Origin of the sequence: Blautia sp. DFI.6.71 (genome assembly GCF_020593585.1) — a bacterium.
Classification (GTDB): Bacteria; Bacillota; Clostridia; order Lachnospirales; family Lachnospiraceae; genus Blautia_A; species Blautia_A wexlerae.
Map to the genome: position 1 here is coordinate 1 of NZ_JAJDMJ010000004.1, position 115343 is coordinate 115343.

98 protein-coding genes, 2 pseudogenes and 1 riboswitch are annotated in these 115343 nt (G+C 40.0%); of the genes and pseudogenes, 19 read left to right on the forward strand and 81 right to left on the reverse strand.

Annotated features, from left to right (window positions below; all coding sequences use genetic code 11):
• Positions 1-109: 109 nt before the first annotated feature.
• A complete protein-coding gene (locus tag LJE12_RS21025) occupies positions 110-262 on the reverse strand; it encodes a DUF6783 domain-containing protein (RefSeq protein WP_349826270.1) in 153 nt (50 codons plus the stop codon).
• A 26-nt stretch (positions 263-288) separates the two neighbouring features.
• Between LJE12_RS21025 and LJE12_RS03400 the strand changes: the two genes are divergently transcribed.
• Positions 289-1629 (forward strand): MATE family efflux transporter, encoded by a 1341-nt coding sequence (locus tag LJE12_RS03400; protein ID WP_227226366.1) that lies wholly within the window; start codon positions 289-291, stop codon positions 1627-1629.
• Between the two features lie 119 nt (positions 1630-1748).
• Here LJE12_RS03400 and LJE12_RS03405 read toward each other — a convergent pair whose 3' ends face one another.
• From LJE12_RS03405 to LJE12_RS03475, 15 genes are all read right to left on the reverse strand, one after another.
• Positions 1749-2771 carry an alpha/beta fold hydrolase gene (locus LJE12_RS03405; RefSeq protein WP_008703976.1) on the reverse strand — a complete coding sequence of 341 codons (1023 nt, stop codon included), beginning with the start codon at positions 2769-2771 and terminating at the stop codon, positions 1749-1751.
• A 79-nt stretch (positions 2772-2850) separates the two neighbouring features.
• Positions 2851-4209, reverse strand: coding sequence for an MFS transporter (locus LJE12_RS03410; protein WP_008703977.1), 1359 nt, complete (start codon positions 4207-4209; stop codon positions 2851-2853).
• Positions 4210-4234: 25 nt separating this feature from the next.
• Entirely contained in the window at positions 4235-4996 is a 762-nt protein-coding gene (locus LJE12_RS03415) for an inositol monophosphatase family protein (RefSeq protein WP_020994056.1), read from the reverse strand.
• 49 nt (positions 4997-5045) lie between these two features.
• Positions 5046-6635 carry an AAA family ATPase gene (locus LJE12_RS03420; RefSeq protein ID WP_008703981.1) on the reverse strand — a complete coding sequence of 530 codons (1590 nt, stop codon included), beginning with the start codon at positions 6633-6635 and terminating at the stop codon, positions 5046-5048.
• A 151-nt stretch (positions 6636-6786) separates the two neighbouring features.
• Entirely contained in the window at positions 6787-7590 is an 804-nt protein-coding gene (locus tag LJE12_RS03425) for an SDR family NAD(P)-dependent oxidoreductase (RefSeq protein WP_008703983.1), read from the reverse strand.
• A gap of 108 nt (positions 7591-7698) precedes the next feature.
• Positions 7699-8064 (reverse strand): PAS domain-containing protein, encoded by a 366-nt coding sequence (locus LJE12_RS03430; protein WP_008703984.1) that lies wholly within the window; start codon positions 8062-8064, stop codon positions 7699-7701.
• Between the two features lie 120 nt (positions 8065-8184).
• On the reverse strand, positions 8185-8673 hold the full coding sequence (locus tag LJE12_RS03435; RefSeq protein ID WP_147419733.1) for a hypothetical protein: 489 nt from the start codon (positions 8671-8673) through the stop codon (positions 8185-8187).
• Positions 8674-8750: 77 nt separating this feature from the next.
• Positions 8751-8933 carry an AAA family ATPase gene (locus LJE12_RS03440; protein WP_055057485.1) on the reverse strand — a complete coding sequence of 61 codons (183 nt, stop codon included), beginning with the start codon at positions 8931-8933 and terminating at the stop codon, positions 8751-8753.
• 330 nt (positions 8934-9263) lie between these two features.
• Entirely contained in the window at positions 9264-10901 is a 1638-nt protein-coding gene (locus LJE12_RS03445; RefSeq protein ID WP_227226368.1) for a sigma-70 family RNA polymerase sigma factor, read from the reverse strand.
• Between the two features lie 6 nt (positions 10902-10907).
• On the reverse strand, positions 10908-11273 hold the full coding sequence (locus LJE12_RS03450) for a hypothetical protein (protein ID WP_227226370.1): 366 nt from the start codon (positions 11271-11273) through the stop codon (positions 10908-10910).
• On the reverse strand, positions 11273-13273 hold the full coding sequence (locus LJE12_RS03455) for an AAA family ATPase (protein WP_227226371.1): 2001 nt from the start codon (positions 13271-13273) through the stop codon (positions 11273-11275). The genes LJE12_RS03450 and LJE12_RS03455 overlap by 1 nt, the downstream gene beginning before the upstream one ends.
• A gap of 4 nt (positions 13274-13277) precedes the next feature.
• The gene (locus LJE12_RS03460) at positions 13278-13472 is read right to left on the reverse strand and encodes a DNA modification system-associated small protein (RefSeq protein ID WP_227226373.1); all 195 of its coding nucleotides are present in this window, start codon (positions 13470-13472) and stop codon (positions 13278-13280) included.
• Entirely contained in the window at positions 13450-15588 is a 2139-nt protein-coding gene (locus tag LJE12_RS03465; RefSeq protein ID WP_227226375.1) for a DEAD/DEAH box helicase family protein, read from the reverse strand. Before LJE12_RS03465 ends, LJE12_RS03460 begins: the two co-directional genes overlap by 23 nt.
• 11 nt (positions 15589-15599) lie before the next feature.
• The gene (locus LJE12_RS03470; RefSeq protein WP_227226377.1) at positions 15600-16139 is read right to left on the reverse strand and encodes a hypothetical protein; all 540 of its coding nucleotides are present in this window, start codon (positions 16137-16139) and stop codon (positions 15600-15602) included.
• Entirely contained in the window at positions 16132-17376 is a 1245-nt protein-coding gene (locus LJE12_RS03475) for a DNA-methyltransferase (RefSeq protein WP_227226379.1), read from the reverse strand. Before LJE12_RS03475 ends, LJE12_RS03470 begins: the two co-directional genes overlap by 8 nt.
• A gap of 827 nt (positions 17377-18203) precedes the next feature.
• On the opposite strand from LJE12_RS03475, the gene LJE12_RS03480 reads away from it, so the two are divergent.
• The 3 genes from LJE12_RS03480 to LJE12_RS03490 all read left to right on the forward strand — a co-directional run bounded on the left by LJE12_RS03480 (position 18204) and on the right by LJE12_RS03490 (position 19404).
• Positions 18204-18533 (forward strand): hypothetical protein, encoded by a 330-nt coding sequence (locus LJE12_RS03480; RefSeq protein ID WP_227226381.1) that lies wholly within the window; start codon positions 18204-18206, stop codon positions 18531-18533.
• Between the two features lie 107 nt (positions 18534-18640).
• Positions 18641-18895, forward strand: coding sequence for a tyrosine-type recombinase/integrase (locus LJE12_RS03485; protein WP_227226432.1), 255 nt, complete (start codon positions 18641-18643; stop codon positions 18893-18895).
• A gap of 188 nt (positions 18896-19083) precedes the next feature.
• Positions 19084-19404, forward strand: a complete 321-nt coding sequence (locus tag LJE12_RS03490; RefSeq protein WP_227226383.1) for a hypothetical protein — start codon at positions 19084-19086, stop codon at positions 19402-19404.
• 208 nt (positions 19405-19612) lie between these two features.
• Here LJE12_RS03490 and LJE12_RS03495 read toward each other — a convergent pair whose 3' ends face one another.
• The 12 genes from LJE12_RS03495 to LJE12_RS03550 all read right to left on the reverse strand — a co-directional run bounded on the left by LJE12_RS03495 (position 19613) and on the right by LJE12_RS03550 (position 31761).
• A complete protein-coding gene (locus LJE12_RS03495) occupies positions 19613-21082 on the reverse strand; it encodes a hypothetical protein (RefSeq protein WP_008703989.1) in 1470 nt (489 codons plus the stop codon).
• Between the two features lie 6 nt (positions 21083-21088).
• Positions 21089-22147 (reverse strand): nucleoid-associated protein, encoded by a 1059-nt coding sequence (locus LJE12_RS03500; RefSeq protein ID WP_227226385.1) that lies wholly within the window; start codon positions 22145-22147, stop codon positions 21089-21091.
• 344 nt (positions 22148-22491) lie between these two features.
• Complete coding sequence (locus LJE12_RS03505; RefSeq protein WP_227226387.1) at positions 22492-23349, reverse strand: HNH endonuclease signature motif containing protein; 858 nt, start codon at positions 23347-23349, stop codon at positions 22492-22494.
• Positions 23350-23366: 17 nt separating this feature from the next.
• Positions 23367-25862: a DEAD/DEAH box helicase family protein gene (locus LJE12_RS03510; protein WP_227226389.1), complete on the reverse strand. Its 2496-nt coding sequence runs from the start codon at positions 25860-25862 to the stop codon at positions 23367-23369.
• Complete coding sequence (locus LJE12_RS03515) at positions 25832-26428, reverse strand: class I SAM-dependent methyltransferase (RefSeq protein WP_055149465.1); 597 nt, start codon at positions 26426-26428, stop codon at positions 25832-25834. The genes LJE12_RS03510 and LJE12_RS03515 overlap by 31 nt, the downstream gene beginning before the upstream one ends.
• Before the next feature lie 352 nt (positions 26429-26780).
• A complete protein-coding gene (locus tag LJE12_RS03520; RefSeq protein WP_173721111.1) occupies positions 26781-27383 on the reverse strand; it encodes an HDIG domain-containing metalloprotein in 603 nt (200 codons plus the stop codon).
• Between the two features lie 87 nt (positions 27384-27470).
• Positions 27471-27992, reverse strand: coding sequence for a cysteine hydrolase family protein (locus LJE12_RS03525; RefSeq protein ID WP_022381390.1), 522 nt, complete (start codon positions 27990-27992; stop codon positions 27471-27473).
• Between the two features lie 163 nt (positions 27993-28155).
• Complete coding sequence (locus tag LJE12_RS03530) at positions 28156-28632, reverse strand: DUF1653 domain-containing protein (protein ID WP_227226391.1); 477 nt, start codon at positions 28630-28632, stop codon at positions 28156-28158.
• 51 nt (positions 28633-28683) lie between these two features.
• Positions 28684-29205 carry a hypothetical protein gene (locus LJE12_RS03535; protein WP_008703999.1) on the reverse strand — a complete coding sequence of 174 codons (522 nt, stop codon included), beginning with the start codon at positions 29203-29205 and terminating at the stop codon, positions 28684-28686.
• On the reverse strand, positions 29202-30218 hold the full coding sequence (locus tag LJE12_RS03540) for an AAA family ATPase (protein WP_020994060.1): 1017 nt from the start codon (positions 30216-30218) through the stop codon (positions 29202-29204). Before LJE12_RS03540 ends, LJE12_RS03535 begins: the two co-directional genes overlap by 4 nt.
• A gap of 178 nt (positions 30219-30396) precedes the next feature.
• A complete protein-coding gene (locus LJE12_RS03545) occupies positions 30397-30738 on the reverse strand; it encodes an arsenate reductase family protein (RefSeq protein WP_008704002.1) in 342 nt (113 codons plus the stop codon).
• Between the two features lie 258 nt (positions 30739-30996).
• Complete coding sequence (locus tag LJE12_RS03550; RefSeq protein ID WP_008704004.1) at positions 30997-31761, reverse strand: PIN domain-containing protein; 765 nt, start codon at positions 31759-31761, stop codon at positions 30997-30999.
• Between the two features lie 459 nt (positions 31762-32220).
• Between LJE12_RS03550 and pckA the strand changes: the two genes are divergently transcribed.
• Positions 32221-33825 (forward strand): phosphoenolpyruvate carboxykinase (ATP), encoded by a 1605-nt coding sequence (pckA, locus tag LJE12_RS03555; protein ID WP_008704006.1) that lies wholly within the window; start codon positions 32221-32223, stop codon positions 33823-33825.
• Positions 33826-33962: 137 nt separating this feature from the next.
• On the opposite strand, the gene LJE12_RS03560 is transcribed toward pckA, so the two are convergent.
• On the reverse strand, positions 33963-34874 hold the full coding sequence (locus tag LJE12_RS03560) for a ketopantoate reductase family protein (protein WP_044952194.1): 912 nt from the start codon (positions 34872-34874) through the stop codon (positions 33963-33965).
• Positions 34875-35050: 176 nt separating this feature from the next.
• On the opposite strand from LJE12_RS03560, the gene LJE12_RS03565 reads away from it, so the two are divergent.
• Positions 35051-36100 carry an RluA family pseudouridine synthase gene (locus tag LJE12_RS03565; protein WP_022380124.1) on the forward strand — a complete coding sequence of 350 codons (1050 nt, stop codon included), beginning with the start codon at positions 35051-35053 and terminating at the stop codon, positions 36098-36100.
• On the opposite strand, the gene ribH is transcribed toward LJE12_RS03565, so the two are convergent.
• The 5 genes from ribH to LJE12_RS03590 all read right to left on the reverse strand — a co-directional run bounded on the left by ribH (position 36097) and on the right by LJE12_RS03590 (position 41735).
• Complete coding sequence (gene ribH / locus LJE12_RS03570) at positions 36097-36564, reverse strand: 6,7-dimethyl-8-ribityllumazine synthase (RefSeq protein ID WP_020994061.1); 468 nt, start codon at positions 36562-36564, stop codon at positions 36097-36099. The two genes, LJE12_RS03565 and ribH, sit on opposite strands and share 4 nt — an antisense overlap.
• A 114-nt stretch (positions 36565-36678) precedes the next feature.
• Positions 36679-37878 (reverse strand): bifunctional 3,4-dihydroxy-2-butanone-4-phosphate synthase/GTP cyclohydrolase II, encoded by a 1200-nt coding sequence (locus LJE12_RS03575; protein ID WP_008704014.1) that lies wholly within the window; start codon positions 37876-37878, stop codon positions 36679-36681.
• A gap of 163 nt (positions 37879-38041) precedes the next feature.
• Entirely contained in the window at positions 38042-38689 is a 648-nt protein-coding gene (gene ribE, locus LJE12_RS03580; RefSeq protein WP_008704016.1) for a riboflavin synthase, read from the reverse strand.
• Positions 38670-39779, reverse strand: a complete 1110-nt coding sequence (ribD, locus tag LJE12_RS03585; RefSeq protein ID WP_055052604.1) for a bifunctional diaminohydroxyphosphoribosylaminopyrimidine deaminase/5-amino-6-(5-phosphoribosylamino)uracil reductase RibD — start codon at positions 39777-39779, stop codon at positions 38670-38672. The genes ribE and ribD overlap by 20 nt, the downstream gene beginning before the upstream one ends.
• 244 nt (positions 39780-40023) lie before the next feature.
• Positions 40024-40138: riboswitch (FMN riboswitch) on the reverse strand.
• Between the two features lie 106 nt (positions 40139-40244).
• Positions 40245-41735, reverse strand: coding sequence for an AAA family ATPase (locus LJE12_RS03590; RefSeq protein ID WP_022380251.1), 1491 nt, complete (start codon positions 41733-41735; stop codon positions 40245-40247).
• A gap of 271 nt (positions 41736-42006) precedes the next feature.
• On the opposite strand from LJE12_RS03590, the gene trpS reads away from it, so the two are divergent.
• On the forward strand, positions 42007-43068 hold the full coding sequence (gene trpS / locus LJE12_RS03595) for a tryptophan--tRNA ligase (protein WP_022380250.1): 1062 nt from the start codon (positions 42007-42009) through the stop codon (positions 43066-43068).
• A 198-nt stretch (positions 43069-43266) separates the two neighbouring features.
• Here trpS and gnpA read toward each other — a convergent pair whose 3' ends face one another.
• Entirely contained in the window at positions 43267-45423 is a 2157-nt protein-coding gene (gene gnpA / locus LJE12_RS03600; protein WP_055059510.1) for a 1,3-beta-galactosyl-N-acetylhexosamine phosphorylase, read from the reverse strand.
• Positions 45424-45815: 392 nt separating this feature from the next.
• On the opposite strand from gnpA, the gene LJE12_RS03605 reads away from it, so the two are divergent.
• Together LJE12_RS03605 and fliB are read left to right on the forward strand one after the other, a co-directional pair.
• Positions 45816-46655, forward strand: coding sequence for an AraC family transcriptional regulator (locus LJE12_RS03605; RefSeq protein ID WP_008704021.1), 840 nt, complete (start codon positions 45816-45818; stop codon positions 46653-46655).
• A 4-nt stretch (positions 46656-46659) separates the two neighbouring features.
• The gene (fliB, locus tag LJE12_RS03610) at positions 46660-47862 is read left to right on the forward strand and encodes a flagellin lysine-N-methylase (protein ID WP_055059511.1); all 1203 of its coding nucleotides are present in this window, start codon (positions 46660-46662) and stop codon (positions 47860-47862) included.
• Between the two features lie 162 nt (positions 47863-48024).
• Here the strand turns inward: fliB and LJE12_RS03615 are convergent, their stop codons facing one another.
• The 4 genes from LJE12_RS03615 to LJE12_RS03630 form a co-directional block, all read right to left on the reverse strand.
• A complete protein-coding gene (locus LJE12_RS03615) occupies positions 48025-50523 on the reverse strand; it encodes a glycoside hydrolase family 3 protein (RefSeq protein ID WP_173679212.1) in 2499 nt (832 codons plus the stop codon).
• Between the two features lie 84 nt (positions 50524-50607).
• On the reverse strand, positions 50608-51453 hold the full coding sequence (locus LJE12_RS03620; RefSeq protein ID WP_055059513.1) for a carbohydrate ABC transporter permease: 846 nt from the start codon (positions 51451-51453) through the stop codon (positions 50608-50610).
• A 3-nt stretch (positions 51454-51456) separates the two neighbouring features.
• Positions 51457-52410, reverse strand: a complete 954-nt coding sequence (locus LJE12_RS03625; RefSeq protein ID WP_118593108.1) for a carbohydrate ABC transporter permease — start codon at positions 52408-52410, stop codon at positions 51457-51459.
• 131 nt (positions 52411-52541) lie between these two features.
• Positions 52542-53903, reverse strand: a complete 1362-nt coding sequence (locus tag LJE12_RS03630) for an ABC transporter substrate-binding protein (RefSeq protein ID WP_118613942.1) — start codon at positions 53901-53903, stop codon at positions 52542-52544.
• 414 nt (positions 53904-54317) lie between these two features.
• On the opposite strand from LJE12_RS03630, the gene LJE12_RS03635 reads away from it, so the two are divergent.
• Positions 54318-57017 (forward strand): GH36-type glycosyl hydrolase domain-containing protein, encoded by a 2700-nt coding sequence (locus tag LJE12_RS03635; protein ID WP_118613974.1) that lies wholly within the window; start codon positions 54318-54320, stop codon positions 57015-57017.
• 78 nt (positions 57018-57095) lie between these two features.
• Positions 57096-59507, forward strand: a complete 2412-nt coding sequence (locus LJE12_RS03640) for a GH36-type glycosyl hydrolase domain-containing protein (RefSeq protein WP_227226395.1) — start codon at positions 57096-57098, stop codon at positions 59505-59507.
• 47 nt (positions 59508-59554) lie between these two features.
• On the opposite strand, the pseudogene LJE12_RS20495 reads toward LJE12_RS03640, so the two are convergent.
• Positions 59555-59692: pseudogene (locus tag LJE12_RS20495) on the reverse strand (DUF6783 domain-containing protein).
• Here LJE12_RS20495 and LJE12_RS20500 point away from each other — a divergent pair.
• A pseudogene (locus tag LJE12_RS20500) lies at positions 59642-59758 on the forward strand (DUF6783 domain-containing protein); the annotation flags it as partial. The pseudogenes LJE12_RS20495 and LJE12_RS20500 overlap by 51 nt on opposite strands.
• A gap of 8 nt (positions 59759-59766) precedes the next feature.
• Here LJE12_RS20500 and LJE12_RS03645 read toward each other — a convergent pair.
• The 5 genes from LJE12_RS03645 to LJE12_RS03665 all read right to left on the reverse strand — a co-directional run bounded on the left by LJE12_RS03645 (position 59767) and on the right by LJE12_RS03665 (position 64829).
• Positions 59767-60564, reverse strand: coding sequence for a helix-turn-helix domain-containing protein (locus LJE12_RS03645; protein WP_025580047.1), 798 nt, complete (start codon positions 60562-60564; stop codon positions 59767-59769).
• A 9-nt stretch (positions 60565-60573) separates the two neighbouring features.
• Positions 60574-61242 carry a YkgJ family cysteine cluster protein gene (locus LJE12_RS03650; protein ID WP_025580046.1) on the reverse strand — a complete coding sequence of 223 codons (669 nt, stop codon included), beginning with the start codon at positions 61240-61242 and terminating at the stop codon, positions 60574-60576.
• A 22-nt stretch (positions 61243-61264) separates the two neighbouring features.
• Positions 61265-61642: a DUF6483 family protein gene (locus LJE12_RS03655; protein ID WP_227226396.1), complete on the reverse strand. Its 378-nt coding sequence runs from the start codon at positions 61640-61642 to the stop codon at positions 61265-61267.
• A gap of 102 nt (positions 61643-61744) precedes the next feature.
• Positions 61745-63949, reverse strand: a complete 2205-nt coding sequence (locus LJE12_RS03660; protein WP_227226399.1) for a DNA topoisomerase III — start codon at positions 63947-63949, stop codon at positions 61745-61747.
• Positions 63950-64160: 211 nt separating this feature from the next.
• Positions 64161-64829 carry a response regulator transcription factor gene (locus tag LJE12_RS03665; protein ID WP_022381017.1) on the reverse strand — a complete coding sequence of 223 codons (669 nt, stop codon included), beginning with the start codon at positions 64827-64829 and terminating at the stop codon, positions 64161-64163.
• Between the two features lie 305 nt (positions 64830-65134).
• On the opposite strand from LJE12_RS03665, the gene LJE12_RS03670 reads away from it, so the two are divergent.
• Positions 65135-65818 carry a phosphatase PAP2 family protein gene (locus tag LJE12_RS03670; RefSeq protein WP_022381018.1) on the forward strand — a complete coding sequence of 228 codons (684 nt, stop codon included), beginning with the start codon at positions 65135-65137 and terminating at the stop codon, positions 65816-65818.
• Between the two features lie 128 nt (positions 65819-65946).
• On the opposite strand, the gene LJE12_RS03675 is transcribed toward LJE12_RS03670, so the two are convergent.
• The 8 genes from LJE12_RS03675 to LJE12_RS03710 form a co-directional block, all read right to left on the reverse strand.
• The gene (locus LJE12_RS03675; RefSeq protein ID WP_022381019.1) at positions 65947-66963 is read right to left on the reverse strand and encodes a glycosyltransferase family 2 protein; all 1017 of its coding nucleotides are present in this window, start codon (positions 66961-66963) and stop codon (positions 65947-65949) included.
• Positions 66960-68018, reverse strand: a complete 1059-nt coding sequence (gene mutY, locus LJE12_RS03680) for an A/G-specific adenine glycosylase (RefSeq protein WP_022381020.1) — start codon at positions 68016-68018, stop codon at positions 66960-66962. The genes LJE12_RS03675 and mutY overlap by 4 nt, the downstream gene beginning before the upstream one ends.
• Positions 68019-68213: 195 nt before the next feature.
• Positions 68214-68510: a DUF3784 domain-containing protein gene (locus LJE12_RS03685; RefSeq protein ID WP_022381021.1), complete on the reverse strand. Its 297-nt coding sequence runs from the start codon at positions 68508-68510 to the stop codon at positions 68214-68216.
• 176 nt (positions 68511-68686) lie between these two features.
• A complete protein-coding gene (locus LJE12_RS03690) occupies positions 68687-70252 on the reverse strand; it encodes a L,D-transpeptidase family protein (protein WP_055057370.1) in 1566 nt (521 codons plus the stop codon).
• Positions 70253-70547: 295 nt separating this feature from the next.
• On the reverse strand, positions 70548-71888 hold the full coding sequence (locus LJE12_RS03695) for an MATE family efflux transporter (protein ID WP_118339016.1): 1341 nt from the start codon (positions 71886-71888) through the stop codon (positions 70548-70550).
• A 245-nt stretch (positions 71889-72133) separates the two neighbouring features.
• Positions 72134-73675: a 2,3-bisphosphoglycerate-independent phosphoglycerate mutase gene (gpmI, locus tag LJE12_RS03700; protein ID WP_173698550.1), complete on the reverse strand. Its 1542-nt coding sequence runs from the start codon at positions 73673-73675 to the stop codon at positions 72134-72136.
• Positions 73676-74019: 344 nt separating this feature from the next.
• Positions 74020-75315 (reverse strand): homoserine dehydrogenase, encoded by a 1296-nt coding sequence (locus LJE12_RS03705; RefSeq protein ID WP_026648431.1) that lies wholly within the window; start codon positions 75313-75315, stop codon positions 74020-74022.
• Between the two features lie 53 nt (positions 75316-75368).
• Entirely contained in the window at positions 75369-75629 is a 261-nt protein-coding gene (locus LJE12_RS03710) for a hypothetical protein (protein ID WP_055057373.1), read from the reverse strand.
• Between the two features lie 106 nt (positions 75630-75735).
• On the opposite strand from LJE12_RS03710, the gene LJE12_RS03715 reads away from it, so the two are divergent.
• Both LJE12_RS03715 and LJE12_RS03720 read left to right on the forward strand, forming a co-directional pair.
• Positions 75736-75957: a helix-turn-helix domain-containing protein gene (locus LJE12_RS03715; protein ID WP_026648433.1), complete on the forward strand. Its 222-nt coding sequence runs from the start codon at positions 75736-75738 to the stop codon at positions 75955-75957.
• A 430-nt stretch (positions 75958-76387) separates the two neighbouring features.
• The gene (locus LJE12_RS03720) at positions 76388-77758 is read left to right on the forward strand and encodes an NAD(P)/FAD-dependent oxidoreductase (protein WP_022381024.1); all 1371 of its coding nucleotides are present in this window, start codon (positions 76388-76390) and stop codon (positions 77756-77758) included.
• 100 nt (positions 77759-77858) lie between these two features.
• Here LJE12_RS03720 and LJE12_RS03725 read toward each other — a convergent pair whose 3' ends face one another.
• The 5 genes from LJE12_RS03725 to gap all read right to left on the reverse strand — a co-directional run bounded on the left by LJE12_RS03725 (position 77859) and on the right by gap (position 83391).
• Entirely contained in the window at positions 77859-78332 is a 474-nt protein-coding gene (locus LJE12_RS03725) for a GNAT family N-acetyltransferase (protein WP_227226401.1), read from the reverse strand.
• Positions 78333-78366: 34 nt separating this feature from the next.
• Complete coding sequence (rlmD, locus tag LJE12_RS03730) at positions 78367-79557, reverse strand: 23S rRNA (uracil(1939)-C(5))-methyltransferase RlmD (protein ID WP_118408906.1); 1191 nt, start codon at positions 79555-79557, stop codon at positions 78367-78369.
• Between the two features lie 668 nt (positions 79558-80225).
• Positions 80226-80975 (reverse strand): triose-phosphate isomerase, encoded by a 750-nt coding sequence (gene tpiA, locus LJE12_RS03735; protein ID WP_022381027.1) that lies wholly within the window; start codon positions 80973-80975, stop codon positions 80226-80228.
• Between the two features lie 44 nt (positions 80976-81019).
• Positions 81020-82213 carry a phosphoglycerate kinase gene (locus LJE12_RS03740; RefSeq protein ID WP_008704060.1) on the reverse strand — a complete coding sequence of 398 codons (1194 nt, stop codon included), beginning with the start codon at positions 82211-82213 and terminating at the stop codon, positions 81020-81022.
• A gap of 158 nt (positions 82214-82371) precedes the next feature.
• Complete coding sequence (gene gap, locus LJE12_RS03745; RefSeq protein ID WP_008704062.1) at positions 82372-83391, reverse strand: type I glyceraldehyde-3-phosphate dehydrogenase; 1020 nt, start codon at positions 83389-83391, stop codon at positions 82372-82374.
• A 318-nt stretch (positions 83392-83709) separates the two neighbouring features.
• On the opposite strand from gap, the gene LJE12_RS03750 reads away from it, so the two are divergent.
• Both LJE12_RS03750 and LJE12_RS03755 read left to right on the forward strand, forming a co-directional pair.
• On the forward strand, positions 83710-84528 hold the full coding sequence (locus tag LJE12_RS03750) for a histidinol-phosphatase HisJ family protein (protein ID WP_227226402.1): 819 nt from the start codon (positions 83710-83712) through the stop codon (positions 84526-84528).
• Positions 84529-84785: 257 nt separating this feature from the next.
• On the forward strand, positions 84786-86897 hold the full coding sequence (locus tag LJE12_RS03755) for an amylosucrase (RefSeq protein WP_118610833.1): 2112 nt from the start codon (positions 84786-84788) through the stop codon (positions 86895-86897).
• Between the two features lie 76 nt (positions 86898-86973).
• Here LJE12_RS03755 and LJE12_RS03760 read toward each other — a convergent pair whose 3' ends face one another.
• The 4 genes from LJE12_RS03760 to LJE12_RS03775 all read right to left on the reverse strand — a co-directional run bounded on the left by LJE12_RS03760 (position 86974) and on the right by LJE12_RS03775 (position 91917).
• Positions 86974-89508 (reverse strand): cation-translocating P-type ATPase, encoded by a 2535-nt coding sequence (locus tag LJE12_RS03760; protein ID WP_022381066.1) that lies wholly within the window; start codon positions 89506-89508, stop codon positions 86974-86976.
• A gap of 195 nt (positions 89509-89703) precedes the next feature.
• The gene (gene nifU, locus LJE12_RS03765) at positions 89704-90153 is read right to left on the reverse strand and encodes a Fe-S cluster assembly scaffold protein NifU (protein ID WP_008704067.1); all 450 of its coding nucleotides are present in this window, start codon (positions 90151-90153) and stop codon (positions 89704-89706) included.
• A gap of 85 nt (positions 90154-90238) precedes the next feature.
• The gene (gene nifS, locus LJE12_RS03770) at positions 90239-91423 is read right to left on the reverse strand and encodes a cysteine desulfurase NifS (RefSeq protein ID WP_022381065.1); all 1185 of its coding nucleotides are present in this window, start codon (positions 91421-91423) and stop codon (positions 90239-90241) included.
• Between the two features lie 17 nt (positions 91424-91440).
• Positions 91441-91917, reverse strand: a complete 477-nt coding sequence (locus tag LJE12_RS03775; protein ID WP_022381064.1) for an RrF2 family transcriptional regulator — start codon at positions 91915-91917, stop codon at positions 91441-91443.
• A 186-nt stretch (positions 91918-92103) separates the two neighbouring features.
• Here LJE12_RS03775 and LJE12_RS03780 point away from each other — a divergent pair, with 186 nt between their 5' ends.
• Together LJE12_RS03780 and LJE12_RS03785 are read left to right on the forward strand one after the other, a co-directional pair.
• On the forward strand, positions 92104-93435 hold the full coding sequence (locus LJE12_RS03780) for a polysaccharide biosynthesis protein (protein ID WP_226852843.1): 1332 nt from the start codon (positions 92104-92106) through the stop codon (positions 93433-93435).
• A gap of 282 nt (positions 93436-93717) precedes the next feature.
• Positions 93718-94749 (forward strand): 3-deoxy-7-phosphoheptulonate synthase, encoded by a 1032-nt coding sequence (locus LJE12_RS03785; protein ID WP_161233179.1) that lies wholly within the window; start codon positions 93718-93720, stop codon positions 94747-94749.
• A 250-nt stretch (positions 94750-94999) separates the two neighbouring features.
• Here LJE12_RS03785 and xerD read toward each other — a convergent pair whose 3' ends face one another.
• The 19 genes from xerD to LJE12_RS03880 form a co-directional block, all read right to left on the reverse strand.
• Positions 95000-95884 carry a site-specific tyrosine recombinase XerD gene (gene xerD, locus LJE12_RS03790; protein WP_161233180.1) on the reverse strand — a complete coding sequence of 295 codons (885 nt, stop codon included), beginning with the start codon at positions 95882-95884 and terminating at the stop codon, positions 95000-95002.
• Positions 95885-96137: 253 nt separating this feature from the next.
• Positions 96138-96731, reverse strand: a complete 594-nt coding sequence (locus LJE12_RS03795; protein WP_227226404.1) for a stage II sporulation protein M — start codon at positions 96729-96731, stop codon at positions 96138-96140.
• Positions 96732-96949: 218 nt separating this feature from the next.
• Positions 96950-98509: a ribonuclease Y gene (rny, locus tag LJE12_RS03800; RefSeq protein ID WP_008704078.1), complete on the reverse strand. Its 1560-nt coding sequence runs from the start codon at positions 98507-98509 to the stop codon at positions 96950-96952.
• A gap of 174 nt (positions 98510-98683) precedes the next feature.
• Positions 98684-99271 (reverse strand): regulatory protein RecX, encoded by a 588-nt coding sequence (locus LJE12_RS03805; RefSeq protein ID WP_227226406.1) that lies wholly within the window; start codon positions 99269-99271, stop codon positions 98684-98686.
• A gap of 2 nt (positions 99272-99273) precedes the next feature.
• Positions 99274-100338, reverse strand: a complete 1065-nt coding sequence (gene recA / locus LJE12_RS03810) for a recombinase RecA (protein ID WP_227226408.1) — start codon at positions 100336-100338, stop codon at positions 99274-99276.
• Positions 100339-100672: 334 nt separating this feature from the next.
• On the reverse strand, positions 100673-102121 hold the full coding sequence (gene glgA, locus LJE12_RS03815; RefSeq protein WP_008704084.1) for a glycogen synthase GlgA: 1449 nt from the start codon (positions 102119-102121) through the stop codon (positions 100673-100675).
• Between the two features lie 53 nt (positions 102122-102174).
• Positions 102175-102981 (reverse strand): sporulation transcription factor Spo0A, encoded by an 807-nt coding sequence (gene spo0A / locus LJE12_RS03820; protein ID WP_008704085.1) that lies wholly within the window; start codon positions 102979-102981, stop codon positions 102175-102177.
• Positions 102982-103200: 219 nt separating this feature from the next.
• On the reverse strand, positions 103201-104418 hold the full coding sequence (spoIVB, locus tag LJE12_RS03825; protein WP_227226410.1) for a SpoIVB peptidase: 1218 nt from the start codon (positions 104416-104418) through the stop codon (positions 103201-103203).
• Between the two features lie 154 nt (positions 104419-104572).
• Complete coding sequence (gene recN / locus LJE12_RS03830) at positions 104573-106264, reverse strand: DNA repair protein RecN (protein WP_227226412.1); 1692 nt, start codon at positions 106262-106264, stop codon at positions 104573-104575.
• Positions 106265-106347: 83 nt separating this feature from the next.
• Complete coding sequence (gene argR / locus LJE12_RS03835; protein WP_008704088.1) at positions 106348-106806, reverse strand: arginine repressor; 459 nt, start codon at positions 106804-106806, stop codon at positions 106348-106350.
• 18 nt (positions 106807-106824) lie between these two features.
• Positions 106825-107685, reverse strand: coding sequence for an NAD(+)/NADH kinase (locus LJE12_RS03840; protein WP_008704089.1), 861 nt, complete (start codon positions 107683-107685; stop codon positions 106825-106827).
• Between the two features lie 23 nt (positions 107686-107708).
• Complete coding sequence (locus LJE12_RS03845) at positions 107709-108518, reverse strand: TlyA family RNA methyltransferase (protein ID WP_008704090.1); 810 nt, start codon at positions 108516-108518, stop codon at positions 107709-107711.
• On the reverse strand, positions 108515-110386 hold the full coding sequence (dxs, locus tag LJE12_RS03850) for a 1-deoxy-D-xylulose-5-phosphate synthase (RefSeq protein ID WP_022381296.1): 1872 nt from the start codon (positions 110384-110386) through the stop codon (positions 108515-108517). Before dxs ends, LJE12_RS03845 begins: the two co-directional genes overlap by 4 nt.
• Before the next feature lie 13 nt (positions 110387-110399).
• Positions 110400-111287, reverse strand: coding sequence for a polyprenyl synthetase family protein (locus LJE12_RS03855; RefSeq protein ID WP_008704093.1), 888 nt, complete (start codon positions 111285-111287; stop codon positions 110400-110402).
• Complete coding sequence (gene xseB, locus LJE12_RS03860) at positions 111271-111510, reverse strand: exodeoxyribonuclease VII small subunit (RefSeq protein WP_025577309.1); 240 nt, start codon at positions 111508-111510, stop codon at positions 111271-111273. The genes LJE12_RS03855 and xseB overlap by 17 nt, the downstream gene beginning before the upstream one ends.
• Positions 111488-112717 (reverse strand): exodeoxyribonuclease VII large subunit, encoded by a 1230-nt coding sequence (gene xseA, locus LJE12_RS03865; protein WP_025577310.1) that lies wholly within the window; start codon positions 112715-112717, stop codon positions 111488-111490. The genes xseB and xseA overlap by 23 nt, the downstream gene beginning before the upstream one ends.
• Positions 112714-113136: a transcription antitermination factor NusB gene (gene nusB, locus LJE12_RS03870; protein ID WP_008704098.1), complete on the reverse strand. Its 423-nt coding sequence runs from the start codon at positions 113134-113136 to the stop codon at positions 112714-112716. The genes xseA and nusB overlap by 4 nt, the downstream gene beginning before the upstream one ends.
• Positions 113137-113200: 64 nt before the next feature.
• Positions 113201-113587 (reverse strand): Asp23/Gls24 family envelope stress response protein, encoded by a 387-nt coding sequence (locus LJE12_RS03875; RefSeq protein WP_008704100.1) that lies wholly within the window; start codon positions 113585-113587, stop codon positions 113201-113203.
• A 68-nt stretch (positions 113588-113655) separates the two neighbouring features.
• The gene (locus LJE12_RS03880) at positions 113656-115245 is read right to left on the reverse strand and encodes a peptide chain release factor 3 (protein ID WP_008704101.1); all 1590 of its coding nucleotides are present in this window, start codon (positions 115243-115245) and stop codon (positions 113656-113658) included.
• Positions 115246-115343 lie beyond the last annotated feature (98 nt).

Here is a 115343-nt window from a genome sequence, read left to right on the forward strand (position 1 = left end):
CAATCTGGAATGAATTTTGGCTACGTTACTGTGAACGGAGTGAACAGTAACGATTGTTACAAGGCACTGAGTAAACAGTAACACAGTAACTCCAAGACTTACAAGGTTATCAACGTGACAGTAGAATGTGCGCAATAACTATGTTATACTGATAATATCTAAATGCTTTAGATAACAAGCAATCAATAGAGTGTGTTTGAAAAATGCTTTCTGTAAAATGTGCGTCACAATTTGTTGGTACACTCGTTACTATCTGAAGCATTCAATCCACATTCTCAGGAGGAAAAAATGTCGAAAAAAGAAATAAGTTTTACAGAAGGACCTGTGTTCCAATCTTTGCTTCGGTTTGCCATTCCCGTGCTTGGAGCATTGATCCTGCAGGCTGCGTATGGCGCAGTTGATTTGCTGATTGTTGGAAAATTCGGAAATGCCTCGAGTATTTCCGCAGTAGGAACAGGAAGTTCCTTTATGCAGATGGCTACTTTTATCATTACAAGTCTTGCAATGGGCTCCACCGTAATAATCGGGCATCACATCGGAGAACAAAAACCAAAAGAAGCAGGAAATGCGGTCGGAACTACGATCATTCTTTTTCTGATCATTGCTGTCATCATGACATTTGTACTGGAATTTGCCGCCGGAGGAATTGCGCATCTTTTACAGGCACCGGCTGAATCCTTTGACAAAACAATTCTTTATATCAGAATCTGTTCTGCCGGTATCGTTATTATCATTGCATACAATGTAATCAGCGGTGTGCTGCGAGGTGTGGGAAATGCAAACCTTCCACTTCTATTCGTAGGAATTGCCTGTGTCATAAATATTCTGGGAGATTTGCTTCTGGTTGGAGTATTTCACATGGATGTTGCGGGTGCCGCCATTGCCACTGTATTTGCACAGTTTGTCTCTGTCGTCTGTTCTGTCGTTGTATTAAGAAAGCAGGATATGCCTATAGAATTTTCCAGAGAACAATGTCGGATTTATAAAGAAGAGCTTGGAAAAATATTAAACGTAGGTATACCGATCGCACTTCAGGAGACAACGGTTCAGATTTCATTTCTTGTCGTAAATTCTGTTATCAATCAGATGGGTCTGATGCCATCTGCCGGATATGGAATTGCACAGAAAATCGTTTCCTTTATTATGCTGGTTCCGTCCTCTATCATGCAGAGTGTATCAGCATTTGTTGCGCAGAATATCGGTGCCGGAAAGAAAAGCCGGGCATGGAAGGGTTTTTACACTGCAATTATTACCGGATGTTCCGTTGGAATCATCATCTTTATGGTAGGATTCTTCGGAGGCGGAGTATTATCCTCTTTCTTTACCAATGATTCCGAGGTAATCGCGCAGAGCGCCGCTTACCTGAAAGGTTTCTCTGCCGACTGTATACTGACTTGTGTACTTTTCAGCAGTATCGGATATTTTAATGGCTGTGGAAAAAGTATTCCTATTATGATCCAGGGAATCACTTCCGCATTCTGCATCCGAATTCCGGTATCTATCATTATGTCGAGATTACCGGAAACATCTCTGACTTATGTTGGAATGGCGACACCTATCACAACTGTATATGGAATTATCTTTTTTGTAATCTGTTTCCGGCTGTTAAATAAAAACTCAGCCAAATAATAAAAATGGTTTCCTGTTATCAGTTCTCTTAGTAGAGATGCTGATAACAGAAAACCATTTCCATTATTTGATTATCCTCCGATACATGAATCGCATAGAAAATTTCATTAAGATACGAATCACGTACAACTGTCAGATACCATGCCTGAATCCATAAACTTCATAATCTTATCTAAATACATTTCCATCGTCCTGTCATCGCTGCGGTAGGTCTCATGTCTGGTTCCCGGCAGGTAAACATATTCGCAGGAAGTAATTCCTCTATGATTAATTTTCTCTGCAAATTTTCTCAATGCGTTTACAGATACAAAATCATCTCTTTCTGCCTGAAATAGCAAAACAGGTGCTGTCAGTTTCTTCCATCCACAATATTTTATGTACCAACTCATTTTTACAGACGCCAGAAGCCACCCATAAGAAGCTGCACTAACCTGGAATTTTTTATTCTCTTTACGCATCTCATTATATTTTTCGAATCTTGGTCTGGAAGTACATCCACTGGTTTCGAAAGTCTCACTACCATCATAAGGCTTCTGACCAGCCACATAGTCTTCCTCCCTTCCCAAAAGGCACTTCGTCTGTGCAATAGCAATCACCAATGGCCAGGGAACATTTCCGGTGAGCGGGCGGAGCATAGGAGAATTCAATATAATCTTCTGAAACAGTTGCGGCTCCCATGCAGCTGCAATTGTGCCAATCGCCCCACCCATAGAATGTGCAAAAAGAACTAACGGCAGTTCAGGATATGTTTTTTTAATTACATGGCATATTTTCAAAAAATCTCTCACATATCGCTTCCAGGTATCTATATGTACAAGAGATGGATCTGCTGTCAGGCAATAACTTTGTCCATGTCCCATATGTTCCGGCATATACACATGATATCCAGCCTTCAGAAAATAATAAATCATCTCTTCATATTTCGGCGCTGCTTCTGTAAAGCCATGACTGATTATAATCACGCCTTTCGGCTTCTCTGCCAGGTAGCGCTGTACATGAATTTTCCCCACTATCCCCGTGTCTTTTCGATGCAGATGATCCTCTGCACCAGAAATGTACCCCTCCTGACGGTGCGTTGCAAGATATGGTTCTATTTCATCATTCATTTTATACAAATATTCATTCTCATGTATTATTTCCATTATATGTACTCCTGTTGCTTTTTCATAATTCTGTTGCTATCTGCTTTTCACCATTCGATACATACCTGTATTATAATCTTCACTGGTGCCTGTTAATAATCCCATTAATCTTTTTCTCATTATAAAATACCAGTATAATTCCGCCTATACAACAGAATACTGCTGCCCCAAAAGCAGCAACTCTATAACCAGTTCCCTCTGCTGCCCCTATCGTCGAGACTGCTGTAAATATCAACATAGAAATACTCTGCCCAAGTTTAAACGCAAATGTTCTCGCCGCATAAAACATTCCTTCACGATTGCTTCCTGATGTAATCGAGTCGCTCTGCGAAATATCTGCCACAACAGCCTGCGGAAGAATTCCGAAAATCGCCATAGGAAGAGCCGCCACGACTGTCAGGATCAGTCCCTGCACCGATGCCGGAATAAAACTCATTTTTCCCATAAATCCGGTATAAAAATAAGCAAGGCTAAATACTGCAAATGCAAACAAGATCATCTTTTTCTTTCCAAGTTTAGGAGTAAGCTTATTTACCGGAATATAAAATACAAGAGACAACGCTGTCATTCCCACAAAATACAAAGTTGTCATTGTTTCCGGAAGTTTCAAAAGACTGGTGACAAAAAATGGAAGACCTGTCTGAAACATGGTAAGTGCAATCCAGTAGAAAATATCAGATGCCACAAACTTGCGAAATTCTCCATTCTTAAAAGTAGCTGCAAGAGATCCAAAAGCTGACTCTTTTGCAGGAACCGTATCTACATAGTCTTTTTCACGGATACAAAATACCGGCACAAGCATACAGATAAACGCTATAGCCGCCATCAAAGTAAAGGTCATACGGATAGCACCAACTCTGCCAAAAGCAGGAATAAACATCCCCCATATCGTAGGTGCCAGATACGCCACTGCAGTTCCGGCAATAAATGTAAAGGAAATGACTGTGGAAATATTAAGTCTTTCCTGCTGGGTATGTCCAAGTTCCGGAATCAGCGCATTATATGGTGTACAGTACGCAGTAATGGAAAGATAGTACGCCAGAATCATAATCAGCAAAAACACTCCATTGATCCAGCTGTTTTTATTAACCGGTGACCAGAAAACCAGTACTGTAGAAAGCGCCAGCGGTAAAGATGCCCATTTCAGGAACGGAATTCTTCGCCCATTCTTTGACGTACATCTGTCAGATAAAGAGGCGATCATTGGATCTGTAAAAGCATCAAAAATCCTTCCGAAAGCTGTAATTCCGCCAATAATAGTAAATATGCCAAAGACCACCAGCCCCTGTGGAATGAACACTGTCTGTCCCTGACTGATGGCTGTCTTATCCGGCTGATAAAAATATACAAGCCAGTTAGAAATAATCCCGGACAACATCGCCCATCCAAACTGTCCGGCTGCAAACTGCCATATTTTCCCTGTTGTTAACTTTTTCACCGTGCACCTCCAGATTTCAGAACTACTACTTATTTCTTGCAAGAATCGAACTCTTTTCCAAGCATGGAAGTTCTTCTCCTTCAACAGTCGTCACAATTCCGCCTGCTTCTTCAACAATAAGTGCACCTGCCGCAAAATCCCATGGAGATAAAATAAGCTCGAAATAAATTTCCGCTCTTCCTGATGCTATGGCACATAAATCAAGTGCTGCAGATCCGCTTCGTCGGATATCAAGGCATTTTTGAAAATATTCGTAAGCTAATTCAAAGGATGCCTTCGCAAGCTCCGTATTATACGGTGATGAACCAAACAAAACAATGCTGTTTGCCAGATCATCCTTCGATACATGAATCGCATTTCCATTCATATATGCACCCTCACCGGAAATCGCATAGAAAGTTTCATTAAGATACGGATTATGCACGACTCCCATATATCTCTTTCCATTTCGAATCAATCCAATAGATACACAGCTCATATGATAATCTTTAATAAAATTGGTAGTTCCATCAATCGGATCCACCACAAAAATATATTCTGCATTTCTGTTAATCTGGCAATCCTCTTCTTCCCCCCAAAACTCCGCTTCCGGAAGAATCTCAGACAACTTTTTTTCTAGCATTTCCTGAATTTTGCAATCATACTTCGTAACAAAATTTGCTTTTCCTGCCTTATCCTTAATGCCAAAATTCGCCCTGTCCGCCTGAAGCATAACCTGTCCGCATTCTTTTGCCGCTTCAATTATTTCATTTAATATCGTATGTGGAGTTTTCTCCTTTAGTTCCATATTATCTGTCACCTCTCAATAGAAAATGGTTTCCGTTTTATCAATACTTTTATAATTTCTCATACTTTTCAATCAGACACTGATGTTCTTTTGTCTTCTTGTCATAGTTTATCTCAACCAGCAAAATATCTCCGGTATAATCCAGAACTGAATCCGGATATTGTTTTTCCTTAATCTGCTGTAATGCTGTCTTGACATTCTTATTCCATTTAAGTTCTACGACAAGCGCCGGATAACTGGAAACGTATTCTGGTTTTGGAATAAATACAAAGTCTGCAAACCCACGTCCTGTCGGCAGTTCACGAACTGGTTTAAAATAATATTCCATTGAACTCAGATATGCAATTGCAAGTACACTGCTCAAAGAATTCTCATTATTATACTGAATATTCGAAACATACTCTGTATGGATTTTCTCAATTCCCTCTTCAACTGCTTCTTCATCCATGTCCAGCGTAGCCTCCAGTAAATGTTCTGATTCCTGCTGAAAAGTAATCATCTCATTCCATTTTCTGCTTTCAACCGCCATTGTCAATTCCTGCCGGATTTCTTCATTTGGAACAAATGCAGTTCTTCTATTCTGGTTATATCCCAAATAACCAAGATGGATCAAATACGTAAGTACATCATCTTTGCTTTGTATATTCACCGTATCATTTTTGAAAGCAGCTGTATTCACTTTAATCGAAGCACCGGAAAGTATTTCAATTATAGCGTTTTTCAAACCATCATAATTCATATTGATAAAAGGAACAATTGCTTCATAAGAAGCAGTCTCAGACCAGTAACTTCTAAACCTGCCCCGCACACAAACACTTACTACTGCTTTAGGATTATATACCTGATAGTCCTCCAGCAAATAACCATCATACCAATATTTTACTTTCTCAAAATCTCTGTGATATCTTTCGCAAAGATCCTTCACTTCAGCTTCTGTAAATCCAATATATGGCGCCATCACTCCTGCATCAAGCATTGTAAACTCATCAAAATTATTTAATGCAGACTGCGTTTTTTCTTTCTTTATCGGCAAAATACCTGTAAGATACACCAACTGAATATATTTTGTCGGTTCCGTTCCCTTGAACATCGCCCGCAAAAAATTAATGTACTTTTCCTGTACTTTTTTATTTGCCGCTTCATCTCTGATCAGAACATCCCACTCATCAATAATTATAATAAATTTCTGTCCAACAATATTTTTAATACGCGAAAGACTTTCCGACAAACTTATCTCTTCTTCAGGCAGAACACCAGGGTAAATCTCTCTCAATTCAGCCTGTACGGATTTCGTAATAAACGCTACAACATTATCCACATTATCACAATTTGCCAGAAACCACTGAATATCAAGATGAATCACATCATACTTATTAAGATGCGTCTTAAAATCGGATTCCCTGCTTATATCCAGCCCTGAAAACATTTCTTCGGAATTACAGCCTTTACTATAATAAGCGGCCAGCATATTTGCAGCATATGATTTTCCAAACCTGCGTGGTCTGCAGTTACAGATATAAGCTTCTGTTGTATTAAGTACGCTGTTTGTATATTCCAACAATCCGGTTTTATCCACATATATCGGAGAATTCAGTGCCACCTGAAATGCACTGTTATCAGGATTTACAAATCTACCCATTCCTTACACCCCACAATCAAAAAACAGCTTCACGTTATCAAAATTTTTAATAAAATAATGATAGCATGAAACTATTTTAACGTAAAGCTGAAAAAAACTGTTATATATCCAGACACCCGGGCTATATCGGAATTCTATAAAATAATCTCAATTATTTTGCGTAAATAGAACCAACAATCTTTCCCCGTAATGTACACGGCAGAATTTTACATAAGAATCTCAGAATCTTATACTTCACACCCGCCACACAAATTGGTGCGCAGTTCTTTTTCTGTGCAATTCGCGCAATATATGTACCAATAATCTCCGGCGACATCCCACTTAGTTCATCTTTCTCCATCTGACTGACACCGTGTGAAATACGGCCACCGTATTCATCATCACCCAAAACTATCTTTTGTCTGGCCTGGGTAAAACCGGTATGAATATCTCCAAGTTCTACTGCTGTTACCCTGACACCATAAGGACTTACTTCATTATCAAGCGCGCAGGAATAAGAAGACACTGCTGCTTTACTGGCTGAATAAAACGCCTGAAACGGAATGTGTGCCACCGCTGCCACAGAACTGATATTGACAATATGCCCTCTGTGCTGTCTGCGCATAGAAGGAAGAACAGCTCTGCTTACATTGACAGTTCCGAAAAAATTTACATCAAATTGTGCTTTCGCCTGTTTTAACTCTGTAAATTCCACCGCCCCGGAAATACCAAAACCTGCGCAGTTTACAAGAATCTCGATACTTCCTCTTTCCAAAAGGATCTGCCCAACGGCTTCCTGCACGGAAGCCTCATCTGTCACATCTACGCACATATGCTTCACGCCTTCTACCGGAACATCCCGGCGACTGAACTCATAGACTATATAGCCAGCCTTACTCAATGCTGCTACAGTACATCGTCCGATTCCGGAACTTCCGCCAGTGACAAGAGCTGTTCTTTTCTGTTTTGATTCCATATTGTTACTTACCTCATTCCATTTTTTCTTCTTACCACACGGGTGAGTTTCTGTCGTATTTCCTCATTCTTGAATAACTGCCTGCACCATTCGTCCTGTGCCATAACATCACCACAAATCATATTGTTTCATAGTTTCTGCGTTTCGATATTCATGTTTTTCATAATATCCTATCAGTCTTCCCTCTTCTCTGAGTGCCACCATATAAACATCTTTATTTTGCTTCTCATTATGGAAAGTATAGACAAGGTTATGGCTCTCATCTGCCGCAAACCAGTCCACTACCTTCTGTATTTTATCCCTGGATTCCTGATTATGACAATCTAACAGGCTTCTTCCAATAAGTTTATCACCGCCTCGCTTCGCATAGCTGTTAACAGCTGCCGGATTCATGTAGATAATCTCATGCTTAAGGTTGCATATAACAATCGAAGCCCTGTCCTGGTCAACAATACTCTTATAAAAACTAATCATATATTTTTTTATGTCCTTTCATTTTTTTCTTTCGTCTAATAGTTTACTATCCACATCAAATATCTTTAAATATCCGTTGGCATACATACGGACACCATCAATGGTATTTATAATAAATTATTACAAAATTTTCGAAACAAAATAATCTGCCTCAATAATATGCCTTACATTCTTCTCCCTGGAGTCAACAATACTCACACGTCCATTCTCCGCTGTCAAAGTCACACTGGAACCATCATTCCGATAAACAGTCATATGTTCCACTGGGCGTTCCAATGTTTCTATTGGATCCTTCATCTTTTTTAATCGCCGATACTCATATTCTGGAATAAAAAATTCAAGTTTTGAAATAGCTCTTTTTTTCTTTAATGGTGTTTTTCTTAATGAACCATTTTTATTCATAAAACGATCCGCAAATTCAACATTTTCCGTCATTTTATCAATTACATCCGAAATCCCTTCAATCTGATCAATCGGTCTTTCCTGTAATACTCCTGTTATAATTTTCTTATAGTCTTCTTTTGAAATTTCTACTGACAGCTCATTTCTTCGTCTGTCATAAGTTTCCCCTGATTCATAAGTAATTTTATAACAATAGTTAAAGTTCAAATCTTCCATGCCTCCAATCAAAAATAGCTTCATGCCATCAAAATTTTTTACTAAAACAATGATAGCATGAAACCATTTTAGCGTAAAGCAACATTCTCCATAAAGAATTCAATAATTTTTTCAGCCAATTTATTATGAAGACTATTGCCAAATTCATCAATGATCAGCATTCCGGCATTTTCTATTACCCTGATCAGATGAGGCAGCAAATCAGCAAATACCTGGTTTCCCTGCAATTCGCCCTTGTTGCCATAGAGCAATTCCACTTCTTCGTTTCAGGATTAATCCTTAATAACTGACAACTTCTAATATTAATATATTTATGAAAGAATTCTTCCAACAATTCAAGCGATCCACAATATTCAAACTCTATTGCGCTAAACTCCAATGTCACATTACATTTATAGACTTTTCATCAACTTTTTACTAATTCATTATTTTATTTATCGGTTAGTTAGATGGTCAGACCCTCAGTATACTTAGAATACCTCCTGAGTTTTAAGGAGATTGTAGCAGAATATTACCTACTTACGATAAATATTTCTTTAATCTATGTATAACATATCATATGTATATTTTTTCTATTTCTGTTAAATTACCTGTTTCTTCTTTGTAAACTTTTCAGGATATAATTCTTCTTCAGTAAATTCTCGATATACGCCATTAAACAATTTGTATTTGTGAATATACCGTTTCATTTTTATGATAGTTTTAGCTTCGATTTGTCTTACTCTTTCTCTCGTCAATCCAAGTTTGTTACCAATATCTCTCAAAGTCATCTCATGAATTCCATATCGCATTTTAATAATATTTCGTTCTCTTTCATTAAGAGAATTCAATGCACTGTTAATACTATTTATGGTTAACTGTTCATTCAAAAAACACATCTGTTCACCATTGTCAGAAAATAATTCTTCATCATCTTCTATCAGTTTTTCTATACTGTCAGCATGAACAAGAATACTACAAATAAAATTTGCTTCTTCAATTGATACATCAGAACATAATTGAATCCATTCTACAAGCTCATTCCAACTCAATACTTCGAAATTATCGCCAAGTTCATCTGTAATCATATCAACAATATGTGACAATTTTTCTTTATAGGAAAATGATACATATGTATTATATTGATAAATTGGTAAATTTCTTTGCATTAACCTATACATCCACCATGATGCATAGGTTCCAAACTGTCCCTGAACATTATCAGTATATTTTTCAATTGCTGTCAATATTCCAATACATGCTTCCTGAAAAGCATCTTCTATATTCACACCATATCTTTTATAAAAATACAACGCATCTTTTACAGCTACACGAACATTCATATCAAACAAACGCTGTTTTGCATGTAAACCTATTTCATTATTATATCGTTGTTTCAACAAATGTTCCGCCTCACCAAACCTAGCAGCTTTTATATTTCGAATCATATTTATGATTGGTTTCATATTAGGACAAATGCTAATCACTTCATCAAAAATCAAATCATAATCTAATTGTGCCATATCCATTTCAAGATTTTCATCAAAGTCGAACCTTGAATTATGTATATTTTTCAATGCACGTTCAGCTTCTATTCGAGCATCTAATCGCTCTTTATCTTGCAAATTGTTCTTATATAAAGAAATAAATACATTCTCTGTTTTTAAAAAATGTATCACTTCATCTTTGATATATTCAAATTTGTTATCAGAAATTACAGGAACAAAACCACCAACATCCATAGATGTTTCCAACCCAAATTTATCATACAATTTGATAACTTGAGCACTTCCCTGTTTTCCTTTTTGTAAATATGCCTGACCAACTGATTTGTCTATTTTATAGACTCGACAAAAAACTATTACACCACTTGTATAATTACTAAAATACTGTTGGTATGTCTCTGCGTCTCTCGACGGCATATATTCTTTTGACAATTTATTCAAAATAGAATAATCTACTTCAAATTCAACTTGAGAATCTACGACAACCGCATAATCATATTTTATAGACATGTTGTCATCAAATATTTGATTCATGATGTCCGTTGATTGACCATAATACTTTGCATTGTTATCACAAAAAAACAGTGGTGCATCAATCAATTCTGGTCGAATTAATTTTCTTCTAAATGCCGTAATCTGATATACATTTTTAAAATGGACCCCACCATCTTCTAATGTAATAATGGTGGCAGGGTCTTCTCTAAATGCATATGAAATACACTCAGTATTATTCATCTGTAATTACATATGTTCCGATAATGGGAACAAACGTCCTTCTTCAATAATATCTCCAAGTTTATTCAAGCCATAGCACATCAGCACTCTAGCATAGCGATACGGCGTCGTTAAGTTAGGGTACAATGAAGTCAGTAACTTGGAAACATAATTATCCGAATCAACGGAACCAACATTGTAATGATTTCCGTTTGCATCATATACTTTATCAAGTTCTTCACAATCAATTTCATCAAAATAATATTTTATTGCATATGACATAGCAAACTTTGCAGCTGTCAAGGCATCTTCAAAATATCCTGATTCTTTCATTCTATTTGCTACTTCTGATGCATGTGCTGATAAAGCAATATTTGTCATATCTTCAGCCATTATATCCCTCCTTCGGAGATTTCAGTATGCAGTGAACTTACCCTTTCAAGTGTATACTCTTTCAACAGATTACTCTTTAACTCTTGACGAGCCACTTGTTCATCAATTTCTTTTGTATACGCCAGTAACATTGACTGTTCAGCCATTTCAGGTAAAAGACGAACAATATTCGCCTTATGAATTGGGTCCAAACGTCCAAACGGTGAATCCATAATAATAGGCCCCTGTAACGGTGCATTTTTATGTAAAGCACCAATTAATGATAATGCAACCAAATGCTCGTAACCAGATGAACGCCCCGGAATCAGTCTTCCAGACCTATGTACAATGGATAAGCCATAACTATCATTAATCTTGAGTCCTACATAGTCTTTATCACCTGACAACTTCACAAAAAGTGCAGTCGCATCAGATTCAACCTGTTCTTTCAAATATTCACGATACCTTGTCTTACTTTCATCAAAAATAGCATGTAACTCATTACATAATTCATATCTTGCATTTGCTATCTTATAATCAGTACCAGCCGCTAATTTTGTAATACTCTTTGAAAGTTGGTCTTTATTCGCTTTATACTCAGAAATTTTCTTAATTTCTTTATCAATACTTTCTCTTTTAAGCCGAATTTCAGCCTTGACATCAGCGTAATCTCTTGTGAGATTTTCAATATCTGATTCGTCTTCGGAACCGCCTATTCGTTTGATATCATCGTCCAATTCATCAATTTGTTGCTGTAATGTACCAATTCTAATACGATATTTTTCGATAGAATCTTCCAATACTTTGACAGTAGACTTCTTATCCTCTACATCAAGACTCTTAATAGCACTTTTCTGAGCTTGAAGGGCATACAGTTCATTACGTTCTTCTTCTGTCAACCCTTTGAATTCAGAATTAGAATCATTGATTTTTTCCTGTAATACACCAATCAATTCCTTAGAAATATCTTGCTCACATACAGGGCATACTCTTTCACGTATTGCTTTCTTCATTTCAAGAATAAACTTGCTTGCAACTGCCTGATTTTGCTTCTTTTTCTCTAATTCTGAAATCTTATCATCCAAGTCCTCACGAATATCTCTTACATTCGTAGCCAACATGCCTTTCCATGCTGTTTTCATACATGTTCTCAATGAAGTCATTGATTCATTCAGACTCTTCTCAGCATCTTCCAAATTTTTACGTGCAGATTTACGTTCTGTCAGCCATGAACGCAACTTTTCAGTTTCATCCATACGGCTTTCAAGAATTTTTCTTTTCTGGATAAGCTCACTCAATTCAGAATTCAATTTTTTAACAATGTTCTCATGCTGCGTGATGTTTGCTTCCAATTCTTCCAGTTTTTTGCCCTGCTGGATTGTTTTATCATCACGACTGGCTGCCCTAGAACGCTGAGTATCATAATCTGATAAACAAAATCCAATATCAACAACACCGTTTTGTAATACAGGCATACCAAGAATTTTCTCAATAGATTTCTTTATTTTGTCACCTGTTTGAGAATCTTCTTCCAACAATTCTTCATATTCTTGGAGTAACTCTGCATCAAACAAGAAGAATCTTGAAATCTGCTGTGGCATAATTACATTTAATTCATGCTCACAATCAGATGGGGATAAAATTGAACCATTTTTCTTCAAATAATATTCCTTGATATAATCCTCATCACCATTCGGTTTTACGACACCTTTTCGTGGAACAAATTCCCTTGTCAATTCATATTTATCATCATCGTTTGTCATCTTCAAGGTAACACAAAATCCATAATGCCCATCAGTCTTAGCTTCTTCATTTTCCATTTCACTCAGATGCTTTAACTGCCCATTACGTCTCTGTATTACGCCAAACAATGCATATCTGAACGCATTTAACAGTGTAGTCTTTCCTCTACCATTGTTACCCCAAAAGATTGTTACACCTGATTCTAATGTAAAATCAATAACCTGTCGCCCCTTATAAGGACCAAAATTATTCAATATCAATTTGTCAAAATGAAGCATGTTATCACACCTCCTTTATCTTGCTCATATATTCTGCAATGATTTTTGTTGTTTCAGTTCTTGCCAGTCCTCTATCATCCTGATTTTCATATTGTGATAAAGCAATCTGTTCAACAAGTTCCTTTGAAACATTTGGATACTTGTTAGCTCGAATATCTTCCAATACATCAAGCAAATCATTCAGATTCGTTTTCGTCATATTCATAACCTCCATCCTTAACAGTTTCATAATCTATACCATATCGCATTGCAATAATCTGCAAATCATTTACACACGAAGGATTTTCAGCCCAACTTCCAAACTGAATTGCTCTCATCAATTCAGTTTCTATAATAGATGCACTCCTGTCATTCTTGTCATAACTTTTTGGTGGAACAACAATAGCATCATACAAGTGAGCAAAATATTTCCCCTCATGCTTTCTTAAAATCCTTCCTCGTCTCTGTATAAACTCACGAGGATTTTTTGATGATGCAAGTATCAAAGCATGCGTTGTTGCAGGTATATCAACCCCTTCATCCAAACATCGAATAGAAACAAGTATCCCGCCATTTCTATCAAAATATTTTAATGTCTGCGCTCTATCACCTGTCATATCAGAATGATATTCATAAGCGTCGTAATCATTATCAAGTAACAAATTCAATACTTCTCTCAATTGCGTTTGATTATCACAATATATAATCCAATGTTCGCCATATTTATAATTATCTTTAATTACAGACAACGCTAAAGGTACTTTACCAGCAGCTTGTTTAATAATACGAGAACGTTCTATCATCTTCATCTGCAATCTCGGACTTCCTTCTATGATAGCACTGATATTCTTATTAGAGCCACCACTCGAAGCTATTATTTTGTTAATTATTTGAGTCAGTTCATTCCATGCATCCTGTTCTTGTTCTGTGAGAGCAATCTTCATAGGATGATAATAATACTTTGTTAATACATTTGTCCGTATTGCATCTTCCAATGAGAAAACAGGCTCTACAATACCACCAAAATAATCAAAAATTGCAGATGTACCTTCGACATCTCCATATCTTACTGGTGTAGCGGATAACCCTAAACGTTCATGTGCATCAATATTCAAGATGTTTCGTCTTGCTCTACTACCTATTCTATGGACTTCATCAGCAATAAGCAATAGATGTTCTCCGGCTGATACAGAATTTACAAATTGATTACTGCACGCTGTATCCATAATGGATATCGTAACCTTATTGATATCTTCACTCTGCGATGTCCATAGTCTTAAAAGGTTATTCTTTTTCCACATATTATTCCCATCACCGCATAAAAGATATTGTATATCTATATCCGTAATGTTTTCACCAATTTCTTTACGCCATTGATGAAGTAATTCTTTAGATGGAACTAAGACCAAAACTGGTTTATGTCTGTCAAGAGCATCACGAATGGCGCATATAGCGGTATATGTCTTACCACTACCAGTGGCATGTTCAAAGATACCTCTCCGTCCATTCTTTTCCCAATTTTCCAATGCAATCAACTGATGTTTTCTTGGACTTTTACCAGTATTTTTCTTATCGGCTCTCCATCTTTTAGAACGTGATATACTGACTTCAATTTCTTTCGTTAATTGCTTCCAATCGTAACCATTACTCTTTTCAATAAGGCAATTTTTTACAGCATCCGGGAAATCATATACAACAGTGTTTTCCATATTTCTTTTCCATAATTTATCGAAATACCGTATGGAATTCTTAACCCTGATAGAATCTCTTTCATCTGTCCAACTTGGGAACACATCAATTGATTCTGAATTTCCGTCTTCCGAAAGACCTTTGAACGTCTCATTCATAGAACCTCGAAAACCAACTGAATTACCATAAACATCAGTAAATATACCAACTTTATCATGGAATAACCTTTGTAAATCAGGCTCACTATCACTCAAAGGAACTGCAATCTTTACATCTATGACTCCCAGAGCTATCAGACATGCCAAAACTCTGGCTGGTTTATCCAATTCATCCTGATTAAACAAATCATCCATCTCTTTCATCAACGATTTCTGTATTATTTCATCATTTTTGGCTGAATACCCTTCTGTCATAGCAGCTTTATCAACATCTGATAAACAAGGAGAACAAATAATTCTCATCTTGCCACCATTGCTTACAAAGTCTTGCAATGCACTCCATGCAATAATATAAATTGTACTACCAAAATAACCGGAAACTCTATCATATACAGTTGCATTTCGCATAGCTGGCAGATAAAATTCCTGAGCGATATCATTCTCAGACTTATTGTAATCCGGTTTAAAATTATAATCAACTAAGCTCATATCAACAATCCTCACAAATTTTCGTCTTTATTAATCATGATTTGTAGGTCAATATCGAACCTTTTCTCCAAAGCCTGTAATAAATACGGACGTCTTGCTAAAATAACAGTTTCTTTGTTATGTTTTAAATGAATATACACGTCATTTGTTAGGGTCTCTAATATTTGTCGAAGATATATCTGTATATTTGCAGAATATGCAAACTCTCGATGTTTATCTAATTCAAATAGAACCCATACGCCATTATCTGGAGAATCTAATGGGTCTGCATACCCCACTATCAATACAGTCGTACCATCTGAATCATCAAAATGACCCCTTTTACCACGCTTCTGATTATCCAAAATTAGCTGCACCTTATATTCATCAATTGTACGACCCCCAGGTGGAGCCGTACAATTAAACAAATAGGCTTTAATATTACAACTATATGGATATGTCAATTTAAACAACAAAGGTTTCTTGCCTATATTCACAATATCCTCAGCATATGGTTTCACATCTTCCAAAAACAACTCATGTAATTTGGATTGTAATAATTTCTTAGCCATTTACAACACGCTCGATTCCTTGATATGATTTTTGTAACTTAGATGGTTTACAAACCATTTCTACATCAGATTCATCACATTCTGTATTCATCCAATGTTTCAAATCATATTTAATAATCAGTGGTTCTGACTTACTCATTTTATCATTAACTTGTATGTTTTTGATATCTGACGTCCAACCATAATCATTATCTTTCAAAACATTCAACAATACCGTAACAAACTCTTTCTTTGTCTGAGGAATCCTATAAATCACATTTTCAATCATCCATTTTTTATAACAATCATTTAAGAAACTCATAGGGAGCATATCCCATTTACACTGTTTTAAGACTTCATCACAAAATTTTGTAACATTGTCTTTGGCAATATTCTCTGCATTAAATTCAACATGATGCCACTTTTGAGCAATGTCACAAAACTCAGGATTGATTTCAATGTATTTAAAATCACGATTCAATCGTTGTGCTACAACAGCCGTCGTTCCAGAACCGCCGAACGGGTCAAGAACAACATCACCTTCATCAGTACCAGCCAAAATAAAGAACTCAGCAAGCTTTTCTGGAAATCTTGCTGGATGCTTTACCCCAAACTGCTTACACAGTTTATGAACCATATCATTACTACTTGTGTTGCTGATTGAAACTACCGAACCAGGGTCTGAACCACCATTATCTTTCCATGGATGGCTTAAATCAAAACTATGTCTACTAGGTCTTGTATTGTCATCACGATTCCCTTTTGGACCTGCTTCTAATAATTCATACATTCGGTCACTGTATGGTTTTCTGATGGGGTCCATATTAAAAGTCCATGTATCACTTTTACTGAACCAAAAACAGTATTCATGTGATTTTTTAGTTCGTCCCATAGTACCACGTGAAAATACATTCGGCGGTGTTGCTGGATTATACCAGATATAATCTCTTACAAGATGAAATCCCACTTCTTCAACTAACATCACAACCAGTTTAAATACAAATATACTTTGATATTTACCATCCAACTTATCATTAATGTTCAGCACAAAACTTCCATTATCCTTCAAAATACGAAACATTTCTTCTGCTCTAGAACGAAACCAGTCACAGAATTTATCAGGTTTTATCTTTACATCCGTTTCACCATAATCTTTTATTTGGTCTGCATAAGGAGGTGAAGTAAAAATGAAATCAATGCTCTTATCGGGCATTTTTCCCATTTCTGATAAACACTCACCGCAAATAAATTGTCCCATAATTTGTGTCCTTCCTGTATACTCAATATTTATAGTATAGATATCAAGTATTTATTTTTTCTTATTTCAAATACAAATACTTATTCATATGTATTCAAAAGGTACAGATAAACTCCATTATACATCTTTACCCTTATTAACAAAACATTCTCTTTCATAATCATATATGATATTGCTTTTGTAATCACCATTGTTAATCCACATCCTTTTCATAACTGATAGTCAATTTATGATACATAAATTGGGTATTTTATGGTGTAAATTTTTTCCATTAAAAGCCAAAACGCAAAAAACCACCCCTTACAGGAGTGATTTTATATATCACACATAATCAGATTCATTTCTATCCCACTCCATATAGAAGTGATTAAAGGACTTACAAAATCCTCTAATTTATGTATTATTTTACACTATTTTTACTCATTTTTCAATCTTTTTCATGCATTTCTTACATATTTTTATACATCATTATCCAACCCAAATTAGTCACCTACTCGTAGAATAATTCTACAGAGCTTCTTGATTCATCCAATCCGATTATTTCCCAGAGTATCCACAAGCGTGTAAATTTTGACAGGTTCTGCTGCCCTACATATGGGCGTAGCCGTATGCAAGAAAGAAAATGGCGGCTGGTTCTATGTTCAGGAATTTTCAGATAATCCTGATGCAAAAGCAACATTAACGCTCAATACTGATACAGGAACATTCCCTACATTAAACAATGCAAGGGAATATAATGTTGATTATCCTTTAAAAATGAGAATCAGTACCAGTAGTTTATCAAAGACATTCTTGCATAGTTAGATGGTCAGACCCTCAGTATTTTCATGGGACTATATAACAACAGCATTATTATTTTTGACAGAGGTTATTATTCAGAAGATATGTTCCGCTACTGTGCAAAGCATGGGCATCTCTGTATTATGAGACTGAAAGATGGAATCAATTTGTCAAAAAAATGCGATGGTGATATGATTTCCATTCTTCAGGGAACTTCAAAAGAAGGTACTTCCGATGTGCCTATACGTGTCCTTGAGATCCCGCTTGATGATGGCACAAAAGAATATCTTGCAACAAACCTGTTTGATCCTGCTGTTACAAAAGATATGTTCCGGGAACTTTACTTCTACAGATGGTCGATTATACCGATATTTTAGAAATGCCGACTTTTGACTTTCTGAAATATTAAATTTATAGGACTTTATAAATATATCGGCATTTCTTACTATAGAGATGTAACCAGTTATCACTGTAGCTAGTCCATCTGCATTCACATCTTTTCAGAAGAACGAGGGCAATGCACCTGTATCAGGCAGGAGTGCTACTTCCTACTATATCTGAATGGTTTGGTCATTTGAACATAGAAATGACTCGTTTCTATGCAAAGGTTACTGAAGCAATGAAGAAGGAAGCACCACATAAGCTTAGCGATAGTGATAGTTCCGTCTTTAAGGATGATGTGGTGTTCAAGTATGCCAATGACAAAGATACTATCAAACGGCTTTGTGGATTGAAATAAATGCCGATAGTTTGTTACCGTGCCTGACATCGGGTCAGGCATGGAATCTTATAGAAAATTTATCGGCATTTCTAAAATATCGGCATATGGCCTGTAGAACTTAAGTACAAAGAACTAAAAACCGCTTTGCCATGGAAGAGTTTTCCGGTGCTACTGCAGTATCTATACAGCAGGAATTTTATATAAATATGCTTTTATCGAATCTGGCTTCCCTTATAAAAAATGAAGCAGATGAGGAAATACAGATTTCTGCCAAAAGCACAAATAAGTTCCGTTATCAGGCCAATCGTGCATTTATCATTGGACGGATCAAAAGTATTGTTTCCAAAATACTCTGCGGACTGTTTGAGCTTTCAATTATTGAACAGTTATATACAGATGCTGTACGTTGCAGATCACAGCTCCTGCCCGGAAGGTCGTTTCCAAGAAAGAAATTGAAATCCAAGGGACGTTCACATTTCCGAAATAAGAAAGCTTCTTTTCAAAATAAAGCTAACATTTATCAATAGGCTTATTTAAGTGCGGCCATTTTTATAAATCCTCTGGTTTCCTATAAAACAGCAACTATTTTCATTGTTAAACCGATTTATTTTGTAGTTTGCATTGGAGAATATTCGCTAATATGCCCCTAAGTTGACGCTAGGTTGACCACATTGCGGTCAGACCCTCAGTATACTCTTACTTAGTTTCTTTTGGGTATATACCGGTATGATCACACTATTTTTTTGTTATTTGGAATAAAGATTTTAAAATAGGCCATATAAAAGGTTCACTACTCATATATTCTACCAATATCAGAAGCGAAAGCAAAATACCACCCCAAATTATGAGATATATTCGCACAGATCTATCAATCGTTCGTTTCATTTCTGTTTTTATGTCATCATTCTGAAAACACTCTCTTATATCATCTTCTGTTAGTATTTCTCGGTAAGAATCTTTTAGCTTGTCATAACTACTATATACTTTTTGTAGTTCATATTTTGACTGTTGATAGCTAATAAAAAGATAACCAAAAGAGGCTATCAAAACAATTTCTGAAAGAATTGTGATGTCTTTTGTAAAAATATTGTCCAAAGGCTGATCAGATACGATATTCGCAAGTATTACAGAAAACAGGAATCCCAAAATAGCCAAAAGATTTGTCTTGAACTTATCTAACATCTCCGTTGCATATTCTCCGGTTCTCGATACAATATCCGTAATAAATTCTGCGACTTTATTTTTTAATTCCAAATATTGAGTTACATTATCTCTCAAATAAAGATTGTAATTCGTTTGAATGGATGCCATTACTCCATCACTGATATTTAACAAAGATTCATATTTACAATGGAGACATATAATATTCCTAGCTATAATCACTTTATCAACAATACTGCCTCCTGAATAAATCCAATTGTAGATTTTATAAAGATTATTATTTCCCTGTATATTTTCAAGAGTATCATGATATTCCATTGAACGCTGCCCCATTATCTGAAGTTTCAGTTTACCATCCTGTATGAATGAGTTTGAAGCCAGTAAACAAGCAGACAAAATTGTTTCCATTTTCAGGAATAAGTCTTTGAGCGGGTTTCCTTCGTATCCAATTTCTATTTTAAAATCATCTGGAAGTAATTCATAATTGTCCTGATTATAAAAATATGCATTTTCTCTGCATTCCAGTAATCTGTTTGTTCTATCAAAGTCCAAATCCAGTGGTCTACTTCCTGCCGTCAGAAAGAACATTGTTTTTGTATAAAACATATCTCTACTGTCAAATAATTCAAAGGTTATACTCCGACCAGCTTTTTTCATAAAATTCGAAAATGCTGTTAAAACTTTGTCTATTGGTAATGAACTAATATCTTCAGCAAATTTTTCAAAGCAGTATACAGATAAATATCCATTTACTATTTTTTTGTCTATTGTAAGGCTAACCTCGACTGTTTCATCACTTTCAAGACCTTTAAGAAATTCTGCATACTCTTCCTCTACATTTTCTTTTAAATCAAAGGATTCTCCCCCCTCTGAAACTAGATAAATTTTTATTTTGTCTCTATTAGAAATATCCCAAATCGTATTCATCCATTCTGAATATTGTACCGGAAGTTCTTTGCTGAAACTGAACTCTGCCTCATATGTATATCTCCGTTCTTCTTCCTTTCTCAGCTCTGTAATTTGATTTCGGATTCTTTCCAACATAAGAAACTACTCCTCTCTATTGTCTTCATTATTGCGTGCAAATGTCTGAAAAGTGCGGTCATCGCTTAACCTTATTTTAAGATATTTTTTTCCATACGCATCTTCATATGCACTGATATCATTTTCATTTCCTATATCTGAGATTTTTAACATAATTCCTGTATTTATTTTATAAGTTCTTATTGCTTTTTTCTTTATGGCGTCTGGTATTGCCTGAAATTGTCTGTCAAATCCTTTTTCTTCTGGAAGTCTATTTAGTCTTTCATGTAATTCTCGTTTTTGCTCGCCTGTCATATCATTAGGCATATAACCCGTAAATATTTTTTCAATCATATTATCATAATCGAACATCTCCCGATTTGCATTGTTCATATATGCGTACATGGCATTTTGGATAACTCTATTATCATAAGGCGCTGTTTTCCTCAATTTTCTGTTTAAACACTTTTCAACAGAATCATATGTTTTGTACGTATTTACCCTGTCATTCTGACATTCCACCAACTCTAGGAAATCGAACCACCAATATTTTGCAACCGTATTCGAATATATTTTTGCTTGAAACTGATCTGCATTCAGATTATTCAAATCAAACATGCATGTTTTCCAGATTTTCTTTGTATCTTTTGAGAATCCAAATCTTTCACTGTAGTCCCTTTCATCAAAGAAACCTGTATGCTCAATTTTAGCAAGAATACACTTTCTGTTTCCATTATCCTCAAACAATGCAAAAATCAAACTTCCCTTCTGTACACTGATGTTCATATGCCCAATCCGAGCCTGAGCTTCCCGTTCATTTCTGACAAGTCTTTCTGCAATTGAATCTATCTTTTCTTCAATCGCATCTGGAGTTTCCAGATTTCCTGCAATCTCAAGAATTCCCGCAATAACTTCGGTTCTTGTTGACTGTGTATGATATTCCCTGATGGAAACATTGTTGCTCACATGAACAATCAATTGTTCAATATAATCTTTAAACTTTGGCATCATATTCACATTTCTTCTTTGAACACTGTTGTTTTCATAATCAATCACTCTGACTGCCTGTGCAATTATTTCCATCATAACTCTCCTTCATTTTATCTTTTGTTTATAAAACCTTTGTTGGAATTATCTATTTCACTCTAATTCTTTTCCATTCCAAGTAATCCAGATTCTGATAATACAAATATTTATAATTCAGAATCATTAGTCATGTTTATATCAAGTTCTCACAACATATCAATATCGTCACTGTAAATACATTTTCCACCTTTATCAATTTTGTATATCACCTCTTTTTCCCATACGGATTAATGTTACCTCTTCATGTTCTATATGTGAATATCCATCCACGTTTTTCTACACTCTGTCTTTCATTATAACAATCTCCATATTAGACCGCAACAATTTTTCTATATTTGTATGTACTATTTCACATATATAAATAAATGCTTATTTAAGCTAATCCTTTCTTCCACCCCATTATCAAACCTATACACCATCCTCCTCCGATCAAACACCGGATTCGCATCGTGTATAACGCTATGATGATTCGGGCATACAATCATCTGGTTATTCGCATCATTATTCAAACTATTAACAAAATAATCAATGTGATGTGCCTCTGCGATATGTGAACCATACTTTTCTCCAATCACCTGCCCACATATCTGGCATCGATATCCATATAGTAGCTTCAAATTTTCTCCAATTTTTCTGTTCAGTTTACGAATCTTGACAATTTGTAATTTCTTTTCTATTCCACTACTTTTATCTTCCATCTCATATTCTATTTCGTTCTCCACAGTCCGCTTTCGCATTCCTTGAATTGCCTTTTTCATAACCTGAAAATCATCCTGTGCTATTGGCTCCAGAAGAAAAGTATCTTCATATTCTGTGGTATAAATAGCAAGATATTCTTTTAGTCCATCCGGCATTTTTATATAACTTCTGTCTTTAGGATCTCTACTTTCACGAATCATCTTTATGCAACTCATGCTTTTGAAAAAATATTGCTGAAGTGCCTGTGACAGCTCACCATTTCTTGGATATCTGATCTGATATGCATCCTTCTTTCTCTTTTCTACTGAGTTATTCATATTAACGATTTTGGCATCATACGTTTTTCCATTCATGAAAAAATGAATGATTTTAGATTGTCCTCGTTGTAAAAAATTCTCCATATTTTGAAGAAAAATCACCTGATTATCTAACGGCAAGGTAAAGCCTTCCATCAACGTAGACCAATCTATTTCTTTTTTATACACATAATTTTCTGATTCCATACGCATCTTCTCCAGCACTATAAAAGTGCTTTTATCTTCTCTTTATACCGTCTTCGATAATAATCCATCGCCCTATACTCAATAACATCCTTCATTTGTTCCGCCAGCACCGGCTCCTTCACAATCTCTTCCATTTCATTCCTCAATGCCAACGCCGCGCCATCCTTTTTCACAAAAAATTCTTCCTCTGATTTCAATAGAAAGTGTACCGGCATTTTCATTATCTTTTGGATATGGTTCTTATCCGAAATCTTGCGATATTCCTCATATGTAATCTCTTTCTCCAGATCTTTCCAGTTTGTTCCTGTAGAGAAGAATTCTTTCCAGCTTGCCAGAAGTTCTGCCTCTGATAGCTCCATTCTCACATTTCCATGGTTATAAAAAGCCATCAGTACCGGCATTTTATACACCTTGCTCATGTTGGTGTTTTCCAGCAGATTTATAAATTCTTTTCCGATTCCCTGACAGAATCTTTTCTGCTCATCTGTGAGTTCATCCAATTCTTCCAGATAATTCAAATACTTTTTAAACGGATTCTCATTCGAATGTGTGACCGCCATCTGATAAACATCATCATCCATATAAGTAAACAAATCCATTCTGGTTGGTTGTTTGCCAAGCAATTCTTTGATTCGGAAATACTCGTTTCTGATCTGTTCTTTGATCGTCAGTTGTTTCTTGTCCATTTCTGCAAACAGATCAATTAATCTCATATCAAAATCAACAAAACAATCATCTGGGTAGTTCGTTTTGTCTGCCGGATAATAGGTTCCTTTTCCTGTTTTATTTCTCCCAGTCAGCAAATATCTGACTCTTCCCGCTTTTTCATAATTGCCGATAAAGTCCAGAACATTGAGATATTCTTTTCCCTTATTTCTGCGCAATCCTCTTCCAAGCTGCTGTAGAAATACAACCGGAGATTCTGTCGGACGCAGGAACATTACCATATCAACTGAAGGAATATCTACGCCTTCATTGAACATATCCACTGAAAAGATAACTTTGATTTCTCCATTTTTCAGTTTCTCAATCGCTTCTGCTCTGTCCATGGAAAACTCTCCATCTGCATTACTATAAACTGCTGCCGACGGAATTCCTCTTTTACCGAATTCTTTTGCCATTTCTTCTGCATGTTTTCTGGAACAACAGAATCCTAATGCCTGACTGGAACCATATTTGCAATAATATTTGTAAATCAACTCATGCCTGTAAGCATTCCCGATATAAGTTCTGTTCAGTTCTTCTTCCGCATATTTTCCCTTAACTATATGTAGCTTTGTGTAGTCAGTCTCATCATAAATTCCATAGTAATGAAACGGAACCAGCATTCCCTTATTGATTCCGTCTTTCAGTGAAATCTCATACGGCACATTGTAATCGCAGATTTCATATATATTTTTGCCGTCCATTCTCTCAGGCGTTGCCGTCAGTCCAAGGAGAAACTGCGGTCTGAAATATTCTACAATTCTTCGATATTGGTCATTGACTGCATGATGAAATTCATCAATCACCACGTAATCGAAGTAATCCGAAGCAAAATATTGTTCATTTAAGTATTCCGATTTCCCAAGGCTTGCTACCGAGGCAAATATAAGCGGTTTATCTGTGCATTTTTCAGCTCCCATAAAAAATCCATAGTCTTTGGAATTTCTTACGTTCTGAAAAGAAACTGCTGCCTGTTTCAGAATCTCTTCCCTATGTGCAACAAACAACACTTTCTCATATTTTTTTGAATCAAAAGCAGCCAAAAATGTTTTTCCGATGCCCGTTGCAGCTTGAATGAGTGCTTTCTGTGCTCCTTCTGCTCTTGTATCTTCCAATGCGCACAATGCCTCGATCTGTGCTCCTCTTGGTTCATATAAAGGTTTTATTTTCGTATCATTTGTTTCCGACTCTGTAAAGTCATATCTGTCAAGGTCTTTTGCCACCGCCGGACGATGCCAGTTCTGGGAGTAACGTTTTAATTCTTTGTCATCAATGATAATGGAATGATTCACAAATAAATCCTCAAATGTACGAAAGAACTCTTTGTAGTTTTCCGGGTCTTTCTGACTGCTGAATCGATAATTCCATTCTATTCCTGAGGTCAGCGCACTTCTGGAAATATTAGAAGAACCGATATAAAGTTCACTGTAATCTGTATAATGGAAAATGTAAGACTTTGGATGAAAGGAACGTCCTTTTTCACAATAAAATCTAAGATCAACTCTGTCACCAAGTTTTCTTTTGATCAGATATAGTGCTGATGGCTGTGTAATTCCAAGGTAGTTTCCTGTCAGGATTCGAATTTTGGCTCCACGTTTCAAAGTATGTTCCAGTTCCTTCAGCAGCATTCTCACTCCGGATTCCATAAGAAAAGAAACAATGATATCAACGCTTTCCGCTTTTTTCATACTCTGGATCAGCTGATAATATAGCTGTCTTCTTTTATCCGGTCCGCCGGTCATTGCATCTGTGGAATATTCGTTTTCATACCCGATGTTTACTTTTTCTGTAGAAGTAAATTCAGCCATTTTTCCTCACCTCTTCCCGGTCGGACATCTCCTGTAATCCATTGTTCTTCTATTTTAAGACCATGCATGTCATGTATGAAATCTTTAAATGTATCTGTCGTAAAATCGGTAAAATATCTTCCGTTCCGTTCACCTTCAAATTCTCCGTATTTAAAAGAGGTATAAATCCATCCTTTCGATTTCAATGCTGCATACATATTTTTCAAAACTTCACGCAGTTGTTTTTTCGGCAAATGGAGAATAGATGCACAAGCCCATATGCCATCATATTTTTCTTTTTCATCCAATTCCTGAAACAGCATCTGCCTGACTTTGATTCCCGTATATTCACTTGCAATCCGACACAATTGTTCTGAACCATCAACTGCATCCACCTGATATCCACGACTCAGAAAGTACTTTGTATCTCTACCTGCACCGCAGCCAAAGTCAAGAATATACGCATCTGGGTTAAGTTTCTCCAGAAATTTATCTTGCACTTCTGTAAACTTTACCGAAACAGTCCCAGAGGCAAAAGACTGCGCATTTTCGTTGTAATATTTTAATGTTTTATCTATATCTGCCATATATTCACTCACCAAACGCCATCCCGCACTGATTTCACTCCTGTTTTATCTGCAAAATACCTGTTTTGTTTCTTATGCCTTAATTTTTCTGATAAATCTAACTTCTTTGTGACATATTATACATTTTTTTGACATAAACAGCAACAATTTTCGTCAGACATTTTTTGTTATATTCACTTATCTATAATACGCAAAAACTGTTGCATATTTCTTTTTTGATATCTTTTCTCTTTCATCAACTTCCATATAAAAAGAAAGCCAGACTGCACATAGGTTTCTTCCCCTACATACAGTCTGGTTCTCTGATTCCATCATTCATTTCTGGTAATAAGTCAATAAATCAGACATTCCATTACTCTTCCGCATCCATCTCCGACTTAATCTCATCCTCGCAGTCTGCCATTGCCTGCAGTGTCATAGTGAGCAGCTTCTGCAGTTCCCAGCCAAGTTGTTCGGCTCCTCGCTCGATGACTTCTCTGGAGCATCCTGCTGCGAAGCCTTTGCTCTTGTATTTCTTCTTGAGGGATTTGAGTTCCATGTCTTTTGTGCTTTTGGATGGTCTCATAAGTGCTGCTGCCCAGATAAGTCCTGTAAGTTCGTCCGCCGCAAAGAGTACTTTTTCCATTTCGTGTTCCGGTGCTACGTCAATGGTTGCGCCACATCCTACTGTGATACCGTAGCCGTGGGATACAACTGAATGGATTACGTCTTCGCCTACGCCTGCTTCGCGGAGCATTTCCGGAGCTTTCAGGCAGTGTTCTTCCGGATATAGTTCAAAGTCGATGTCGTGGAGGAGCCCTACAATTCCCCAGTATTCTGCATCTTCGCCATAGCCAAGTTCACTGGCATACCATTTCATTACTGCTTCTACAGTCAGGGCATGCTGAATATGGAAGGGATCCTTGTTGTATTTCTTTAATAATGCGAATGCCTCATCTCGTGTAATTGTTTTCATTATTTTGTCACTCCTCATATCTGAATTGTCAGGCGGATAAAATATCTGCTTTGCTACTTGCTCATAACTGAATAACTGCTCCGCAGTTTATCTGTCAATCTGGATCTGACATGCTTCCATTGCTTTCAGTGCATTCTCATGGCTTTCCGGTGTTACGCCTGCGCAACATTTAGCGTCTACGATGATCGGAACTTCCGGGAGAGATGCTTTTGCCAGAAGTGCATTGGAAATAACACAGATGTCTGTGCATAAACCTACGAATGTGATACTTTCGATTTCATTATCCTCATTCATTGCCACCAGTTCTCCTGCAAGGTCTGTGGAACCAAAGGTTTCTTTATCAATGGGTTCTGTTTTTCTGAGTGCATCTAATTCGCTTCTGATCTGCCAGCCTTCAGTGTCACGGATACAGTGCGGTACAGGAAGCTTCTGTCCTTCCTGGGTGTCAAGATAGTAAGTCTCATGGGTGTCTCTGGTAAAAAGAACAACTCCATCAAAATTTTCGATTTTCTCTTTTACACCAGGTACAATGGCAACTGCCTCTTTTGTTCCAAGAGCTCCGTCGATGAAGTCATTCTGCATGTCTACAACTACTAATACCTTCTGCATATTTCCTTCCCTTTCGTTCTTTCTGCACATTTTTTCAGATAATGCTATAAAATCTCTGGAAACGTATGCTGTTATTATTTGTTATTACTATACAACGACAAAGTGTTTTTGTACAGGCAAAAGTGCCTGTTTTACTATAGCAATTCCATAAAATATCAATCATCTATTTTTCAGTATATTTTTCAAATCTGTACTTCTGTTTAATATCTGGATATTTGTCTCTGTCTACTTCACTCATAAACATATCATAGGGTCTGGCACAGATTTTGAAGGGTGCGTAGAGTGCCTGGTAAATCATCAGTTTTTCACCATTTTCTGTGTGATGGGCTACTGCCAGGACTTTATAGAGATATTCGGAAGTATCCGGGGATACCCATTCTCTTTTGAAATGCTGTACAATGTCGCCTGTATGGATATCGTGTTCCGGTGATTCTGATGTATTTTCATTTTCTGCACTGTCAGGTTCTTCTGGTTCTGTGTTGAGTTCCATATATTCTTCTTTATCAAGGGAAACCGGGATTCCGGAACGGCCATTGATGTGGACGCCGCCATACCAGGTACCTGTGACCTCACAAATATCACCTACTTCGTATTCCATGCTGCAGTCATTATTTTTCTTTATGATTCTGATCTTTGCCATTTTATCATCTCCTAGCATATAGTTCTTATTTCATGCAACCAGAAAAACACTCTAACACGTTAGATTATATTCTCCAGCAAGTTCTTCATTTAAAACAACCACCTCAACACCCCATATTTTTCTGACCTTAAGCAATCTGGCTCTTAATTCTGCCAATGGCCCGGCTAGCCACGTAATATCTTCTGCGTTTTTTACAACCAGAATAAATTTTAATTTTACATCTTTCATATTGCTTACCGATCGAAGATTGTCTCCTATCTCTGACGTATCCTGATATCTGTTCATAATTGCCGCCAGATATATCTGCAAAGATGATATAAACTTCTCAGTTATTGAACCATAATATTCTTCGAATTTCAGTTCTTTTTCCTTCGATTCATATCTATTCGCCACATTTGGACAACTTTTCTTTGCTTCCAGAAACACTATATTATTTCCATTATATTTCAGGATAAACTCCACTGTTGGGATTCCATCTCCAAGTTTTTTATAAATTTCAGATGTCTCAATATGAAATAAATCTTTTTCATCATATTTTCCAAAATTCATTCCTGATTCTGGTATAACGCTCACTTTAATGCCACCCCGATTTCTTCTCGATACAACTGACGGAATGTATCCATAATTGCATTATGTTCCAACAATTCAAATTCCGGTGCTATCTCACATAATACTTTGTTGTTTTCATTTTTATATAAGGAAATGTACTGCAGTTTACTGTCCTGTCTCCGCTTTACTTCAATATATTTAGATAAAAAATAGTCATGTGTAGAAACAAAAATCTGTACACCTTCTGTCTCCAGCATGATCAACAATTCAGCCAGCACCGGAATATATTTCGGATTGATATTTGCTTCTGGCTCGTCCCAAAACAAAACGGATCCCTTCTCCAGTGTCCCGTTTTTTATCAACTGCCATAAAAGAGCAATTTTACGTAATCCTTCTGCTACCAAATTAAATTCTAACTTTGCCTGTGTACCAGGTTTTAAATAAAAACGATCCTCATGCAATGTTACTTTCCCATTACTGATTTTCTGTAAAATATCCAGATATTTTTTCCTTACAGTTGAATCCACTCCTCTGGAAATATCAATTTTGGCAGCCGCAATAATATCCAGATACGTATCATCAAATTCCACATTTCCCATTTTTACTGCAGCATCCAGATTCCAGGCATTTGATAAAATCTCTTTTGCCGGAATAAATACGCTTGTGAGATCAGACATCTGCTTTTCCCATTTCTCTTCTGAATTAATCTCTGCATCCCATTTTCGTGTCTTGGTTGAAAATGTCATTCCTATTTTGGCAGTATCAGATTCCACAGAAACCATGGCTTTATTGCTTCCACTCTTTCCTCTGTTTACCAGACGTCCAATTCCAGACTGATCAGGACGAAATAACATTGTTGTTTTCTGCGAAAAAGACACATCATGTTTAGAAGCCTGACATGCTGCATAGGCTAATTTCATAATATGAGTCTTTCCCACACCATTTTCACCAACTAATACATTTAATCCTTCACAAAAAGGAATCTTTATATCTTCAAATACTGTAAAATTCTCTGCTGCAATCTTTGTTAATGGCATTTCCATCACCTCAATATTTCCATTTTTATAAATCAGTTCATTATATCTGTCGCACGACAATATAATATAAAGTAACTTCTATAATAATTTTATATTATAACACATATAAATATGTCAAACAGCTATTTTCTTCGATATAATATTGTAAAATCTGAAAGCTTGTAAAAGGCTATAACTATCACTTCCAGCTCTTCCAGATCTCCGGCTGATATCCTACTGTCGCCTGTTTTCCGTTTCTTACCACAGGGACTTTGATGATGCTCTGGTTTTCGAGAATTTTCTCTGCCTTGTCTTCCTCTGCGATATAAGTGATCAATGCCAGCAGGTCTTTATCCTTGCAGTCAGTATCTATCAGTTTATCATAACCGCCAATTGCCTGGCAGACAGATTGGAATTCTCCTTTACTTAAGCCTTTTTCTTTCATATCTATAAACTGATATTTAATTCCCCGTTCTTTGAAATAGCGTTCTGCTTTCTTGCTGTCAAAGTTTTTCTTTGTTCCGAATATTTGTATATTCATAGTCTAATGCTTTCTCCCATTTTTTTAAGAATTATTGTTCCTGCTATATTTTCTCTTTTCCTGCCTGTTCATTTTAAATTTCCATCCATTTCACATTTTTTTCAAATTCTCACCACATATTTCTCACATTTTCCGGTTATATTATTACCTGTACAGAGCAAAGAGTAATTGCAAATAAAACTTTTTCTTTTTCATACTTTTGCCGGGAATCAATAAGGTTCCCGGCCTCCTTCTTTTATTCCGTTATTTTTTATTCCGTTAGATTTTCTTTTTAATATGGTTATAGATGTTCAGTCCTTTTGTCTGTCCGTATTTGGAAATGATAGATCTGTAAATCTGCTGCTTTCTGTTTTTGTCTTCTGCATTTTTCTCCACAGTTGTAGAAACATAGTTTACTACTTCCTTTGGCATGCCTGCCTTGTCGAGAACCAATACTAATTCCTGCTGTAATTTCTTTGTTCCGGCTTTCATGTCAATTATCTTTTGTTTTGGCTTTTTTGTATTCTGATTCTCTGATTGTTTGACAGACTGCTTTTCAGATTGTTCATTCAACTGTTTTTCTGTTTTCTGATCAGTTTGTTCTGCCAACTGTCTGTCTTTTTCTTTACTGGTCTGTTTTTTTACCTGTTTTCTTGTCTGTACCTGTTTTCCGGAAATCTTCTCGTTTCTGGAAATTTTCACATTTTCTTCTGCTTTCCAGAATTCTATAATATGGTCAAATCCTGTATCCTTACTGATTACAACAATTTTACATTCTTCATCCTGACCTGTGCACTCTTTTCCTATCAGATATCCCAGATAAGAGCCCAGATGCATATCTGCTGACTGATTTCCTGTCGGTACTTTATGCGTGATCAGTTTTGACTCTCCGTGATCATTGATAATATCAAGGTCTATTTTTCTGCTGTTGTCTGTATAAAAAAGATGGATAATATCTGTTTCCCGTAATTTTTCGCATCCTTTGAAGCCTTCACTTCCTACATTTTCATAATCAATTAAATAATAAGTTTTGATAATCTTCATCCTCTCTTTATTTGTTAATGTTCACTCCGTTCACAGTAACCTTTATTTTTCTCTGCTGTATAATACTCTGTCATTTTCAGCCGGATAATTCTTTCCTATTTTAACATGCATCTTTCTTCGGCACAACCACATAGTGGCAGCTCTCCTGGTTAGTATTTCCTGGTTGTCTTTCCTGCCTATTCCAGTCAGACAGAATATTATCATATCCACGAATAGTATTCCCATATTGCCACTATAATAAATTTACATACCTTTTGTGAAAAATGACGGTTTTTTCATCAAATTTGAGTTGATAAATCTTTAACAAATTTCAAAAAAAGGCAAAAATCCTGTTGATTTTAAGCGTTAAATATGTATAATAGTAAAAGAGAAGCGATACCCATTCGCTTTTATGGTAAGGTATCTTAAGCCTGTTTAAACAGGCGCTTTCATTAACGAAGAAAAGAGGTTAAACGTAAGATGGCAAAAATCGATTTAAGCAAGTATGGCATTACCGGAACTACAGAAATTGTCTACAACCCTTCTTATGAAGTATTATTTGAAGAAGAAACCAAACCGGAACTGGAAGGCTTTGAAAAAGGTCAGGTCAGCGAACTTGGTGCAGTTAACGTTATGACAGGTATCTACACAGGACGTTCTCCTAAAGATAAATATATCGTTATGGATGAGAACTCCAAAGATACAGTATGGTGGACAACAGACGAATACAAAAACGATAACCATCCTGCAACTCAGGAAGCATGGAATGCAGTAAAAGAAATCGCTAAAAAAGAGCTCTCCAACAAGAGACTTTTCGTAGTAGATGCATTCTGCGGTGCTAACAAAGATACTCGTATGGCTATCCGTTTCATCGTTGAAGTTGCTTGGCAGGCACATTTCGTAACAAATATGTTCATCCAGCCAACAGCTGAAGAACTTGAAAACTTCGAGCCAGATTTCGTTGTATACAACGCTTCCAAAGCTAAAGTTGAAAACTATAAAGAATTAGGCCTTAACTCTGAAACAGCTGTAATGTTCAACATCACAACTAAAGAGCAGGTTATCGTAAACACATGGTACGGCGGAGAAATGAAGAAAGGTATGTTCTCTATGATGAACTACTTCCTTCCACTGAAAGGCATGGCTTCCATGCACTGCTCTGCAAACACAGATATGAACGGCGAAAACACAGCTATCTTCTTCGGTCTTTCCGGAACAGGTAAAACAACTCTTTCCACAGACCCGAAACGTCTCCTGATCGGTGATGACGAGCATGGCTGGGATGACAACGGCGTATTCAACTTCGAAGGCGGATGCTACGCTAAAGTTATCAACCTTGACAAAGAATCTGAGCCGGACATCTACAATGCGATCAAACGTAACGCTCTTCTTGAGAATGTAACACTTGATGCTGAAGGCAAGATTGATTTCGCAGATAAGAGCGTAACAGAGAATACTCGTGTATCTTATCCGATCAACCACATTGAAAACATCGTTCGCCCGATCTCTTCTGCACCGGCAGCTAAGAACGTAATCTTCCTGTCCGCAGACGCTTTCGGAGTACTTCCTCCAGTATCTATCCTGACAGAAGCTCAGACTCAGTACTATTTCCTGTCTGGATTCACAGCTAAACTTGCTGGTACAGAGCGTGGAATCACAGAGCCTACACCTACATTCTCTGCTTGCTTCGGACAGGCATTCCTTGAACTGCATCCGACAAAATACGCAGAAGAACTTGTTAAGAAAATGGAAAAGAGCGGAGCAAAAGCTTACCTCGTTAACACAGGATGGAACGGAACTGGAAAACGTATCTCCATCAAAGATACTCGTGGTATCATCGATGCAATCCTTAACGGAGATATCCTCAACGCTCCTACTAAGAAGATCCCATTCTTCGATTTCGAAGTTCCAACAGAGCTTAACGGCGTAGACACAGGTATCCTTGATCCTCGTGACACATATGCTGACGCTTCTGAATGGGAAGAAAAAGCAAAAGATCTTGCCGGAAGATTCATCAAGAACTTTGCTAAATACGAAGGAAACGCTGCTGGTAAAGCACTTGTTGCAGCTGGTCCTCAGTTATAATTATAATTGCTGAATTAAAGTTAATTATAATTAAATTATAATTTTATTGTCCAAATGAGTACGAAAGGGATGCGAGTAATTCGCATCCCTTTTTCATGTTGTTTCGGTGGTCAAGCGGATATTCGCAATCCGCTTCGCTACAGGGCTCTGAGTTTTTCTGCCACTTTCTCATATGCGGGTACCGGAACGTGATATTCTTCTCCCATTCTTACTACTTCGTAAACTAATCCGTCAATTTCGGACTGTTTTCCTGCCATGATATCCCGCTGCATGGAAGTGGTTGCTTCCGGTGCGAGGTTGGAAAGGATTTTTAAATTTACTTCTGCCATATCTTTCTGGAAAGGAACTCCCATGGCTTCTGCAAGTGCTGCGATTTCTTTTATCATGGTCTTAAAAAGTTCTCTGGCTTCGCCTTCTTTCTGGAAATCTGCGGCAGTTGCGTGGTAATAGAGTCCTGCTGCCCCGATCGGGGATACATAGGAAAATTTCTCCAGTGCTTCACGGCGGATGTTTTCCGAAAGAGTCCCGTCGATATGACTGTCACAGAGGTCTTTCTGAATCTCTTTCAGTTCCGGTCGGAATTCTGCTTTGTCTCTTACGCCGAATACAATGTGCAGGATCTGTCCATGCTGGAGAAGTTTTCCCGGTTCTTTAATGTTGGCAGAAACATAGATGCAGCCGTCCGTTACCAGAAGATCCGGCAGTTCTTTCTGCATTTTTCCACCTGTTCCATATATATTCAACACTGGAATTACGATAGTATTTTTCCTGGCAATGCGTTTGATAAACGGAATCGTTTCCTGTAAGGAATAGCCTTTTACGCAGACAAAAATTACGTCCGGATGCTCTGCATAATGCTCCATATCTGTAGCAGGAATGCTTATGTTTTCCTCTGTTTTATCCCACATTTTCTCCAATGTAAGACCCTGTTTCTGGATCTTTTTCAGGTGTTCGCCTCTCGCGATCAGGGTTACGTCCTTGCCTGCTTTTTTCATATAATATCCGGTAACACCACCGGTTCCTCCGGCTCCAATGATTAAGTATTTCATATTTATTTTCTGCCCCGCTTTCATTGTTTTGATTCTTATATCATAGCACAATTGCAATTTTTCTTCAGTATATTTTATGCATTACGCTGACATAATTTTGCATTGACAGTTTATTTTTTGCCCTGTAATATCAATGGTATCAATATCAGAATATATTACACAGGAAAAGTATTAAGATGGAACGATATCTGGAATTTAGAATAGATGAACAAACTACAGAACTTAAAATGGAAGCATTTCTGAAAAAGAATGCAGGACTTACAAAACGGCAGATCAGCCAGGCGAAGTTTCGACCGGACGGGATTACCAGAAACGGAGTTCGCTGTCGTGTAACTGAGACAATATATCCAGGCGATGTGATCCGCGTTTGTCTGGAGGAAGCCGGGACTGCTTCTGCGCATCTTGAAAATTATAATGACGGAATCAAAAGTAAAGATTTGTCGGATTTCCATTCCAACAAAGCTTCAGCTCCAGTTTCCGAAACTTCTTTTTCTCTGAATATTTTATATGAAGATACGGATATTCTGGCAGTTGATAAACCGGCAGGAATGGTTACGCATCCGACGGGAATGCATTATACAGACAGCCTCTCCAATCTTGTTGCCAGTTACTTTCGAGAGAAAAATGAACAGGTCTGTGTCCGCCCGGTGGGGCGGCTGGATCAGGAGACTTCCGGGATTGTGGTTTTTGCCCAAAATCAGGTAGCAGCTTCAAGGCTTCAATCTGTAAAATCTCCATGCAAAATTCACAAGCAATATCTTGCCGCTGTATCCGGTACTTTGCCTGTAGATATGCCTGGTGTCTGGCATACCTTAGATTTACCGCTGATGCAGGACCCGGAGAATCATCTGAAAATGAAAACTGCTGCTGATCTTTCCTTACATTCATCTGCATTATCGGGAAAAATCAAAACAGCAGTTACTCATTATCATACTCTTTTTTCCAGTCAGGACTGGTCGCTTATCACACTTAAGCTGGATACCGGACGTACCCACCAGATCCGTGTCCATATGGCATCCACAGGACATCCTTTGCTTGGAGATACTCTTTATCATTCAGACGATAAAATATCTTCCTGTGCTTCCTTTTCCAGGGCAGCCCTTCATGCATGGAAAGTTTCTTTTCAGCATCCTTTCAGAGATGAAATGCTCCTTCTGGAAGCACCATTACCTTTCGATTTTCGTGAACTGGTTTCACTTTCAGGGTCTGATCTGTTGTCTATTTAAGCTTCAAATTCTTTGATCAGATTTACCATTTCAATGGCACTGAGTGCACAGTCATAGCCTTTATTTCCTGCTTTTGTACCTGCGCGTTCAATTGCCTGCTCGATGTTTTCTGTGGTAAGCACTCCGAATAATACCGGAACTCCTGTTTCCAGTGATACTGATGCAATCCCTTTGGAAACCTCATTGCATACATAATCATAATGACTGGTATTTCCACGAATCACAGCACCTACGCAGATAACCGCATCATACTTTCCACTTTTTGCCATTTTAGACGCGATCAGTGGGATTTCAAAAGCACCTGGTACCCACGCTACCTGGATGTCCTCTTCTTTTACATTGTGACGTGTCAGCCCATCCATGGCACCACTTACCAGCTTGGAAGTTATAAATTCATTGAAGCGGGCTGCTACAATTCCTACTTTCATTCCATCTGATACTAATTTTCCTTCTAATGTTTTCATTTTTTCTGGTCCTTTCATCTGTAAATTTATATTTTTTAACCTGTACAGGTTTTTATATACGGTAAATTTTATTTTCGGGAACGTTATCGTTATATATGAAAATCCCCGCTGTATTTAATACTTCAGAATATGTCCCATTCGTAATTGTTTTGTCTTAAGATAACGCAGATCATACGCTGTGGCATTCATCTGTATCGGAACTCTCTGTTTGATCCTGATGCCAAATTCTTCCAACTGATAAACTTTATCCGGGTTATTTGTCAGCAGCCTCAGCTCTTTTACCCCAAGATTTCTCAGAATCTGCGCACCAATGTAGTATTCTCTTTCGTCTCCGGCAAATCCAAGTGCCAGATTCGCTTCGAGTGTATCCATTCCCTGTTCCTGAAGTTCATAGGCACGAAGTTTATTGATCAGTCCGATTCCTCTTCCTTCCTGTCTCATATAAAGGAGTATCCCTCTGCCTTCTTCCTCAATCTGGGCCATCGCCGCTGCAAACTGCTGTCCGCAGTCACAACGCTGTGATCCAAAAACGTCTCCTGTCAGGCACTCTGAATGCACACGGCACAGAACGTTTTCTCCATCTCCGATTTCACCTTTTACCAGTGCTACATGATGTTCCCCATTCAGGCGGTTTACAAATCCATACGCCATAAACTCTCCGTATCTGGTCGGCATTTTTGTGGTCGTCACGCGATCCACCAGAATATCATGGCATTTACGGTAATTCTGAATATCTTTAATTGTTATGAATTTAAGATTCCACTTTCCGGCAAGTTCCCGTAACTCAGAAGTCCGCATCATAGTGCCGTCTTCTCTCATAATTTCACAGCACAGCCCGCACTGTTTTAACCCTGCAAGTCTGCACAGGTCTACAGTTGCCTCTGTATGTCCGTTTCTTTCCAGAACACCGTTCTTCTTCGCCAGAAGTGGAAACATATGTCCGGGGCGTCTGAAATCTTCGGGTTTTGCATTCTCATCCACACATTTCATGGCAGTAACAGAACGTTCTGCCGCAGAGATTCCTGTAGTGGTGCTGATATGGTCTACGGAAACAGTAAAAGCAGTTTCGTGATTATCTGAATTTTCTGCTACCATCTGCGGGAACTGCAGTTTTCTTACATATTCCTCAGACATTGGCATACAGATAAGTCCTTTTCCGTGAGTTGCCATAAAGTTAATATTTTCTGTTGTGGCAAACTCTGCTGCACAGATAAAATCTCCTTCATTCTCTCTGTCCGGATCATCCGTTACCAGAATAATTTTTCCATTCCGAAGTTCTTCCAGAGCTTCTTCTACTGAATCAAATCCGTTCATTTTTTCTCTCCTTATGCAATGTATTTTCTGATACAATATATTTTTCTGTTGTTAAGAGGGCAAAATCATTCGTATTGGCTGCTTATCTGGTTCGTGTCAGGCAGATAAAACATCCACTGTACAGTTCTGCATCAATCGAATAACCGCTTTGTGGTTAATTCTGTCAAAAGCCATACTTATTCAGAAAATCCCGTGTAATATTACTTTTTATCGGCTGTTCTTTCACAGGCGTTATTAATTTTTCCACGTATTTTCCAATTATGTCTGTCTCCAGATTAACGATATCTCCTTCTTTGCGTTCTCCGAGGACTGTAATCTTTACTGTATGAGGAATTGCAGAAATGGAAAAGTCTGTTTCTGAGACTTTTGCCACTGTAAGACTGATTCCATCAACTGTTACAGAACCTTTTGTCACAATATATTTCATAATTTGTGGTGAAGCCTGAATGGTGTACCAGACAGCATTATCATCTCTGCGAATTTCCGTGATTTTTCCTGTTCCATCCACATGCCCGGCAACAATGTGTCCTCCAAATCTTCCATTTGCAGGCATTGCCCTTTCCAGATTTACATGCTGTCCCAAAGAAAGCTGAATCAGCGCAGAACGATTCAATGTCTCATGCATCACATCTGCTGTAAAACCATCTTCCAGACATGCAGTTACAGTGAGGCAGATTCCATTTACAGCTACACTGTCCCCTGTTTTCAGATCATCCAGAATTTTCTCTGCCCGTATCGTAAATACTGCTGAATTTGCTCCTTTTTTTATTTTTTTCACAGTTCCCAGTTCTTCAACAATTCCCGTGAACATTACTCTTCACCTCACTCTCTATAAGAAAATCATCTCCTATTCTGATTATTTCGCTGTTTTTTAATAATATTGCGCTGGCAGGATCAGGAAATCCTTTTCCTTCTATCGGTGTCTTTGCACTTTCTCCCCCAAAAAGTTTGGGTGCTATATAGGTCTGGACTTTCTGAACAATACCGCTTTCGAGTGCTGACCAGTTTAAAGTGCCTCCTCCTTCCAGTAAGATACTGTCTATCTTTGCAGCTCCCAGAAGTTCCATTAGTCTGTTTAAATCTATGTGTCCGTTTTTTTCCGGGACATCCAGAACTTTACATCCCATATCTTCATAATTCTTTATCTTCTGCTGGTCTTTACTGCTGGTTGCAAAGATTGTTGGAATTGTTGATGCCGTTTTCACAATTCTGGAATTCAGTGGTGTCCGCAAGTGGGAGTCACAGATAATACGCACAGGATTTCTGCCGTTTTCCAGTCTGCATGTAAGCATCGGATCATCTGCCAGCACAGTTCCCACTCCAGCCATAATCCCTGTATATTTCAATCTCTGTTTCTGCACATGCATTCTGGCAGCTTCGCCTGTCACCCATCTGGATGCGCCTGTATAAGTGGCAATTTTTCCATCCATGGTCATCGCATATTTCATGACTACATATGGTTTTTGATTCTGTATGTAATAGAAAAATGCTTCATTGAGTTTATCGCACTCTTCTTTTAAAACGTTTTCCGTTACTTCGATCCCATGCTCTTTCAGAATCCGGATTCCTTTTCCTGAAACCAGGGGATTAGGGTCCGAGGAACCAATAATCACACGTCTGATCCCCGATTCCAGGATTGCATTGACACACGGAGGCTGTTTCCCGTAATGGCAGCAAGGTTCCAGAGTAACATATATGGAGGCACCTTCTGGCTGTTCTGTACATGATGCCAGAGCTTCCCTTTCTGCATGAAGTTCACCGTATTTTCTGTGATATCCCTGGCCAATGACTTTTCCGCTTTTGACGATCACGGCACCTACCATTGGGTTAGGTGCTGTAAATCCCATTCCTTTTTGCGCCAGTTCTAACGCCATTTTCATATATTGCCTGTCTTTTTCCATATCCGTTATATCTTTCAATCCCTCATCTCCTGTTCTTCTGATGGTACTGATGATACCAAAAAAGCCCCGGTGTCTTTCAACATCCAGGGCCTGTAAATTAATATCTGCTTGAATTATCTTCGTGTGAATCTGACTTTTTGCTTCATCATTAAAACTGCTTTGATGATATTAAAAAGCTCTGGAATAAATTTATTATTCCAGAGCAGTCGCTTTCACAGATCAGTTAATTCTTCTGTATCTCTACTGTTATCTTCTTTCATCCAGACTGTACTGTCGGCTTCGGAATTACACCGAATCATGCCTTACGGCTCGTGGGCTTTACCACCGGTAGGGAATTGCACCCTGCCCTGAAGATCTTATTTTATTTTTATCAGCAATTTCTAAATTTTATCCTGTTGATGTCTGAAAGTATACTCTTAATTTTTATTTATGTCAAGATTTTTTCAGACATATAATTTCAGTTTTTCAGGAAAGTAATTCTCTTACCATCTCTGCATTGAATGTCACACCTGTCAGGTGATCTACTTCAATCTGATACAGGGCATTGGCTGCGATATGCTCTGCTGCCTGTTCCAGATCACGAATACCGCTTGTATTTTTATGCAATTCAACGATGGCATCCAGACCGTCTTCTGTTACTACACATTCTTCTGCTTTCAGGCTCATGCGTTTCAGAACTTTCGGAAGAACGTATTTGGAGAAGATGATCTTCTTCTCTTCTGATGTATAATCCGGGATATCGATCACCGCGAAACGGGACATCAGAGGTGCGCTGATCTGGGATTTATCGTTTGCCGTAGCAATAGGATAAACGCCCACTGTGGGCACCATACATTCCATATAGTTATCTGTAAATCCAAGGTTGTCAAGCAGAGTAAGAAGTACGTCTGCAGGATTTCCGTTGCCCTTACCTGACGCTGCTTTATCAAGCTCGTTGATAATAAATACAAGGTTGGATTCTCCTGCTGCCGAGAAAGCTTCCATGATGATTCCGGGCTTTGCGTTTGCATAGATTCTGGAACTTCCTGTAAGCTGTTCCGGATCATTGATGGAACTCATGTCCAGAGTTGTCCAAGGCAGTTTCAGAATACGGGCAACTGCATAGGCAATCTGGGATTTGCCTGTACCTGCAGGACCTACAAGGAGAAGTCCGTATGCAGGAAGTGTATGGGTACGGTTGATCTGTATGATTGTTTCAATGATACGCTGCTTTACAGATTCCATTCCGTAGAGTTCCTCATCAAGGATCCTGCGGGCTTCCTGAGGATCGATTGCTTCAAAATAATTGCTCTTCCACTGTACATTCATCATGATGGAAAGTGCTCTCTGAGCATGACGTCTCTCCTCCGGAGATACTTCGTGTGAACGGGCAACTGCAAGGTTTCTTCTCGCCCAGAGACGGATATTATCCGGCAGGGTTCTGCCTGCGCAGGTCATAAAATCAGTGATGCTCTGAATGCTTGTCAGCTTCATCTCGTCCCCTGTTTCTTCCTCATCTTCATCCTCAACAATCTCTGCAGGTGCACTGCTTGCAAGAAGTCTCTCGATCATAAACTGAAGAAATCCGTCCTCTGCGGAAAGTTTCGTACCGCCGCCAAAAGCAGTTTCACGAATCTTATAAACTGCATAACCATTCTCTTTATTCTCTCCAGAAAGACGCACATTGATATGATTCTCCCCAAGCCATTTCAGAAGACTTACAAATCTTGAATCAATACTGATAATATCTGCACTGAAAACGCCGTCATCTTCTTTAAATTCAAAGGATGTACGTTTAATCGGATTAGTAAAAATACCGCAGGAATGATGTTTCCACTGACGGCTGCTGTTATCCAGGATCATGATCGGTTTCTCAGGGGAAGTCTCCTTTTCATTGGACTGGAACGTAGTGTAGGTACATTCAGACTGTACGCCTGTTTTCTTGTCTGAAGCACCGCTGAAATCAAATACTGGCATGGTAAATACTCCTTTTATCTTATCATGCAATGCATGACATATTTCTATTACACATCTCTGCAATCCTGTCGGAAGCTATTTATTATTCTAGCAGAATCTTTTCTTTTAATCAATTCTGTAAATGTATTTATTGCATAAATATTCAATAAATTATATCCTGATTTATTCCCCCAAAATCATTGACGGTAACATTCACAGGCCTTATAATAATAGTAACTGAGAATTTCCAGAAACTCTCTGGAAAATCGGAATTTACTTTTAGGAGAGCAAAATGAGCAAAATTATTTTAACCGGTGACCGCCCAACAGGCCGCCTTCATGTTGGACATTATGTTGGTTCATTATCCGAGCGTGTTCGTTTACAGAACTCCGGCTTATATGATGAAATTTATATTATGATCGCAGATGCACAGGCATTAACAGATAACGCTGAACACCCTGAGAAAGTTCGCCAGAACATCCTTCAGGTCGCCCTGGATTATCTTGCATGTGGCATTGATCCTGAGAAATCCACTATCTTTATCCAGTCCATGGTTCCGGAGCTTACAGAGCTTACTTTCTATTATATGAACCTTGTTACTGTGGCACGTGTACAGCGTAATCCTACAGTTAAATCTGAAATCCAGATGCGTAATTTTGAGGCAAGCATCCCTGTTGGATTCTTCTGCTATCCGATCAGCCAGGCTGCAGACATCACTGCATTCCGCGCTACTACTGTTCCGGTTGGCGAAGATCAGCTTCCAATGCTCGAGCAGTGCAAGGAGATCGTCCACAAATTTAATACTGTTTATGGTGAAACTCTGACAGAGCCTGAGATTATTCTGCCATCCAATAAAGCATGCTTACGTCTGCCAGGTATTGACGGAAAAGCAAAAATGAGCAAATCTCTCGGAAACTGCATCTACCTTTCAGATGAAGAAGCTGATGTTAAGAAGAAGGTTATGTCCATGTTCACAGACCCGAATCATCTTCGTGTGGAAGATCCGGGACGTGTGGAAGGAAATCCTGTATTTATTTATCTGGATGCATTCTGTAAACCGGAATATTTCGCAGAGTTCCTGCCTGAATATCAGAATCTGGATGAACTGAAAGCTCATTATACACGCGGCGGTCTGGGTGATGTCAAGGTTAAGAAATTCCTGAACAAAGTACTCCAGGCAGAGCTTTCTCCAATCCGCGAAAGACGTAAATACTGGGAACAGCATCTTGATGATGTATATGATATCCTCAAAGAGGGAAGCAAGGTTGCTGAAGCAAAAGCTGCACAGACACTTCATGATGTTCGTTCAGCAATGCAGATCAACTACTTTGATGATAACAGCTTAATTAAATAATTATATGCCGGTGGCTACAGCGACCGACAACGATGCGTAAATAAGAAATTCAAACGCAAGATTGTTCAAAAATCAACTTATTGACACATCAAAACAGGTTCAGGCAAAAGCATTCTGCTCACGTCTGAACCTGTTCTGTTATTTCTTCACTGACTTGCTTTTCAATCTATTTTACAGATAAAATCTATCCGATATCTTTCATATCTGATACCATTTGATCTCATTTGCCTCCATATGTAACCGGAAACTGCTTCCATCACCTCTGTAAACTACTGTATCCTGTGGTTCGTAAGTGTTGTTGACTACGCAGTATTTTCCATTTTTTACGTAAGCATGTACTTCTACATTGTAGTTGGTTGAATACCAGCAGTGAAGTTCTTCCTCTGCGGATGCTGACCAAAGGACTGCACGATAAAGCACGCGGCTGTTCTTGAAGCTGTATGGAAGTCCGCTGATATAAACGCCTCTTCCTTTACCGAAAGTCTTTACAGCCATCTGCACTTCCTGGTCTTTCTGGATTAAGATTTCTGTTTCCGGTAAGGCATAAATGTTCTTCTTACCTTCACCGAAATCAACCTCGCCTTCTGCATCTTTAAGGATGAAATGATCTCTGTGTTCTTCCCAGTTATATTTATCTGTATTCAGGTTAAATCCATGTTCTTCTTCTACTCCAAGTACATCATCTAACTGAATGAATCTGCCCTGCCACTGATGTGCTGCCGGTTCTCCTACACCGATAAATCCACCGCCATTATATACAAATTCTCTGACTGCTGTGATGATTGTTTCGTCGATCCAGTTCTCGCCGCCTGACTGTGCAGTGTCCGCATCTCCTACATTGATCACTACGTCAAACTTCTTCAGAAGATCTTTGTCTGCTTTGATATCATCAAAGCTGATAAATGATACATCAAACGGTGCGCCGCTTAATGCTTCGATAATTCCGAAATAAGAATAATTCTGCTTGTAATAGATGGCGTGATGTACCATATGGTTACCCCATGAGCGCATCTTTCCCCAACAATTCAGGACTGCTACCCGTTTTACGCAATAAGGAGTCGTTCCCTGAATGTTATCATATAAAGTGCGGAACTCTTCGCAGACTTCTTTGATATACTGTACAAAATCCGGGAATTCCAGGGCAAGTTTCAGATATCCGCCGTAGCCTATTCTCTGGATCGGGCTTCGAAGGATTGCTCTTCTTGCTGTTACCCAGTTTACTTTTGCCTCCTTTACAGGATCGCCGCCTTCATGGAACGTATCCGGGAAAAAGTATGGCAAAAATCTTCCTTCTGTATATTTTACATTCTTAATATCACTGAACAGACGCAGGGTCGCACCATTTCCAACACTTCCAACTACAGCATCCAGTCCGATAGATGCAAATTCGTCCATAAACGGTTCCATACCAATCCAGTGATCTCCCATGAACATCATGGCCTCTTTTCCGTATTCATGTACGATATCTACCATCTCTTTGGCAAGCTTCGCAACTTCGCGTCTCTGAAATGCCTGGAAATCTTTGAATTCTTTTGAGGGAATCCGATAGGTATTGTTCATGTATCCCTGATCAATGATATATTCCGGTCTGAAAGGATAGCCCACTTCTTTCTCAAACTGCTCCAGAATATATGGGCTGACTGAAGCGGAATAACCAAACCAGTCTACATATTTCTCTCTTGCAAGTTCATCAAATATAAGAGTAAACTGATGGAAAAATGTAGTGAAGCGCACAACATCCACATACTCATGAGTATCCAGAAATCTGCGCAGACGTTCCAGAGAGTGTGCTCTTGTTTTCGGCTGACGCACATCAAATGTAATCTGCGGTTCTACGTCTTTCCAGTCATTTACTACTGCATTGTACATATGTACAGGATCCCACATAATATATGCCAGGAAACTTACAGTATATTCATGGAAGCGTTTCGCAGATAAGATCACTACATTTCCTGTCTCTTCTTCATATGACCACTGATCTGTCAGTACCGGCTCTCCTGTGGTACGATCCATTACTTCCCACCATCTGCGGATATCATCTCTTGTGTTGACTGCAAGCATATTCGGATAGAGGTGATCCATCAGATGAATCTCCAGTGTATCTGCAACCGCTGTGTGGAAAGATGTCATAATATACATCTGCTGGATTTCTTCCGGATGTGCTTTCGCCCACGCATTGTCCTTACGAGTTGTATAGTAGGTTGCATAAATTTTGGCACCTGTGTCTTTTAATTTCTGCGGAAATTCTGTTCCGTCACAGTCACGTATAGCATCAGCGCCCCACTCTTCTATCATTTCCAGTGTCTGTGGAACTACATCCAGGTCAGTTGGTATGGTTACACGACCTTTTCCCATTTTCTGTTACCTCCTTCATTTTGCTGACAAGCGGATAATTACTGTCCGTTCGCTTCTGTAATCACATTATTTTCAGTCTATCTGTTTATAAAATACTTTCTTTCAAAATTTTTTTCAATTCACTTTTTGCTTTGTTTTTTAGAAATCTTGCTCTTACAAAAAAATTATGGTATTATAGAAAATATGTTATCAGCTATCTGAAAAGCCTTCTATTTTTTACCTTAATAACTGATGTTGATTTTATTTTTATCATTTTTTATGCACTTATTCTAATTATCCTGAAGAATCTCAGTTATATCTTTTGCGATATAAAATACTATCATTCAGAATCCGCCAACAAAATTGCTACAAATATACTCATCTGCCGTAAACAGAAGAAAGGAGAATCTGCCATGAGCTCACAATCATTTCGTTTCAGCCCCGAACACCCAACAGCTCAGAATATTACGCTTTTAAATACCTCTTCTTCCCGCTACGAGGGTGACTGGCCCAGTATTCCTCACTCTCATGCCTTTACAGAATTGTTCTATGTACGTGACGGTCAGGGAGATTTTCTGATCGAGGATCAGATTTTCCCAATCTCAAAGGACGATTTGGTCATCATTAATCCACATATCAATCACACTGAAATCTCCAAAGGGAGTCCTCCTCTGAGTTATTTTACAGTAGGTGTGGACGGACTATGTTTTTCCTTTAACGGTCATAAAGAGTATCGCATTTTTAACTGTCGTGAAAAGAAAACAGATTTGTTATTTTACTTTAATTCTCTGTTTCAGGAGCTGGACAGACAGTCTGAAGGATATGAAACCATCTGCAGTCATATGCTGGATATTCTGATTCTGCAGCTTCGGCGCATTACGGATTCACCATTTGAACTGATCACCGCCCAGCATCCAAGTAAAGAGTGCGCTCATATTAAGCGTTATCTTGACTCCAATTACGGGGAAAATATTACTCTGGATCACCTCTCAGAACTCAGTCATCTTAATAAGTATTATCTGAGTCATGAATTTACAAAATATTATGGGATTTCTCCTATCAATTATCTGAACCGAAAACGCATCGAAGTGTGCAAGGAGCTTCTGGAAAATACTGATTACGGGATTTCAGATATTGCGCATCTCACAGGATTCTCCTCTCAGAGTTATCTCTCCCAGAGCTTTCGCAAATCCTGTGGCATGACTGCAGGAACTTACCGTAAACTTAAGAAAAAAAGAAAGGATCCTATTTAATATCATGCAATACACATTTCCAAACTACTATAAAGAATTTTCCTGCATTGCAGGAGCCTGTCCGGATACCTGCTGCGCAGGATGGCAGATCGTGATTGACGATCAGACACTGAAGAAGTACCAGCACTTTAAAGGTCCATTCCGCAATCGCCTGCACAATGATATTGACTGGAAAGAACATGTTTTCCGCCAGTATAACAGACGCTGTGCTTTTCTCAACGAAGAGAACCTGTGTGATATCTACACAGAAGCAGGACCGGAAATGTTCTGCAGAACCTGCAGAAATTATCCTAGACATATTGAAGAATTTGAAGGTCTGCGTGAGATTTCCCTGTCGCTCTCCTGTCCGGAGGCAGCAAGGATTTTACTTTCCCAAAAAGAAAAGGTACACTTTATCACAAAAGAAAAAAAGACAAAAGAAGAAGTCTATGATGACTTTGATTATTTCCTGTTCACTGCACTTATGGACACCCGTGATATGCTTATAGATATCATCCAGGACAGAGCTGTACCCATGCAGAAACGTCTGTGGAAACTTCTGGCTGCTGCACATGATTTCCAGTTATGTGTAAATAAAAATGAACTCTTTAAATGGGAAGAAATGCGAAAACGACATGAAGATTCCGGATACGGAGATAGATTTTGCAGCAAAATTTACTCTCGTATAAATACAGATAACATAGAAAACAGTTCTGTTGCATCTGCCTGCGCAAATACACCAGAACAATTATTTAAAAAAATGTGGAAAACTGTTGTCCCGGAAATGGAGGTTCTGCGCCCGGGATGGCAGGAATACTTAAAGAATTGTCTGACTCCACTGTATAATGGAAATACAGATTCGCAGTCTGACTCCGGAAATCTTTATTCCTGGCAGAAAAGTGAATTTGATTTCTCTTATCCGGACTGGCAGATTCAGGAGGAACAGCTTCTTGTTTACTGGATCTATACCTATTTCTGCGGTGCAGTTTATGATGATGAGATCTTCGCCAAGGTGAAAATGGCAGTTGTGTGCACCCTGTTCATCCATGAATTAAATGTGGGAACCTATCTGAAAAACAACCGGCAGTTTAAGCTAGATGACCAGATCCGTATCTGTTATCAGTTTTCAAGAGAACTGGAACACTCAGATCTTAACCTGAACAGATTTGAAGAATTAATGTCTGAAAAAGAGATTTTCTCCTTTGAAAATCTGCTGAAAATCTGCTGATGCAAATAAAAAATCCAGTTATTATGAGCACTAAATCAATCGGAAGGCCTCTGATGGTCTTCCGATTGATTTTAATAATTAATATTGTCCTCTCATTACTGTATTTTCAGCATATGCCAGAATTCTATCTGTTTTCATTTAGAGCATGTTTGAAAAATCATTTCAACAATCTGTACGCTCTAATCTACGGATCATAGATACCAGATGTCCGGCACAATTTCGGATTTCTTCTTCTGTAAGTTTACCTTCTTTATATGCCTGGCGAATATTCTTATCATCATCCGGATTTCCAGGCATGATAATGTCATTGCCTGCTGCCACACATTTCCATGGAACGCTTCCATCTTCCGGAACTGTTGTGTTCCAGTCTGACATAATTGCTCCGTCAAATCCCCATTCTTTTCTGGCAACTGTCATGCACAGATCTTTGCTGTTCGCCGCATGAATACCGTTGATAAGATTATAGGAAGTCATAATAGAAACAGGATTTCCTTCTTTTACTGCAATTTCAAATCCGCGGAGATAGATTTCTCTGAGCGCACGTTCGGATACGCAGGAGTCAACACCCATGCGGTTATCTTCCTGATTATTACATGCAAAATGCTTGATTGTTACGCCACATCCTGACTTGCTCTGAACACCCCGGATCACTGCTGCTGCCAGCATCCCTGACAGATATGGATCTTCTGAATAATATTCATAATTTCTTCCACATAATGGGTTTCTGTGAATATTCATACCCGGTGCAAGCCACAGATTTACATGAAATTCTTCCATTTCTTCTGCGATTGCTTTTCCAAACTCTGTCATGAGATCTGTATCCCAGGTCTGTGCCAGTGCTGTTCCTACCGGAAAAGCAGTACAGTACTGATAATAAGTGTCTGCATTCTCATGATGCACACCAGGTTCCAGAATTCCATTTTCCAGTGAACCAAGAACTCCCATTTCATAGATGCTGTCTGTCTCTTTATCTACCTCATACCACTGTCTGAGGCGGATACCTGCCGGACCGTCCGCCATAACAAGAGACGGGATTCCATCCTCTTCCAAAGTACCGCAGGTTTCACCTGCTGATCCCGGTACTCGAATCCCTGCTGCACCAAGAGTACTGATATTCTCTGAAATCTTTCCATAAAGCAGAGGAATCAGCTCTTCTGTAGTTCTGTCTTCCAGAACAGAAACAAATCTTTTTTCTTCCTCTGTCAGATTTTCCTGATTTTTTCCGGCATTTTCCGATTTTGCCGGTATCATCGCAGGTTTAAAATAATATTCCGGAACCTGCGCTGTTATCAGTTTTTCCTGTCTCTGCACAGATTTTTCTTTCAATTCTTTTGTCAGATAAATCTGTTCCAGTTCTTCCTGAAGCGGACAGATTTTATCCATCTGTTCCAGTACTGTATCATCTGAAACTACCAGAACTGCTTCCAGTTTCAGTTTGTCTGAACTGTTTCCGACCAGAATGCCATATTTGCCTTTTTCCACTATCCATGTATGTGTTTCCTCATTGAAAGAAGCCAGTTGTTTCTGTGGAATCTCAACAGTAAGTGTTTGTGTTTCTCCCGGCTTCAGAATTCTGGTTTTTGCAAAACCTGCCAGTCTCTTATACTCTTTTTCCAGTTCTGTCTGCGGAAGCGTAACATAAATCTGTACCACTTCTTTACCAGCATATTCATTTCCTGTATTTGTAACCTGAACCTCTGCTCTGATCTTACTTTCTTCCATATTTATGCTACAACACTTCATCTCAAACATAGTATAAGAAAGACCAAACCCAAACGGAAACATCACCTTTTTGTCAAAGCTGTCAAAATATCTGTAACCTACATAAATACCTTCTTTGTATTTTTCCTTTTCCAGATTGCCATTCAGATACCCATACTCTTCTGAAGCCGGATAATCCTCGTATCGCCTTGCCCAGGTTGTTGTCAGTTTACCGCCCGGCACTTCTTTTCCCAGAAGTACATCAGCCAGGGCATCTCCCCCTTCCTGACCAAGCTGAGAAATATTTAAGATTCCTTTTATATTGTCTGTCTGTTCCAGAATATCTGTCAGCTCCACAGGACCACCTGCATTAAGAATAAGGATCACAGGTTTGTTCATTTCTGCAAGATAACGTAAATCTTCCTCTTCTCTCTCGCTTAAATAGTAATCTCCCTTTACTTTGCGGCGGTCTTTTCCTTCTCCTGAAATACGACTGATCACATAAATCACCACATCTGCTTCACAGATATCTTCCTCTGCCACCTTACGTCCCAGCGGCATTGCAAAAGGATTCTCTGCATAGGCATCAAAAGGATTATCTACTTTCTTAGCTTCTTCCAGAACTTTTTCTTTCCACGCCTCTCTCGCCTGCTCATAGCGATTGTGATAATCGCTGATCCAGTCTTCGCTTACAATTTTTACTCCTGCTTCTTTCAGTCCCTGATAAATAGAAATATTCTTTCTGTTGTTAACATCTCCAGAACCAATTCCACCCTTTACGGTTTTCTCTGCTCCATACCCAAGAAGTGCAGCAGCTGTATCTTTCTTTAATGGAAGGATTCCTTCATTTTTCAGCAGAACAATGCCTTCTGACGCCGCTTTTCTGGCAAGCTTTCCATGCATCAGTTCTCTCTCTGACGGCTGTTCTTCTCTAGTTCCACTGTAAATCCATTTCTTCATATAATTATACTCCTGTTTTTAATATTATAATTCTCATGAAAAGAACCTCCATAGCATTCTCTCTATGGGGGTTCTTAATTCTCATTATTCTTTTACACCACCAAGTGTTACACCTGCAATAATGTATTTGGATAAAAGCAGATATACAATAATGATTGGCACGATCGCAACAGTGATCATCATGTAAATTTTACCCATATCAAAGTTCATATAATCAGCACCACGCAGAGTTGCAATCAGGATCGGCACTGTCATTTTGCTCTTTGACTGAATGATCAGGGCAGGAACGAAGTAATTGTTCCAGGATCCTACGAAAGTAAAGATTGCCTGTACTGCTACTGCCGGTTTCATGATCGGAAGTACAATACTGTTAAAGGTTCTGAATTCTCCGGAGCCATCAATTCTTGCCGCTTCCACAAGGGATAAAGGAAGGGAAGACTGAAGGTAACTGTACATAAAGTAAAAGACTGCCGGAGATGCAATGGATGGAATGATCAGCGGAAGTAAAGAGTCATACATTCCCATCTTTGTGATCAGTCGTAAAAATCCCATTGCTGTTACCTGTGTAGGCATAACAAGAATTGCCATAATAAAGGTAAAAGCTGCTTTCTTCATTTTAAAATCATAAGCATATAGACCATAAGCTGTCAAAGAAGAAAAATATGTACAAAGTGCAGCACTGCAGGAAGATACAACAACACTGTTAAGAATACCGCGGAACATCGGGAAACTTCCGTCATTTGCCACATTCTTCAGATTCTCAAGAAAATATTTTCCGGGAAGTGCTGAAAATCCTTTCTGCAGATCCGCATGGGAACGTGTTGCATTTACAATCAGAATGTAAAAGAAAAACAGACACAGGAAGGATAAAAAGATCAGCACAAGATGAACAAAAATACTGCGCACACGACCTGATGTATTTGATTTCATAGTTTATCTCCTCCTTCTTTCTTCTTTTGCTTTTTTCTTTGCAGCTTTCTTGGAACCATCCGGGTCTGTGTCATTTGTCATCTTATATACGATCATACATAAAATACCGCTGACAATAAACAGATATACGGACAGTGCACCTGCCATACCATAGTTCTTGCTCTTTAAGTGGCTGTTCAGGAACATGATCAGAGTCATAGATGTACGGTCTGGATTTCCCTGTCCATTTGTAAGAATCTGAGGAACATCGAACATCTGAAGACCACCGATGATAGATGTGATCAGTGTATAAGCAAGGATCGGACGGATCAGCGGCAGTGTGATATAGAAAAATCTCTTGATACTGTTACAGCCATCCAGTTCAGATGCTTCAAAAATATCCATACTGATACCCATAACAGCAGCCATCAGCATAATTGTTGTATTACCAAACCACATCAGGAAGTTCATAAATCCGACCAGAGATCTGGTTCCGATTACAGAACCCAGGAAATCTATCGGTTTTTTAACCCATCCCAGAGACATCAGAATAGAGTTAATCGGTCCGTTGGTAGAGAACATGGTAAAGAACAATAATGCAAACGCAGAAGCCATGATCAGGTTAGGAAGATAAATAACAACCTTGAAAAACTGCTGTCCATGGATCTTCAGACGCGCATCTGTAAACCAGCATGCCAGAACCAGTGCGATCACGATCTGCGGTACAAATCCGATTACCCACAGAATCAGCGTATTAGTACTGTATTTGAGCATATCTGACTTCAACAGACTCAGATAGTTTGCAATTCCAATAAAATTCGGTCCGATTTCTTTAATTCCTGAACGATAATATTCATAGAAACTATAACGTACAGTATCTACCAGCGGAATCAAAGAAAAGATTAAAAAAGTTATAAAAAATGGAAGGATAAAGATGTATCCCCATTTTGCATAGCTGATGCTTTTCTTTTTTTTCATAGTTCAGCATTCCTTCCTTTACATATTAGTGCCAGACACACATCTCTTTCATGCGTGCCTGGCAAATACAAATGCATCTGTACAGGTTATTTACACCTGAAACTTTTTAACTGTCAATTCAAAAGCGTTTATTATTCAGCCCAGTTAACTTCCTGGATTTCCGGATAACGTTCTTTGATTGCTGTTTCAAAGTTTGATTTTGCTTTGTCATAGTCTACCTGACCCTGGAAGTAATCGCTGAAAGCGTTCTGGATCAGTTCTACGCAGCCCTGGTCATAAGCAGAAAGTGGTGCGATCTTGATGTTCTCTGCAACCGGTGAGAAATATGTAAATGGATTCTGTCCGCCAAGGAAGTCAGATGCGAAAGTATCATCTTTTGCAACTTCCTGCATACCACTCTTTGTATTTGTAAAGTCAGAATAATCTTTGGAAATCTTTAATAAATTGTCCTTATTTCCTGTCAGTGCAAGAATGATATCTTTTGCATGTTCCGGATTATCTGTTCCTGTTGCTGCATGGATGTAAGAACCGCCCCAATTGTATTCCTGTGGTGGATTTGTAACAGCCCATTCTCCGTCTTCTCCATCCCAGTTTGGTTTCAATGTAAAGTCAATTCCCCATGCCGGGAAGAGGAATGCAAATACTTTGGATTCAGATCCCATAGCTTTGTTCCAGTCATCATTCCACTGACCTTTTACAGTTTTGTTCAGGTATCCTGCATCCAGCCATTCTTTGGAATCTTTGATCCAGTTCATTACCTGCTGGTCTACATTAACAGTTGTTGCACCGTCTTCTACCCATGGCTGGGAAATGCTGTTTCCATACAGTCTAAATGTATCAGCATAAGAAGCAAATGTGTAATATCCTTTTGCTTTCAGTTCTTCAGCTGTAGCTTTTGCTGTATCCCAGTCTTTCATTCTCTTGCCTACTTCTTCAGGATCGTCGGTTCCGAACACATCTTTGGCAATATCACGACGATATACAAGAAGTCCAGGGCAGCACTGCCATGTAGATCCTCTCTGTACTCCATCTGCATCAGATGCAGTTGTTTTTGTAAAGTCATACTGATCTGCAAGATCTTTGTCAGGATCAATTCCAAGATCTTTCAGAGGCATTGCCACATCCGCTGCTGCATCTGTATATTTGTATACATAATCTGTTTCTGATAAGAAGATATCTACCTTATCATCTGCTGATGCATCAGCCTGATTCATAAGAGCTTCATCAAGTTTCTGCTGATAAACACCATCCTGATTTGGATTTATGATCCAGTGAATTTCTGTTCCATCCTTTAATGTTGTTACTGTTCCGTCTTTGGATGTTTCTTTTACTTCAGGATATACTGCTTCCAGACGCTGACGGAATTCATCATTCCAGGAATAAATATTGATTACTTTTCCTTCTTCATCTGCATGTACGATTGTAGCGGTTCCGCCCATTGTACCTGCAATTACGGATGCTGTAAGTAAAACAGCTAATGCTTTCTTTTTCATTAAAAAAGCCCTCCTTTTTCTTTTTTTCTCTTTGTGAGTTTCTTGCCTCACCTGATGTATCAGATTATAGCTTAAGCTGCTTTTCGGGTATATTATAATTTCCACCAAAATGTCAGATTCATGACCTCATTGTGTTCTTTTTATATACAGACAGATTTTGTCATTTAATAAGGAAATCTTTCCTAAAATCATAATCTTTCTGTTTTTTTTATTAGTATTTTTGTATAAAAGGTACCATTTTTCTATAAATCAGCCAGATGAATATTCGCAATCTGATTCATTACCTGCTCATATATTTTTCTGAAATTGTGTTATTTTATGTCATGATTCTGATACTTACTTCATGTTTCTTATTTCCGAAAGATCTCATTTCCGATATAATTTCCATACAATATTTATGGAAGGAGAAAAATGTTGAAACATATTAAGTTTATTGATAATCATGGAAGCTTTTGTGTGAACAGACCGGAAAATACCAGTTATCTTTATTTTCCTCTTGCATCAGAAGCAGGTCTGAAAAGTTCCGTCACACCAGTGCTTGGAGGTGACAGCAAAATTGATCAGGATACCTTCCTGCTAGAACCGGTCAGTTCCGAAAATCTCCATAACAATCGTTCTTCCAGAAATTTCTGGATCGTAAAAGAAGGACACATCCCTTATTCAGTAACAGGTTCCTCTACTCAGCAGGAAGCCGACCGTTTTACTGACAGGCAGGAAGACAGTGAACTAACCGCCGGATTCATGTGGCAGACTTTGAAAAGGACTTCCAGAGAACTTGGGCTCATCTCCACAGTTACTTCTTTTATCCCCAAAAGTGATAATGTGGAGATTATGTATGTGACAGTTGAAAACCAGACAGATACCGTACAGAAATTTACTGCATATGGTGCAATTCCTGTTTACGGAAGAAGTGCGGATAACATTCGTGATCATCGAAATGTCACTTCCATGCTCCATCGTATCGAGACAACAGAACATGGAATCAACGTCTGCCCCACCATGTCATTTGACGAGCGGGGACATCAGCCAAATCATAAAATCTATTATGTAAATGGCTGTTCCGGAAAGGGAGAAAATCCGATTTCCTATTATCCGACTGTAGAAGATTTTATCGGAGAAGGTGGTACCTATACACATCCACGCACAGTATATGAAGGATATAAAGGAGTTCCCGCACACAGTCTGGCAGCAGGAAAGGAAGCAATGGGTGCTTTCTGTTTCTCATCTTTCACACTGGCTCCCGGTGAAAAAACAGACTTTATTTTATTATCAGGTATTGCCGACAGTAAAGAAGAAATTGAAAATATTTTTGAAAAATACAATACTTCCGATAAAGTAAAAAATGCACTGGAAGAAACCAGAATTTACTGGAAAAAACAGGTAAACGTTGACTTCCACACACAGGATCCTGACTTTGACAGTTATATGAAATGGGTAAGTTTCCAGCCATTCCTGCGCCGTTTATTTGGCTGTTCTTTCCTTCCTCATCATGATTACGGACGTGGTGGACGCGGATGGCGTGATCTGTGGCAGGATTGTCTTTCTCTTCTGCTGATGAATCCTCAGAATGTAGGTGCCATGATTGAAAAGAATTATGGCGGCGTACGTATTGATGGTACAAATGCTACTATTATCGGAGACGGTGACGGCAATTTTATCGCTGACAGAAACGGAATCGCACGTGTATGGATGGATCATGCACTCTGGCCGCTAATCACGACCAGTCTTTATATTAATCAGACCGGAGATATAGAGATCCTTAAGAAACAGGTTCCTTATTTTAAAGATGCACAAACCATGCGCGGCACAGAAATTGATACTCTCTGGAATGACGCATATGGAAATAAACAGCGCACCGAAGACGGTCAGGTATATACCGGAAGTGTTCTGGAGCACATCCTGATCCAGCAGCTTGCCGCTTTTTATGATGTAGGTGTTCATAATATTTACCGTCTCCGCGGAGCTGACTGGAACGATGCCCTGGATATGGCAGCAGAAAATGGTGAAAGTGTTGCCTTTACCTGTGCTTATGCGGGCAATCTCCATACTCTTGCTTCCATATTACGCCTTATGGAATCTGCAGGCGAAACCAGTATCCCGCTGTCAGAGGAAATTGAAATCCTGCTGAACGATCAGACAGATATGTTTGACAGTGTATCTGAAAAGAAAAAGATTCTTACTGAATATGCCAAAAGCTGCAGGCATAACCTAAGCGGCAGAAAGAAAAACTTCTCTCTCTCCACACTTGCTGCCAACCTGATCCAGAAATCCAACTGGCTGACAGATCATATCCGTTCACAGGAATGGATTGATGGCAAAGACAGCGAAGAAGGATGGTATAACAGCTATTACGATAATCATGGAGAGGCAGTGGAAGGTTTCCACCATGAACAGGTGCGTATGATGCTCACGGGCCAGGTTTTCTCTATTATGGGAAATGTTGCCACTGATGCGCAGATTAGAAAAATCGTAAAAAGCGCAGATCATTATCTTTACAGAAAAGAAATTGGCGGTTACCGCCTGAACACAGATTTTCAGGAACTGAAGTTTGATATGGGACGTATGTTCGGTTTCGCTTATGGCGAAAAAGAAAACGGTGCTGTTTTCTCTCATATGGCAGTTATGTATGCAAATGCCTTATATCAGAGAGGCTTTGCAAAAGAAGGCTGGAAAGCATTACGTTCTCTGTCTGATACAGCTCTCGACTTTGATACCAGCCATATTTACCCGGGAATTCCTGAATATTTCCGTTCAGATGGACGTGGCATGTATCATTATCTGACAGGTGCTGCAAGCTGGTATCTTTTTACCATGATCACAGAGGTCTTTGGTGTCCGTGGAGTTTTCGGAAACCTTCTGGTTCATCCAAAACTTCTGGCAGAACAGTTCGATGAAGCAGGAACTGCTTCTGTCTCTGTTACTTTTGCAGGAAAACAGTTCCATGTTACCTACCGAAACACAGACAGAAAAGATTATGGTTCTTATCATATCGCCGCTGCGGACTGCGACAAAACAGCAATAGAAATCGTAGAAGATTCCCATATTATGATCTCCAGAGAATTTATTAACAACCTCTCTTCTGATCTTCATGAAATTACAGTGACACTTGCCTGAAAACAATAGCTGCTCAGCCTCCATAAAAGCAGTCGACAGGCAGTTATAAATATTGTTCTAACAGAAAGGATTTACTATATGAAATACGGATATTTTGACAATGAAAACCGAGAATACGTGATTACTAATCCGGCAACACCTGCACCATGGGTAAACTATCTGGGTTCCCCGGAGTACGGTGCAATCATTTCCAATAATGCAGGGGGCTACAGTTTTGCAAAATCCGGTGCAAACGGACGTATCCTGCGCTATGTTTTTAATAACTTTGACCAGCCGGGACGTTACATTTACATTCGCGATGACAGATCATCAGACTTCTGGTCTGCATCCTGGCAGCCTGCAGGCAAAGATCTGGCTCAGTATAAGAGCGAATGCCGTCACGGAATCGGTTATACAAAAATTTCTGCCGACTACAGCGATATTCACTCAGAAGCCCTTTACTATGTTCCTCTTGGAAAGAGTTATGAAGTATGGGCATTATCTGTGACCAATCATTCTGATCACGAAAGGAACCTGACTCTCAGCGGATATGCAGAGTTTACCAACCACAGCAATTACGAACAGGATCAGGTTAATTTACAGTACTCTCTTTTTATTTCTCGTACACTGTTCGAAGGAAACAGAATTACTCAGCAGATTCATGGAAATCTTGATGCAATTCCTGAAAATGAGAATGTAGATGAGAAAAATGTGACAGAACGTTTCTTTGGACTTGCAGGTGCTGAGGTTTCTTCTTACTGTGGGGACAAAAATGAATTTCTCGGAAGTTACCATGGATATGGAAACCCTGAAGGTATTGTCTGTGGTGATCTTGGTGATAAGACAAGCTATAATGAAAACTCCTGTGGTGCTCTCTCCTGCAAAATAACTCTTAAAGCAGGTGAAACCAGAACAATTGCTTTTCTTCTTGGAATGAAACCGTCATCTGAAGCTGCTGAAGTAATCAGATGTTACGAAAATCCGGCTCCAACTGTAGCAGAAGAACTGGAAGCATTAAAAGCTGACTGGAACAGTAAGCTTGATAATCTTAAAGTCAGCACTCCAAGTCCGGAATTTGATACTATGATTAATACCTGGAACGCATACAACTGTTTTATGACTTTCATCTGGTCCCGTGCAGCTTCCTTCATTTACTGTGGACTCAGAAATGGATACGGATACAGAGATACTGTACAGGATATTCAGGGAATCATCCATCTGGCACCGGAAATGGCACTGGAAAAGATTCGTTTCATGCTGTCTGCGCAGGTAAATAACGGTGGCGGACTCCCTCTTGTCAAGTTTACTCACACACCTGGAAAAGAAGATACTCCGGATGATGCTTCTTATGTACAGGAAACCGGCCATCCGGCTTACCGTGCAGATGATGCATTATGGCTTTTCCCAACTGTATATAAATATATTTCAGAAACCGGAAACACTGCTTTTCTTGATGAAGTGATTCCTTTTGCCAACAAAGATGAAGCTACTGTATATGAACATCTGAAACGTGCAGTTGCCTTCTCCCTTGATCACCTTGGACCTCATGGAATGCCCGCCGGACTTTATGCAGACTGGAATGACTGTCTCCGTCTGGGTGCAAACGGAGAATCTTCTTTTGTTGCTTTACAGTTCTATTATGCAATGACAATCCTGAAAATCTTTGCCGAATATAAAAAAGATACAGAATATGTACAGTATCTTGAAGAAACTCAGAAAGCATTTGGCGAAAAAGTTCAGGAACTGTGCTGGGATAACGACCGCTTCGTACGTGGTTATACAGAATCAGGAGAAAGAATCGGTGAAGCTGCTGCTCCTGAAGCAAATATGTGGCTGAATCCTCAGAGCTGGGCAGTTATCAGTGGTCTTGCTACCCCGGAACAGGGAGACGCAGCACTAAATAATGTATATGAACGTCTGAATACGGAATATGGCGCAATCCTTATGGATCCTCCTTACCATGCACATGCTTTCGATGGTGCACTGGCAGTTATCTATAATCAGGGTACCAAAGAAAACTCCGGTATTTTCTCCCAATCCCAGGGCTGGCTGATTCTTGCTGAAGCACTCCGCGGTCATGGAGAACGTGCTTTTACTTATTTTATGGAAAATTCTCCTGCTGCGCAGAATGACTGTGCCGAAATCCGTCGTCTTGAGCCATACTGCTATGGTCAGTTTACAGAGGGAAAAGCAAGCAAACACTTTGGACGCTCTCATGTTCACTGGCTGACAGGAACTGCTTCTACTGTAATGGTAGGATGTGTGGAAGGTATCCTCGGGCTTCGCCCTGATCTTGAAGGACTTCGACTGTCTCCTTCTGTGCCAAAAAGCTGGAAACACTTTGAGATTGAGAAAGTTTTCCGTGAAAAACAGCTTCATATCTCTGTAGAAAATCCAGACGAAAAAGAATCTGGCTGCTGCAGTCTGGTTCTTAACGGACAGAAATTAACAGATAATTATATCCCTGAAAAACTTCTTCAGGATAAGAACGAAGTCATATTAACTCTTTAATCTCCCGATATTACCAGATGAAAATAAGCGGCCGGCTTACAGAAAATTTATATTCCCTGTAAGCTAGAGCGTGTCTGAAAAATCATTCCCGCAATCTGCACGCCCCACTTTGCGGGATATTTCACCCGAATTCAGTTGCCGTAGCCCGCTACGGCGCCCTCATCCGGGCAAAATATACCACAAATTGTGACGCACATCTTGCAGAAAGCCTTTTTCAGACACGCTCTAGCCGCCTGTTTTACTTATCTTAATATTTTGATTAATCCTGTTCTTTTTTCAGTTCCGACTCTGATGCGACACAAAGTTCTTTTTCTATATCCCAGTGTATCATATAATGTTCATCCCTGTATTTACCCGGTGTCATTCCCGTAACTTCCCTAAACTGCTGGATGAAATGACTCTGGGAAGAAAAGGAAAGACGGTTTGCAATCTCAATGATCGAATAATCACTGTACTGCAAAAGATTTTTCGCCATTTCTATCTTCTGTCTGCGGATATAGGCACTGACCGATATTCCTGTTTCTTTTTTAAATAATCTGGAGAGATAGCTCGCAGATACTCCAAGTGAATCTGCAAGATCTTCTATTGTAATTCGTTCTTTGATATGAGAATAAATGTATTCTTTACTTGCGTTGATATGTTTAGAATAAGTGTTGTCTCTGAAATATCTGCGCATTTTTTCAGTGTAATCCATCACCATCTCATCATGAAGGCTCTGAACCTCTTCTACTGTATGAATGCCATCCAGCTTTTGAATATAAAAATCACTCAGGCGAAATGCCTGTTCCATCTCCATTCCATTTTGTTTACAGAGTCTGGTTATCATTGCGGTAGTGATAACAAAATGATATTTCATATTTGTGACCGCATTCTTTGACAGTACTCCCACACCATCACACTCTGTAAATCTCTGCCGTTCACAATTCTTCTTAACAGTTTTTATATCTCCACTTGCAACTGCACGATAGAACAATAATTCCTCTGTCGGTTCTCTGTGCTTAATTTCATCAAACTCATCTTCTGCCTCAAAAAGAAGCCATTCGTTCTGATAACTCATATGTCTCTCCTACGCCAATGCCAGCAATTCTTTTCCTTCTTTCAGTCTCTCATAAAACTGTATGTAGAAATCCTGATTTTGATCATATGGTTTGAGATAGAATCTGTTCACCACAAAGAGGTTCAGATTTCTGATCAGATCTGGATCCTCAGCATTGTACAGTACTTCCTGCACATCCAGCAGAAAATAATGCCAGTCATTTACAAATTTCTCATATTTTTTCAGATCCGGTGTGTCCACCCACTTCTTTACCTTGATCTTACTGCGGTTTGTTTTAGGACATTCGTGAATCTGAAGAATATATTTAAAACTGCCATTCTCGTAGAATCTTCCCAGCGGGAATAATCTGCAGAATCCCGGCCGAATAGAGTGGATGTGACAGCGTCCTTCACTGTTAAGGAATATACACTGTTCCTTAACTCCTGTCATCCGAAGATGCGGAAGGATATTTCCATCTGTCACTCCCAGTTCCAGATATTCCTGTAAAAGCTGCTCTGCTGATTTCTGTAATCCTGCCGACAATCTGTATACATCATATGGATCCAGGAGCACAGAATCTCCCATTCCCTGACAACAGTCACAGCAGCCTTCACAGTCATGGCAGTCTGCCTTTACCATATCATTAGAATCATATAATTTACCATCCGAAATCTCTTCCAGTGTCTGTTCTCTGCGCATATGCTATGCTTTTTCCTTTCTCTCAAAAAGCCTCTAATCCTGTAACACCCCAGTCTGAAGCAAGATCTTTCATACCTTCCAAAACTTCCTCCCTTGAATATCCGTTATCATCCAGGAAACCTCCATCCATATCATTCAGATACAGATAAAAGGTCAGTGCCAGTTCCAGATAGTCTACATCATCTTCTACCATACCCATATATAATTCGTTTTCTGCTTCATTGATCTTGCCTTCTTCTGCCAGTTTCATAATTGTAGCAAAAAGCCGGTCCGCCTCTGTGTAATCTGCTTCCTTCTCCGGAAGTTTGTAATTGGGCTGCTGCTCATGAAGCAGAAGCTTCGCGATCAGTCTTCCTACGTCCTGAATATTTCTTATCATATGATCATCCTGTACTGCCATAATATTATCTTCCCTTCTTTTTTATTTTACCTGGTACATCGTTTCGTAAATAACTATACCCATCGCATAGAATGCGGATTCGCAGACAAGAGAGTGATATAGTTATTCCAGTTTTAATCCTGCCAGTGCCTGTGCAAATGCATTATTCACCGGCTCCTTGGCTTCTTTCTGCTGCTGTCTCATATATTTTTGAACATCACGCTTATTGACTCCTGCTCCCTCTTTGGCTCTTCTCGCCTGAAAAGCAGAGAGCTTTTCTTTATAGCCGCAGGCACAGATAAATGTCTCTTCCTTACCTTTCACATACATTTCCATACGTTTATGACACTTGGGACAACGGGCATTGGTAGTTCTGGACAGGGTTTCTTTATAACCGCACTCTCTGTCCTGACATACAAGCATTTTTGCATTCTTTCCATTCACTGCCAGAAGCTTCTTTCCGCAGTTCGGGCAGATTTTGTTTGTAAGATTATCATGCCTGAAGGTTCCCTGTCCGGTTTTGATCTCATCTACAATGTCACAGGTATAGTTCCTGATTTCTTTCAGGAAGGTTTCCTGTTTCATTTTACCTTTTGCAATATTTCCAAGCTTCATCTCCCAGTCTGCGGTCAGTTCCGGCTTGCGCAGTTCCTCGGGTACCAGTTCCAGAAGCTGCTTTGCCTTGGAGGTCAGATGGATTTCATTGCCTTTTTTCTCCATCAGAAAGCTGTTAAACAATTTCTCAATAATATCGGCTCTTGTGGCAACAGTCCCCAGACCACCTGTCTCACCGAGAGTTTTCGCTGCCTTTGTATCATGACTCTCCATATAGCGCACCGGATTCTCCATTGCTGCAAGAAGCGTTGCTTCTGTGAATCTTGCAGGTGGCTTTGTCCTGCCTGTATTCATGGATACATTCTCTATGTGCAGTCTCTCACCTTTCTTCATCTGTGGAAGCTTCTGATCTTTCAGTTTCTGAGCATCGTCAGCAGTATCCTCATCCTCTTCAGTGTCGTCCGTATTTTCATACACATCTTTCCATCCGGCACTTTTTACAACTTTCCCGCTGGCAGCAAAAAGTTCTCCAGCAACAATTCCCTCCATGCTCACCTGTTCATAAACGAAAGGCGGATACAGCACACTGAGGAATCTGCGAACTACCATATCGTAAATCTTACGTTCTTCATTTGTCATATGGTCAAGCTGCACAAACTGCTCCGTAGGGATAATTGCATGATGGTCGCTGACCTTTTTATCATCCACAAAACTTCCATTTGCACGAACAGGCTGATTCATCAGTGCGCCTGCCGGTTTTCTGTACGGTCCTGTTGCACAGGCTCTCAGTCGTTCTTTAATTGTAGGAACAATATCCTTTCCAATATATCTGGAATCTGTCCTCGGATAAGTGAGTACTTTGTGATTCTCATACAGACGCTGCATGATATTCAGAGTCTGCTTTGCAGAATATCCATATTTCCGATTTGCCTCTCTCTGCAGTGTGGTCAGGTCATACAAACCCGGTGCAAAGGATTTTTTCTCTTTGCTGGTTACGGAAGTTACTTCCAAAGACTGATTTCTGAGAACATCGGAAATCTCCTCTGCCCGTTCTTTATTAAAAGTTCTGAAGCTCTTACTCTTTGGTTCCTTCCATGTCCAGGTGATATCACCTGCTTTCAGGGTGATTCCGTAATATTCCTTCGGCTTAAATGCCTGTATCTCTTCTTCCCGTTTCGCAATCATCGCCAGTGTAGGAGTCTGTACACGCCCGCAGGAAAGCTGGGCATTATATTTACAGGTAAGTGCCCTTGTACCGTTCATTCCCACCAGCCAGTCAGCTTCCGCTCTTGCCACAGCTGCTCTGTACAGATTATCATACTCATGTCCGTTTTTCAGATTTCCGAATCCTTCTTTGATAGCTTTGTCTGTAACTGAAGAAATCCACAGTCTGCGGATTGGCTTATGACAGTCCGCTTTGTCAAGAATCCAGCGGGCTACCAGTTCACCTTCTCTTCCGGCATCTGTGGCTATTATAATATCGTTTATGTCTTTTCTGTACAGCTGCGTTTTTACTGCATTGTACTGTTTACCGGTCTGTCGAATAACTACCAGCTTCATTCGATCCGGCATCATGGGAAGTGTGGATATTTCCCATTTCATATACTTCTTATCGTATTCCTCAGGATCTGCCAGCGTAACAAGGTGTCCAAGTGCCCAGGTGACTACGTAATCTTTTCCCTCAAGGGTACCATTTCCTTTCTGTGTACAGTGAAGTACTCTGGCAATATCTCTGGCAACAGAAGGTTTCTCTGCTATTACTAATGATTTCATAAAATAAATAACTCCTTATAAAAATCTACAGTCAGGGTTTCTGATATCCCTGACCGTTGATTTCGGGCAGCTGTCCATTTATTTTTGGCATCTGCTTATATTTAAGATGTCAGGATCAAAAGCTATTTTGCTTTGCTCTTTGCAACTCCTGCAATTCTCATATTTAAAAGTATAGCATAGATAAATTCCTGTTTCCAGTTATTCTTTAACTTTATTTCATATTAATTTTATATCCGACTCCGCGAACTGTCTCCACCAGCTCACCGGCACTTCCCAGTTTTTGTCTCAGTGTTCGGATATGTACATCAACGGTTCTGCTCTCTCCGTCGAATTCATACCCCCAGACCTGATTCAGAAGCTGGGTTCTGGAAAGTACAGTTCCGCTGTTTTTCAGAAGCAGACATAATACTTCATATTCTTTTAATGTAAGATTTACATTCTTTTTATCTACAGTTGCAATATGTCTGGAAGGGCAGACATAAAGGTTTCCTGTCTGATATTCTTCTGCGCCGTCATCTTCTGCTCTTCTTAATAATGCGCGGATCCTTGAGATCAGTTCCATCATGCGGAATGGTTTTGGAATATAGTCATCTGCCCCGCTGTCAAGACCTACCACTGTATCATATTCACTGCTTTTTGCTGTCAGCATGATAATAGGAAGTTTACGTGTATCCGGACGCATACGCAATTTCTTCAATATGGAAATCCCATCCTCTTCCGGCAGCATCACATCAAGGAGCAAAAGTGCAGGTTCTTCCTTTTCCATGGCTTTCCAGAAGTGAGAAGGTCTTTCAAATCCTTTTGCTTCAAATCCCTGACTTTTCAATGTATAAATCACCAGTTCACGTATACTCTCATCATCTTCTACCAAATATATCATTTTTTTGTTCTCCATTTACAATTATTTGCTGAATGCCATAAGCCGAAACCAGTATACAATCTCCGGAAACAACATGACATTTTCGAAAATCACTATAATTTCTCCGGCTCAGTTGATATCAGTATAATAAAAAGCCGTAAAATCTTTGTTCTGCTTTATGTTAAAACTTTGTAAAACGCTACACTTTATTGAGAATTTTTTTATAAAATTTTTATATACTTTATGAGAAAATTTATTTGTAAAAGCAGTATGAAGATGTTATGATATGGTATGGTATGAAATAATTCTCCAAAGAAGGTGAAATTTTGAAACGTTTTATTTCCAAATACCGGCATGGACTTGTGATTGCTGTTTACAGCATCATTTATATCCTGCTCTTCAGTTACCTGGAGCACAGACCGGTTCACAGCTATCATATCGTACATACAGTATTTGATGACTGGATTCCATTTTGTGAGTTCTTTATCGTTCCTTATATGCTGTGGTTTCCATACATGATTCTGGCTGTGATTTATTTTATATTTTTTAACAAAAACAAACATGAATACTATCAGCTGGCATTTAATCTTATGATGGGAATGACTGTTTTCCTGATTGTTTCCTATGTTTATCCAAATGCTCAGCACATACGTCCGACCGAATTTCCAAGAGACAATATCTTCACAGATATAGTAAAATGGCTGTACAGTACAGATACTCCTACGAATATCCTGCCCAGCATTCATGTGTTCAACTCTCTTGCAATCCATATGTCGCTTACAAACTGCGAAACACTGCGAAATAAAAAATTTATAAAAGCAGCATCCTTTACCCTGACCGCGCTGATCATCATGTCCACCATGTTCCTGAAACAGCATTCTGTGATTGATGTATGCATGGGTGCAACACTTGCATTGTTTGGCTTTCTGGTTTTTTATCCGAGAAGAGTTTCCGTTTCTTCTGAATCTGTCTGCTTTAGAGAAGTAAAGAGAAAAAAGAGCGAGAATTAGAAAGATTTAAAAAAAGCAGAATCTTTGAAGTACATTTTTGTCTTTCAGAGATTCTGCTTTTTTACAGTTATAACAATTTCATAAAATATTTTCCCAAAACCGATATCCGGATGTGAAGCTTTTACGCATCAGTTAAATCCATAGAATTTCTGGCTGATTTTGTAGGCTGCCACTGACATTTTTCTTCCACCTCTTCCCGGAAGGTTCATGACTCTTCCGAAAAGACTGTGACGCAGTTTTCTGTATACCTGTTTATTCTCTGTCCTGATATATTCCAGAAGTTCTTTCTTCTTCTGAAGGGACTCTTCTGTATTGGCACGTATCAGCATAATGGAAGAAATAGTTGTAATAATATCCAGATAGCTGAACATATACGCTTTCAACTGCTTATTTGTATTTTTACAGTTGATATATGCATCTACCATGAGTTTGTTTACCCGGATCTGCTGGTCAATACGTTTGATCATCACTTTCTCATTTACAGACTGGTCATCTCTCCCGATAAAATAACGGTAGAAATTCACATCCAGATAATACAGATTCTTTACATACGGAAGAGGTTCAAAAGCAAATAGATTGTCTACATAAAATGTATGCTTCGGCAGTTCCAGATTGCATTCATGAAGCAGTTTTGTACGATAGATCATGGAGTGCATCAGAAGATATTTACCTTTCGGCATGTGTTTCACTTCTTCCCATCCAAATATTCTGTCCTGCGGCAGGCATTTGCGGTACTGCATGATTTTCTTACGGGTTGCGCCCTGTTTCTCATATACAAAATTACTGATCAGAAGGTCAACTGTCTGTGGACCTCTGAGCAGTTCATATAAAGTTTTCAAAATCTGTACATACGCTTCTTTATTTACCCAGTCATCACTGTCCACTACCTTGAAATACAATCCTGTAGCATTTCTGATCCCTGCATTGACAGCTTCTCCATGACCACCATTTTCCTGATGGATTGCCTTTACAATTGTCGGATATTTCCTGGCATAGTCATCTGCAATCTCAGCAGTTCTGTCAGAAGATCCGTCATCTACTATAAGAATCTCTACTTCTTCTCCTCCCACCAGTAATGACTCTATACAACTCTCCATATAATCCTGGGAATTATAACATGGAATCGCAATACTTAACAGTTTCATCTTGTTTCCTCCTTGATATACTTTGCATACGCTCCAAAAGCAGATGGAATTGCGTATTGTTTACCTGACTGTTCTTTACTTACAAAAATGAGTTCTTTATCCTGTGTTGTCTTTAGGGATGATACCTTTATTCTGTATGCCTGCATTCTCCATTCAATATGGGAGAAAATATGTTTCGCAGGCGGAAGTTCTTCTATATATAATGGATCAAGTCCCAACTCTTTTACGTACAAAAGCGCATCTTCGCTTTTTAAATGTCCCTGAATATTTGGCAGTTCATATAAGCCTGCCAAAAGTCCTTTCTCAGGTCTTTTCCTGATAGCTGTGCATTCTCCGTCCTGAATGATAAACACAGTCCTGTTGTCCTGTGTTCTGGCTTTCTTAGGTGCTTTTACAGGAATCATATCCGCTTTATCATGTCTGTGAGCCAGACAGGTAAATGCAATCGGACATTCTGCACATTTCGCCTGACCGTTGGGAACACATATCACAGCTCCCAGTTCCATCAGTGCCTGATTAAAGTCTCCCGGACAATCTGAGGGCATGATCTGCGAAACCTGCTGTTCTATTTTTCTGCGGACAGACTGCCGGCTGATGTCTTCCGTACTCTCTGTAATTCTGGAAATCACACGCAGTACATTCCCGTCTACAGCCGGAACCTTTTCCCCATATGCGATCGATGCAATGGCACCGGCTGTATAACTTCCTATTCCCTTTAACGACAAAAGCGCCTGATAATCTTCAGGCAGTCTGCCATTATATTCATCTTTTACAGTTTTCGCCGCTTCCTGCATGTTCCGAACGCGGTTATAATATCCCAGTCCCTCCCATAACTTCAGAAGTTTCTCTTCAGGACATTCCGCCAGTGACTGAATATCCGGGAGTTCTGTGATAAATCTCTGAAAATAGGGTTTCACTGCCTCCACTCTGGTTTGCTGCAGCATAATCTCCGACACCCATGTATAATAAGCATTGTCCTTATCTCTCCATGGAAGAATCCTCTTATTATCCCTGTACCATTTTACCAGAGGCCGCACAATCTCTTCAAGTACCATAATTTATCTTTTCCTCGTTTATTTACTGTTCACTCCATTCTCAGTAACGCCGCCAAAATTCATTTCAGATTACCTGTGGCAATTGGATTTTGGCCTGTATGTCATTTTATCACAAAACAGAAAAAAACGCTAATACATAAAAATAAAAAGGACCGTACACATTTTACCGTATCTCGATCCTTCTTGTCTTATTCATTATTTTTTACATTTTAATTTCAAATAACACACAAGCCCGACAATAATGATCAGAAGTGCTGCTATGTAAGCTATTTTAAAGGCCAGTGCTGTAGTAAAAAGATCTATAGCAGAAACAACGCCAATCAAAATAAGCGCAACTCCACTTGCTTTTGCCATCTTCTCTTCATCATAAAGCTTCTTACTGATGTCCGAGTTTCCACCTTTCAGGAAAATATCCCCATGTCCTGTCAGAAGCATTATTCCTACTATGAAAGCGGCAATTGTCAGTATGATGTTTAAAGAATCAAAATTCATAACCTTCCCCTTTCTTTCTGCATTTTACCATACAGAACCTTTTTTCTTTTTATAGAAATCCGGGACTATTGTTTCGCATACAATGATCCCGGAATATCCATACCTGTTTTTATTTTTCAGAAAACTGTTCAATGCCTCCAATTAAAAGATTACAGAAAAGTAATTCCTGATCAATATTAATAGAAACATACGATTGGAATATTGCAGTCAATAATATTATAAAGTTCTGCTGCTTTCTCCGGCGGCATATTGATACATCCATGCGAACCGCCTTCCATGAAACGATCTCCACCAAAGTATGGCTGCCAGTTTGCATCATGGAAACCAATACCGCCATTAAACGGCATCCAGTACGTTACCGGCTGTTCATATTCGTATTTACCATTTGCCAGCTGTTTACCTCTGAGCACATCCGGGCTCTTCTTATAATAAATCGTATAAATACCGGCCGGAGTCTGACGGTCAGAATATCTCATATCACCGGAAACAATATCTGACTCAAAGATATCTTCTCCGTTCTGGTAGAAATACATATGCTGTTCGGACAGATCCACTTCAATATAAGTATTTCCTATATCATTGTAACCATGTGCATTGGCTGTCATAGAATAAACCGGCTCTCTGGTTGTCTGTGTCCCTGACTGGATTTCCTGTGTCAGCTGTGCAACCTCTGAAACCTGGTCTATCTGCCATCCATATGCAGAACCGTATACACTGACAGTTCTCCCACTTGTTGTCTGGAACTCTCTTTCAGTTCCCACCGTATCATGGGCCGCTGCAAGCTGCGCCACATAATCTGCGATGTGCTGTCTGAAAGATGTATCATCCATGATCAGCTGTCCTTTTTCATCAAAATTCAGCCAGTCCTTGATCGTATTTCCATCCAGGGTTTCCGTTTCATCTCCAAAAGTATACGTAATGCTTGCTTTTGTGAAATTGTTACATGCATTAAGAGACGCCTGCAGATCCGGATTGTCGCTGGTAATATCTGCTTTTACATACACGTCCGGCTCACTGTCGAAATCAACCGAAGTTTTATTTCCCGAAACAGCTTCCGAAAGCACGTTATAAGCATTTTTCAAATCCAGCTTACTTCCCTCTGTCTCCGGAACAATCTCAAACTGCGAATCTCCATATGCGACATATGCATTCTCAGGAGCTACCTGATTCTCTTTCTGTGCACAGTTAAGTGCCTTCACCTGTTTTTTCAGCTTTTCTTTATCGTAAGTCGTGTTCTCAGCGGCTGTATAGCTCTTCTTTTCAAAAAAACCTCTGATCCATTCATAAGGTTTCTGATCTTTCAAAAGTTTCAGAACACTTCCATCAGAAACATAACTATAGCCGATCTGATCTCCGCTGATCGTCTGCGGATCCAGATTTCTGGAATCAACCTCTATGGAATAGTTCTCTACTGTCTTCGCAATCTTCTGTTCTGCCTCATAAGCAGTTTTACCCGAACAGTCAATACCATTGATCGATGTTCCTTCAAAGAATTTATCCGAATAATAATATGACATACCCGCATATGCAGCTCCGGTGCTTACAATAACCATTGCCACTGCGATTCCTGTAATCTTCAATCCTTTATGCTTCTTTCGGACAGGTGGTTCATAAGGTGCAAGATCTTCATCATTGATCGGTACATACGAAATTCTCCCCGGTCTTGCGGATTTATGGCGTCTGCCAGTTGTTTCCTTACTGCCATTTGGGACTGTGTTGTTTTTTTCCTCTTTGTTGCCCATCTATTTTCTCCTCAACATAAATGTTACCGTTCATTTTTCCTGAAGCCTATTACTTTTGAATCATATTATTGTTGATTCGGTTAATTAAGAGGCTTGCTATGATTCTTAATAATACGCTTCACAATACACAGAGTTTATGTACTAATCACATAAACCTGCGCTGCATGTTTCATTATAACATAATTCTTCCAATTTGCACCTACTATTCACCTTTTTCTCATTTTTTATTACTGTTTGCAGGTAATATCCCCGAAAAATGTTTTCTTTGACAAATCCCTTGTGATTTTTCTTATTTTTACAGGCCAAGTCTGCGTTTCATATCCTTCATCACATAGAAATACATGACGATCAAAAGTCCTCCGGCAAGCACCCATGCCATCGGACTGGCCATACATGCTCCAAAGTAACTCTTATGAGCTGCCGCGACCATAGCAGTGATTCCACGTCCTGCCAGTTCTGCAACACCGGCAAGCATTGGAAGCAGTCCGTATCCCATGCCCTGGATACCATTCCTGAGTGCATTGACAAAGTGAAGTGGTATGAAAAATACTGCCACGCATTTCACATAAGTATCAACCATAGGAATGACTTCTGCGGCATTATCTGAAATAAACAGATAAGACAAATATTTGCCAAAGAAGAAAATAATCACACCTGTAACAATGGCATAGGTAATTCCTATAATATGCGCACTGTTAAATCCCTGTCTGACTCTGTCCAGTTTACGCGCTCCTATATTCTGTGCATTATATGTTGCCATTGTTGTTCCGATTGCAACATATGCCTGGGTAAAAATATTCTCAATCTTATTTCCTGCCGTAAATGCCGCTACTGCATAGGAACCAAGAATATTCAGTGCAGACTGTACCATCATGGTTCCGATCGCAGTGATGGAATACTGCAGTCCCATGGGAATGCCCACAAGAATTTCTTTTTTGGCAATCTCTGAACGAAATCTCCAGTCATCCGCCTTCAGTCTCAATTCCGGTACGTATTTTATGATATAAATCAGGCAAAGCACTCCGGATACTCCCTGTGCTGTGATCGTTGCCCAGGCAGCCCCGGCGACTCCCATATGGAAAACAATAATAAACGTCAGGTCAAGTACTATATTCAAAAGTGCCGCCAGAATCAGGAAATACAAGGGTGTCTTACTGTTTCCCAGTGCTCTCAGAATACTGGCCAGGATATTATATAATACCTGTGCAAAAATACCTCCGCATATGATCATAATGTAGGTATATGCATCCTGAAAAATATCCTCCGGTGTATGCATTAATGTCAGAAGCGAGTGCATTCCCACCATACTGACAGCCGTCATTATAACCGAAATGATAATTGAAAGTAACGCCGCATTTCCCACTGACTGACGCATCTCATCCATCTTTCCTGCACCGAATTTCTGTGAGGTCAGAACTGTAAAACCGGCTGTCAGTCCCATAAGAAAACCTATGATCAGAAACATGATCGTTCCTGTTGAGCCAACCGCTGCCAGCCCTTTTGTTCCTACAAATTTTCCTACGATTATGGCATCTGCCATGTTGTAAAACTGCTGGAATACATTACCTATAAATACAGGTATCGTAAAGTCAAGTATCATCTTCATTGGTTTCCCAACTGTCATGTCTGTCTGCATTCCAATAAACCCTCCCAATCCTTTTTTAATCCTCTTTATTTGCTATTTTCGATATCTGTTTTATCAGATATCAGAGCGATTATAGTTGAAAAAATTTTCCATTTCAAGATGTGTTTTTTAATTCCATGATTTTCTACATAATCACCAAAAACAAACAAAAAACCCTCTGATTTGTGTCAGAGGGTTTCGTCAATATCACGAACTGCTGATGTCTGCAAAGCAGTTCTCACAGTTTTTGTATTATATTATTTCTCTACAAGAAGTGATTTTCCTGTCATTTCCGCAGGCTGTTCCATTCCCATAAGCTGGATCAGTGTAGGAACGATATCTGCAAGACATCCGTTCTCGCGCAGTGTATATTTCGGATCTGCATTTACCAGAATAAATGGTACAGGATTTGTTGTATGTGCAGTCCACGGAGCACCTGTCTCATAATCGATCAGCTGTTCTGCATTTCCATGGTCAGCACAGATAAACATCTGTCCGTCCACTTCCTTAAGAGCCTCTACTGCTTTGCCAACACATTCATCAACAGTTTCCACTGCTTTGATGGCAGCTTCCTGTACGCCTGTATGTCCAACCATATCCGGGTTTGCAAAGTTGATCACGATCACATCATATTTGTCAGATTTGATCGCATCTACCAGTTTCTCGCAAACCTGAGGTGCACTCATTTCCGGCTGAAGATCGTAGGTTGCAACCTTCGGAGATTTAACCAGAATTCTGTCTTCTCCTTTGTTCGGCTCTTCCACACCGCCGTTGAAGAAGAATGTAACATGTGCATATTTCTCTGTTTCAGCAATACGCGCCTGAGTCATATTGTGTGCTGCAAGATACTCACCAAATGTATTGTGAAGCTGAACCTTGTGGAATGCAACCTGTTTATTCTGAATGGTATCATCGTAATCTGTAAAGCATACGAAAGTAACCTGTGGTCTTGCTTTTCTTTCAAATCCCTGGAAATCATCATCACAGAATGCTCTTGTGATCTCACGTGCGCGGTCAGGACGGAAGTTAAAGAATACAACAGAATCTTTATCAGATACAACACCTGTCGGCTGTCCGTCTTTCTCGATAACTGTAGGAAGAACAAACTCATCTGTCTTATCATTGTCATAGGAAGCCTGAACTGCTGCCGGGGCATCTGTTCCCTTTACGCCTTCTCCTGATGTAAGAGCATTGTATGCCAGTTCTACACGATCCCAGCGGTTATCACGATCCATTGCATAATAACGTCCGGAAACAGTAGCAATCTCACCTACACCGATCTTCTTCATCTCTGCTTCAAGAGCCTCTACAAACTCTTTACCTGATGCAGGAGGTGTGTCACGACCGTCAAGGAAACAATGTACGTAAACCTTCTCAACGCCCTCTCTCTTAGCCATCTCAAGTAATCCATAAAGATGTGTATTATGACTGTGCACACCACCATCAGAAAGAAGTCCCATGAAATGTACTGCAGAGTTATTCTCTTTTGCGTTCTTCATTGCTGCAAGAAGAGCTTCATTCTTAAAGAAATCACCGTCCTGGATTTCTTTTGTGATTCTGGTAAGTTCCTGATATACGATACGGCCTGCGCCCATATTCATATGTCCTACTTCAGAATTACCCATCTGTCCGTCCGGAAGACCTACTGCCAGTCCGCTTGCGTTTCCTTTTACAAATGGATATTCTGCCATCAGCTTGTCCATAACCGGTGTTTTAGCCAGATATACAGCGTTTCCTTCCTTTTTGTCATTCAGACCATATCCATCAAGAATCATTAATACGGTTGGTTTTTTACTCATAATGTTCTCCTTTTATGTTTATTCATAATTGATAACTGTTTTGCTGATATCAGAAGCAGAAAACTGATCATCTCTGCACAATAAAACTTTTATATCTGACATCTCTTATATAGTATCAAAATCTCAGGATTTTTCAATTCTTTTTTTGTATCTGTTTCATTTTCAGTTACTGTTCACTCCGTTCTCAGTAACGTTGCCAAAATTCATTCCAAATTGCCTACGGCAATGGAATTTTGGCTTGTATGTCTCGGGATTTTGGCATATTCATGCCAAAACACCTCGCGGAATAGTGGTGTGTGAACAGTAACCATTTTCATTACTATATATATGAAAAGAACAGTAACTTATTTTCCATATACACGAATGATCGTTGAAATCTTTCTTACGGAATCCCTGTTTCTCAGTTCTTCGATGGCAGTTCTAAAATCACCTTCTCTTACCTTCTCAGTGATCACAACTACTTCCGCACACCCTTCCACCTTGGTATCTTTCTGGATAATCTGTGCAACACTGACCTGATATTTGGCAAAAATAGCAGTCATCTCGGCAAGAACACCGCAGCGATCCTCTACTTTGAGACGGAGGAAATAACGGTTATGTGTATCTTCCATTTTCTTAACAGGGATATTCTTGTAACAGGTACATCCGATTCTGCCGCAGCATCCTGCAAGAATATTTCTCACAATATCAAATACATCACCCACAACTGCACTGGCTGTAGGAAGTTCTCCTGCTCCTCTTCCGAAGAACATGGCATCTTCCACTGCATCTCCATGGACAAATACTGCATTATAGGAATCATTTACAGTTGCAAGCGGATGGGAACTGGGGATCAGCATCGGGCACACATATGCTTCAATTCCGTCTGCTTCGTTTCTTGCAACACCCAGAAGCTTGATATCACGTCCCATTTCTTTCGCATAATGAATATCTTTTGATGTGATCTTGGCAATTCCCTCTGTATATACATCGTTAAATACCACACGTGAGTTAAATGCCACAGATGCAAGGATCGCTACCTTACGTCCTGCATCCAGACCTTCGATATCAGCAGTCGGATCAGCCTCCGCATATCCAAGTTCTGTTGCAAGTGCCAGGGCATCCTTAAACTCCATACCTTCCTGAGTCATCTTTGTCAGAATAAAGTTTGTGGTTCCGTTTACAATACCCATAACTTCTGTCATGTGATTTCCTGCCAGACACTGTTTCAATGGTCTGATGATCGGAATACCACCTGCTACTGCTGCTTCAAACAGAAAATCCACTTTACTCTCATGTGCCGCATCCAGAAGCTCATGACCATGTACTGCGATCAGATCCTTGTTTGCAGAGACTACATGCTTACCGGCTTTTAATGCAGAAAGGATATACTCTTTTGCAGGATTAATCCCACCCATCAGTTCAATCACAATCTCAATCTCCGGATCATTTATAATCTCATCCCACTGGCTGGTGAGCAAAGAGGCATCTTCTATCTTCGCTGCTGCCTTCTCTATATTTCTCACAAGGATTTTCTTTATCTCAACTTTACAGCCAATCTTGGCCGACATTTCCTTTTCCTGATTCTTCAGTACCTTATATACACCTGTTCCTACTGTTCCAAATCCTAACAGTGCGGCTTTGATGACATTTTCATTCATTTTGCAGGATTCCCCTTTCGTTTTCGTTGGTTTTTATAGTATGGCAGAATTTCCTATTTGTCAAGTTTGTCTGCATTTTTAAGCAAAATCTTTATCATATTTTCCAGTTCTTTGTTCCGTCTGCGAAGCCATCTCACATACCATAATATCCCCACTCCTGCCACCCAGGCAGAAATACAGAATATTCCATCCAGGATCATATAAACAGTTCTCTCTGTCCCCCTGGCAGGGGCTCCACTCAGGAAGCAGTAATACATTGCCACTGATATGCAGGCTGCGGCCACGCCTTCCATTATCTTTCTGATCGTCTTCATTATATCACTTTCCTTCTCAATAGTGTCTTTATAAAGACACTGTTACAAGACCTATTTTAACCCGATAATAAATATGAATCAAGAACAAATCGGACGGTTATTACATATGATAAGCTATAGAAAATTATGGAAGACTATGAAGGAGCGGAAAATCAGCCAGTATGCCCTGTACACTCACTATGGCATAAGCACTTCTTTTCTGGATAAACTCCGTCATAATGAAAATGTGGAAATCCGCAGTCTTGATATCTTATGTTCAATCCTTGACTGCGATTTCGGTGATATTGTAGAACACATTCCGGATAATGCTGAACCTGAGGAAAAATAATTTTTTCGGGTTCAGCATCAATATGATGTAGTTGTGTCCTTTCGTAGAACTATTTGTTCTTTTTATGTTCGGGAAAAAGGTATTTTACCCCTAACCTGATATCTTCTCATATCTATAATATATTTTGCTTATCATATCCTGCAGAAAGTCAGGCGGATATTCGCAATCTCCACAGGGGACTTACCTGATTCGGTTAAAACATTATTTATAATGTTATCCTATAAGTCCATTCACAAAAACATAAGATTTTTTCATTTATTTATGATATACTTATTACTGTCTCCTTCGTTCTCAGTAACGCAGACTTATCTATGGCATTCTCTTCAGGCGCATAATATCATCCGCTTCGCAATTTATCAGTTAAATAGTGCGTTCAGGAGACTTGCTGCAGATTTACAAAATATTTTTACCTGAAAGGATCGTAGTATATATGAAATATGATGTAGTGATCATCGGCGCAGGACCTGGCGGTATTTTCTCTGCCTATGAACTGATGAAACAAAATAACGATTTAAAGATTGCTGTTTTTGAGGCTGGAAATCCTCTCAGTAAAAGACATTGCCCAATTGATGGTGACAAAGTAAAAACCTGTATCAAATGTAAAACCTGTGCCATTATGAGCGGCTTTGGCGGTGCCGGTGCTTTCTCTGACGGCAAATACAATATCACAAATGATTTCGGCGGAACACTTTATGAACATATTGGAAAGAAAGACGCTCTTGACCTGATGCGTTACGTAGATGAGATCAATGTTGCCTACGGCGGACAGGACACAAAAATGTATTCTACAGCCGGAACCAAATTCAAAAAACTTTGTATGCAGAACAAATTAAAGCTTCTGGATGCTTCCGTACGTCATCTGGGAACAGACATTAACTATGTGGTTCTTGAGAACTTATATGCAAAATTAAAAGAGCATGTTGATTTTCATTTCAACACTCCTGTAGAACGTCTGGAAGTACTTGAAGACAGATACCGTATCATCACAAAGAATGATACCACTGACTGCAACAAATGCATTGTATCCGTAGGCAGAAGCGGAAGCAAATGGATGGAACAGATCTGTAAAGAACTTGATATCCCAACCAAATCAAACCGGGTAGACCTGGGTGTACGTGTAGAACTTCCTGCTGTTATCTTCTCACACCTGACAGACGAACTGTATGAGAGTAAGATTGTCTACAGAACAGAAAAATTTGAAGATAATGTGAGAACTTTCTGTATGAATCCTTACGGTATCGTTGTAAACGAAAATACAAACGGCATTGTCACAGCAAACGGCCACAGCTATGAAGATCCGTCCAAACAGACAGAGAATACAAACTTCGCACTGCTGGTAGCCAAACATTTCTCCGAGCCATTTAAAGACAGTAATGGATATGGCGAAAGCATTGCTCGTCTTTCCAATATGCTGGGCGGCGGTGTGATCGTACAGCGTTTCGGCGATCTGGTGCGCGGAAGAAGGAGTACGGTTGCACGTATCGAAGAAGGTATGGTACGGCCTACTCTCGCAGCTACTCCCGGTGATCTGAGTCTTGTTCTCCCGAAACGTATCCTTGACGGAATCATTGAAATGATTTATGCTCTGGATAAAATCGCTCCCGGGACAGCTAATGACGACACCCTCCTCTATGGTGTGGAGGTTAAGTTCTATAATATGGAAGTTGATATTGATGAAAATCTGGAAAGCAGATACAAGGGACTGTATATCATTGGAGACGGAAGCGGTGTAACCCATTCCCTGTCCCATGCTTCTGCAAGCGGTGTATATGTAGCACGCCAGATTGTTGAGAATCTGTAAAAGACCGGATTTCTTCTGATGGATACCTCTAACTACAGCAATCAATAACCTTAAAGTCCCCATCTGTCTCTTACAGTTGAAACAGATAGGGACTTGTTTATTATATTTTCTGGTATGCCATCCATTTATCCATTCCCAGACGTTCAAATGAACCGCAGTACTGAAATCCGCATTTTTCCAGAAGTTTCTGCATGGGGATGTTATCGCTGTATGTATCCATACGGAGATTCAGTGTCTGAGCATAGGCCCAGTTCAGACAGAATGATGCGGCTCCTCTTACTATTCCTGTGGACGCTACCCTGTGAACTACTCCATAGGGTTCTTCATTCAGCCATTTTCCATTAATTTCTTTATAATCTTCATCTTCTTCCGCCGCATAATAGAAAACACAGGCAATCCGCCCTTCTGACATACACAGATACATTTTATCAATATCATGCTCTATCAGTTCTGCTGAGGGGTAATCTTCACCCCACTGTTCTGCATTGCCATTTTCTCTCATAAATTTGCGGGCTTTATCATAAACTTGCATGATCTGCCCAAGATCCTGCACTGATGCTTTTCTTATTTCCATGAAACCTTCCTTTTCTTTTGGTATTTATATTCTTTTAGTATTTGTATTCGTTTTGATTTTTCGTCTGTTTCTCAAATTTTTTCGTCAAAAGACAAATATTTTCACAATGGTCTGTAAAACTGAACATATCTACCGGCTGTATTTTTCTCACATCATAGCCATGTTTTGTCAAATACTCCAGATCTCTTGCCAGTGTTTCCGGTCCACAGGAGATATATACGATTCTTGATGGATTCAGTTTGATAACAGAGGACATAAACTTTTTATCACTGCCTGTACGTGGCGGATCCATAAACACAACATCTGCATGTTCTCCGTTTTCTGCCATGTTTTCCATAAATTCTCCTGCATCTCCCTGATAGAAACGTGCATTTGTAATCTTATTTTCCTTTGCATTGATTCTGGCATCGCGGACTGCATCCGGATTTAACTCCACACCAATGACATTCTTTGCCCGCTTTGCGGCTACAAGTCCGATTGTTCCTATTCCGCAGTATGCATCTATCACTGTTTCTTTTCGTCCAAGCCCCGCATATTCAATTGCTGTCTTATACAGAATTTCTGTCTGTACAGGATTTACCTGATAAAAAGACTGCGGAGAAATGCGGAATGTACATCCGCAGAGCGTATCCCGGATATATCCTTTTCCATAAATGACGATATCACGCTCACCCAGTACCATACTGGTCTTCTTATCATTGACGTTAAGCACAACTGTTGTAATCTGTGGGTATTTCTTTCTCAGAGCTTTCACAAAATTATTTTTTGAAGGAAAGATCGGGGAACCAATCACAAGAACCACCATGATCTCATCTGTGGAAAACCCTCTTCTCACCAGCACATGGCGCAAAAGTCCATATCCTGTGTCCTCATCATATGTTTTGATTCTAAAAGATTTCAGCATATCCCGAATTGTACGGATGATTTCCTGACTGATCTTATCCTCGATCATGCACTCTTCTATCGGAACAACCTTATGTGTTTTCGCTTCGTAGGTTCCACAGATAATATTACCTTTTTTATCCCTGTCAAATACTGCATGAACTTTATTTCTATAATAAAAGGGATCATCCATTCCCATGATTGGTTTTACATTTGCAAACTTTCCAAGAAGCTTCTTCATCCTTTTCTGCTTGGCGGCAAGCTGTTCTTTATAAGGAACACCCTGATACTGACAGCTTCCGCATTTCTTTGATACACTACATTTTGTTACTTTTTCTTCCATAAAATATTAACCTGCTTTCTATAATTACACATTTTTTACATTATATCAGCGAAAATGGATTCCCGCAATCAGACAATCTTTATTTATCTGTCAATTTCCTCTCCGAATGTCGAAAAAACAGGGATTCTGTCGAAATGTTTTTGACTGATTTCTGTTGAAACTTGTAGACGAATGTAGAAAAATATGATATAGTTTATACATACAAAAGAGAAAATCATCGAATTGCCAAAGAGAAAAAAATTTATATCACCAAGGATAAAAACTCAGAAATACTCCAAAATACAAAAGATAAAATACATGAACTAAATACACCTGATAAATAGTCAAAATACAAAAGTATCGAGGCATTCCTTTCGTGCAAAAGAGATTTACCCAAAGTACAAAAGAAACAGCTTACAGCAGATTTTTACACCAGATAAAAAAGACAGTTTCAGTAATGAAGCTGTCTTTTTCTTTATACATATTAATTTCATAAGATACTATGTGTCTGACATAGCCAAACAAATATTCGCAACAGCAATTAAAGCAGGTAACTTACCTGCTTCAACTATAACAATCCCCTGAATACAATCCAATCAGTAAAATTACCAATTTTCCTGTATTCAGGGGCATTATATTATTTCTCGTTTGGACACAAAGATTATCTGCTTATAATCAGTTTTTTATTCTTATTTGTAATTTACGATCTTTCCGAAATCAGCTTTCAGAGAAGCACCACCTACAAGGCCGCCATCGATATCGTTCTGAACGAATAAGTCAGGTGCTGTTGCAGGATTTACAGATCCGCCATACTGGATACGGATTGCTTCTGCTGTTGCTTCATCATAGATTTCAGCGATGCATGCACGAATACCTGCGCATACTTCCTGAGCCTGCTCAGTTGTAGCTGTTTTACCTGTTCCGATTGCCCAGATTGGCTCGTAAGCGATAACTGCTGTCTTAGCCTGATCTGCTGTAACACCCTGGAATCCAACTTTAACCTGCTGACGGATGAAATCCATTGTCACGCCCTGTTCTCTCTGAGTAAGAGTTTCGCCACAGCACATGATAGGTGTAATTCCATGTTCGAAAGCTTTGAGAACTTTCTTGTTAACATCTTCGTTTGTTTCTCCGAAGTATTCTCTTCTTTCGGAATGTCCGAGAACAACATATTTAACTCCGGCATCTACGAGCATTGCAGGGGAGATTTCTCCTGTGTATGCACCTTTCTCTTCAAAGTACATGTTCTCAGCACCAACCTGGATGTTTGTTCCCTTAGCAGCTTCTACAACCGGGATGATATCGATTGCAGGTACGCAGAATACTACGTCTACTTCATCGTTAACTACTAATGGTTTTAATGTTTCTACTAATTTAACGGCTTCGCTTGGTGTCATGTTCATTTTCCAGTTACCAGCGATAATTTTCTTTCTTGCCATGATGATTTATCTCCTTAGTATCCCTGTGGGATGTTATTATATTCTTATTTATCGTTTGCTGCTGCAACACCCGGGAGTTCTTTTCCTTCCAGGAATTCAAGAGATGCACCGCCACCTGTGGAGATGTGTGTCATCTTGTCGCCATAACCAAGGATGTTAACTGCAGCTGCAGAATCACCACCACCGATAATAGTTGTGGCATCTGTTTCAGCAAGTGCTTTTGCAACAGCTTCTGTACCATGAGCGAAGTTTGGCATTTCGAAGCAGCCCATCGGTCCATTCCAAACAACTGTCTTAGCATCTTTTACAGCGTCAGCGAAAAGCTTCTCTGTTTCCGGTCCGATATCCATTCCTTCCCATCCGTCCGGAATCTCACCACGTTTAACAACCTGGATATTACAGTCATTAGAGAAGTTATCACCGATTCTGTTATCTACCGGAAGAAGAAGTTTCACACCTTTGTCTTCTGCTTTCTTCATCATGTCCAATGCATACTGAAGATAATCATCCTCACAAAGAGATGTTCCGATATGTCCACCCATAGCTTTTGAGAATGTGTAAGACATACCACCACCAATGATAAGAGTATCTACTTTATCAAGAAGGTTATTGATTACAGAAATCTTGCTGGAAACCTTAGCTCCGCCAAGGATAGCAACAAACGGTCTCTCAGGATTGTTCACTGCATTTCCAAGGAAATCGATTTCCTTCTGCATTAAGTAACCAACAACTGCTGTATCAACATATTTGGTCACACCAACATTAGAGCAGTGTGCTCTGTGAGCTGTACCAAATGCATCATTAACAAATACATCACAAAGAGAAGCAAGTTCTTTGCTGAATTCGTCTCCGTTCTTTGTTTCTTCTGCGCGATAACGTGTGTTCTCAAGTAAGATAACATCTCCGTCTTTCATCTCAGCTACTGCTGCTTTTGCGTTAGGTCCTACTACTTCAGGATCTGCTGCAAACTTAACTTCCTGTCCTAATAATTCGGAAAGACGTTTTGCAACCGGTGCAAGAGATAATTCCGGTTTCGGCTCTCCCTTCGGTTTTCCAAGGTGGGAGCAGAGGATAACCTTTCCGCCGTCAGCGATCAGCTTCTTGATTGTAGGAAGAGCTGCAACCAGACGGTTCTCATCTGTGATCTTTCCATCCTGAAGAGGAACATTGAAGTCACATCTTACAAGAACTTTTTTGCCTTTTACATTGATATCATCAACAGATTTTTTATTCAGCATTTGTGGTGCCTCCTTAATAATATTCTTTAACAGTTACTGCATATCTGTAAACAGTAACTTATTGATTTCCTGCTGTCATTCCAGACCACGCGAAAAGGGTCCGGTCCAAATCAGACCGGACCCTTCGTTGGAGTCTATTCCTTTACACTTACTGAAAATTAAGCGTTCAGTAATTTACCAAAGTGTTTGATTGTACGAACCATCTGGCTTGTGTAGGAGTTCTCGTTGTCATACCAGGAAACTACCTGTACTTCTGTTGTGCCATTCTCAAGTGGAAGAACCATTGTCTGAGTAGCATCGAACAGAGAACCAAATCTCATACCAACGATATCGCTGGATACGATTTCATCTTCGTTGTATCCGAAGGATTCATTAGAAGCTGCTTTCATAGCTGCGTTGATCTGTTCTTTTGTTACGTTTCCTTCAACAACTGCTGTTAAGATTGTTGTAGAACCTGTTGGGGTAGGAACACGCTGAGCAGATCCGATAAGTTTACCGTTCAGTTCCGGAATAACAAGACCGATAGCTTTAGCAGCACCTGTGCTGTTAGGAACGATGTTAACTGCAGCTGCACGAGATCTTCTTAAATCACCTTTTCTCTGTGGTCCGTCAAGTGTCATCTGATCGCCTGTGTAAGCGTGGATTGTGCACATGATACCGGATTTGATTGCAGCAAGATCATTTAATGCTTTAGCCATTGGAGCTAAGCAGTTTGTTGTACAGGAAGCTGCGGAGATGATGTGATCTTCTTTTGTAAGAGTTTCATGGTTTACATTGTAAACGATTGTCTTAAGATCGTTTCCAGCCGGAGCGGAAATGATAACGTGTTTAGCACCTGCATCGATATGAGCCTGAGCTTTGTCTTTGGATGTATAGAATCCTGTACACTCAAGAACTACGTCTACACCGATTTCTCCCCATGGAAGTTCAGCAGCGTTAGCTTTTGCGTAAATTTTGATTTCTTTTCCGTCAACTGTGATGGAATCTTCTCCTGCTGTTACTGTATCTGCAAGAGCATATTTTCCCTGTGTTGAATCATATTTTAATAAGTGAGCAAGCATTTTAGGAGATGTTAAATCGTTGATTGCTACGATTTCAAATCCTTCTGCTCCAAACATCTGACGGAATGCAAGACGTCCAATACGTCCAAAACCATTAATTGCAACTTTTACTGCCATGATAAAATTCCTCCTATGAATTAAGTGGTTAATTATGGTAATCCTTTGTTTGTTAAAGAATCATCAACCTGTAATGTATTGTACATAATTCTAAACAAAAATTCAAGACCATTTTCCAAAAAACAGATAAAAATTAAGTAAAAAATGTAAATTATATGTTATACTGTGTATACAGTGCTTTATGAATACACTGATCCGGGCCTGTAATTGTGATATTTCAGGTGCAGATATATCCATTTAAGAGGACACAGTATTCATTTATAATATATCACACGCAAATATAACAGTACTGTTTTTACAGAAGAAAGGACTGAAATTATGGACAGACAAATATTGTGGGATTGTCATATGCACTCTTCTTTTTCTGCTGACTCGGATACGCCTATGGAAGTTATGATCCATCGCGCCGTTGAAACGGGACTACAGGGAATTACTTTTACGGAACATCTGGATCCGGATTACCCTGTTACTCCGGACAATCTGGATTTTTCTCTGGATATTCCGGCTTACAAAGAAAAGCTGGCTGAACTTTCAGATATGTATAAGGATAAAATTCAGGTACGTTTCGGAATTGAACTGGGACTGCAGATGCATCTGGGAGAATATTTTGACTCACTTCTCTCTCAGACACCTTTTGATTTCGTTATCGGTTCATCCCATCTTGTCCATGGGTATGATCCTTATTACCCGGAATTTTTTGAAGGACGTAAGGAATTTTTATGTTATATGGAATATTTTGAATCCATTCTTGAAAACATTTCCGCATATGACGGATTTGATGTTTACGGACATATTGATTATGTTGTCCGTTATGGTCCTAACAAGAACCGGGAATATTCTTACGGACGGTATAAAGATATTCTGGATGAGATTCTGAAGAAACTGATTTCCATGGGAAAAGGCATCGAACTTAATACAGGCGGATATCATTATGGTCTTGGAGAACCCAATCCATGTACTGCCGTAATAAGGCGCTATAGAGAACTTGGCGGAGAGATCATCACCATCGGAGCAGATGCGCATACTCCGGATAAAATCGCCTGTGCATTTGATAAAGCTGCCCGTGTACTGGAAGCCTGTGGTTTTCGTTACTATACAATCTTCAAAGACCGTAAACCGGAATTTATTTCTCTGTAAAACGTGTCAGTACTTGCCTATATGGCAGTTCCTATAATATAATATTACATATGATTTCAGAAGCCCAATTTCCAAACTGCTCCAAATACTGTTTCTCTGGTCTGCATCATAGCTGATCATGATAAAAAACTGACAGCAGATATGGAAATTGCAGCTTTCTGTATATATTCGTAACTGTCCGGTGTCTCCATATTTATGTTTTATATGTCCCGACACTGCCCGGTTACTGTATTTTTCATAAACCAGGGAGGAATATTATGGCTAAAAAAAGACTCCAGAAGAAACGTTCTTCATCAACAGTCAGAAAGCAGGAATCAGAAATTTTACAAGTGACTACTTCCAAAACTGAGCCTGTCAGAGTTGAAACTTCTAAAGTAGAACCTGTTAAGGTCGAGACTTCCAAAGTGGAACCTGTTAAGGTCGAGACTTCTAAAGTAGAACCTGTTAAGGTCGAGACTTCTAAAGTAGAACCTGTTAAAGTCGAGACTTCCAAAGTGGAACCTGTTAAACTGGACGTTCCTGTTGATCTTACTTTATATAACGAACGTTTTCAGAAACATTATGATGAGCTGAAATGGTTATATTGCGAATTATATCAGGATCGTGATGATGTCATGACCTATCTGCATGATCTTACTTCTAATATGGAAGCTTTCTATAACAGCAGAAATTCAGCATTAAAGGCATCTGATAAAAAGCGTGAGGCTGATCCGGACTGGTATAAACGCAATGACCTTGTAGGCATGATGATGTATGTAAACAATTTTGCACATACTTTAAAAGGTCTGGAGGAACATCTGGATTATGTGGAAGAATGCAATGTCAATTATCTTCATCTGATGCCTCTGCTCGCATCTCCGAAAGGAAAAAGTGACGGTGGTTACGCAGTAGCTGACTTCCGCACAGTGCAGCCTGAGCTTGGTACTATGGAGGACTTTTCAGAGCTTACCTCCAAATGCCATGAACGCGGCATCAACATCTGCCTTGATTTCGTTATGAACCATACTTCCGAAGAGCATGAGTGGGCAAAACGGGCTCGCGCAGGTGAAAAAGAATACCAGGACCGTTATTTCTTCTTTGATACCTACGATGTTCCTGCTCTCTATGAGAAGACCTGTCCACAGGTATTCCCAACTACCGCACCGGGCAACTTTACATGGCTGGATGACCTTCACAAGCATGTCATGACTACTTTCTATCCATACCAGTGGGATTTAAACTACAGAAATCCTGTTGTGTTTAACGAAATGGTCTACAATATGTTATATCTGGCAAACCAGGGTGTTGACATCGTACGTCTCGATGCAGTTCCTTATATCTGGAAGCAGCTTGGAACAAACTGCCGCAACCTGCCACAGGTTCACACAATCGTACGTATGATGCGTATGATCTGCGAGATCGTGTGCCCGGGAGTCCTTCTTCTCGGAGAGGTTGTCATGGCTCCTGAAAAAGTTGTTCCATATTTCGGTACACTTGAAAAGCCGGAATGCCATATCCTGTATAACGTTACTACTATGGCAAGCACCTGGCACACAGTTGCAACCAAAGATGTATCTCTGCTCCGCAGACAGCTGGATATTCTGGGATCTCTTCCAAAAGAGTACATCTTCCAGAATTATCTGCGTTGCCACGATGATATTGGCTGGGGACTGGATTATGATTTCCTGAAGAATTTCTCAATCGATGAGGTTTCTCATAAGAAATTCCTGAATGATTTCTTTACAGGCAAATATCCGGATACATTTGGCCGCGGTGAACTTTACAATGATGACCCGCGTCTGGGTGATGCAAGACTTTGCGGTACTACCGCATCTCTGTGTGGCATTGAGAAATATGGTTTTGAAGGAAATGTAGCTGGTGTTGACAGAAGTGTGCGCTATGACATCACACTTCATGCATTTATGCTTTCCCAGTCAGGTATCCCTGTAATCTACAGCGGAGATGAGATTGGTCAGGTAAACGACTATTCTTATAAAGATGATCCTGACAAGGCAGTTGATTCCCGCTATCTTCACAGAGGAGAATTCAACTGGTCACTTGCTCCAAACAGAAATATCGCAGATACAGTACAGGGAAAACTTTTCCACGCACTGGATCATCTGGAACATATTAGAAGTTCACACAGCGTTTTTGATACAACAGCTGATCTTCGTACAATCGATACCTGGGATTCTTCTATCCTTGCAATCGTACGCGAAAATGCAGAGGAGAAATTCATCGGAATCTATAACTTCAGCGATCAGGATAAGGTTGCATGGATCAACGAAGATGACGGCATATACACTGATCTTATCTCAGGACATGAGATGGAAGCTAAAGGTGTTATGATCCCTGCATTTGGATGCTTCTGGCTGTGCAGAAAGAAATAAACCATTAATCTGCATAACGCAGACCGCATAATGCAAACGAGGACAATCTGCATATTTTACAGATTGTCCTCGTTTTTTACTTCTGGACTCTTTCCAAAAATCTTGCAAAAAATCCTTTATTTTCATCTTCTCTGTCCAGTGACTTCTCATAAATCCTCCTGATCCATTCTGTAATAGTTTCGATCAGGATTGGAGAGAATGTCATCAGTACAAATACCAGAATGATCATTCCAAATTCCAGAGAACCCAGTGTCAGCAAATCCTGCAATACAACCGCACTTATAAAAAATGCAAACTGCATTCCATAAATGATCACTTTTCTGTATGTGTTCAGCGGCGAATAAACTGTACGCAGTGCAGACATATAGTTCCACCCCGTAACCAGAACACAGGCTGTATTAAGCATGACGTTGGAATGGTATACATCCTGACAGACCAGCATGATCGTAAATACACATCCTGTAATGGTTACTGCCGCAGGAAATGCATTCATAAATACGTGCCTCAGGAATGTATGGTCAATCTTATTGTAATTATTCTCCTGTGTCAGAAGAAATGTAGGAATTCCCACTGCGCAGGCACTGATCAGTGACATCTGGATTGGTTCAAAGGGATATGCATCTCCAAAGAAAATTGTGATCAATGACAGTAAAACAGAAAAAATTGTTTTGATCAGAAACATGGATGCCGCACTTCTGATATTGTTTACAACACGACGGCCCTGATTTACAATATGAGGCATTGCCCCGAAATTAGAATCAAGAAGAACGACATTTGCAATATTTTTAGCTGCATCGCTTCCTGCTGCCATGGCAATACTGCAGTCTGCTTCCTTGAGTGCAAGTACGTCATTTACACCGTCACCGGTCATCGCAACTGTATGCTTCTGTGACTGAAGAGCCTGTACCATCTGTTTCTTCTGCTGAGGTGTTACACGCCCGAATACACTGCACTCTGCAACTGCACGCTGCATTTCTTCCGAAGTTTTGATTGTTGTTGCATCGATATAATGATTGGCATTTTTCAGTCCTGCTTTCTTTGCAATCGCAGAGACAGTCACAGGATCATCTCCTGAGATAACTTTAAGGTCAACTCCCTGGCTGTCAAAAAAAGCCAGAGTATCCGGTGCTTCCTCACGTATCACGTCAGTGATGAGAAACAGTCCCAACGGTTCAAGTCCTGTCGGGCGTTCCGTTCCTTTTGTCTCCTGTTCACTGTGAGCCAGAACAAGGATACGGTATCCCTCCTGTGCGTAACTGCTGCAATGTTCCAGAAGTTCTTCATTTCCTTCCGGAAAAAGGAACTGTGCAGCTCCCATCAGATAAGTTCCTCTTCCTTCAAAAACAGCACCACTGTATTTCCTGTCTGAGGAGAAAGGAATGGCATGGATCAGTTTCAGGTCATTTCTTGAAGGAAAGCGCTTTCTCAGCGCATCTGCTGTTGCATTCTGATCATGAAGAACTGACATCATATTTCCCATAATGTGGTCAATTTCCTGAAGCTTCTGTCTTTCTTCCTGAGATACCGTTTCTGAGTTTACTGTTTCCTGTATCTGTCCGTTTTCCTTCTCTGCTGATACCGTAACCTCCGGTTTTAATGCTGACACATTCTGAACAGGCTCCCCTGTTTCCGGATCAAATTTTGCTGTATGTTGTACAACAGTTGTCTGTGCTGTATCATACAACTGCACATCTTCAACCTTCATGGTCCCTTCTGTGATCGTACCGGTCTTATCCAGACAGAGCGTGTCAACTCTCGCCAGCGTTTCAATACAGTAAAGCTCCTGCACAAGTGTCTTCTTTGTAGCAAGAACCATAGAACCCAATGTCAGTGCCACACTTGTCAGAAGTACCAGGCCTTCCGGGATCATTCCAAGTACTGCGGCAACCATATTTACCACAGAATCCTTCAGTGTATCTCCTACGATCATATATTGCTTGTAAAACAACATGGCACCAAGAGGCACGATAATGATACTGATCACCTTCAGAATCGCATTCAGAGAATTGCGAAGTTCCGAATTATGACGTTTAAATTCCTTTGCTTCACTTGTGATCTGCGATGCATAATTATCTTTTCCAACATGGATTACCTGACAGCAAGCTTCCCCTGATGTCACAAAGCTTCCTGAAAAAAGTTCGTCTCCCTGGCTTTTGGACAGATTGTCCGACTCACCGGTGAGTAGAGACTCGTTTACTTCTACAGTTCCCTCCAGTACCTTTACGTCAGCCGGAACCTGATCTCCTGTTTTCAGAAAGATCAGATCATCCAGAACCAGTTTCTCTGTGGAAATACTCCATTTCTTCCCCTCACGCAAAACTACTGTTTTACTCTCTGTAAGAATTGCAAGTTTGTCAATCGTCTTCTTTGCTCTGATCTCCTGAATAATACCTATCACTGTATTGATCAGAATGATTCCCATAAACATGGAGTTCTTATAAGATCTCACAAAAAGCACCAGAACAAGCAATGCAATATTTAAAAAGTTAAAAAATGTAAGCGTGTTTTCCAAAATGATCTGCTTGTAGGTTCTGGTATTCGGGTTCTCGTTGACATTAACTTTTCCTTCTGCAATCCTCTCCTGCACCTGTTCATTTGTAAGTCCTGTCATTTCTACCTCCTGCAGAAAATATTTATAGCAGCATCATATAATAAAAATTGCGGGAACTGCTTCACAAAATATCTTTTGTCCCTGGTATCATATAATGCCATAATATAAAGCACAGGGCAGATGATGAGTATCACCCGCCCCTTCTTTATAAATAACGATTTCAGATTACAAACAGATTCAGATTTTTTGCTATAATCAATATTCTTCTTCCTCTGCTTCTTCACCTTCGTGAATATCAGACTTTGGTTTCTTAAGACCTTTAATCTCAATATGATGCTTCTGTGCATAATCCCACAGAGCCGCATGGATTGCTTCCTCTGCAAGCAGGGAGCAGTGTACTTTTACAGGCGGAAGTCCGTCCAGGGCTTCCATAACTGCCTTATTTGTAACTTCCATAGCTTCTTCGATGGTTTTTCCCATTACCATCTCTGTTGCCATGCTGCTGGTTGCAACTGCCGCACCACATCCGAATGTTTTGAATTTGCAGTCTTTGATGATATGTGTTTCATCATCGATATCAAGAAAAATCCTCATGATATCACCGCATTTTGCATTTCCCACTGTACCTACGCCACTTGCGTTCTCTATTTCTCCTACATTACGCGGATGCTGAAAATGATCCATTACTTTTTCACTGTAAGCCATTTGTGTTTCCTCCTGTTATCCTGACTTTCTTTTAATATTATTTCTGTTGTAACTGCAAAAATACAAACAATTATCTTCTGTTTTGTTATTTATTCTGTTTTTTCATGAAATCTTCATATAATGGAGACATGCTTCTTAAGTGCGCTACAATTTCTTTCAATCTGTCCACTACGAAATCTACATCTTCCATTGTTGTCTCTTCGCTGAGTGTCATACGCAGAGAACCATGTGCAATCTCGTGCGGAAGTCCGATTGCAAGAAGTACATGGGACGGATCAAGAGAACCTGATGTACAGGCAGATCCGCTGGATGCACAGATTCCATAATTATCCAGCATCAGCAGGAGAGATTCGCCCTCAACAAACTGGAAGCTGACATTTACGTTATTCGGAAGACGTTTTATACGGTCACCGTTTACTTTTACATAAGGAATCTCTGTCTCAATTCTGTGGATCAGATGATCTCTGATAGCGATTTCTTTGTCAGTACGTTCTTTCATGGATGCATTTGCACGTGCTGCTGCTACACCGTATCCAACGATTCCCGGCACATTCTCTGTACCTGCACGACGTTTACGTTCCTGTGCACCGCCATGTACAAAGGAACGGATTTTTACGCCCTTACGAATGTAGAGGAAACCGATTCCTTTTGGTCCATTGATCTTATGTCCGCTGGAGCTTAACATATCAATATTGCATTCATCCACATTGATCGGAACCTGACAGAATGCCTGAACAGCATCTGTGTGGAAAAGCACTCCATGCTCTTTTGCGATACGTCCGATTTCCTTGATCGGCTGGATAGAACCAATCTCGTTGTTTGCAAACATTACAGAAATCAGGATTGTTTCCGGTGTGATTGCTTTCTCAAGTTCATCCAGTTTTACAATACCGTTCTCGTCTACATCTACATATGTGATCTTTGCGCCGCGTTTCTCCAGATATTCACAGGTATGGAGAATTGCATGATGCTCGATCTTTGTTGTGATGATGTGGTTTCCTTTTGCTTTATATGCCTCAAAGGTAGCCTTCAGAGCCCAGTTATCAGACTCGGAACCACCTGCTGTGAAATAAATTTCTTCTTTCTTTGCTCCAAGAACTTCTGCGATCTGCTCTCTTCCTTTGGTGATCGCCTCTTTGCTCTTGCCTGCAAAATCATAAATACTGGACGGGTTGCCATAATATTCTGAAAAATATGGCAGCATTGCCTGGACAACCTCCGGTGCTGTTTTAGTTGTTGCTGCATTGTCCAGATAAATCATTTTTCCCATTTTCTTGTCCTCCTGTTTTATTTAAGTATGTCCGGTACATTTTCTTCCATGCCCTGACTTTCCATTTTTTCTTCATGTACTCTTCTGCTTTCCTCGATCAGCTGACCAAGCATCAGGGTATCGACAGCGCTTGTAATACTGTCATTGATTCTCTTCCAGACGAGCTTTGCCACACATACATCACTGCCATGGCAGGTTCCGTCATTCTCAATCCCGGGACAGGCTGCTGCTTCCAGGCTGCCTTCCAGCACACGCAGGACTTCACCGACCGAGATCTCATCTGCCGGCTTGCCAAGCTGGTATCCGCCGTAAGCCCCTCTGCTGCTCTTTACAAGACCGGCCTTCTTAAGCATGGCCATAAGCTGTTCGAGGTAGCTTGTGGAAATATCCTGTCTCTCCGCAATACTCTGTAAAGATATCGCTTCATTCGCACTGTGCAAACCAAGATCTATCAATGCTTTCAAGCCATAACGGGCTCTTGTTGAGAGTTTCATTTTCTCACCTCGTTTTTTAATTCCCAGTGTTTCCCTCGGATTTCATGATTACTTTACCAGAAACAAACCGTTCTGTCAAGGCTGTTTTGTTCATATATTGCTGTAAAGGCGTTTCGGCAGGTTACTGTTTTTTAGTCAAGCGGATATTCGCACCTGCTGCGCATGAAAAGGTCTGGATTTTTCATTATGTCAAAAAAACTTTTTATCAAAGGAACTTTACTTCTTACATTTGCCGGTTTGTTAAGCAGACTTATGGGGTTCTTTTACAGAATATTCCTGTCACACACCATTGGTGCACATGGGCTTGGTATCTTTCAGCTTATACTTCCACTGCAGATTCTGATCATGTCCATCTGCGCTTCCGGTATCCAGACTGCAATCTCCCGCCTCACTGCCGCAGAAAAAGTTTCCAAAAATCCCAGTCGTCATATCTCAGATTATTTTGTCGTGGGAACTGTATTTTCTGTTGTTTTCTCCCTGGTATTCTCCTGGTTTCTTTACAGCTATGCGGATTTCTGGGCAGTACAGATTCTGAAAGAGTCACAGACCTCCGGTCTGATACGGATTCTTTCTCTGAGTATTCCGTTGAGTACACTTCATACCTGTATCAGCAGCTATTATTTGGGAAGAAAACAGGCCGGATTTCCCGCAGGAGTCCAGCTTCTGGAACAGCTTTTCCGCACAGGCGGATGCTATATTCTTTATCTGATCTGTGCATCGCAAGGGCGAAACATCACTCCGGCAATTGCAGTCGGCGGAAATCTTATCGGGGAAATAGCCTCATCTTTTATTTCTCTTTTCGCAGTCAGTATGCATTTTAAGGTAACACATTATAGTATCCGGAATATCAGAAGACCGCTTTCTGTTCTCAGAAAATTGCTCCATATTTCCGTTCCTCTTACCATGAATAAAATACTGCTCACCCTTCTGGGAAGTATTGAAGTGATTCTTATACCTGCAAGGCTGCAAATGTCAGGACTTACTCCCAAAGATTCCCTGAGTGTTTACGGAATCTTTACAGGGATGGCACTTCCGCTTATTCTTTTCCCCGCTACGCTTACAAACTCGGCTGCGGCCATGCTGATTCCCTCCATTACCCAGCTGCAGACTCTGGGGTATCAAAAGCGAATCCAATATGTGATCGGCAGGATTTTCCGATACTGTCTGCTGCTAGGCGGATCCTGCTTGGTTTTTTTTCTGTTTCTTGGAGAATTTCTTGGAAATTTTCTGTTTCACAGTCAGACAGCCGGAATCTATATCCATACCATGTCCTATATCTGTCCTTTTCTGTACCTGAACACCACTCTCACCAGCGTACTCAACGGCCTTGGAAAATCCGGCATCTGCCTGCTGCACAGTGTGATCAGCGTCTGCATCCGGATCAGTTTCGTGCTGTTTGCAATCCCTGTTCTGGGAATCCGGGGATATCTGTACGGGATTCTCTGCAGCGAACTGGCGCTCAGCATCCTGCACAGTTTACAAATACTGCAAAACAACTATAGCAATCCCCGTAAATAATGCATATTGATTAAGAGACTTGATAGTTACTATTCACACTCCACTATCCCGCGAGGTGTTTTGGCATGGATATGCCAAAATCCAGAGACATACAGGCCAAAATTCCATTGCCGCAGGCAATCTGAAATGAATTCTGGCTGCGTTACTGTGAACAGAATGAACAGTAACGATATGATCGCAGAAAGTCATCCGAAAATATTTTGGCTATCGACATTCAGATAGGAATGGTTTATAATAAATTCCGAAAAAAGCAAGACAAATAGACACAAAGGAGATATTACTATGGGATTCGATTTTATCAAAAAATTACCAACCCCTGAAGAAATCCGTAATCAGTATCCCATTGATGCTGAAATTCAGGCTGTTAAAGATGCAAGAGATAAAGAACTGCGTGATGTTTTTACCGGAAAGTCCGATAAATTCCTTGCAATCATCGGTCCTTGTTCAGCAGATAATGAAGATGCTGTTCTGGACTATCTTACCAGATTACGCAATGTTCAGGAGAAAATAGCTGACAAGGTTCTGATCGTTCCACGTGTTTATACAAACAAACCAAGAACAACAGGAGAAGGCTATAAAGGTATGGTTCACCAGCCGGATCCCGAGAAACAGCCAAATCTTCTTGCAGGGCTTGTAGCAATCCGTAAAATGCATATCCATGCAATCCAGACCAGTGGTATGACCTGTGCAGATGAGATGCTTTATCCAGAAAATTACCGTTACCTTTCTGACCTGCTTTCTTATGTGGCAGTAGGTGCACGTTCTGTGGAAGACCAGCAGCATCGTCTTACCGTCAGCGGCATGGAAGTTCCTGCAGGTATGAAAAATCCAACCAGCGGCGATCTTGCAGTCATGCTCAATTCCGTTGTAGCAGCTCAGGGCGGACATCGTTTTATCTACAGAAGCTGGGAAGTAGAAACAACAGGTAATGAACTGGCTCATACAATTCTCCGCGGTGCCGTAAATAAACATGGGGAGGCAATCCCGAACTATCATTACGAGGATCTTCGTCTTCTCTGGGAGAAATATCAGGAGAAAAACCTTAGAAATCCGGCTGTTATCGTTGATACCAACCACTCTAATTCTAATAAACAATATGACCAGCAGGTTCGTATTGCAAAAGAAGTTCTCCACAGCCGCCAGGTAGACCCGGAACTTCATACCCTGGTAAAAGGGCTTATGATCGAGAGTTATATTGAACCGGGAAATCAGAAGATCGGATGTGATCATATTTACGGAAAATCTATTACCGATCCATGTCTTGGATGGGAAGAATCCGAACGTCTTCTGTATACAATTGCTGAGATGTGTTGATCCGTTATTGTTTATAAACAACATTCCATACTCTCTGATCAGATGGATCGCTGTAATTACATTATCTGTAAATAGCACATGTTATGACATTACAGGAAAAAACTATTCAGCCACCCACTGCTTATTGCTCTTCGCAATTAAAGCAGGGGACTTACTTGATTCAGTTAAAAAAGCTTCTATAAACTGTTCAAAACAGACTATAGAAGCTTTTTCATTTGACATTATAGCAATCCTCATAAATAATAAGTTTTTAATGACGTGGATGTGTTTTCATATACACATCACGCATTTTATTCATATTCATGCCCAGATAAATCTGCGTAGTGGAAATATCGGAATGTCCCAGCATTTCCTGAACGCTTCGTATATCCGCACCATTCTGCAGCATATGCACAGCAAAAGAATGTCTCAATGTATGCGGGGCAATATCCCTTTTGATACCGGCATCATCCGCATATCCCTTTAATACTTTCCAGAATCCCTGACGGCTCATCGCTTTCCCTGAACAATTTGTAAATAATGCTGTTTCTTTCTCATCTTTCACAAAAACAGTTCTGGCTGTTTGCAGATACCGTTCCATTGCCTTCTTGCATGGAATACCAATAGGGATAATCCTCTCTTTTCCATTCTCATTACAGACCACATATCCAAACTGGAGATTGACATCAAAAATCTGAAGATGAAGCATCTCACTGACTCTCATACCTGTTGCATACAGCAATTCCAGCATTGCTGAATCTCTTATCCCTTTAGGGGTATCCAATTTCGGCTGCTGAAGTAATTTATCCACTTCTTCTATGGTAAGTATCTCAGGTGCCCTTTTCTCAACCTTCGGAGGTTTCAGGTTATCTGCCGGATCTTCTGCGATCACGCCTTCCTTCCACAGATACTGAAAAAATGCTCTCATAGAAGCAACGCTTCTGGAAATGGAAGATGACGCAAACTTCTCACGTTCCATGTAACTGATATACCCTTCAAGCTCAAGTTCTTTTACATCTTTATAATTTCTGATTCCCCGTTCCTTCAGAAATTCCGCCATTTTTTTCAGATCTCTCTGGTATGAGATCTCTGTATTTGCCGATGTTTTTTTTGTATTATGCAGATATGTAATAAATTCCCTTATTTCTATGTCCATATTCCCGTTTCCTTTTAATCAAAATATCCGCTGCCTGTAGCTCCTGCGATCAGATGAAAATTAATCCTCTTCGCAGTTTATCAGCAGAAAATCGTACTCTCCCCGATAAAATGTATATGTATTATACTGTTTATTTTACATAAAATCAAACCTTTTTTTCGAGAAAAATCCTTGTATTTCAAGCTTTTTCAGCATCAAATACCATATGTCGGAGATTTTATGACAACCAATACTAAATATAGTAAATATGTCATTAAAAAATTTTTATATATTTCAGAATAATGTCAATGATCAGAGGGTTCACATAGCATTCGATAAGTATTCCCAGAAAATATCCTACTGCTGCAATACACATTTTTTTAAGATAAATACTGACTTCTCCGGAAATCAGACCTCTGTTTCTCCATATTTCTGATGATATCTTCCATTCCTGTTCCATAGAATAAAGCCAGACCGGAATGTAAAATAAATATTGCGGCAGCAAAAGTCCCATTCCGATCACTCCGCCTGCAAATCCAAATTCCAGTATAGAAACAGTCATTATCATACCTGCATACAATCCTGATCCCAGAAGCGTTATAACAGCAAGCGGCGCACCAAAAACCGAAAATCCACAGATTATATTCAACAGATAAAAAGCACCTCTGTATTTTAATATTTCTTTCAGATATTCAATATTGCCTGTATTTTTTCCTGCAAATGTACTCAGAAAATATACCGATGCCCATGTTTTCTGCTGCCATTTTGCCTTCCAGATTATATTCGGTATCAGATTTCCGGCCAGAAATCCAAGAAGAAATAAAATAAGCGCAGGAAATTTTTTGGTTCCCGTTCTGTTTTTCTTCATTCTATCACCCTATACCAGTTTACTGAGAAATTCCAGGAAGTATTCCTGTCTTTACAAGAAAGAATCGTGTCCGGAGGGCTTTTTTATGTTATAGGAACATTACGGAGTAATTTCCTATAACATAACATAAAAAAACTGCACAGACTGTATAAATACAATCTGCACAGTTTATATCTGCAAAGAACTGTCCACGATAGTCCATAAAATGAACAATCATATTATTTCGCATAGTCAATCGCTCTGCTTTCACGTATCACGTTGACTTTAATCTGACCGGGATATTCAAGTTCTGCTTCAATCTGTTTCGCAATATCGCGCGCAAGGAGAACCATATCTGCATCATTAACATGCTCCGGCACTACCATTACACGTATTTCTCTTCCCGCCTGAATGGCAAAAGATTTATCAACACCTTTAAACTGGTTCGTAATATCCTCCAGTTGTTTCAGACGATTGGTATAAGTTTCCAGCGTTTCTCTTCTTGCACCAGGTCTCGCCGCTGAAATAGCATCTGCAGCCTGTACAATACATGCAATCAGAGATTCCGGCTCACAGTCACCATGATGAGATGCGACCGTATTGATAACAATCTGGGATTCCTTATACTTCTTACAGAGATCCACACCAATCTGAATATGAGATCCTTCTACTTCATGGTCAATTGATTTACCAATATCATGAAGAAGACCTGCTCTCTTAGCCATACGGACATCTACGCCAACCTCACCGGCCAGCATTCCGGATAACTGAGCTACCTCAATAGAATGTCTTAAAGCATTCTGTCCATAACTTGAACGGAACTTCATACGTCCAAGAAGTTTCAGTAATTCAGGATGAATACCATGAACTCCAACGTCCATAGCTGCATTCTCACCATCTTCGCGAATCTGCGCTTCTACTTCTCTCTGGGCTTTCTCAACCATCTCTTCGATTCTGGCCGGATGGATACGTCCATCTACGATCAGTTTCTCAAGAGCTACACGTGCAACTTCACGACGTATCGGATCAAAAGCAGATAACACAACTGCTTCCGGTGTATCATCAATAATAAGATCCACACCTGTAAGTGTCTCAAGAGTACGGATATTACGGCCTTCACGACCAATAATCCTTCCTTTCATCTCATCGCTCGGAAGCTGAACAACCGAAATGGTAGTTTCAGCTACATGGTCAACTGCACATTTCTGGATGGCATTGACAACATATTCCTTAGCCTTCTTACCAGCTTCTTCCTTTGCCCTGCTTTCCAATTCCCTGTAAAGTCTGGCTACATCCACTTTTACATCATCTTCAACGGATCTGAGTAATTCTTCTTTTGCCTGTTCGGAGGTCAGACCTGAAACTCGTTCCAGTTCCTGTACTCCTTTTTGCTCAAGTTCTTCTACCCGTTTTTCTTTCTTCTGCACCTCAGCTGCTCTCGCTGTGCATTCCGCTTCACGCTTCTCAACTGCATCTGCTTTCTTGTCAACCGCGGATTCTTTTGCTAATACACGATTTTCATATTTCTGCAGTTCGTTTCTTCGTTCCTTGGTTTCTTTCTCCAGTTCATTTTTTGTACGGAGAGATTCTTCCTTCACTTCCAATAAAGCTTCTCTTTTTTTAGTCTCAGCTGTTTTCAGAGCTTCATCTATGATGCTTCTTGCTTTGTCTTCTGCTGTCCCAACAATCTCGGCATCCTTCTGGATTTTATTGTTCACAGCGACTTTGCAAGTAACAGGAACTGCAATAAGTAGCGCGACTACCACAGCGACAATTGCAACAATAATTGTTGTTGTCACAGGAGCACCTCCTTATTTAGTTTTCATTGTACAAATACAACAATACAAGTTTATCTTTTTTTCATACTTATGTCAAGTTTTTCAGGATAATTGTTTGAATATTTTTCCTATATTTAATTACTGTTCGTTCTGTTCTCAGTAATATATTTTGCAATATACATACAATGGAGTATACTATGATTCATCCGAATATGTATGTACAAGTCTGATATTCATATTCTCAAGAGTATCTGCAATGTCTGAATATCCAAATCCTCTTCTCACAAGATAACCATAGAGCCGACGCATTTTTTTCTCATCCAGCTCAGTATCCGGCGAATATTTCTTTTCTATGGTTCGATAGAGGATTTCTTTTTCATCAGGCATATTTAAGGCAGCCTCTTCCTCCCATGCATTTATCGCTGTTTTCCTGTCTATTCCCTTTCCCATAAGTTCCCGGATGATCTTCTGCCGGCTCTTTGTATCCATTCTGTATGCAATATAAGTTCTGGCATATCGTTCATCATCTATATATCCATAGGCTTCAACATATGTCAGAGCATGATCAACCGCCTGACTGGTAAATCCCGCCTGACGCAATTTCTCTCTCAATCCCTTCTCCGTCCGATCCATATGTTCTAAGAGACGCATGGCTTTACGCCTTGCGTCTCTGTATTCTTCAGGTTCTTCCATTAAATTTTTCTGTTGTTTCTGTACAGTCTGTCTCTTTAAAGCCTCTGCATTCCTGAGAAATTCTCTCAGATCTCCGGATGAATTCCCCATGATCACTCCTCAGAAGCATCCGGTACATCACCTGTTGCTGGCACCGGCTCTTTGGCCTGTCCTTCTTCATCCGGAAGAAGATGATAATGGATTCTGACTTGCTTCTCAATCTCATCACAGATATCTGTATGCTCTTTCAGGAAAATCTTCGCATTTTCACGTCCCTGTCCGATCTTATCTCCGTTATATGCGTACCATGCACCGCTCTTATTTACAATTCCGCACTCCGCTGCCAAATCAAGAATATCTCCCTCTTTGGAAATGCCGGTTCCGAACATAATATCAAATTCTGCCTGTTTAAACGGCGGAGCCACCTTATTCTTCACAACTTTGATTCTGGTGTGGTTTCCCACCATCTCACCGCCCTGTTTCAATGTCTCTACTCTGCGGACATCCATGCGGATAGATGAATAAAATTTCAGAGCACGCCCACCTGTCGTTGTCTCAGGGTTTCCAAACATAACTCCAACTTTCTCACGCAGCTGATTGATAAAGATAACTACACAATTAGATTTACTGATCACTGCTGTAAGTTTACGGAGAGCCTGTGACATCAGTCTGGCCTGAAGACCTACATGGCTGTCACCCATATCTCCATCAATCTCCGCCTTCGGTACAAGTGCGGCAACCGAGTCAACGATCACAATATCCACAGCTCCGGAACGCACCATCGTCTCTGTGATCTCAAGTGCCTGTTCTCCATTGTCCGGTTGTGATATGTACAGGTTATCGATATCTACACCGATATTCTTTGCATAGACAGGATCCAGAGCATGTTCTGCATCAATAAATCCGGCAATCCCGCCTCGTTTCTGCACTTCCGCAACCATGTGAAGTGCAACGGTTGTCTTACCGCTGGATTCCGGTCCGTAAATCTCGATGATACGTCCCTTGGGAACACCGCCTACTCCAAGTGCAATATCAAGACTTAAAGATCCGGTAGGGACTGTCTCCACCTGCATATTTGCTCCGGATTCCCCGAGTTTCATGACCGATCCTTTCCCGTAATGTTTCTCAATCTGTCCAAGCGCTGCTTCCAGTGCTTTCTGCTTTTCTTCATTTATCATTTATTTTAATCTCCTTCAGCCCTTTAAGAACTTATGTTCGTTTTCTATTCATTATAGTATTATACTTCCTGTCAAATGTCAAGCTTTTTATTCTGCCTGAATAACCTTTTCATGTTACTGTTCACTCCGTTCTCAGTAACGTTGCCAAAATTCATTTCAGATTACCTGCGGCAATGGAATTTCGGCTTGTATGTCTCGGGATTTTGGCATATTCATGCCAAAACACCTCGCGGGATAATGGTGTGTAAACAGTAACAACATAACAGTAAAAGCAGGGAATGTGCTTTTTTTACATTCCCTGCTCTTTCGTAGTTTTTAATATTTCTCTCTATTTCTATTTATCACCAATCAGCCAGTTGTACATTTCTTCATACTGACGTGCGGAATTACCCCATGAAAAATCAGCTGCCATAGCACGATCAACCATTTTATTCCATTCACGTTTCTTATCATAATAGATTCTTTCCGCATTGCGCACTGTTGCAAGCATCTCATGCGCATTGTAGTTTCTGAAAGAAAATCCGTTTCCAGTTCCCTCATATTCATTATAAGGTACGACCGTATCCTTCAGTCCACCTGTTTCTCTGACGATCGGAAGTGTTCCGTAACGGAGACTCATCAGCTGACTCAAACCACATGGCTCAAATAAGGACGGCATCAGGAACGCATCTGCTGATGCATAGATACGGTGAGACATTTTCTCATCATAATAGATCTGAGCAGATACCTTTCCATGATATTTCCAGTCAAAGTGACGGAACATATTCTCATAACGTTCATCACCGGTTCCAAGAATTACAAGCTGGATAGCATCCTGGCAAAGCTCATCCATCACATATGCGATCAGATCAAACCCTTTCTGATCTGTCAGTCGTGATACAATACCTATCATCATCGTCTTCGGATCTTCCTGCAATCCAAGATCTCTCTGCAGCTGAAGTTTGTTCTTAACTTTCTCTTTTCTGAAAGTTGTTGCATTATAAGTCTTTGTGATATATGGATCTGTTTCAGGATTGAATTCATTGTAATCAATACCATTTACAATTCCACGCAGGCTGTTTGCACGCGCACACATCAGACCGTCCAGTTTTTCTCCATAGAACGGTGTCTTGATTTCCTCTGCATAAGTATTGCTTACAGTAGTGACTGCATCTGCAAACACAATACCGCCCTTCAGATAGTTGGCATCTTTATATGCTTCCAGTTTGTCTGCTGTAAAATAATAATCGGACAGTCCTGTGATATTCTTGATTGTCTGTACATCCCATACACCCTGGAATTTAAGGTTATGTATTGTCATGATCGTCTTGATATTCCAGAAAAATTCATTCTGCTGGAAGCTGTCGTGCAGATATACGGGAACAAGTCCGGTCTGCCAGTCATGACAGTGTATAATGTCCGGTCTGAATCCGATAACCGGAAGAACTGACAGTACAGCTTTGGAGAAGAATGCAAATTTCTCCAGATCCCATGTTCCTCCATCATACGGTTTGGGTCCGCTGAAATAGTATTCATTGTCAATAAAATAAAACTGAATTCCTTCGTACTCCATGTGCATGATTCCTACATAGCAGTTCTTATATCCAAGATCCATGTAGAAATGTGTGATATAGTTCATTTTATCTTTCCATTCCTGTTTCATACAGGCATATTTCGGTAAGATCACACGAATATCAAAATATCGTTTATCAAAATATTTCGGCAATGAGCCAGCTACATCTGCCAGACCTCCTGTTTTGATAAATGGTACAGCTTCAGATGTTGCAAATAAAATATTTTTCATGCGAAAAACCCTCCTTGGTAGCCTTTATTGAATAATTATACTCCAAACTATGACTATTGGAAAGAGCGATTTTTATATTCCAGTCTGATTTTATCTGCAATCAGAGCAATAAATTCTGAATTTGTGGGTTTTCCTTTTCCTGTACTGACTGTGTAACCGAATAATTCATCTATTGTGTCCATTTTTCCTCTGCTCCAGGCAACTTCAATGGCGTGTCTGATAGCCCGTTCCACTCTGCTGGCTGTTGTCTGATGTTTCTTTGCAATCGTAGGATACAGTATCTTGGTAATGGAATTAAGCATCTCCATGTCATTAACTGACAGGATGATGGCGTCACGCAGATACTGATATCCTTTAATATGTGCAGGCACTCCAATCTCATGAATGATATTTGTCACGTCTGTTTCCAGATTTCTCACAGGTACCGGATTGTCTTCTGTCCTTTCAGGCTGCCGCCCGATCTGACGTATTCTTCTCTCGCCGGCTCTGCGCACATGTTTGATACGATTAAGCAGCATCTGATTATCGAAAGGCTTCAGGATATAATAATCTGCCCCTAAGTTAAATGCATTTTCTGTAATACGTTCCTGACCGACTGCCGAAACTACGATAAATGATGGGATCTTTTTGAGACTTTTGTCATTGGCAAATTTCTCCATTACTGCCAGTCCGTCCATTTTCGGCATAATAATATCCAGAACCACAACGTCCGGTTCCTTTTCACGTATAATATTACAGATTTCTTCTCCGTTATGCGCTTTTCCCACAAGTTCCAGATCTTTGTCTTCTTCTATTATCTGACCAAGTACTTCCACCATTTTCTCATTATCATCTGCAATTGCCACATTTAATTTTTCCATAAATTTCACTCCTCCCCCATTTTTCAATAAATCTCTTTTTTTTTCGGTTCATCACATATTATAGAGGAATGCTTACGGAAAAATCAAGACACAGAGAGAAATTTGTCCTATTTTATGTCGACAGTTTTGGTGATTCTTTTTTCTTTATTTTCATTTTTCACAGGCATCTGATATATTTCGACAATAATCAGATTTTTGTTTCATAATCCTGATCATCCATTAAAAGAGTCTTTCTGTATTTTTCAGCATATTTTCAATAAAGATTCCATATCCGCTGGAAGCATCCTGAACAAATACATGAGTTACCGCACCAATGATTTTTCCATTCTGGATAACCGGGCTTCCGCTGAGCCCCTGTACAATCCCTCCTGTAGCTTCCAGGAGTTCTTTATCTGTCACCTTTATCACAAAACTTTTGTTGGTATCTTCATGATTCAAATCTATTTTTCTGATCTCTGCATCATATTCTTTTACCTTGCCATCTGTACTGCAGAGAATTGTGGCTGTTCCAATCTTCACTTCCTGCTTATACGCAGCCGGCATTTTCTTTAAAGTGATCGCATCATCTGCAATCCCTGTGAACTGACCATAAATTCCGTTTCTGCTGTTTGCTTCGATAGTTCCAAGAATATTTCTGTCATCATAGCAGATGTATCCTGCAAGTTCGCCGGGATTGCCTTTACTTCCTTTGTTAATCGCAAGAATCCGGGCTTTATACAAAGCTCCGTTTCGGATATTCAGAAGCTGGGCAGTGTCTATATCACTGATTCCATGGCCAAGGGCACCATAATTACCATTCTGATCTACGTAGGTAAGCGTTCCTATCCCCTGCGTGTCATCTCTTACCCAGATTCCAAGTTTATAGTCTCCTTTTTTGTCTTTTACAGGAGTTACAGATACAGGAATACTCTCTCCTTTACGGCTTATCCCCAGTGTAACTTCGCTGCCATCAAGTTCTGAGATGTCATCTATCAGTTCTCTTTTTGTAGAGATTTTTTCTCCGTTAAATGAGATAATGTAATCTCCCTGTCTGATAATATTTCTAGCAGGCTCCTCTGTCTCACCATTCCGATTCTGAATTTCACCGGTGTCAATCACCAGAACACCTTCTGTTTGCATATAAATTCCTATGGTGCTTCCGCTGACATAAATTTCCTGATCATCTGCAGGTGTTACTTTTATTTCTTTAAATGGAATATAACCCAAAAGTTTACAGGGCAGAATATAGCCTCCATCCTGCGAAACAGTAACTGCTTCTTCAAATGTAACAAACGGTGTTGACAAAACTTCTGTGACATCTTCTGTTTTTTTGCCTCTGGAAATCTGAATTTCGTCAGGTATCTTTCTGTCCAGATATCTGTAACCTGATATCAGCATCACCAACAGATCCAGCACAAGACAACAGATGACAAAAAGTCTGTATTTTCTTTTGTTCATTGTTATGCACATCCTTTCATTCTGTATTTATGAAATTCTGTAACTGTGAAATTGCCATAAAACACTTCCCATCACAGTAAACCCGAAAGGTACAAAAATAAGAGAGAACAATCCGTCACAAAGATTATCCTCTCTTAGTATGTGGTCAATTATTTTATTTAAATCTTGTATTTTTTTGTTTCTGTGCCAATTCTTTCATCTCTTTCGCATTCTCAAAAACTGCAGGTGTAATTTCTGCACCACCTAACAGTCTTGCCAGTTCGCGGATGGAATCATGTTCTTTAAGCACATGGATCTGGGTAATAGTCTCAGTTCCCTGCAGATGTTTTTCAATTTCAAAATGACTGTCTGCCATAGCTGCAATCTGCGGCAGATGCGTGATGCAGAGTACCTGATGATGCTGTCCGATCACTGCCATCTTTTCAGAGACTTTCTGTGCAGTTCTTCCACTGATACCAGTATCGATCTCATCGAAGATCAATGTCTCAATCTCATCTCTGTCTGCAAGGATTGCCTTTAATGCAAGCATGATTCGAGACAACTCACCGCCGGATACGATCTGTCCCAGTGGCTTCAGAGTTTCTCCGGGATTTGTAGAAATGAGATACTGGATATCATCGGTTCCATTATCTGTGTAGTTTTTCTTTTTTCGGAAATCAATGGCAAAATTCACATCCAGGAAGTTTAAATCCTTCAATCCCTGAATAATCTTCTGCTCAAGCTGTTTACTGTATTCTTTACGGATTTCTGCTAATTCATCCGACTTTTTCTCAAGAATATTTTCCAGTTCTCTGAGACGCTCCTTTAATTCCTGTAAATTTTCTTCATATTTATGTAATTTTTCCAGTTTTTCTTCCTGAAGTTTGCGATATGTGAAAATTTCCTCAATGGTACGTCCATATTTTGCCTTCAGTCCATTGATCAGATCCAGTCTTCTCTCTGTCTCATAAAACTCTCCTTCATCAAAGGTCAGCTCGTCCAGATAAGCGGATACTTCTCTGTTAAAATCATTCAGAAGACCGTCTACAGAAGTAAGTGTCTCTGCAAGAGGTGTAAGCTCCGGATCATACTGTGTTACATGAGAGAATTCCTTTAATGCCTCTCCGACAGTCTCTCCGGCGCCTTCCTTGCTTTCATAGCCTGTGAGATTATGTACAAGCTGCAGGGAGTCAACGATGAGTTTTGCATTGCTCATTTTTCTGTACCGGGCTTCCAGTTCCTCATCCTCTCCCAGCTGCAGATTTGCTTTCTCGATTTCTTTGATCTCAAACTCCAGAAAAGCCAGCTCACGATTCCTCTGCTCCTCATTCATATTCATGGAACCAAGTTCTGTTTTGCATTTGCTGTATTCTTTATATGCCAGAGATACTTTCTCCTTTGCAGGAAGGATTTTTTCTTTTCCATATGCATCCAGGATTGCAAGCTGCTTATCCTGATACAGAAGTGACTGATGCTCGTGCTGTCCATGGATATCCAAAAGGCATGCAGCAGCGGCCTTCATCTGACCTACAGTACTTGTCTCTCCATTAATCTTGTTGATGCTTCTTCCATCCATGATTTTTCTGGACAGAAGTACCTGTCCATCTTCCGGACAGATATCCAGTGCTTTCAGTGTCTCCAGCGCTTTCTCGTTTTCTACCTGAAAAAGCAGCTCCACAAGTGCATAGGATGCATTTTCCCTTATCATATTTTTAGAAGTTTTTGCACCCAGGATCAGCTGCATAGACCCCAGAAGGATAGATTTACCTGCTCCGGTCTCACCGGTCAGGATATTCAGTCCGGGACCAAATTCCACTTCTATTTCTTCTATCAGTGCAAGATTTTTCACATGCAGATGAGCTAACATTTATTGCCTCCATAATCAAGTCATTTGTAATGTTAAAAGTTCAGGATCGTAACTGCAAAGGTATTGAGCAGTTACTCGTGGGATCACTTATTCAATCTGACAAAACTTCTCAGTTTCTCCGCTGCTCCCAGTGCCATGTCTGCAGTCTTTGCAGCACACATAATAGTGTCATCACCTGCAATACATCCCAGTATTTCCGGCCATTTCAACGCATCCAGGGCTGCTGCCACGCCCATGGCCATTCCGGAAACGGTTTTGATCACAATGATATTCTGTCCCACATCAATAGAAAGCAGGGTATCTTCCAGTACTCTTGTATATTTTTCTCCAAGACTTCCTGATTCATTATTAATAATTGCATAACGAGACTTTCCGTCCTTTCCTGCCACTTTTGTCAGCTTGAGAGCACGAATATCTCTGGATACAGTCGCCTGTGTCACCTTAAATCCTGCCTCATTAAGTCTGGAGGCCAGCTCTTCCTGTGTATCAATATCATACTGATGAATCAGTTCAATAATTTTCTCATGTCTCGCAACTTTCACCTTATTTCCTCCTGCTGATCAGCTGTCTCTCATCTTCCGGCGCAATACCTCAACAAAACTTAAATGGTTCAGCTTCAGAATCTTTGTCTTTACATCTGCCTGCCGGATCTGAATGCAGTCACCGGTGACCATGGGGATAAATGTATCTCCGTCAAAAGATGCGATTCCCTTTTCACAGTCACAGTGTCTTCCTTTTCCTATCTCTACAGTGATCACATCCTGCGCAGGAAAAATAATGCTTCTTGTATTCAGTGTGTGTGGTGCTATGGGAGTCATGATCGTCATGGCGGCATTGGGCGATACAATAGGTCCTCCCGCTGACAGACTGTATCCGGTAGATCCGGTAGGTGTTGAAATAATAATTCCATCAGCATTATAAGAGTTAAGATAAACATCATTTACATAATTCTTAAACCGGACCACGCGGAGATGACCGTCTCTGCCGATCACAATGTCATTCAATGCAATATCCTGTCCGATCAGTTTTCTGCCGCGGTACACCCTTCCTTCCAGCATCATGCGTTCTTCTACCTCGTAATCATCCGCCATCAGCTGATCCAGAGCACTGTACAGAGAGGTCTGATTCACTTCTGCAAGAAAACCCAGATTTCCCAGATTGATTCCAAGAAGAGGAATTTCCTTATGCACCACATCCCTTGCTGCCTGAAGAAGTGTGCCATCTCCTCCCAGAACAATAATACACTGTGTATCGTCCGGAACCTTATCAGGATCTGTATAATGAAAGGAACCCTCATGTTTCCTTTCTGCCTGCTGTACTTCACAGTTTTTGTGATGTGTTTTCAGATAATCTGCGATTTTTTCTGTGATTTCAAGTTTTTTATCCTTGTCACTGTTTGTAATAATATAAAACCTGTCCATAGTTTCTTCCTGACTCAGCCTTTTTAATCCAACTGTCCATGAGCCTCTGCCACAACAGCTTCTACAGATACCTTCAGGCTGTCGGTAACCCCGGTACCTTCCGGATGTTTTTTCAGATGAAGAAGATATTCGATATTTCCTTCCGGTCCTTTAATTGGCGAAAAAGAAAGATGACATGGCTCCATAAAAATACTCATGGCATAATCGCGCACTTTTTCGATCACTTCCTGATGAACAGCAGGATCTCTTACAACCCCCTTCTTTCCGACTTTCTCTCTCCCCGCCTCAAACTGCGGCTTGATCAGACATACGATCTCACCCTCATCTGTAAGGAGATTTCTTACAGGAAGCAGTACTTTTGTAAGAGAAATAAAGGACACATCAATTGATGAAAAATCTGCCGGTTCTCCCAAATCCTCCGGTACCACATAGCGGATATTGGTTTTCTCCATACAGACTACACGCGGATCGTTACGAAGCTTCCAGTCAAGCTGTCCATATCCTACATCAATGGAATAAACTTTTACTGCCCCGTTCTGTAACATACAATCTGTAAACCCTCCGGTGGACGCACCTACATCCATACAGACCTTACTATCCAATGTGACATCAAAGTTTTTCATAGCTTTTTCAAGTTTCAGCCCACCGCGGCTTACATACGGAAGAGTGTTTCCTCTGACCTCAATCTTTACAGTCTCCGGGAACATGGTTCCCGCCTTATCTTCTTTCTGACCATCAACATATACATCGCCTGCCATGATGAATGCCTTTGCCTTCTCGCGGGATGGCGCAAGGGCGCGTTCCATCATAAGCATATCCAAACGTTTCTTCATTGCTCTCTTAATTCCTCACTATCTTCTATTGCCTGTCTGATGTCTTCCACTCCAAGTCCAATCCGGCTGCGCAGGCTTTCTACATTTCCCTGGGGTACGAAACGATCCCAGACAGCTGCCGACAACACTCTTATTTCCGGATGACAGGCTTCCATATAAGCAGACACATGCTCTCCGTATCCGCCGCTTTTCACATTCTCTTCTACTGTCACAAACAGACTGTGATCCTTTGCCAGTTCATCAAGAAGATCCACATCCAGTGGTTTCACAAATCTGGCATTTACAAAAGTAGGATCATAGCCGTCATCTTTCAGTCCTTTACAGATTTCCATGCAGGACGGGATCATACTTCCCACTCCCAGCACAGCGATTTTTTTTCCTTTGCGGATAATCTCACTTCTGCCATATTCCACAGGTGCCTGATATTCCCGAAGCCCCTGATGCGCACTGCCTCTCGGATAGCGGATTGCAATCGGTCCGTCAAAGCTTACCGCAAATGCAAGCATCTCTTCCAGTTCTCTGTCATTCTTCGGTGCCAGAACAGTCATATTCGGCATCATGGACAAATAAGACAGATCAAAGCAGCCCTGATGCGTCTCCCCGTCTGCGCCTACAAGCCCTGCCCTGTCAACAGCAAAAATCACATGAAGCTTCTGCATACATACATCATGCAGGATCTGATCTACAGCACGCTGCAGAAAAGATGAATAGATGGCAACAACAGGAACCAGGCCGCCAAGAGCCAGACCCGCCGCAAAACTCACCGCATGTTCCTCTGCGATTCCCACATCAAAAAATCTGTCCGGAAATCTCCTGGAAAATTCCACAAGTCCGGTTCCATCCGGCATGGCTGCGGTAATAGCTGTCAGTTTTTTATTTTTCTCACCAAGAGAGACCAGTGCTTTGGAAAAAACATCTGTATAACCCGGCACTGTTTTCTTCTGAAGTACCCGGCCTGTTTTAATATCAAAAGGACCTGTTCCATGAAACCTGTCCGGATGGGCACTTGCAGGTTCGTATCCTCTGCCTTTCTTTGTCAGGACATGAACAACTACCGGTCCTTCTACCCGTTTTGCTTCATTAAAGAGTTTCATCATCTGACGCATATTATGACCGTCAACAGGTCCCAGATATGTCAGCCCCATATTTTCAAACAGCATTCCCGGAATAAAAAGCTGCTTGACACTGCTTTTGGTTTTTCTCATAGTATCTACCAGAGCAGTCCCTACCTTCGGAACCTTCTTCAGTGCCTTTGTCACACCCATCTTCATTCCTGTATAAGCTTCTGCAGTTCTCAGTGCACTCAGATAAGTGGACATGCCTCCTACATTTCTGGAAATGGACATATTATTGTCATTTATGATAATAATAAAATTTGTCTTTAACTCTGCAGCATTATTTAATGCCTCATACGCCATTCCTCCGGTGAGAGCACCATCTCCGATCACAGAAACCACATGATGCTTCTGTCCCAGAATATCTCTGGCATGCACATATCCCAGTCCTGCCGAAATTGAATTGGAACTGTGTCCTGCATCATATGCATCACAGGGGCTCTCACTTCTCTTAGGAAAACCGCTTAATCCACCTTCCTGTCGCAGATTCTTAAATTCATCTTTTCTTCCGGTAAGAATCTTATGTGTATATGCCTGATGTCCTACATCCCAGATTAGTTTGTCTTCCGGAAAATCCAGCACATTATGAAGAGCCAGAGTCAGTTCCACTACTCCCAGATTTGAAGCAAGATGTCCGCCTGTCTGACTTACTGACCGGATTAAAAAGTCCCTGATCTCCGCTGCCAGAGGCTCGAAATCTTCCAATGGTATCTTATGGATATCATTGGGTTTCTTAATCTTTTCCAGAATCATTTGTATCCTTCCTTTATTTTCTGCGGTTTATTAATTTTTCAATTAACAAATACAGAAACTCGTTATTTTTATTCAGACTCTTCAGCAGATCGATTGCCTTTTCTGAGAGTTCTTCCACCTGTTCAGCAGCCTTCTCTGTTCCAAAAAGAGTCACATAAGTAACTTTATTATTCTTCTCATCACTGTGTACAGGTTTTCCCAATTCTTCTGCAGTGCTGGTCACATCCAGAATATCATCCTGAATCTGGAAAGCCAGTCCTATATTTCCGGCAGCTTTCTCCACTGCAGATACTTCCTGCTCATTTGCTCCTGCAAGAATTGCGCCTGTCATCATGGAGGCTTCGATCAATGCTGACGTCTTATTTCTGTAAATATAGTCAAGCATCTCTTTTTCAAGGGGCTTTCCGTCATTTTCCACATCAACACTTTGTCCTCCAAGCATTCCATGAATGCCTGTTTTCTGTGAGACCACTCTCAACGCATGGATTACCCGATCCTGCTCTTTTGTCAGGGCAAATGCCTGAAACATGGTTTCGTATGCGTAATTAAGCAGCGCAACACCGCTTAACACCCCCATGGCTTCCCCATATACCTTATGTGTAGTCAGTCTGCCGCGCCTGTAATCATCATCATCAAGTGCAGGAAGATCGTCATGAATCAGGGAATGAGTATGGATCATCTCCATTCCTGCCATAAACGGTTTTACAACTTCTTCCTTACCATCAAACAGGCGATATGTCTCCCGGATCAACATTGGCCGAAGGCGCTTGCCTCCTGCCAGCATACTGTAATTCATAGCCTGAGCCATTGTTCCGGCGAATCCCGCCTCTGCAGGCAGAAAGCTTCTGATCACTTTCTCTGTTTCTTCCGTTCTCTTTGCTAATTCATCTTGAAAATTCACTAAATGTACCATCCTCATTAAGCTGCAGCATTTTCTTCTCCACTGTATCCAGCTTCCCGCTGCAAAGTTTCAAAAGTTCCATGCCCTGTCTGTACAGTATAAAAGAGTCCTCCAGCGATGTGTCTCTGTTTTCCAGTTTTTCAGCCAGCAGATCCAGTTCTGCAAACATCTCTTCCAAAGGTTTCTCCTCCTGTAACTGCTCACAGTTTTCTTTCTTCGCCATAGATTCTCTCCTCCTTCACCGTACCTGTAACATCTGCTTCTATCGTACCGTCTGTCACAGATATATAAATGGTATCCCCATTTTGTACCTGTTCTACACTTGTCAATGTCTTTTTATATTTATCTGCCACATAAGAATATCCCTGATTCAGTTTCTTTAAAGGGGAAAGTCCTGCAAAACGTTCCAGATAAACAGACAATCTGTGTCTCTCATCCTGAAGTTTCCTGTTCATTCCATTTTGTACAGCATTCTCCAGATCTGCCAGACGCTGTCTCTGCTCCCGCAGCCTGTTCTCCGGACTCAGATAAGCAAATTTTGTCTGAAAATGTTCCAGTCTGCTGCGGTACAGATCCGTTTTACCACTCATTGCACGATATAACCGCTGCCTGTAAATACTTACTGCTTCAATCACACTTCTGTAATCATCCACCGCAAGCTCTGCCGCAGCAGAAGGAGTAGGAGCTCGCAGATCAGCAACGAAATCAGCAATTGTAAAATCCGTTTCATGACCTACTGCGGAAATAATGGGTGTACTGCACTCAAAAATAGCTCTGGCCACGATTTCTTCATTAAACGCCCAGAGATCTTCAATAGAGCCGCCGCCTCTTCCCACAATGATCACATCCACATCTGTCTTATCAAGCATCTGTATTCCTTTTACAATACTTTCTGCCGCACCCGCCCCCTGTACAAGAGCCGGATATAAAATAATCTGTAAATAGGGATTTCTTCGATAGGAAATATTGCGGATATCCTGAACAGCCGCACCTGTCGGTGCAGTTACCACACCCAGACGTCTGATAAATCTCGGAATGGGCTGCTTGTACTCCTGCGCAAACATTCCCATATCTTCAAGTTCCTGTTTCAGCGCAAGATATCTCTCATACAAAGCACCTGCACCTTCCAGAGTAATTTCCTTTGCATACATCTGATAGCGGCCGTCGCGTTCATATACATCCACACTCCCGCCAACGATCACCTTATCGCCATTTTTCATGGCAAATGCAAGTCCCCGTCTGTGTCCGGCAAACATCACACAATTCAATGTTCCTGTCTCATCTTTCAGGGAAAAATAGATGTGTCCGCTTGTATGATATTTACAATTGGACACCTCGCCTTTTACATAAATCTTCTGCAGTAAATAATCCTGGGTAAACATATTTTTGATATAACGGTTTACCTGACCTACAGAATATGTGTTTTTCATTCTGATTTTTCTTCGCTTTCACTGTTGGCAATCTTGCCAAGGATACCGTTTACAAAGGAACCGGAAGTCTCACCGCCAAAACGTTTGGCAAGCTCTACCGCCTCATTGATAGCTACGCCTGTAGGTACATCTTTGTCATATTTCAGTTCATACACTGCCAGACGCAGGGCAGTCAGGTCAACGCGGCTCATTCTCTTTGTCTTCCAGCCATTGCTTGTCTCATTTAACAGTGCATCGATCTCGTCTAATTTTTCAAGTACATGGCGGTATTTCCGGCTCATATACTCCTGATCTTTCTCTGAAAGTTCCTCCAGAGTATCAAAATAAAGTGAAAGCTGCTCACTCATCTCTTCCTCTGAATTAAATTCTGTCATGAACAGTAATTTAAAAATATGTTCTCTCTGCTCTCTTCTTCGCATAATTTTTGCTGTATAAACAGCTTTCCTTTCTAAATATCTCTTAAGTACACAAAAAAGGAAAGGGTTACTTTCCTTTTTCGTTCTCCATATCTACACTGGCAATATGAATATTAACATCTGCAACCTCAAGACCTGTCATATTCTCTATGGATGATTTTACTTTCTCCTGAACTTTCTTACTTGTCTCAAGAATGTTCTTACCATATTCGATATTCAGGTTCAGGTCTACTGTTACAACTCCTTCGAGTACAGTAACCTTAACACCTCTGGAAAGATTCTTCATTCCAAGTTTGCTTACCAGTTCGTTTGTGATATTGCCTGCCATGGAAGCAACTCCGTTTACTTCCGTAGCAGCAAGTCCGGCAATGATAGCGACCACTTCATCTGCGATCTGGACCTCACCAATGCCTCCTAAATCCTGTATTTTATATGTTATTCTTTTCTCTGCCATCTGAAAACCTCCTGAGGGATTCTTTAATCTTTGTTCATTATACCAAATCGACAGATAAATGAAAAGGGTTATTTACTGAATTCCGTTAATATTAAGCCAGGATTTCTGTCCTCTGTCATACCCACACTCCAGGAATTTACAAAGAGGAGCAGCGGATTTCCCTTAAGATCAGTAACTTTTTTCATATCAGAGGTTCCAATGATCTTATCCACTTTTACTTCTTCTTTATTTGCAATCCAGCGAATATGTTCATATGGAAGTGTTTCCAGACGGATATCCACATTATATTCATTTTCCAGACGATATTTCAGAACATCAAACTGCAGGACACCTACAACACCTACAATAATTTCTTCCATACCGGTATTAAACTCCTGAAAAATCTGAATAGCACCTTCCTGCGCGATCTGATTGATACCTTTAACAAACTGTTTTCTCTTCATAGTATCAATCTGACGGACTCTCGCAAAATGTTCCGGTGCAAATGTAGGAATACCTTCGAATGCAAACTTTTTACCAGGTGCACAGATTGTATCTCCGATGGAAAAGATACCCGGGTCAAAAACACCGATAATATCTCCGGCATATGCCTCATCTACCACATGGCGGGATTCTGCCATCATCTGCTGCGGCTGAAGCAGACGCATCTTTTTATCACCCTGCACATGATATACTTCCTGGGAAGCGTCAAATTTACCGGAACAGATTCTCATAAATGCGATTCTGTCTCTGTGTGCCTTGTTCATGTTTGCCTGGATTTTAAATACAAACGCTGAGAAATCATCATCCATGGGGTCAATTTCCCCAATATCAGACACTCTCGGAAGCGGTGATGTTGTCATCTTCAGGAAATGTTCCAGAAATGTTTCCACACCGAAGTTTGTCAGCGCAGATCCGAAGAATACAGGTGTCAGCTTACCTTTGCTTACCAGCTCCTGGTCAAAATCTGCACTTGCGCCGTCCAGAAGCTCAATCTCATCCAGAAGCTGTGCTTTCTGCTCCGGATCCATAATCTCATCTGCCCGGCTGTCACTTAACGGGATTTCCTCGATCACACCTTCTTTGGTACCTTTCTGTGTATCAGAAAAGGTAAGTATTTTCTCTGTATTACGGTCATAAACACCGCGGAATTTCTTACCGGAACCGATTGGCCAGTTGATCGGGCAGGTTGCGATGCCAAGTTCTTTCTCAATCTCATCAAGAAGGTCAAATGTGTCGTTTGCATCGCGGTCCATCTTATTGATAAATGTAAAAATCGGGATATGGCGCATTACGCAGACCTTGAACAGTTTTCTGGTCTGTGCCTCCACACCCTTGGAACCGTCGATTACCATGACTGCAGAATCTGCTGCCATCAGTGTACGGTAAGTATCCTCCGAGAAATCCTGATGTCCCGGTGTATCCAGAATATTAATGCAGTAACCATCATAATGAAACTGCAGAACAGAGGAAGTAACGGAAATACCTCTCTCTTTTTCGATCTCCATCCAGTCTGACACTGCATGGCGGGCTGTTGCCTTACCTTTAACACTTCCGGCAAGATTGATTGCTCCGCCATACAGCAGGAATTTCTCAGTCAGTGTAGTTTTACCTGCATCCGGATGGGAAATAATGGCAAATGTTCTTCTTTTTTCTATTTCATTCGTATACTTAGACACGTTCAGCCTCCTGTTGCGCTTTTTTATAATTGTTTGCATAAAACACCGGCAACAGCCGGTATCAGTTACGTTTTCTATTTTTTTACAGCATTCCTATT

What these genes read in the sequence shown, in the direction of transcription:
- LJE12_RS21025 (WP_349826270.1), bottom strand. Translation starts at nt 262, where the DNA reads ATGCTTCAGATAGTAACGAGTGTACCAACAAATTGTGACGCACATTTT.
- LJE12_RS03400 (WP_227226366.1), top strand. Translation starts at nt 289, where the DNA reads ATGTCGAAAAAAGAAATAAGTTTTACAGAAGGACCTGTGTTCCAATCT.
- LJE12_RS03405 (WP_008703976.1), bottom strand. Translation starts at nt 2,771, where the DNA reads ATGGAAATAATACATGAGAATGAATATTTGTATAAAATGAATGATGAA.
- LJE12_RS03415 (WP_020994056.1), bottom strand. Translation starts at nt 4,996, where the DNA reads ATGGAACTAAAGGAGAAAACTCCACATACGATATTAAATGAAATAATT.
- LJE12_RS03420 (WP_008703981.1), bottom strand. Translation starts at nt 6,635, where the DNA reads ATGGGTAGATTTGTAAATCCTGATAACAGTGCATTTCAGGTGGCACTG.
- LJE12_RS03425 (WP_008703983.1), bottom strand. Translation starts at nt 7,590, where the DNA reads ATGGAATCAAAACAGAAAAGAACAGCTCTTGTCACTGGCGGAAGTTCC.
- LJE12_RS03430 (WP_008703984.1), bottom strand. Translation starts at nt 8,064, where the DNA reads ATGATTAGTTTTTATAAGAGTATTGTTGACCAGGACAGGGCTTCGATT.
- LJE12_RS03445 (WP_227226368.1), bottom strand. Translation starts at nt 10,901, where the DNA reads ATGAATAATACTGAGTGTATTTCATATGCATTTAGAGAAGACCCTGCC.
- LJE12_RS03450 (WP_227226370.1), bottom strand. Translation starts at nt 11,273, where the DNA reads ATGGCTGAAGATATGACAAATATTGCTTTATCAGCACATGCATCAGAA.
- LJE12_RS03455 (WP_227226371.1), bottom strand. Translation starts at nt 13,273, where the DNA reads ATGCTTCATTTTGACAAATTGATATTGAATAATTTTGGTCCTTATAAG.
- LJE12_RS03460 (WP_227226373.1), bottom strand. Translation starts at nt 13,472, where the DNA reads ATGACGAAAACGAATCTGAATGATTTGCTTGATGTATTGGAAGATATT.
- LJE12_RS03465 (WP_227226375.1), bottom strand. Translation starts at nt 15,588, where the DNA reads ATGAGCTTAGTTGATTATAATTTTAAACCGGATTACAATAAGTCTGAG.
- LJE12_RS03470 (WP_227226377.1), bottom strand. Translation starts at nt 16,139, where the DNA reads ATGGCTAAGAAATTATTACAATCCAAATTACATGAGTTGTTTTTGGAA.
- LJE12_RS03475 (WP_227226379.1), bottom strand. Translation starts at nt 17,376, where the DNA reads ATGGGACAATTTATTTGCGGTGAGTGTTTATCAGAAATGGGAAAAATG.
- LJE12_RS03480 (WP_227226381.1), top strand. Translation starts at nt 18,204, where the DNA reads ATGGGACTATATAACAACAGCATTATTATTTTTGACAGAGGTTATTAT.
- LJE12_RS03490 (WP_227226383.1), top strand. Translation starts at nt 19,084, where the DNA reads ATGCTTTTATCGAATCTGGCTTCCCTTATAAAAAATGAAGCAGATGAG.
- LJE12_RS03495 (WP_008703989.1), bottom strand. Translation starts at nt 21,082, where the DNA reads ATGTTGGAAAGAATCCGAAATCAAATTACAGAGCTGAGAAAGGAAGAA.
- LJE12_RS03500 (WP_227226385.1), bottom strand. Translation starts at nt 22,147, where the DNA reads ATGATGGAAATAATTGCACAGGCAGTCAGAGTGATTGATTATGAAAAC.
- LJE12_RS03505 (WP_227226387.1), bottom strand. Translation starts at nt 23,349, where the DNA reads ATGGAATCAGAAAATTATGTGTATAAAAAAGAAATAGATTGGTCTACG.
- LJE12_RS03510 (WP_227226389.1), bottom strand. Translation starts at nt 25,862, where the DNA reads ATGGCTGAATTTACTTCTACAGAAAAAGTAAACATCGGGTATGAAAAC.
- LJE12_RS03515 (WP_055149465.1), bottom strand. Translation starts at nt 26,428, where the DNA reads ATGGCAGATATAGATAAAACATTAAAATATTACAACGAAAATGCGCAG.
- LJE12_RS03520 (WP_173721111.1), bottom strand. Translation starts at nt 27,383, where the DNA reads ATGAAAACAATTACACGAGATGAGGCATTCGCATTATTAAAGAAATAC.
- LJE12_RS03525 (WP_022381390.1), bottom strand. Translation starts at nt 27,992, where the DNA reads ATGCAGAAGGTATTAGTAGTTGTAGACATGCAGAATGACTTCATCGAC.
- LJE12_RS03530 (WP_227226391.1), bottom strand. Translation starts at nt 28,632, where the DNA reads ATGGCAAAGATCAGAATCATAAAGAAAAATAATGACTGCAGCATGGAA.
- LJE12_RS03540 (WP_020994060.1), bottom strand. Translation starts at nt 30,218, where the DNA reads ATGCCATTAACAAAGATTGCAGCAGAGAATTTTACAGTATTTGAAGAT.
- LJE12_RS03545 (WP_008704002.1), bottom strand. Translation starts at nt 30,738, where the DNA reads ATGAATATACAAATATTCGGAACAAAGAAAAACTTTGACAGCAAGAAA.
- LJE12_RS03550 (WP_008704004.1), bottom strand. Translation starts at nt 31,761, where the DNA reads ATGAAGATTATCAAAACTTATTATTTAATTGATTATGAAAATGTAGGA.
- pckA (WP_008704006.1), top strand. Translation starts at nt 32,221, where the DNA reads ATGGCAAAAATCGATTTAAGCAAGTATGGCATTACCGGAACTACAGAA.
- LJE12_RS03560 (WP_044952194.1), bottom strand. Translation starts at nt 34,874, where the DNA reads ATGAAATACTTAATCATTGGAGCCGGAGGAACCGGTGGTGTTACCGGA.
- LJE12_RS03565 (WP_022380124.1), top strand. Translation starts at nt 35,051, where the DNA reads ATGGAACGATATCTGGAATTTAGAATAGATGAACAAACTACAGAACTT.
- ribH (WP_020994061.1), bottom strand. Translation starts at nt 36,564, where the DNA reads ATGAAAACATTAGAAGGAAAATTAGTATCAGATGGAATGAAAGTAGGA.
- LJE12_RS03575 (WP_008704014.1), bottom strand. Translation starts at nt 37,878, where the DNA reads ATGAACGGATTTGATTCAGTAGAAGAAGCTCTGGAAGAACTTCGGAAT.
- ribE (WP_008704016.1), bottom strand. Translation starts at nt 38,689, where the DNA reads ATGTTCACGGGAATTGTTGAAGAACTGGGAACTGTGAAAAAAATAAAA.
- ribD (WP_055052604.1), bottom strand. Translation starts at nt 39,779, where the DNA reads ATGGAAAAAGACAGGCAATATATGAAAATGGCGTTAGAACTGGCGCAA.
- LJE12_RS03590 (WP_022380251.1), bottom strand. Translation starts at nt 41,735, where the DNA reads ATGCCAGTATTTGATTTCAGCGGTGCTTCAGACAAGAAAACAGGCGTA.
- trpS (WP_022380250.1), top strand. Translation starts at nt 42,007, where the DNA reads ATGAGCAAAATTATTTTAACCGGTGACCGCCCAACAGGCCGCCTTCAT.
- gnpA (WP_055059510.1), bottom strand. Translation starts at nt 45,423, where the DNA reads ATGGGAAAAGGTCGTGTAACCATACCAACTGACCTGGATGTAGTTCCA.
- LJE12_RS03605 (WP_008704021.1), top strand. Translation starts at nt 45,816, where the DNA reads ATGAGCTCACAATCATTTCGTTTCAGCCCCGAACACCCAACAGCTCAG.
- fliB (WP_055059511.1), top strand. Translation starts at nt 46,660, where the DNA reads ATGCAATACACATTTCCAAACTACTATAAAGAATTTTCCTGCATTGCA.
- LJE12_RS03615 (WP_173679212.1), bottom strand. Translation starts at nt 50,523, where the DNA reads ATGAAGAAATGGATTTACAGTGGAACTAGAGAAGAACAGCCGTCAGAG.
- LJE12_RS03620 (WP_055059513.1), bottom strand. Translation starts at nt 51,453, where the DNA reads ATGAAATCAAATACATCAGGTCGTGTGCGCAGTATTTTTGTTCATCTT.
- LJE12_RS03625 (WP_118593108.1), bottom strand. Translation starts at nt 52,410, where the DNA reads ATGAAAAAAAAGAAAAGCATCAGCTATGCAAAATGGGGATACATCTTT.
- LJE12_RS03630 (WP_118613942.1), bottom strand. Translation starts at nt 53,903, where the DNA reads ATGAAAAAGAAAGCATTAGCTGTTTTACTTACAGCATCCGTAATTGCA.
- LJE12_RS03640 (WP_227226395.1), top strand. Translation starts at nt 57,096, where the DNA reads ATGAAATACGGATATTTTGACAATGAAAACCGAGAATACGTGATTACT.
- LJE12_RS03645 (WP_025580047.1), bottom strand. Translation starts at nt 60,564, where the DNA reads ATGAGTTATCAGAACGAATGGCTTCTTTTTGAGGCAGAAGATGAGTTT.
- LJE12_RS03650 (WP_025580046.1), bottom strand. Translation starts at nt 61,242, where the DNA reads ATGCGCAGAGAACAGACACTGGAAGAGATTTCGGATGGTAAATTATAT.
- LJE12_RS03655 (WP_227226396.1), bottom strand. Translation starts at nt 61,642, where the DNA reads ATGGCAGTACAGGATGATCATATGATAAGAAATATTCAGGACGTAGGA.
- LJE12_RS03660 (WP_227226399.1), bottom strand. Translation starts at nt 63,949, where the DNA reads ATGAAATCATTAGTAATAGCAGAGAAACCTTCTGTTGCCAGAGATATT.
- LJE12_RS03665 (WP_022381017.1), bottom strand. Translation starts at nt 64,829, where the DNA reads ATGATATATTTGGTAGAAGATGATGAGAGTATACGTGAACTGGTGATT.
- LJE12_RS03675 (WP_022381019.1), bottom strand. Translation starts at nt 66,963, where the DNA reads ATGAAACTGTTAAGTATTGCGATTCCATGTTATAATTCCCAGGATTAT.
- mutY (WP_022381020.1), bottom strand. Translation starts at nt 68,018, where the DNA reads ATGGTACTTGAAGAGATTGTGCGGCCTCTGGTAAAATGGTACAGGGAT.
- LJE12_RS03685 (WP_022381021.1), bottom strand. Translation starts at nt 68,510, where the DNA reads ATGAATTTTGATTCTTTAAACATCATACTGACAATTGCCGCTTTCATA.
- LJE12_RS03690 (WP_055057370.1), bottom strand. Translation starts at nt 70,252, where the DNA reads ATGGGCAACAAAGAGGAAAAAAACAACACAGTCCCAAATGGCAGTAAG.
- LJE12_RS03695 (WP_118339016.1), bottom strand. Translation starts at nt 71,888, where the DNA reads ATGCAGACAGACATGACAGTTGGGAAACCAATGAAGATGATACTTGAC.
- gpmI (WP_173698550.1), bottom strand. Translation starts at nt 73,675, where the DNA reads ATGAGTAAAAAACCAACCGTATTAATGATTCTTGATGGATATGGTCTG.
- LJE12_RS03705 (WP_026648431.1), bottom strand. Translation starts at nt 75,315, where the DNA reads ATGAATGAAAATGTCATCAAAGCCGCACTGTTAGGATTTGGAACAGTA.
- LJE12_RS03710 (WP_055057373.1), bottom strand. Translation starts at nt 75,629, where the DNA reads ATGAAGACGATCAGAAAGATAATGGAAGGCGTGGCCGCAGCCTGCATA.
- LJE12_RS03715 (WP_026648433.1), top strand. Translation starts at nt 75,736, where the DNA reads ATGATAAGCTATAGAAAATTATGGAAGACTATGAAGGAGCGGAAAATC.
- LJE12_RS03720 (WP_022381024.1), top strand. Translation starts at nt 76,388, where the DNA reads ATGAAATATGATGTAGTGATCATCGGCGCAGGACCTGGCGGTATTTTC.
- LJE12_RS03725 (WP_227226401.1), bottom strand. Translation starts at nt 78,332, where the DNA reads ATGGAAATAAGAAAAGCATCAGTGCAGGATCTTGGGCAGATCATGCAA.
- rlmD (WP_118408906.1), bottom strand. Translation starts at nt 79,557, where the DNA reads ATGGAAGAAAAAGTAACAAAATGTAGTGTATCAAAGAAATGCGGAAGC.
- tpiA (WP_022381027.1), bottom strand. Translation starts at nt 80,975, where the DNA reads ATGGCAAGAAAGAAAATTATCGCTGGTAACTGGAAAATGAACATGACA.
- LJE12_RS03740 (WP_008704060.1), bottom strand. Translation starts at nt 82,213, where the DNA reads ATGCTGAATAAAAAATCTGTTGATGATATCAATGTAAAAGGCAAAAAA.
- gap (WP_008704062.1), bottom strand. Translation starts at nt 83,391, where the DNA reads ATGGCAGTAAAAGTTGCAATTAATGGTTTTGGACGTATTGGACGTCTT.
- LJE12_RS03750 (WP_227226402.1), top strand. Translation starts at nt 83,710, where the DNA reads ATGGACAGACAAATATTGTGGGATTGTCATATGCACTCTTCTTTTTCT.
- LJE12_RS03755 (WP_118610833.1), top strand. Translation starts at nt 84,786, where the DNA reads ATGGCTAAAAAAAGACTCCAGAAGAAACGTTCTTCATCAACAGTCAGA.
- LJE12_RS03760 (WP_022381066.1), bottom strand. Translation starts at nt 89,508, where the DNA reads ATGACAGGACTTACAAATGAACAGGTGCAGGAGAGGATTGCAGAAGGA.
- nifU (WP_008704067.1), bottom strand. Translation starts at nt 90,153, where the DNA reads ATGGCTTACAGTGAAAAAGTAATGGATCATTTTCAGCATCCGCGTAAT.
- nifS (WP_022381065.1), bottom strand. Translation starts at nt 91,423, where the DNA reads ATGGGAAAAATGATTTATCTGGACAATGCAGCAACAACTAAAACAGCA.
- LJE12_RS03775 (WP_022381064.1), bottom strand. Translation starts at nt 91,917, where the DNA reads ATGAAACTCTCAACAAGAGCCCGTTATGGCTTGAAAGCATTGATAGAT.
- LJE12_RS03780 (WP_226852843.1), top strand. Translation starts at nt 92,104, where the DNA reads ATGTCAAAAAAACTTTTTATCAAAGGAACTTTACTTCTTACATTTGCC.
- LJE12_RS03785 (WP_161233179.1), top strand. Translation starts at nt 93,718, where the DNA reads ATGGGATTCGATTTTATCAAAAAATTACCAACCCCTGAAGAAATCCGT.
- xerD (WP_161233180.1), bottom strand. Translation starts at nt 95,884, where the DNA reads ATGGACATAGAAATAAGGGAATTTATTACATATCTGCATAATACAAAA.
- LJE12_RS03795 (WP_227226404.1), bottom strand. Translation starts at nt 96,731, where the DNA reads ATGAAGAAAAACAGAACGGGAACCAAAAAATTTCCTGCGCTTATTTTA.
- LJE12_RS03805 (WP_227226406.1), bottom strand. Translation starts at nt 99,271, where the DNA reads ATGGGGAATTCATCCGGAGATCTGAGAGAATTTCTCAGGAATGCAGAG.
- recA (WP_227226408.1), bottom strand. Translation starts at nt 100,338, where the DNA reads ATGATAAATGAAGAAAAGCAGAAAGCACTGGAAGCAGCGCTTGGACAG.
- glgA (WP_008704084.1), bottom strand. Translation starts at nt 102,121, where the DNA reads ATGAAAAATATTTTATTTGCAACATCTGAAGCTGTACCATTTATCAAA.
- spo0A (WP_008704085.1), bottom strand. Translation starts at nt 102,981, where the DNA reads ATGGAAAAATTAAATGTGGCAATTGCAGATGATAATGAGAAAATGGTG.
- spoIVB (WP_227226410.1), bottom strand. Translation starts at nt 104,418, where the DNA reads ATGAACAAAAGAAAATACAGACTTTTTGTCATCTGTTGTCTTGTGCTG.
- recN (WP_227226412.1), bottom strand. Translation starts at nt 106,264, where the DNA reads ATGTTAGCTCATCTGCATGTGAAAAATCTTGCACTGATAGAAGAAATA.
- LJE12_RS03840 (WP_008704089.1), bottom strand. Translation starts at nt 107,685, where the DNA reads ATGGACAGGTTTTATATTATTACAAACAGTGACAAGGATAAAAAACTT.
- LJE12_RS03845 (WP_008704090.1), bottom strand. Translation starts at nt 108,518, where the DNA reads ATGAAGAAACGTTTGGATATGCTTATGATGGAACGCGCCCTTGCGCCA.
- dxs (WP_022381296.1), bottom strand. Translation starts at nt 110,386, where the DNA reads ATGATTCTGGAAAAGATTAAGAAACCCAATGATATCCATAAGATACCA.
- xseB (WP_025577309.1), bottom strand. Translation starts at nt 111,510, where the DNA reads ATGGCGAAGAAAGAAAACTGTGAGCAGTTACAGGAGGAGAAACCTTTG.
- xseA (WP_025577310.1), bottom strand. Translation starts at nt 112,717, where the DNA reads ATGAAAAACACATATTCTGTAGGTCAGGTAAACCGTTATATCAAAAAT.
- nusB (WP_008704098.1), bottom strand. Translation starts at nt 113,136, where the DNA reads ATGCGAAGAAGAGAGCAGAGAGAACATATTTTTAAATTACTGTTCATG.
- LJE12_RS03875 (WP_008704100.1), bottom strand. Translation starts at nt 113,587, where the DNA reads ATGGCAGAGAAAAGAATAACATATAAAATACAGGATTTAGGAGGCATT.